Annotated in this window: 97 protein-coding genes and 4 pseudogenes (1 of these 101 running past the window's edge); 70 read left to right on the plus strand and 31 right to left on the minus strand. The window is 58.7% G+C overall.

What is annotated here, in order from left to right:
- The 3 genes from ACRWA7_RS14585 to katE all read left to right on the plus strand — a co-directional run.
- Window positions 1-718 carry the 3' portion of a S53 family peptidase gene (locus ACRWA7_RS14585; RefSeq protein WP_060818151.1) on the plus strand. Its footprint begins 854 nt before the window's first position, so 718 of the gene's 1572 nt are visible here — the last part of the coding sequence; the start codon falls outside the window, past its left edge; its stop codon occupies window positions 716-718.
- An 84-nt stretch (window positions 719-802) separates the two neighbouring features.
- Complete coding sequence (locus tag ACRWA7_RS14590; protein WP_438391598.1) at window positions 803-2431, plus strand: S10 family peptidase; 1629 nt, start codon at window positions 803-805, stop codon at window positions 2429-2431.
- Window positions 2432-2529: 98 nt separating this feature from the next.
- Complete coding sequence (katE, locus tag ACRWA7_RS14595; protein ID WP_438391599.1) at window positions 2530-4680, plus strand: catalase HPII; 2151 nt, start codon at window positions 2530-2532, stop codon at window positions 4678-4680.
- Window positions 4681-4789: 109 nt separating this feature from the next.
- On the opposite strand, the gene ACRWA7_RS14600 is transcribed toward katE, so the two are convergent.
- Window positions 4790-5113 (minus strand): DUF4148 domain-containing protein, encoded by a 324-nt coding sequence (locus ACRWA7_RS14600; RefSeq protein WP_060818154.1) that lies wholly within the window; start codon window positions 5111-5113, stop codon window positions 4790-4792.
- A 153-nt stretch (window positions 5114-5266) separates the two neighbouring features.
- On the opposite strand from ACRWA7_RS14600, the gene ACRWA7_RS14605 reads away from it, so the two are divergent.
- The 3 genes from ACRWA7_RS14605 (at window position 5267) to ACRWA7_RS14615 (ending at window position 9523) form a co-directional block, all read left to right on the plus strand.
- Window positions 5267-5470, plus strand: a complete 204-nt coding sequence (locus ACRWA7_RS14605; RefSeq protein WP_438391600.1) for a hypothetical protein — start codon at window positions 5267-5269, stop codon at window positions 5468-5470.
- A gap of 142 nt (window positions 5471-5612) precedes the next feature.
- A complete protein-coding gene (locus ACRWA7_RS14610) occupies window positions 5613-8888 on the plus strand; it encodes an ATP-binding protein (RefSeq protein WP_438391601.1) in 3276 nt (1091 codons plus the stop codon).
- Between the two features lie 134 nt (window positions 8889-9022).
- A complete protein-coding gene (locus tag ACRWA7_RS14615; RefSeq protein WP_438391602.1) occupies window positions 9023-9523 on the plus strand; it encodes a hypothetical protein in 501 nt (166 codons plus the stop codon).
- An 81-nt stretch (window positions 9524-9604) separates the two neighbouring features.
- Here the strand turns inward: ACRWA7_RS14615 and ACRWA7_RS14620 are convergent, their stop codons facing one another.
- Window positions 9605-10783, minus strand: coding sequence for a TIGR03364 family FAD-dependent oxidoreductase (locus tag ACRWA7_RS14620; protein ID WP_438391603.1), 1179 nt, complete (start codon window positions 10781-10783; stop codon window positions 9605-9607).
- A 445-nt stretch (window positions 10784-11228) separates the two neighbouring features.
- Here ACRWA7_RS14620 and ACRWA7_RS14625 point away from each other — a divergent pair, with 445 nt between their 5' ends.
- Together ACRWA7_RS14625 and ACRWA7_RS14630 are read left to right on the plus strand one after the other, a co-directional pair.
- Window positions 11229-11738: a DUF3592 domain-containing protein gene (locus ACRWA7_RS14625; RefSeq protein WP_438391605.1), complete on the plus strand. Its 510-nt coding sequence runs from the start codon at window positions 11229-11231 to the stop codon at window positions 11736-11738.
- Window positions 11739-11878: 140 nt separating this feature from the next.
- The gene (locus ACRWA7_RS14630; protein ID WP_438391606.1) at window positions 11879-12229 is read left to right on the plus strand and encodes a zinc ribbon domain-containing protein; all 351 of its coding nucleotides are present in this window, start codon (window positions 11879-11881) and stop codon (window positions 12227-12229) included.
- A 39-nt stretch (window positions 12230-12268) separates the two neighbouring features.
- On the opposite strand, the gene ACRWA7_RS14635 is transcribed toward ACRWA7_RS14630, so the two are convergent.
- Genes ACRWA7_RS14635 through ACRWA7_RS14660 form a run of 6 tightly spaced genes read right to left on the minus strand, consistent with a single transcriptional unit; the run spans window position 12269 to window position 18446 of the window.
- Entirely contained in the window at window positions 12269-13753 is a 1485-nt protein-coding gene (locus ACRWA7_RS14635) for an amidase (RefSeq protein ID WP_438391607.1), read from the minus strand.
- Between the two features lie 37 nt (window positions 13754-13790).
- Window positions 13791-14453, minus strand: a complete 663-nt coding sequence (locus tag ACRWA7_RS14640; protein WP_060818158.1) for a GntR family transcriptional regulator — start codon at window positions 14451-14453, stop codon at window positions 13791-13793.
- Window positions 14454-14471: 18 nt separating this feature from the next.
- Window positions 14472-15779, minus strand: a complete 1308-nt coding sequence (locus tag ACRWA7_RS14645; RefSeq protein ID WP_438391608.1) for an amidase — start codon at window positions 15777-15779, stop codon at window positions 14472-14474.
- 3 nt (window positions 15780-15782) lie between these two features.
- Window positions 15783-16778, minus strand: a complete 996-nt coding sequence (locus ACRWA7_RS14650) for an ABC transporter substrate-binding protein (protein WP_438391609.1) — start codon at window positions 16776-16778, stop codon at window positions 15783-15785.
- Window positions 16775-17590, minus strand: coding sequence for an ABC transporter permease (locus ACRWA7_RS14655; protein ID WP_438391610.1), 816 nt, complete (start codon window positions 17588-17590; stop codon window positions 16775-16777). The genes ACRWA7_RS14650 and ACRWA7_RS14655 overlap by 4 nt, the downstream gene beginning before the upstream one ends.
- Complete coding sequence (locus tag ACRWA7_RS14660) at window positions 17583-18446, minus strand: ABC transporter ATP-binding protein (protein ID WP_438391611.1); 864 nt, start codon at window positions 18444-18446, stop codon at window positions 17583-17585. Before ACRWA7_RS14660 ends, ACRWA7_RS14655 begins: the two co-directional genes overlap by 8 nt.
- A gap of 149 nt (window positions 18447-18595) precedes the next feature.
- On the opposite strand from ACRWA7_RS14660, the gene ACRWA7_RS14665 reads away from it, so the two are divergent.
- Complete coding sequence (locus ACRWA7_RS14665) at window positions 18596-18868, plus strand: hypothetical protein (RefSeq protein WP_438391612.1); 273 nt, start codon at window positions 18596-18598, stop codon at window positions 18866-18868.
- A gap of 92 nt (window positions 18869-18960) precedes the next feature.
- Here the strand turns inward: ACRWA7_RS14665 and ACRWA7_RS14670 are convergent, their stop codons facing one another.
- Window positions 18961-19389, minus strand: coding sequence for a response regulator (locus ACRWA7_RS14670; RefSeq protein WP_060818164.1), 429 nt, complete (start codon window positions 19387-19389; stop codon window positions 18961-18963).
- Between the two features lie 160 nt (window positions 19390-19549).
- Between ACRWA7_RS14670 and ACRWA7_RS14675 the strand changes: the two genes are divergently transcribed.
- Window positions 19550-20755, plus strand: a complete 1206-nt coding sequence (locus tag ACRWA7_RS14675) for a GAF domain-containing sensor histidine kinase (protein ID WP_438391613.1) — start codon at window positions 19550-19552, stop codon at window positions 20753-20755.
- A gap of 62 nt (window positions 20756-20817) precedes the next feature.
- Here ACRWA7_RS14675 and ACRWA7_RS14680 read toward each other — a convergent pair whose 3' ends face one another.
- Window positions 20818-21096, minus strand: a complete 279-nt coding sequence (locus ACRWA7_RS14680) for a hypothetical protein (protein ID WP_438391614.1) — start codon at window positions 21094-21096, stop codon at window positions 20818-20820.
- A 336-nt stretch (window positions 21097-21432) separates the two neighbouring features.
- Between ACRWA7_RS14680 and ACRWA7_RS14685 the strand changes: the two genes are divergently transcribed.
- The 3 genes from ACRWA7_RS14685 to ACRWA7_RS14695 all read left to right on the plus strand — a co-directional run bounded on the left by ACRWA7_RS14685 (window position 21433) and on the right by ACRWA7_RS14695 (window position 24861).
- Entirely contained in the window at window positions 21433-22245 is an 813-nt protein-coding gene (locus tag ACRWA7_RS14685) for a phytanoyl-CoA dioxygenase family protein (protein WP_438391615.1), read from the plus strand.
- A gap of 602 nt (window positions 22246-22847) precedes the next feature.
- Window positions 22848-23726, plus strand: coding sequence for an ABC transporter substrate-binding protein (locus ACRWA7_RS14690; protein WP_438391616.1), 879 nt, complete (start codon window positions 22848-22850; stop codon window positions 23724-23726).
- A gap of 181 nt (window positions 23727-23907) precedes the next feature.
- A complete protein-coding gene (locus tag ACRWA7_RS14695) occupies window positions 23908-24861 on the plus strand; it encodes a hypothetical protein (protein WP_060818168.1) in 954 nt (317 codons plus the stop codon).
- A gap of 165 nt (window positions 24862-25026) precedes the next feature.
- Here the strand turns inward: ACRWA7_RS14695 and ACRWA7_RS14700 are convergent, their stop codons facing one another.
- Window positions 25027-26526: a PLP-dependent aminotransferase family protein gene (locus ACRWA7_RS14700; RefSeq protein WP_438391617.1), complete on the minus strand. Its 1500-nt coding sequence runs from the start codon at window positions 26524-26526 to the stop codon at window positions 25027-25029.
- An 86-nt stretch (window positions 26527-26612) separates the two neighbouring features.
- On the opposite strand from ACRWA7_RS14700, the gene ACRWA7_RS14705 reads away from it, so the two are divergent.
- The 5 genes from ACRWA7_RS14705 to ACRWA7_RS14725 all read left to right on the plus strand — a co-directional run bounded on the left by ACRWA7_RS14705 (window position 26613) and on the right by ACRWA7_RS14725 (window position 31425).
- The gene (locus ACRWA7_RS14705; RefSeq protein ID WP_244163984.1) at window positions 26613-27566 is read left to right on the plus strand and encodes an ABC transporter substrate-binding protein; all 954 of its coding nucleotides are present in this window, start codon (window positions 26613-26615) and stop codon (window positions 27564-27566) included.
- A 129-nt stretch (window positions 27567-27695) separates the two neighbouring features.
- Window positions 27696-28418 (plus strand): amino acid ABC transporter permease, encoded by a 723-nt coding sequence (locus ACRWA7_RS14710; protein ID WP_438391618.1) that lies wholly within the window; start codon window positions 27696-27698, stop codon window positions 28416-28418.
- Window positions 28419-28466: 48 nt separating this feature from the next.
- Complete coding sequence (locus ACRWA7_RS14715) at window positions 28467-29234, plus strand: amino acid ABC transporter permease (protein WP_438391619.1); 768 nt, start codon at window positions 28467-28469, stop codon at window positions 29232-29234.
- A gap of 1 nt (window position 29235) precedes the next feature.
- On the plus strand, window positions 29236-30012 hold the full coding sequence (locus ACRWA7_RS14720) for an amino acid ABC transporter ATP-binding protein (RefSeq protein ID WP_438391620.1): 777 nt from the start codon (window positions 29236-29238) through the stop codon (window positions 30010-30012).
- Between the two features lie 87 nt (window positions 30013-30099).
- The gene (locus ACRWA7_RS14725; RefSeq protein WP_438391621.1) at window positions 30100-31425 is read left to right on the plus strand and encodes an MmgE/PrpD family protein; all 1326 of its coding nucleotides are present in this window, start codon (window positions 30100-30102) and stop codon (window positions 31423-31425) included.
- Between the two features lie 57 nt (window positions 31426-31482).
- On the opposite strand, the gene ACRWA7_RS14730 is transcribed toward ACRWA7_RS14725, so the two are convergent.
- Window positions 31483-32766: a PLP-dependent aminotransferase family protein gene (locus ACRWA7_RS14730; protein WP_438391622.1), complete on the minus strand. Its 1284-nt coding sequence runs from the start codon at window positions 32764-32766 to the stop codon at window positions 31483-31485.
- 425 nt (window positions 32767-33191) lie between these two features.
- Between ACRWA7_RS14730 and ACRWA7_RS14735 the strand changes: the two genes are divergently transcribed.
- From ACRWA7_RS14735 to hutG, 8 genes and pseudogenes are all read left to right on the plus strand, one after another.
- Window positions 33192-34307 carry a porin gene (locus ACRWA7_RS14735; protein WP_438391623.1) on the plus strand — a complete coding sequence of 372 codons (1116 nt, stop codon included), beginning with the start codon at window positions 33192-33194 and terminating at the stop codon, window positions 34305-34307.
- A gap of 551 nt (window positions 34308-34858) precedes the next feature.
- Entirely contained in the window at window positions 34859-36904 is a 2046-nt protein-coding gene (locus ACRWA7_RS14740; protein ID WP_438391624.1) for a hydantoinase/oxoprolinase family protein, read from the plus strand.
- A 25-nt stretch (window positions 36905-36929) separates the two neighbouring features.
- Window positions 36930-38888, plus strand: coding sequence for a hydantoinase B/oxoprolinase family protein (locus ACRWA7_RS14745; protein WP_438391625.1), 1959 nt, complete (start codon window positions 36930-36932; stop codon window positions 38886-38888).
- A gap of 51 nt (window positions 38889-38939) precedes the next feature.
- Window positions 38940-39728: an amino acid ABC transporter permease gene (locus ACRWA7_RS14750; protein ID WP_438391626.1), complete on the plus strand. Its 789-nt coding sequence runs from the start codon at window positions 38940-38942 to the stop codon at window positions 39726-39728.
- Window positions 39729-39886: 158 nt separating this feature from the next.
- Complete coding sequence (locus tag ACRWA7_RS14755; RefSeq protein ID WP_438391627.1) at window positions 39887-40858, plus strand: hypothetical protein; 972 nt, start codon at window positions 39887-39889, stop codon at window positions 40856-40858.
- A 183-nt stretch (window positions 40859-41041) separates the two neighbouring features.
- The gene (locus ACRWA7_RS14760; protein WP_060818180.1) at window positions 41042-41830 is read left to right on the plus strand and encodes an ABC transporter ATP-binding protein; all 789 of its coding nucleotides are present in this window, start codon (window positions 41042-41044) and stop codon (window positions 41828-41830) included.
- A 74-nt stretch (window positions 41831-41904) separates the two neighbouring features.
- On the plus strand, window positions 41905-43437 hold the full coding sequence (gene hutH / locus ACRWA7_RS14765; RefSeq protein WP_438392806.1) for a histidine ammonia-lyase: 1533 nt from the start codon (window positions 41905-41907) through the stop codon (window positions 43435-43437).
- 231 nt (window positions 43438-43668) lie between these two features.
- Window positions 43669-44492 (plus strand): annotated as a pseudogene (hutG, locus tag ACRWA7_RS14770) (N-formylglutamate deformylase).
- Between the two features lie 187 nt (window positions 44493-44679).
- On the opposite strand, the gene ACRWA7_RS14775 reads toward hutG, so the two are convergent.
- A complete protein-coding gene (locus ACRWA7_RS14775) occupies window positions 44680-45696 on the minus strand; it encodes an Ldh family oxidoreductase (RefSeq protein ID WP_438391628.1) in 1017 nt (338 codons plus the stop codon).
- Window positions 45697-45970: 274 nt separating this feature from the next.
- Here ACRWA7_RS14775 and ACRWA7_RS14780 point away from each other — a divergent pair, with 274 nt between their 5' ends.
- The 4 genes from ACRWA7_RS14780 to ACRWA7_RS14795 all read left to right on the plus strand — a co-directional run bounded on the left by ACRWA7_RS14780 (window position 45971) and on the right by ACRWA7_RS14795 (window position 50162).
- On the plus strand, window positions 45971-47110 hold the full coding sequence (locus ACRWA7_RS14780; protein WP_438391629.1) for a porin: 1140 nt from the start codon (window positions 45971-45973) through the stop codon (window positions 47108-47110).
- 183 nt (window positions 47111-47293) lie between these two features.
- The gene (locus ACRWA7_RS14785; RefSeq protein WP_060818183.1) at window positions 47294-48706 is read left to right on the plus strand and encodes an MFS transporter; all 1413 of its coding nucleotides are present in this window, start codon (window positions 47294-47296) and stop codon (window positions 48704-48706) included.
- A gap of 2 nt (window positions 48707-48708) precedes the next feature.
- Window positions 48709-49248, plus strand: a complete 540-nt coding sequence (locus tag ACRWA7_RS14790; RefSeq protein ID WP_438391630.1) for a GAF domain-containing protein — start codon at window positions 48709-48711, stop codon at window positions 49246-49248.
- 110 nt (window positions 49249-49358) lie between these two features.
- Window positions 49359-50162, plus strand: coding sequence for a pyrroline-5-carboxylate reductase (locus ACRWA7_RS14795; protein ID WP_060818185.1), 804 nt, complete (start codon window positions 49359-49361; stop codon window positions 50160-50162).
- 127 nt (window positions 50163-50289) lie between these two features.
- Here the strand turns inward: ACRWA7_RS14795 and ACRWA7_RS14800 are convergent, their stop codons facing one another.
- The 3 genes from ACRWA7_RS14800 to ACRWA7_RS14810 form a co-directional block, all read right to left on the minus strand.
- Window positions 50290-51321, minus strand: a complete 1032-nt coding sequence (locus ACRWA7_RS14800; RefSeq protein ID WP_438391631.1) for a proline racemase family protein — start codon at window positions 51319-51321, stop codon at window positions 50290-50292.
- 85 nt (window positions 51322-51406) lie between these two features.
- Window positions 51407-52645, minus strand: a complete 1239-nt coding sequence (locus tag ACRWA7_RS14805) for an amidohydrolase family protein (protein WP_438391632.1) — start codon at window positions 52643-52645, stop codon at window positions 51407-51409.
- 69 nt (window positions 52646-52714) lie between these two features.
- Window positions 52715-54037 (minus strand): MFS transporter, encoded by a 1323-nt coding sequence (locus ACRWA7_RS14810; RefSeq protein WP_244163987.1) that lies wholly within the window; start codon window positions 54035-54037, stop codon window positions 52715-52717.
- 428 nt (window positions 54038-54465) lie between these two features.
- On the opposite strand from ACRWA7_RS14810, the gene ACRWA7_RS14815 reads away from it, so the two are divergent.
- The 5 genes from ACRWA7_RS14815 to ACRWA7_RS14835 all read left to right on the plus strand — a co-directional run bounded on the left by ACRWA7_RS14815 (window position 54466) and on the right by ACRWA7_RS14835 (window position 60023).
- Complete coding sequence (locus ACRWA7_RS14815) at window positions 54466-55740, plus strand: NAD(P)/FAD-dependent oxidoreductase (RefSeq protein WP_438391633.1); 1275 nt, start codon at window positions 54466-54468, stop codon at window positions 55738-55740.
- Between the two features lie 76 nt (window positions 55741-55816).
- Window positions 55817-56716: a dihydrodipicolinate synthase family protein gene (locus tag ACRWA7_RS14820; protein WP_060818189.1), complete on the plus strand. Its 900-nt coding sequence runs from the start codon at window positions 55817-55819 to the stop codon at window positions 56714-56716.
- A 193-nt stretch (window positions 56717-56909) separates the two neighbouring features.
- Complete coding sequence (locus tag ACRWA7_RS14825) at window positions 56910-57908, plus strand: 4-hydroxyproline epimerase (protein WP_438391634.1); 999 nt, start codon at window positions 56910-56912, stop codon at window positions 57906-57908.
- A 57-nt stretch (window positions 57909-57965) separates the two neighbouring features.
- Window positions 57966-59204, plus strand: a complete 1239-nt coding sequence (locus tag ACRWA7_RS14830) for an amidohydrolase family protein (RefSeq protein WP_438391635.1) — start codon at window positions 57966-57968, stop codon at window positions 59202-59204.
- Complete coding sequence (locus ACRWA7_RS14835; RefSeq protein WP_341845203.1) at window positions 59205-60023, plus strand: GntR family transcriptional regulator; 819 nt, start codon at window positions 59205-59207, stop codon at window positions 60021-60023. It begins immediately after the preceding gene.
- Between the two features lie 140 nt (window positions 60024-60163).
- Here the strand turns inward: ACRWA7_RS14835 and ACRWA7_RS14840 are convergent, their stop codons facing one another.
- Window positions 60164-61402 carry an amidohydrolase family protein gene (locus ACRWA7_RS14840; RefSeq protein ID WP_438391636.1) on the minus strand — a complete coding sequence of 413 codons (1239 nt, stop codon included), beginning with the start codon at window positions 61400-61402 and terminating at the stop codon, window positions 60164-60166.
- A gap of 420 nt (window positions 61403-61822) precedes the next feature.
- Between ACRWA7_RS14840 and ACRWA7_RS14845 the strand changes: the two genes are divergently transcribed.
- Together ACRWA7_RS14845 and ACRWA7_RS14850 are read left to right on the plus strand one after the other, a co-directional pair.
- Window positions 61823-63070 carry an aconitase X gene (locus ACRWA7_RS14845; protein WP_438392807.1) on the plus strand — a complete coding sequence of 416 codons (1248 nt, stop codon included), beginning with the start codon at window positions 61823-61825 and terminating at the stop codon, window positions 63068-63070.
- Complete coding sequence (locus tag ACRWA7_RS14850; protein WP_438391637.1) at window positions 63063-63545, plus strand: aconitase X swivel domain-containing protein; 483 nt, start codon at window positions 63063-63065, stop codon at window positions 63543-63545. Before ACRWA7_RS14845 ends, ACRWA7_RS14850 begins: the two co-directional genes overlap by 8 nt.
- 160 nt (window positions 63546-63705) lie before the next feature.
- Here the strand turns inward: ACRWA7_RS14850 and ACRWA7_RS14855 are convergent, their stop codons facing one another.
- On the minus strand, window positions 63706-63969 hold the full coding sequence (locus tag ACRWA7_RS14855) for a hypothetical protein (RefSeq protein WP_438391638.1): 264 nt from the start codon (window positions 63967-63969) through the stop codon (window positions 63706-63708).
- Between the two features lie 208 nt (window positions 63970-64177).
- Here ACRWA7_RS14855 and ACRWA7_RS14860 point away from each other — a divergent pair, with 208 nt between their 5' ends.
- Window positions 64178-64933, plus strand: coding sequence for a DeoR/GlpR family DNA-binding transcription regulator (locus ACRWA7_RS14860; RefSeq protein WP_438391639.1), 756 nt, complete (start codon window positions 64178-64180; stop codon window positions 64931-64933).
- Window positions 64934-64973: 40 nt separating this feature from the next.
- Here the strand turns inward: ACRWA7_RS14860 and ACRWA7_RS14865 are convergent, their stop codons facing one another.
- Window positions 64974-66089, minus strand: a complete 1116-nt coding sequence (locus ACRWA7_RS14865) for a 2-aminoethylphosphonate--pyruvate transaminase (protein WP_438391640.1) — start codon at window positions 66087-66089, stop codon at window positions 64974-64976.
- 270 nt (window positions 66090-66359) lie between these two features.
- On the opposite strand from ACRWA7_RS14865, the gene phnS reads away from it, so the two are divergent.
- From phnS to ACRWA7_RS14905, 8 genes are all read left to right on the plus strand, one after another.
- Window positions 66360-67463 carry a 2-aminoethylphosphonate ABC transporter substrate-binding protein gene (phnS, locus tag ACRWA7_RS14870; protein WP_438391641.1) on the plus strand — a complete coding sequence of 368 codons (1104 nt, stop codon included), beginning with the start codon at window positions 66360-66362 and terminating at the stop codon, window positions 67461-67463.
- A gap of 39 nt (window positions 67464-67502) precedes the next feature.
- Window positions 67503-68591: a 2-aminoethylphosphonate ABC transport system ATP-binding subunit PhnT gene (gene phnT, locus ACRWA7_RS14875; RefSeq protein WP_438391642.1), complete on the plus strand. Its 1089-nt coding sequence runs from the start codon at window positions 67503-67505 to the stop codon at window positions 68589-68591.
- On the plus strand, window positions 68569-69468 hold the full coding sequence (locus ACRWA7_RS14880) for a 2-aminoethylphosphonate ABC transporter permease subunit (protein ID WP_438391643.1): 900 nt from the start codon (window positions 68569-68571) through the stop codon (window positions 69466-69468). Before phnT ends, ACRWA7_RS14880 begins: the two co-directional genes overlap by 23 nt.
- A complete protein-coding gene (gene phnV / locus ACRWA7_RS14885; protein ID WP_060818201.1) occupies window positions 69458-70297 on the plus strand; it encodes a 2-aminoethylphosphonate ABC transport system, membrane component PhnV in 840 nt (279 codons plus the stop codon). The genes ACRWA7_RS14880 and phnV overlap by 11 nt, the downstream gene beginning before the upstream one ends.
- A gap of 140 nt (window positions 70298-70437) precedes the next feature.
- Window positions 70438-71706: a phosphonoacetate hydrolase gene (phnA, locus tag ACRWA7_RS14890; RefSeq protein WP_438391644.1), complete on the plus strand. Its 1269-nt coding sequence runs from the start codon at window positions 70438-70440 to the stop codon at window positions 71704-71706.
- Window positions 71703-73157 (plus strand): phosphonoacetaldehyde dehydrogenase, encoded by a 1455-nt coding sequence (gene phnY, locus ACRWA7_RS14895; protein ID WP_438391645.1) that lies wholly within the window; start codon window positions 71703-71705, stop codon window positions 73155-73157. The genes phnA and phnY overlap by 4 nt, the downstream gene beginning before the upstream one ends.
- A gap of 1 nt (window position 73158) precedes the next feature.
- Complete coding sequence (locus ACRWA7_RS14900) at window positions 73159-73722, plus strand: phosphonate degradation HD-domain oxygenase (RefSeq protein WP_438391646.1); 564 nt, start codon at window positions 73159-73161, stop codon at window positions 73720-73722.
- 283 nt (window positions 73723-74005) lie between these two features.
- Window positions 74006-76462 carry a glycogen/starch/alpha-glucan phosphorylase gene (locus tag ACRWA7_RS14905; protein ID WP_438391647.1) on the plus strand — a complete coding sequence of 819 codons (2457 nt, stop codon included), beginning with the start codon at window positions 74006-74008 and terminating at the stop codon, window positions 76460-76462.
- Window positions 76463-76465: 3 nt separating this feature from the next.
- Here the strand turns inward: ACRWA7_RS14905 and ACRWA7_RS14910 are convergent, their stop codons facing one another.
- Window positions 76466-76810, minus strand: coding sequence for a hypothetical protein (locus ACRWA7_RS14910; RefSeq protein WP_438391648.1), 345 nt, complete (start codon window positions 76808-76810; stop codon window positions 76466-76468).
- 125 nt (window positions 76811-76935) lie between these two features.
- Window positions 76936-77346, minus strand: a complete 411-nt coding sequence (locus ACRWA7_RS14915) for a DUF6232 family protein (RefSeq protein WP_438391649.1) — start codon at window positions 77344-77346, stop codon at window positions 76936-76938.
- Between the two features lie 155 nt (window positions 77347-77501).
- Here ACRWA7_RS14915 and ACRWA7_RS14920 point away from each other — a divergent pair, with 155 nt between their 5' ends.
- Window positions 77502-77897 carry a VOC family protein gene (locus ACRWA7_RS14920; RefSeq protein ID WP_438391650.1) on the plus strand — a complete coding sequence of 132 codons (396 nt, stop codon included), beginning with the start codon at window positions 77502-77504 and terminating at the stop codon, window positions 77895-77897.
- A gap of 16 nt (window positions 77898-77913) precedes the next feature.
- Here the strand turns inward: ACRWA7_RS14920 and ACRWA7_RS14925 are convergent, their stop codons facing one another.
- Window positions 77914-78828 (minus strand): LysR family transcriptional regulator, encoded by a 915-nt coding sequence (locus ACRWA7_RS14925; RefSeq protein ID WP_060818209.1) that lies wholly within the window; start codon window positions 78826-78828, stop codon window positions 77914-77916.
- A 250-nt stretch (window positions 78829-79078) separates the two neighbouring features.
- On the opposite strand from ACRWA7_RS14925, the gene ACRWA7_RS14930 reads away from it, so the two are divergent.
- The 9 genes from ACRWA7_RS14930 to ACRWA7_RS14970 all read left to right on the plus strand — a co-directional run bounded on the left by ACRWA7_RS14930 (window position 79079) and on the right by ACRWA7_RS14970 (window position 91168).
- Window positions 79079-80563: a UbiD family decarboxylase gene (locus tag ACRWA7_RS14930; RefSeq protein ID WP_438391651.1), complete on the plus strand. Its 1485-nt coding sequence runs from the start codon at window positions 79079-79081 to the stop codon at window positions 80561-80563.
- 5 nt (window positions 80564-80568) lie between these two features.
- Window positions 80569-81201: a UbiX family flavin prenyltransferase gene (locus tag ACRWA7_RS14935; protein WP_438391653.1), complete on the plus strand. Its 633-nt coding sequence runs from the start codon at window positions 80569-80571 to the stop codon at window positions 81199-81201.
- Entirely contained in the window at window positions 81198-84245 is a 3048-nt protein-coding gene (locus tag ACRWA7_RS14940; protein WP_438391654.1) for a xanthine dehydrogenase family protein molybdopterin-binding subunit, read from the plus strand. The genes ACRWA7_RS14935 and ACRWA7_RS14940 overlap by 4 nt, the downstream gene beginning before the upstream one ends.
- Window positions 84242-85057: an FAD binding domain-containing protein gene (locus ACRWA7_RS14945; RefSeq protein WP_438391655.1), complete on the plus strand. Its 816-nt coding sequence runs from the start codon at window positions 84242-84244 to the stop codon at window positions 85055-85057. Before ACRWA7_RS14940 ends, ACRWA7_RS14945 begins: the two co-directional genes overlap by 4 nt.
- Window positions 85054-85590 carry a (2Fe-2S)-binding protein gene (locus tag ACRWA7_RS14950; RefSeq protein WP_438391656.1) on the plus strand — a complete coding sequence of 179 codons (537 nt, stop codon included), beginning with the start codon at window positions 85054-85056 and terminating at the stop codon, window positions 85588-85590. Before ACRWA7_RS14945 ends, ACRWA7_RS14950 begins: the two co-directional genes overlap by 4 nt.
- Complete coding sequence (locus ACRWA7_RS14955; RefSeq protein ID WP_438391657.1) at window positions 85583-87133, plus strand: AMP-binding protein; 1551 nt, start codon at window positions 85583-85585, stop codon at window positions 87131-87133. The genes ACRWA7_RS14950 and ACRWA7_RS14955 overlap by 8 nt, the downstream gene beginning before the upstream one ends.
- 3 nt (window positions 87134-87136) lie before the next feature.
- Window positions 87137-87943: an enoyl-CoA hydratase/isomerase family protein gene (locus tag ACRWA7_RS14960; protein ID WP_438391658.1), complete on the plus strand. Its 807-nt coding sequence runs from the start codon at window positions 87137-87139 to the stop codon at window positions 87941-87943.
- A gap of 29 nt (window positions 87944-87972) precedes the next feature.
- Window positions 87973-89709, plus strand: a complete 1737-nt coding sequence (locus ACRWA7_RS14965) for a GMC family oxidoreductase (protein WP_438391659.1) — start codon at window positions 87973-87975, stop codon at window positions 89707-89709.
- Between the two features lie 85 nt (window positions 89710-89794).
- Entirely contained in the window at window positions 89795-91168 is a 1374-nt protein-coding gene (locus ACRWA7_RS14970; protein ID WP_438391660.1) for an MFS transporter, read from the plus strand.
- Between the two features lie 4 nt (window positions 91169-91172).
- Here ACRWA7_RS14970 and ACRWA7_RS14975 read toward each other — a convergent pair whose 3' ends face one another.
- Window positions 91173-92075 carry a LysR family transcriptional regulator gene (locus tag ACRWA7_RS14975; protein ID WP_438391661.1) on the minus strand — a complete coding sequence of 301 codons (903 nt, stop codon included), beginning with the start codon at window positions 92073-92075 and terminating at the stop codon, window positions 91173-91175.
- 138 nt (window positions 92076-92213) lie between these two features.
- Here ACRWA7_RS14975 and ACRWA7_RS14980 point away from each other — a divergent pair, with 138 nt between their 5' ends.
- From ACRWA7_RS14980 to ACRWA7_RS14990, 3 genes are all read left to right on the plus strand, one after another.
- Complete coding sequence (locus tag ACRWA7_RS14980) at window positions 92214-92897, plus strand: RibD family protein (protein ID WP_438391662.1); 684 nt, start codon at window positions 92214-92216, stop codon at window positions 92895-92897.
- 106 nt (window positions 92898-93003) lie between these two features.
- On the plus strand, window positions 93004-93300 hold the full coding sequence (locus ACRWA7_RS14985; protein ID WP_438391663.1) for an ArsR/SmtB family transcription factor: 297 nt from the start codon (window positions 93004-93006) through the stop codon (window positions 93298-93300).
- 56 nt (window positions 93301-93356) lie between these two features.
- Window positions 93357-94418: an alkene reductase gene (locus ACRWA7_RS14990; RefSeq protein ID WP_438391664.1), complete on the plus strand. Its 1062-nt coding sequence runs from the start codon at window positions 93357-93359 to the stop codon at window positions 94416-94418.
- A gap of 46 nt (window positions 94419-94464) precedes the next feature.
- Here ACRWA7_RS14990 and ACRWA7_RS14995 read toward each other — a convergent pair whose 3' ends face one another.
- Window positions 94465-97110, minus strand: coding sequence for an excinuclease ABC subunit A (locus tag ACRWA7_RS14995; RefSeq protein WP_438391665.1), 2646 nt, complete (start codon window positions 97108-97110; stop codon window positions 94465-94467).
- Window positions 97111-97652: 542 nt separating this feature from the next.
- Here ACRWA7_RS14995 and ACRWA7_RS15000 point away from each other — a divergent pair.
- Window positions 97653-99308 (plus strand): bifunctional aspartate transaminase/aspartate 4-decarboxylase, encoded by a 1656-nt coding sequence (locus ACRWA7_RS15000; protein WP_060818224.1) that lies wholly within the window; start codon window positions 97653-97655, stop codon window positions 99306-99308.
- A gap of 84 nt (window positions 99309-99392) precedes the next feature.
- On the opposite strand, the gene ACRWA7_RS15005 is transcribed toward ACRWA7_RS15000, so the two are convergent.
- The 3 genes from ACRWA7_RS15005 to motA form a co-directional block, all read right to left on the minus strand.
- On the minus strand, window positions 99393-100568 hold the full coding sequence (locus tag ACRWA7_RS15005; RefSeq protein ID WP_438391666.1) for a porin: 1176 nt from the start codon (window positions 100566-100568) through the stop codon (window positions 99393-99395).
- Window positions 100569-100846: 278 nt separating this feature from the next.
- Window positions 100847-101854: a flagellar motor protein MotB gene (gene motB / locus ACRWA7_RS15010; protein ID WP_438391667.1), complete on the minus strand. Its 1008-nt coding sequence runs from the start codon at window positions 101852-101854 to the stop codon at window positions 100847-100849.
- Window positions 101855-101889: 35 nt separating this feature from the next.
- Entirely contained in the window at window positions 101890-102759 is an 870-nt protein-coding gene (motA, locus tag ACRWA7_RS15015) for a flagellar motor stator protein MotA (RefSeq protein WP_438391668.1), read from the minus strand.
- Window positions 102760-103042: 283 nt separating this feature from the next.
- On the opposite strand from motA, the gene ACRWA7_RS15020 reads away from it, so the two are divergent.
- The 3 genes from ACRWA7_RS15020 (at window position 103043) to ACRWA7_RS15030 (ending at window position 104097) form a co-directional block, all read left to right on the plus strand.
- Entirely contained in the window at window positions 103043-103324 is a 282-nt protein-coding gene (locus tag ACRWA7_RS15020) for a hypothetical protein (protein WP_438391669.1), read from the plus strand.
- Between the two features lie 86 nt (window positions 103325-103410).
- Window positions 103411-103695: a hypothetical protein gene (locus ACRWA7_RS15025; protein ID WP_438391670.1), complete on the plus strand. Its 285-nt coding sequence runs from the start codon at window positions 103411-103413 to the stop codon at window positions 103693-103695.
- A gap of 129 nt (window positions 103696-103824) precedes the next feature.
- On the plus strand, window positions 103825-104097 hold the full coding sequence (locus tag ACRWA7_RS15030; protein WP_438391671.1) for a hypothetical protein: 273 nt from the start codon (window positions 103825-103827) through the stop codon (window positions 104095-104097).
- A 77-nt stretch (window positions 104098-104174) separates the two neighbouring features.
- On the opposite strand, the gene ACRWA7_RS15035 is transcribed toward ACRWA7_RS15030, so the two are convergent.
- Window positions 104175-104345 carry a hypothetical protein gene (locus ACRWA7_RS15035; protein WP_438391672.1) on the minus strand — a complete coding sequence of 57 codons (171 nt, stop codon included), beginning with the start codon at window positions 104343-104345 and terminating at the stop codon, window positions 104175-104177.
- Window positions 104346-104461: 116 nt separating this feature from the next.
- A complete protein-coding gene (locus tag ACRWA7_RS15040; protein WP_438391673.1) occupies window positions 104462-105904 on the minus strand; it encodes an MFS transporter in 1443 nt (480 codons plus the stop codon).
- A gap of 300 nt (window positions 105905-106204) precedes the next feature.
- On the opposite strand from ACRWA7_RS15040, the gene ACRWA7_RS15045 reads away from it, so the two are divergent.
- Together ACRWA7_RS15045 and ACRWA7_RS15050 are read left to right on the plus strand one after the other, a co-directional pair.
- Complete coding sequence (locus ACRWA7_RS15045; RefSeq protein ID WP_438391674.1) at window positions 106205-106429, plus strand: hypothetical protein; 225 nt, start codon at window positions 106205-106207, stop codon at window positions 106427-106429.
- 157 nt (window positions 106430-106586) lie between these two features.
- Window positions 106587-107825: a tyrosine-type recombinase/integrase gene (locus ACRWA7_RS15050; RefSeq protein WP_438391675.1), complete on the plus strand. Its 1239-nt coding sequence runs from the start codon at window positions 106587-106589 to the stop codon at window positions 107823-107825.
- Window positions 107826-108121: 296 nt separating this feature from the next.
- Here ACRWA7_RS15050 and ACRWA7_RS15055 read toward each other — a convergent pair.
- Window positions 108122-109275, minus strand: a pseudogene (locus ACRWA7_RS15055) (IS110 family transposase).
- Between the two features lie 608 nt (window positions 109276-109883).
- Here ACRWA7_RS15055 and ACRWA7_RS15060 point away from each other — a divergent pair.
- The 3 genes and pseudogenes from ACRWA7_RS15060 to ACRWA7_RS15070 all read left to right on the plus strand — a co-directional run.
- Window positions 109884-110294 (plus strand): annotated as a pseudogene (locus tag ACRWA7_RS15060) (transposase); the annotation flags it as partial.
- Between the two features lie 86 nt (window positions 110295-110380).
- Window positions 110381-110569 carry a hypothetical protein gene (locus ACRWA7_RS15065; RefSeq protein WP_301782629.1) on the plus strand — a complete coding sequence of 63 codons (189 nt, stop codon included), beginning with the start codon at window positions 110381-110383 and terminating at the stop codon, window positions 110567-110569.
- A 247-nt stretch (window positions 110570-110816) separates the two neighbouring features.
- Window positions 110817-111368 (plus strand): annotated as a pseudogene (locus tag ACRWA7_RS15070) (IS5 family transposase); the annotation flags it as partial.
- Here ACRWA7_RS15070 and ACRWA7_RS15075 read toward each other — a convergent pair.
- A complete protein-coding gene (locus ACRWA7_RS15075) occupies window positions 111363-111863 on the minus strand; it encodes a group II intron maturase-specific domain-containing protein (protein WP_438391676.1) in 501 nt (166 codons plus the stop codon). The pseudogene ACRWA7_RS15070 and the gene ACRWA7_RS15075 sit on opposite strands and share 6 nt — an antisense overlap.
- Window positions 111864-112033: 170 nt before the next feature.
- Here ACRWA7_RS15075 and ACRWA7_RS15080 point away from each other — a divergent pair, with 170 nt between their 5' ends.
- Window positions 112034-113530: an IS5 family transposase gene (locus ACRWA7_RS15080; protein ID WP_438391677.1), complete on the plus strand. Its 1497-nt coding sequence runs from the start codon at window positions 112034-112036 to the stop codon at window positions 113528-113530.
- Between the two features lie 1189 nt (window positions 113531-114719).
- Window positions 114720-115046: a hypothetical protein gene (locus ACRWA7_RS15085; protein WP_438391678.1), complete on the plus strand. Its 327-nt coding sequence runs from the start codon at window positions 114720-114722 to the stop codon at window positions 115044-115046.
- The last annotated feature ends 297 nt before the right edge of the window (window positions 115047-115343 follow it).

Consider the following 115343-nt stretch of genomic DNA (forward strand, 5'->3'; position numbering starts at 1 on the left):
CCGCGCGATCCACGACGACGCCAACAAGCCCTCCGTCATCTCCATTAGTTGGGGCGGCCCGGAATCGAACTGGACGGCGCAGTCGCAAAATGCGTTCAACGACGTGCTGCAATCCGCTGCGGCCATGGGTGTGACGATTTGCGTGGCGTCCGGCGACAGTGGTTCCAGCGACGGCGTGGGCGACGGCCACGATCACGTCGATTTCCCGGCATCGAGCCCGTACGTGCTTGCTTGCGGCGGGACGAACCTGAGCGCATCGGCGAAAGGCATTACGAGCGAAGTGGTATGGAACGACGGCGATCAGGGCGGCGCGGGCGGTGGCGGCGTCAGCGCGGTTTTCGCGTTGCCTGTCTGGCAGAACGGCCTGAACACGACGCGCGCCGAAGGTGCGAAGGCAGCGCTCAAAAAACGCGGCGTGCCGGATGTGGCCGGGGACGCGTCGCCGCTAAGCGGCTACGACGTGCTGATCGGCGGCACGGAGACGGTCGTGGGCGGCACGAGCGCGGTCGCGCCGCTATGGGCGGCGCTGATTGCGCGGATCAATGCAACGGCGGGCAAGGCCGCTGGATTCATCAATCCGAAGCTGTATCGCGCGAAAACGGCGGGGCACGATATTACCCAGGGCAACAACGGCAGTTTCGAGGCATCGGCGGGATGGGACGCGTGCACGGGTCTCGGCAGTCCCGATGGCGCAAAAGTCGCGGCGGCGCTTAAATAAGCGCTGCGCCGGAAGGCATGGAAGACATGAAAGACCAAGGAAGATTCGCGCAAGAACTCCAACAACAACGGCAAAGGAGCAATCATGACGAACCCCGGCTCACCGGCGGCAAACACTGCAAAGGCTGCAAGCACGTCTTCGAGCAAGAAGGATCAGCCGTATTTCGATCCGACGCCCTATGGCAACGGTCCTGATGACGCCATCGATGCAACCCTGACCGACGAAAGCGCTGCGATCACGCATCATTCGGCGGTGATCGGCGGGAAGAAGATCGACTACACGGCAACGGCGGGGCATCTGGTGATTGTCGACCCAAGCAGTTCGAAGCCCAACGCCAAGCTTTTTTATGTTGCGTTCACGCAGGACAACCAGACCGAGGAAGCGCGGCCGCTGACGTTTTTCTATAACGGCGGGCCGGGTTCGTCGGCAGTTTTCGTGCTGCTCGGTTCCTACGCGCCGATGCGCATCAAGACGTCGACGCCCGACTTCACGCCGCCCGCGCCGTATCAGATGGAGGACAACCCGGACAGCCTGCTGGATAAAAGCGATCTTGTGTTCATCAATCCGGTTGGCACCGGGTATTCGGCGGCCATTGCGCCGAACAAGAATCGCGATTTCTGGGGCGTCGATCAGGATGCCGATTCAATCAAGCAATTCATCAAACGCTTCCTGACCAAGAATAATCGATGGAATTCGCCCAAGTTCCTATATGGCGAATCGTATGGAACGGCGCGTAGCTGCGTGTTGGCGTATCGCTTGCATGAAGACGGCGTGGACCTGAACGGCGTCACGTTGCAGTCTTCCATTCTCGATTACACGCAGACGGGAAATCCGGTCGGCGCACTGCCGACCGCTGCTGCCGACGCATGGTTTCATAAGAAACTCGGCGTACATCCGCGGCCTGCCGATCTGCTTGAATTTTCGGAAGAGGTGGCGCAATTTGCGCGCACGGATTACATAGCGGCGTTGCGCAAGTTTCCGCAAACCGACAACGATACAGTGGAGAAACTCTCTGAATACACAGGTATCGATAAAGCCACGCTGATTGCATGGAGCCTGGATATCGCTTCATACGACAGCCGCGGCAACTCGCTTTTTTTGACCACGCTGCTCAAGTCGAAGGGCGTGGCGCTCGGTTCCTACGATGGCCGCGTGACCGCTATTTCCACGGGCATTGCGGGAAAGATCGATCCGAATTCCGGCGGCAACGACCCGACCATGACGGCCGTGACCGGCGTGTACACCGCCATGTGGAACCAGTATCTGAACGAGAAGCTGAAGTTCACGTCGACTTCGTCCTTCACGGATCTCAACGACCAGGCTTTTCTTAACTGGGACTTTCATCACAAGGATCCGACCGGGGCGGAAAAAGGCATGGACGACAAGGGCAACATCGTCCTTTATACCGCGGGCGATTTGGCCGCGGTGATGGCGTTGAACATCGACTTGAAGGTGCTTTCGGCGAATGGCTTCTATGATTTTGTCACGCCGTTCTATCAAACGGTGCTGGACTTGCAGCAAATGCCGCTCATCGATAAAACCGTGCGCGAGAATCTCTCGGCGAAATTTTATCCTTCGGGTCACATGATTTATCTCGATGGCGGTTCGCGCACGCAACTCAAGGCGGATCTTGCGAGCATGTATGAAGCGGCGACCGCGAATCATGAGGCGATGAGCCGTATTCGCGCACTGCAGCAACGCAAGAAAAGCTAGCGGTTGCATTGAGCGGCATTGGCGGGAACGCGGCTTGCGAACGAATGGCGAGCGCATGTCAGATGCGTCAGTCCAATTGCATACTGGAGTTCCCCTCAATGCCGACTTCGAAGAAGAATGGAGGCGCAACCGCGCCTTCGAAAGACACCAGCGCCGTTGCGCGCACACCGTCGCAGAACAACACCAATCCCAAGCTGGATAGCCTGGAGCAATTTCGCTCCGACGCGACCAACCAGGCGTTGACGACCAATCAGGGCGTCAAGGTCTCCGATAACCAGAACACCCTTAAAGTTGGTCCACGCGGTCCGTCGCTGCTCGAAGATTTCATCATGCGTGAAAAGATCACGCACTTCGACCACGAACGGATTCCCGAACGGATCGTTCATGCGCGTGGTTCCGCCGCGCACGGTGTATTCAAGCCGTACAAGGCTCACACGGACCTGACGAAGGCCGCATTCTTGTCGGATCCGAATAAGGAAACGCCCGTTTATGTGCGCTTCTCGACGGTGCAGGGTTCGCGCGGTTCCGCCGATACCGTGCGCGACGTGCGCGGTTTCGCCGTCAAGTTCTACACGGACGAAGGCAACTTCGATCTGGTGGGCAACAACATGCCGGTCTTCTTCATTCAGGACGCCATCAAGTTTCCTGATTTCGTGCATGCCGTGAAGCCGGAGCCGCACAACGAAATGCCGCAAGGCGGTTCGGCGCACGACACGTTCTGGGACTTCGTCTCTCTCGTACCCGAATCAGCGCATATGGTGCTGTGGACCATGTCCGATCGCGCAATCCCGCGCAGCCTTCGCACCATGGAAGGCTTCGGCATTCATACGTTTCGTCTGGTGAATGCAGAGGGCAAGGGCAGGTTCGTGAAGTTTCACTGGCGCCCGACCATCGGTTCCGCATCGCTCTTGTGGGACGAAGCGCAAAAGCTTGCTGGCAAGGATTCGGACTTCCACAGACGCGATTTGTGGGAAGCAATCGATATGGGCGACTATCCGGAGTTCGAACTAGGCGTGCAGATCGTGGAAGAGGATCAGGAGCATTCGTTCGACTTCGACATCCTCGATCCGACCAAGATCATCCCGGAAGAAATCGTGCCGATCGCCATGCTCGGCAAACTCACGCTGAACCGCAACCCGGACAACTTTTTTGCGGAGACCGAGCAGGTCGCTTTTTGTCCGGGACATATCGTCCCGGGTATCGATTTCTCGAACGATCCACTGCTGCAAGGCCGTTTGTTCTCATATACCGATACGCAAATCAGCCGTCTTGGGGGCCCGAACTTCCACGAAATCCCGATCAACCGGTCGCTCGCGCCGATGCATAACAATCAGCGCGACGCGAAACACCGGATGACGGTGAATCGCGGCCAGGCGTCGTACGAGCCGAATTCCATCGATAGCGGCTGGCCGAAGGAAACGCCGCCGGCCGCAAGCGGCGGTGGTTTTGAAACGTATCCGGAACGCGTCGACGCCGTGAAGATCCGGCAGCGCAGCGAGTCATTCGCGGACCACTTTTCGCAAGCCACGCTGTTCTGGAAGAGCATGACGAAGCCGGAGAAGGATCATATTGTCGGCGCGTATTCGTTCGAACTGAGCAAGGTCGAGCGCAAGTTCATCCGTGAAAGGCAACTTGGAATCCTGGCGAATATCGATAGCGAACTCTGTGCGCGAGTGGCTGAAAACTTGGGCCTTCCCGCACCAAAAGCCAATGCGACTCCAGAGCAACTGGGCAAATCGTCCATCGAACAATCGCCAGCGTTGAGTCTTGTAGCCAAGGCGAAACCTTCGGTGAAGACGCGCAAGGTCGCGATCCTCGCCGCCAAGGGAGCGGACGTTGCTAGCATCAAGGCAATCAAGGACGCGCTTGCTGCCGAAGGCGCGCACGCGAAAGTCATCGCGCCGAAACTGGGCACGCTGGGCGACGGAGTCGAAGTCGATGCGACCATTCTCGCCTTGCCATCTATCATGTTCGATGGCGTGGTTGTCGCCGGCGGCGCGGCGAGCGCCAAGCTGCTGTCGGAATCCGGCGATGCGCGTCATTACGTGCTCGAAGCATTCAAGCACCTGAAAGCGATCGGCGCAGTGGGAGATGGCGAGGATGTGCTTGCCGCCGCGCATCTGCCAACGGGCGACGAAGGCGTGAGCGTTGGCAGCGACGCGAAGAAGGTCATGAAGGCGTTCATCACCGCGATGTCAGGGCACCGGGTCTGGTCGCGTGCGGAGAAGGCGGAGACTGTGCCGGCCTGATTTGCGTTTATAGCGGCAGTTGATAAAAGAACCCGCGATGGATTTATCCATCGCGGGTTCTTTCATTCAATCAGGCCCAAATCGTTTCAACCCTTGCTTAGCGCTCGTTTTACTGTCCGAAATAAGTCGAGCGCGCACCGTCAGGCTGAGCAACAAGCGCACGCGTTCCAGCCGCGGACGAACCCGTCACCGACGGTCCATAAGACGTCGCCATCACGCCTTGACTTGTTTCCACGCGCTGCTCGGCGGCCTGCGTCTGCGCGGGGTAGCTCGTGTGATCGCCTTCCACGTTATAGCCCGAGCGTTCCATCTGGACCAGATCCGCCTTGACTGCGGCGCGGGTGACGGTGTCGCTGGATTGCTGCGCATTGGCGAGCACGGGTGCGCCTAATGACGCTGCAAGCACGACTGCGGGAATAAGTGTTTTGAGCATGGCGGTGTCTCCTCGATTGTCCTTGCTGCTAGCGCGCGTCTTTGAAAACCGGGCGGTTTATCGAAAACGCACGACACATGCCAAAGTGTAGGCACGCAAGAGGCATTTAATTAACGCTGAATTTCGCTAAATATTGTTGTGAGCGCCGCAATAATGACGCATTACTTCTCGATTAACGAAGCCTTACGTGAGCACTGTGCCAACTCGGACGATGCGTTGTTTCACGATCCTTTATTGGCCTCGTCACCGGGATTTGCGACACTGGCGATCCTCATCAAACAGGCGTGCATTGCGTCGTTTCCCTGGGGAATTGCTCATGGCTTCACGAAGGACGCTCATCGCGATAAAACCGCCTGACCTGGTGCACCGCGCGGCATTATTTCTCCTGTTGTTTCTGATCTGCGTTTCGGCGAACGCTTCGCCGAATGCGTTGTTAAATACCGGTCAACCAAGGCCATTGATTGTCGGTGCGGTCCTGGGCGCCTTGCCGCCCATGGAAATGAGTAATCCGAATGAATCGGAAAATTCGGTGCGCGGCGTGTCCGCGGATTTTGCGCAGCACATTGCAAGCGCGTTGCAAAGGCCGCTTCAATGGCAGACTTTCGCCGACCGCAGCGCGATGATCGACGCATTGCGTCAGCATCGAATAGATATGGCGGCCGGCGCAACCGGTAATGATGGTGGCCCCGCATTGCTCTATAGCCGGCCCTATGTCGCGACCAAGCAGGTTTATGTCGAGCGCCGTGTCGGTGGTGTTCGCACAGGAAGGCTTGCTTATGTGGAGGCGCAAACGTCGCTGCAACGGTTGCGAAGTGCATATCCATCAATGCACCCGGTCGCTTGTCGCGATGCGCTGAGCGCGCTGCTCGCGGTCTCCCTGGGCGATGCAGATGCTTTTGTCGGCGATCTCGTCATCGCAAGTTATGCGGTCGACCACTTCGATCTGATCAGCCTGACGCTGTCCGGCTTCGCACCATTCGACGAAGCCGGCTACAGCTTTGCGTTCGCCGCCGACGCTACGGGCGAAGCGTTACGGCGTCGCGCGGACGCGGCGCTCGCCGCATTGCCGGCCCGTTTTCTCATGGAAGTGCGTGCGCGATGGGGCGTCGCGGCGAACGTGACGTTCACGCAACCACTCGAATTGAGCGAAGCGGAGCGTGCCTGGATCGCGGCGCATCCCGTCATCGACTACTCCATGTACGCGGATGCCGCGCCCATGACTTTCCGCGATTCGAACGGCAAACCCGCGGGACTCGCCGTCGATATGCTGTCGGCTATCGGCGCATTGACCGGGCTGACGTTCAAGGGTCACTTGCGCGGTTCGACCGAAGCCGTCACCAAAGATATCTTCGATGGCGACGCTGCCCTGATTGCCTACGGACTGAGTACGGGACAGATTCCGCCGCAGTTCGTGCCGAGCAAGCCCTATGGCGAAGGCGTGCTTGCGATCGTGACGCGCACGGGAACCGCGCCGCTTCGCGACGCGCGCGCGCTCGACGGAAAACGCGTTGCGCTATGGCGCAATCATGCGTTGATGACCATGTTGCGCGAACGTGTGCCTACTGCGCGGATCGTGGAGACATCGCCGATTACCGGCCAGTTCGACGCCGTGCTGAACGGCGACGCGGACGCGACGATCATCGACATGACGTTCGCGAACTATGCGGTAGGCAATCCGTACCGCGACAAGCTCGCGATCACGGGCGCTTTCGCCGATCAACCCGTACAGCACGGATTTCTTATCGCACGCGGCGAGCCGATGTTGCTTTCGATCGTGAACAAGGCCGTCGCGCAGATGCAACCCGCCGAACTCGACGCCATCCGCCGCCGATGGCTGCTGATCGAACATCCCGAGAGCCAGTGGGAGCGGCGGCGTCCGCAAGTCATTTTTGGCGCGCTGCTCGCGGTGGCGCTGCTTGCATTACTTGCCGGCTGGGGTGTATCGCTCAAACATCAGGTCGCTCGGCGACGTGCTGCCGAAGAGGCGATGCGGCGTGCCAGAAACGACGCCGAGAGCGCCAACCGCGCGAAGTCGGCGTTCCTTGCCGCGATGAGCCACGAGATCCGCACGCCAATGAACGCCGTGTTGGGCTTGCTCGAACTCGAGTTGCGCAGTCCGGGCGACCGGGCATCGACTGTCAAGGCGCTGGGCACGGCGCACGGCGCGGCGCGCGATCTGCTCGGCATGATCGACGACATTCTCGACATGGCGAAGATAGAAGCAGGGCGGCTGGCATTGACGCCTGCGCCGATGGAACTCGGCGCGTGGGTGAAAGGCGTCGCGGCGATCTACGAACCGGCGACGCGTGTGAAGGGCTTGACGCTGACAGTGCGTGCAAGCGGCGAGCGCGAGCACGCGTGGGTCATGGCGGATGCGTTGCGGCTGAGGCAGGTGCTCGGCAATTTGTTATCGAACGCGATCAAGTTCACCGATGCCGGCGAGGTCGCGATCGACTATTCGATCGCGCTGACGAACACGCGCTGCGCGTTCATGCTCATTGTCTCCGATACCGGTCTCGGGATTGCGGCGGATCAGCAGGCGCGCTTGTTCGCGCCGTTTACGCAAGCGCGTCAGGAGCGGCCTGGGCGCTTCGGCGGAACCGGCCTGGGACTCAGCATCTGCAGGCGGCTGATGACCATGATGAACGGCACCGTCACGTTGGAGAGCACACCGGGGCAGGGCAGCCGGTTCACGGTCAAGGTGAGCCTACCGGTCGCCGTGCCGCCCGCCGACAAGCCGGCCAGCGCTTCCGAAGATACTGAAACTCCCGTGCGCGCGGGTCTGCGGGTACTGGTCGTCGACGATCATCCGGCCAATCTCATCCTGCTCACGAGCCAGCTACAAAACCTTGGCTGCGAGATCGAAACGGCCAGCGAAGGCGCAACTGCTTTGGCGCGATGGGAACAGCAACGGTTCGAAGATTCGCCATTCGACCTGATCCTGACCGACTGCTCGATGCCCGTGATGAGCGGCGAGGACCTCGCCCGCGCGATCCGCAAGCGCGAAGCCGGATTCGAACGCATGCACGCCGGTTTGCCGGTCGCGCGGATACCCATTGTGGGCGTGACGGCGAACGCGCAGCGCGAGGCCGTCGATCTTGCGCTCGCGGCGGGGATGACGCAGTGCCTCGTCAAGCCGCTGGGACTCGACGCGCTGCGCCATGCGCTCGTGCTCGCCGCGCAGGAGCCCGGCGCTGCGCCAGAAACGGCGGAGCATGCGTCACCGCACGCGTATGCGAGGTTTTTTCCGGTATCGGATGCGCCGATCCGGCTTTCGAAGCCTGCCACGCGAAGGCGTGCCTATGGTCCAGCGCGGGCTTTCCCATCGAATACGATCGGCCGGCAAACGGTGATGCCACCGCCGTATGCCCCGGCACAGCCTCACGAAAACCATTCCGCGCTGGCCGTCGTTACGCCCGCGCCCCGTTTCGATGCAGACCTTCTGAAAAGCTACGGCGCTCAGGCCGCGCCGCTCATCGATGCACTGAAATGGGCAAACCTGCTCGATCTCGATGAATCCCGCGCGGCCCTCGCTGCGAGCGACTTTCGCCGGGTGCAGGAGCTTGCGCACCGCATGAAGGGCGCGGCGCTGGTGATCGGCGCAACGCCTTTCGCCGACGCCTGCATTGCGTTACAGCGCGCGTGTCTTGAGCGCGGCGCGCATCCGTCTGACCTGACCGCAATCAACGACGCCTACGCGCGCTTGAACAAGGAAGCGTCAGCGCTGGATACGGCGCTGACGCAACACGCCGCGCTGGCACAGGACGACGGCTGACGTCTATATTTGTTGCCGACTCCGGGTTCACCATTAATGTTCATTGCCGTTATCGAGACGCGCATGTGTTTTAATTAGGCCCTCCTCTCGCTCCGACATTGGCCGCGCTGTTTTTGGCGCGGCACGCTTGCCGAATGAATAGAAGGCCTTCCTCGCATCACCGGCATGGTTCTCTCCTGGCGCTTGCCGCCGCGTGGTTCCTGCTCGCCGCCTGCAGTCTTGCTCACGCCCAGAAGCCCGGGTTGCTGGATCCGCGCGTGACACAGTCGACTATCGTGGACACGATCTGCCGTCCCGGTTACGCCGACGACGTCCTGCCTCCGTTCGAGACCCTGCAGCGACAAAAGGAACAATTGCTCAAGCAACGCCGTGTGGACCCGGCTGCCGCGTCGCAATACGCACTCGATCACCGCATGCCGATATTGCTTGGCGGCTCCCCCACGGCGACAGCCAATCTGGATATTCGCCGCTGGGATGGCCGCGCGGGCCAGCGCCGCAAGGAGCGGCTTGCCGTGTTCCTGAAGCGCTGCGTGTGTACCGGGGACTTGTCGCTCGCGGCGGCGCAAGCTGCCATGAGCGGTGACTGGTCCAATCAATTCCGGAATTTATCGAGTTCCACGTGTACGGGTGGTTAAGTGTTGTCGTTGTGACCGCTTGGTGGCTGCCGGTTGTCCATCGTGGCTGATGGACAAATAACGCCAGCATGCGGCACGGCGTCACACCTTAGGTAACGCTGCGCCATCGAGCAGATGGGCGGCTACACGTTCGCCCAATACCGGCCCAATGCTCATTCCCACGCCGCTGTGCATGAACACGCCCGTGATGTTCGCCGCCGGGCGCAGCACGGAAAAAGGTGCGTCCGACGTGCGGGTCCGTGCGCCGTAAACGCCTTGCCATCGCTCTATAACTTCAAGCTCGCCGCCAAGCGTGTCCTGCGCGAGCGCGAGCAGCATGTCGTCGACAGATGCCGCGTTGAAGGGCGACGGATCTTCAGCGTAATCATGCGAGTCGCCAATAATCATGTCGCCTGCCGGAGTCGGGCTTGCCAGCAAATGAATGCCATGTTCGAGCAACGTGGGTTCTCGCGTGGCGATTTCGTCATGCAGCGCGGCGGCTTCGGGCAAATCCGAAAATGCGCCGTAATGCAGGCAGCTCAGACCCGTCAGCACGGAATGATCGAGGGCAAAAGGCTTCGCCAACCTGACGCGGAGCATCTGCAAACGGCACACGCGTGGGTCGATTGCCGCAAGCGCGGGCGCAAGCAACGACAAATAATCATGTCCCGCGCACACGACCACGTGTTCCGCACGCCACGCGCCAGCCGTTGTATCGATCACCCCGTCATCGATCTTCCGCACCAGCGTCCCAAAGCGAAAATCCACGCCATGCGCGCGGCGCAAGTAGCTGATCAACGCCGGTATCGCCTCGCGTGAAAAGACCTGCAGGTCGGCGCGGCCGTGCATGGCGGCATGGTGTTTGCGGAAGCGGCCATCGTAGAGATCGTTTAGCGCGGCGCGCGGCAACATGGCGGCGTCGTAGCCCGATTCCCGGGCGCGCGTTTCAGTGAACGCCTCCATGACGCGGGCTTCGGCCGGGCTGCGGGCGAACATCAGCGAGCCTGAACGCCGCGTGTGCAGTCCCGCTTCGCGCGCCCAGCCAAGCCATATTTCCCGCGATGCCAACGCGAGCGCATGCATTGCGCCCGGCGGCTGGCCGGTGACCAGCACCATGCCGAAGTTGCGAATGGACGCGCCGAGCGGCGTGCCGCTACGCTCGAAAACAGTCACGCGCAAGCCGCGCCGCGCGAACGCATAAGCGTGCGCCAGTCCGAGAATGCCGGCGCCGACAATGGCGACATCGGTATGAGGGGAAGTTTGGGTCGTCGTCATGGGCATTCATATTTGCGTACTACAATACGCGCGGTTTCATGTCTTTCAATCGATGCGACCCGCCTTGCTCCAAGCAGCCGGTCACCCGTTGGTCCAATCGCTTTTCATTCATTGCCGGCACTGTCCGGTGGTCCCGATGCTTGCCGAACAACGTCATCCCTTCAGGCGAAAGCCTTCCGTTGTAAAACCTACGCTGAAACCTACGCGCAGGCTTTTGAGCCGATTCGAGCGAAGCAGTTACCACGCAATGTCAAGGTCCAGCCGTCCCAGCAGAAAGCTTCGCACGAAATCCTCTTCTACTTTGTGACGTCAACAGAATAAAGATCCTTGGCATGATATGCGGGACTCGGTTTAATGGCGTTAATCTGCCAGCAAGCGCCGTTCAACTTTGTCACGTCGACCGATGACAATCCTCCACTTAGTCAACTGCATCTACCCTTAAGAATAGGTTATGAGTCTGAAAATTTTCGGCTCGACTTTGCTCGTGCTCTTGGCAATTTTTGTCGTTGGCCTCCTTGGATATAGCGGTGCCACTGTCGGATCCAAACTCTACTTCCTTGCGTTGGAGCGCACATGGCCTTCGACCGAAGCAACAATCACGTCAACGCATACGATCTTCAAAACTCTCAAATACGGAAGCCATTTGTGGGCGCCATCATGGACATATACCTACATCGTGAACGGTAAGTCATACAGCGCCGAGAGCTCCAGCATTCCTCACGCATACGACGCGAACTGGTACCGCTACGAACACGCCGCGGAACGAGATGGCCTATCGCGACCGGTCGGCTCCGCTGTCCATGCGCATTATGATCCAAGCAATCCGTTGCGCTCCGTCCTGGATCGGGCGACCTTCGATCTAGAGGACGCCATCACCCTGTCGATCTTTATTCTGGTGCTTGCGAAGACTGTGGACTTTGTTCGCTCGGGGCGTCGGCGCACGCGGAATCGATCGTCATGATGTAATAGCGTCCCGCGATTGGCGCGGATACTCCATCATTCGGTGACGATCAAATGGCTGCTTTGGGGCGGGCCAATTGTCCGTTCAGGGTCGCTTCCCGATGCATACTCTATTTCCACTAACGTCTACTTCCGATTCCCATGCGCGAACGTGCTTCGGCCAGGCTACTGATCACCACGCCAAAGATGGGTCCATCACGTCGGGTAAATCCCGGTTTTTCCGCGATGCGCCGCATTGCCGAACGCGACGATGCGTCCAACTGTCAGTCTTGCGGCAATGCCGCGCGACGCACGCTCGGTTCGCCGGCGTTGTCGTTGATGGTGGCAACACAGCGTTGCGCGCATCAGGTCAACGAGCGCGCATCGAATACGCCGCATCGGCACGGTCCAGGATGCGGCAGCGGACGCGGCTCGAACCCGAAGCTGGCGGTCGCATCGAAACAGGGCTTGAAGAGCAACGAGGGCGGCCGGCCCCGGATGATCAGTCACTGAGCCGGTGCATGTGATGCCAACTCGCCGCCGCGGAAACGATCAGGCGATCGACGGCGGATGCGTCACGATGGACTTGAGTTCACGCGATGGTTCTGCGAGCGCGTGCAGGGCCGGCGTAGGACGCGCCAGAGCATCGTCGCTCGCAAAGGCCGTTTCGAGCGCCTCCGCGATGTCGAGCAATCGCGCATCGCCGCGCAGCGCGCCGACCAGTTGAATGCCGAAAGGCACGGCCGCATGATCGACGCCGCATGGCAGAGACATAGACGGGTTCGTCATCATCGACATCACATAGGTAAGGCCGAGCCAGCGATAGTACGTATCGAGCGGCTGGCCGTTGATCGCGTCGAGATGCCACTGCCGCCACGGGAACGCCGTAATGCACACCACTGGCGACATGATGACGTCATAGTGTCGCGCCTGCTCCTGAAAGCGACGATATAACGCGGTTTGCGTGGCATGTGTCGAGACCGCATCCGCGAGCGACATCGACGCGCCCATTTCGTAGTTCGCGCGCGTGTTCGGACCCAGCAGTGCGGGATCGCGCTCATAGGTTTCGCGGAACTGCGCGACGAACTGCTGCGCGCGAATGACGTCGAAGCATCGGTCGATTCCGTTCAGATCAATGTCGACCGGCTCGCATACTTTCACATGACGTCTGATGGCTTCGACCTTTGCATGAAACGTCGCGCGCGTTGCGTGGTCGAGCGCGCAGGTGCCGAAGTCGTCCGTATAGCCGATGCGAAGCGTCGATGCGTCCAGCGCATGGCCGCGCAACGGCTCGATGTCGTCACGATAGCTCAACGGATCACGCGCGTCGTATCCGGCCTGCGCGGCGAGCAACAGGCGCACATCCGCGACGTTGCGCGCCATGGGGCCGCTTACCGTGAGCGGCGACCAGCCAAGCTCGCGCCGATCGCTCGGAACGAGCCCCGGCGATGGCCGGAACCCCACGACGCCGCATAGCGAGGCTGGAATGCGCAGCGATCCGCCAGTGTCGGAGCCGGTGCAAAGCGGCAGCATGTCGGTGGCGAGCGCTGCCGCGGACCCGCCGGACGAACCGCCTGCGTTCAGCATCGGCGCGAACGGATTGCCCGTCGCGCCCCACACGACGTTGCGCGTATTCGCGCCCGCGCCCATTTCAGGCGTGTTGGTCTTCGCCGTGACGATCGCGCCTGCCGAACGGATGCGCGCCACCATCGCGTTGTCGCGCGCGGGCACGTTGTCGCGAAAGAGCGCGGAGCCATACGTGGTCAGCACGCCTGCGGTCTCTTCGAGATCCTTCACGCCGATCGGCAGTCCGTGCAGCAGCCCAAGCTCGCCGCCGCGCATCGCCATGTCCTCGGCGCGGCGCGCTTCGATGCGCGCACGTTCGAAGCAGCGTGCGGCGAGTGCGTTGATCGCAGGATCGATGGCTTCCATCCGCGCGATACACGCATCGAGCAGTTCGACCGGCGACAGCTCGCGTGCGCGGATGAGCCTGCGTGCTTCGACGGCGGAAAGTGTCGTGAGCGAGTCCAGAGCCATATGGAATGTCTATGTGTCTAACTGTCGAGCCGGTTCGTCATGCGGCTTGCGCGGGCAGCGTCTGCTCCACGCCCTTGACGATCGCATCGCGTGTGTTTTCCAGATGCGCGCGCGTTTCTTCGAACGCCGCCTGTTCATTGCGCGTGCGATAGGCGTGGAGCAATCCGGCGTGTTCGCGATTGTTGCTGTTCATGATCGCATCGTCTATATGCATGGCCAGCGAAACATAGGGCCGCGCGACGAGCGACAGGCTTTTCACCATGTCGAAGAGCCGCGTGCCGCGTTCGCCGGACATGAGGCATTGATGGAACTCTTCGTTGAGAATGGCCCAATGCTCCGACGACGTGGTGGCGCACATCGAGTCATGCACCTGCTCGGCTGCCGCGAGCGCCGCATCGCTGGCATTGAGGCACGCGCGCGCGGCAAGCATGGGTTCAAGCACCATGCGCAGTTCATAAATCTCGCTCACGTCCCTGGCGCTGAGCGCGCGCGTAATGACGCCCTTGTTCGGATCAATCGAGACCAGTCCTTCCGCGCGCAGATCGCGAAACGCTTCACGCACGGGCGTCGTGCTGACATTCAGGCGCTTCGCGATTTCCTCCTGGCGCAGCCTCGAATTCGGCTCGTAGACGCCCGCGAGTATCTCGGTGCGCAGTGTGCCCAGCACATACTGCGCAATGGTGCGAAACGGCTGCGTCATGGTGGTCTCCGTGTCTTGTTATGCGGGTACGGTGCGCGCTTCGAACCCGAGCATTGTTTGGATCGATGCCGCCAGGCGCAGCAGCTTCATGTCTTCGTGCATGGCGCCGACGATTTGCAGGCCGAGTGGCAAACCCGCTTCGCTCCAGCCGGAGGGCAGGTTCATCGCGGGCGCGCCGACGAAGCTCCACGGTGCGCAGAAACGCGCATCGCCCGTATCGGCATGACCTGCGGGCGCTTCGCCGCTTGCGGGAACGGTGAGCAGCGCATCGCAGCCTTGCAAAAGCGCTACGGATTGCGCGCGCACGGTCGCCTGCAGCATCAACGCGTCCTGATACGTCGAAAGCGGCGTGGCCGCGCCTTGCGCAAGCAACGCGCGCATCTGCTCGCGAACGAGCGCGGGCGCGCGCTCACCGATGTGTCCGATTGCGCGATAGGCTTCGACCGCAAGGATTGTGAGTGTGGCTTCGCGCATCGCACGCAGATCCGCTGCGAGTTCGACTTCGACTATTTGCGCGCCGCCGTCACGCAGCCGTTGCAGGGAAGCATCGAAATTGTCGCGCTGATGCGGCGCGATGAGGTCGTCCCAGAACGGCGTGCGGATCACGCCGAGCTTGATCTCTGGCGCTGCGCCAAAGTGTTTGCGCCAGGATGTTTCATCGTCGAGTACAGCGTGTGCGCCTTCGACGAACAGCGCGTGAGCGACCGCGATGTCTTCCACCGAGCGCGCAAAGAAGCCCACATGATCGAGCGATGCCGCGAGCGGATGAACGCCCTCCGTCGCTATGTTGCGATACGTAGGTTTGTAGCCGACCACGCCGCAATAGGCCGCGGGCCGCACGACCGAGCCGACCGTTTGCGTGCCGATGGCGAGCGGCACGATGCCCGCCGCGACCGCTGCCGCCGAGCCGCTCGACGAACCGCCCGGCGTATGCGCGCGGTTCCACGGGTTGACGGTGGCTGCGGGATCGCGCCACGCGAATTCGGTCGTCGCGGTCTTGCCGAACACGACACCGCCGAGCGCGCGTATCGACGAAGCGATGCTGGCGTCGCGCGCAGGGCGATGCCCCGCATAGGCGGCCGAGCCGTAGCAGGTCGGCATGTCGCATGTATCGACGAGATCCTTTACGCCGATGGGTACGCCCGCAAGGGTACGCGTGCACGCATCGCGCACGGCATACACGTCCGGCCGATGCACGAACGCGCGAAGCCACGGTTCGAGCGTATCGGCGCGTGCCTGCGCCTCTTGCAACGTGGCGCGCGCCGCTGCTTCGTTGTGCCGGTTTGCGAGAATCGTTGCAATCAATGAACACGGTTGGCCGCTCATCGTTCATTTGCTCGCGGTGCTGGTCTTGCTCACGGCCGCAGCGAACGAGTTGTCCACGCCGTTTGCGTAAGTGATCGCGCCCGGCTTGATGTTGCCGATCGATTCCTGCAGCGCGAGCGCATTCCTAAACGCCTGTTCGGAGATATCGGGCGTCGCCGCATAGATGTTCTGATCGATCAGCCGCTGCACCGCCGAATCGACGATCTTCGGATCGAGCGAAGGAAACTCCGCGCGCGCCACTTCCTTCGCCGTGTCGTGCGAGCTTTGAATGATGGCCTCCGCTTCGCCGATGGACTTCACGAAGGCTGCGACCATCTTCGGCTTGCCCTTGGTGGTCGAGCTCAGCGTGTCGATGGTCGAGAACGCATAGCCGCCGGGATACGCCTTCGGGAAGGCATAGACGATTCGATAGCCTTGCGCGAGTCCCGTTTCCACCTGCGGCATGTAGAGCGCGGCCGCGTCCGAGCGGCCCGCGCTCACCGGCGCGAGTTCGGTGCCGATCTGCACCGTGTTCATCTTGACGTTCGCGAGCTTCTGTTCAGCGATCAGGCGTTGCAACAGATACGTGCTCGTGGAGGGCGGCAGCGCCGTCGCCACGCTCGTGCCCGCGAGGTCGCCCACGGTTTTGACCCTTGAGTCCTTCGGTGTGATGACCCAGACCGGCACGCCCGCAACGACGTTCGCCACGTTCACGAGCGATGCGCCCTTGAGATTGGCGAGCATCGCGGTCATGGGATCCTGAAGCGAGAAGTCCGCGTGTCCGCCGATGACCGCGGCCACGCCCGCCGCGCCGCTGCCTGCGGTGACCTTCTGCACGGCGAGACCGTTCTTCGCGAAGAGGCCCTTGTCGATCGCGACATAGAGCGGAAGATATTGAATCGACTGGAATGCCTGATAGATGACGACCGGCTCGCCCGACTGCGCATGCGCGGGCCCTGCGCCGAAAGCGATCATGCAGGCCGTGGCGAGTCCTGAGAACCAAGCGTGTGTCTTTTTCATTTTTTCTTCCATGAAATGATCTTCGCTTCCGCGAGTTGAACGATCCAGCTAAGAACCGATGCCATCAGTGTGAGCACGATGATGCCAAGCCACACGGTGTTGAGATCGAAGAGCGACCCCGCGACGAAGACCGCGTGTCCGAGCCCCGCCTGCGATGCGATGTATTCGCCGACCACCGCGCCGATCAGCGCGAAGCCGATGTTCACGCGCAGCGTCGAGAAGATCCACGGCAAGGCGCTCGGCAGGATCAGCTTCGTGAAGATCATCGAGGGCTTCGCGTGAAACGATTTGAAGAGGTTGAGCAAGTCGCGATCGACTTCGCGCGCTGCCGCGCACGAAGAGATCATCGCGACAGCGAAGGTGGAAATGCCCGCGAGCCATATTTTCGATGTCGCATCGGAGCCGAACCAGATGACGATGAGCGGTCCCAGCGCAATCTTCGGAATGCTGTTGAGAATGACCGACAGCCCTTCCGCGGCCCCTGAAATAGCGGGCAAAAACCACAGCAGCAAGCCAAGGCCGACACCGAGTGCGCTGCCGATCGCCAAACCCGCGAGCGTCTCGTACAGCGTGACCCACGTGTCCGTCGCGAGCGTGCCCTGCTTCAGTCCGATCACGGTGGCGTCATAGATCCCCATGGGCGAGCCGAGCAGCTTGCCGTTGATCCACCCGGCGCTTACGGCGAACTGCCACGCGACGACCAGCGCAACGACGATGCCGATCACGGCGCTCGTCGTGCCGAGCCGCGCGGATTGGCGTCGTGCGGATTTCCGCTTGCCCGCGACGGGCGTTTGCAGAACGGCTTCACTCATGATCGGCTCCTGCGAGCGCGCGTTGCTGCCCGCTGCGTTCGGTGTTCGCGGATGCGGTGTGTCCACGCAAACCGTTCCATACGCGCGCGTGGAACGAGCGGAATTCGGGGGCCTCACGCGCGGATACGGCGGTGCGCGGGCCATGCGTCGTCAGCACGATATCGATTTCGTCCTGAATGGTCGCGGGCCGGCCGCCCAAAAGAATGACGCGGTCGCTCATCGCAATGGCTTCTTCGATGTCGTGCGTGACGAGCACCACGCTCGTGCCGCTTCGCTCGCGCAGCGTGATGATGTCGTCTTCCAGCGCAAGACGTGTTTCGTAATCGAGCGCGGAGAAAGGTTCGTCGAGCAGCACGACCGTGGGATCGACGAGCAGCGTGCGCGTCAACGCCACACGCTGGCGCATGCCGCCGGAGAGCGAGTGCGGATACGCATCGGCGACCGCGCCGAGACCGTAGCGCGAGAGCATGTCTCTTGCGCGGGCGATATCGTCGGCGCGCACTTTGCGATGCAGTTCGACCCCGAGCAGCGCGTTCTGCAGCACGGTGCGCCACGGCATCATCAAATCTTTCTGCAACATATAAGCGATTCGGCCCAGCGCGCCATCCGCGCGTCCGCTGATGCCGATATCGCCGGATTGCGGCGTGAGCAGCCCCGAGATCAGATTGAACAGCGTGCTCTTGCCTGCGCCGCTGCGTCCGACGATCGAGACGATCTCGCCGTGCCTGACCGAAAAATCGAGCTGCTCGAAGATGCTGACGCTCGCGCCGTCGGGCATCTCGAACGCGTGACTGAGCTGCCGCACATGCAGCGGGTCCGCGAGCGCCGTGCTTGCGGATGATGTCGATCCCTTCATGTTCGTCCTCGTGAGGTCGTACAGTGTGTTGGTGGCAGGATGCGATGCACAACACATAATGCACAATCAAAAAAACGCGTTGCACCGCGTCAAAAAAGAATGCGCACGCGCTGTGTGGCAATGGAGTGTGCATGCCATTGGTGCATCGCATGCCCCTGAAAAAGGCATGGTCCGGTGCGATCTGTCCGTTCGTCTCGAGTCCGCTGCTGCTTCCTGCGATCGGCCTCCTGCTCACCATTCCGATCTATGTGTTGGTCGCGCTGCCTTTCGCCGTCTGCGCGCTTCGAGCGTCTGCAATACGCTCGGACGAGGCGCGACCTCGTCACCCCGTTCATCGTGGTGGCGATAAAAGCCGTAACTTGTTGCCATTAAGTCGCACGCGTCGGTCGGTCCAGTTGCGCGCGAATCGCATCATCGAGTGAGGCATTTTGGATTCCTACTAAAACGGGTTAATACGTCGCCCGCTTTTGCACGAATCTGTCAGCCCTTGGCAGGTGGCACGCGCTAATGCGGATCATTTTTCCGTCAGCCGTGCCAAGAGCGCTACCAACCGGCTGGGTGGCTCCCCTTTTTGGCAATAGGCGTCGAACTCGTGATCCGTTAGATGCCGGCGTACCTCGTGCTCGTCAAATGCGGTAAAGGCAATCATCGCTACATGGCTCGTGTGAGCGTGGGCGCGAATCAACTTCGCAGCCTCGTAACCGTTACATTCCGGCATTGAGATGTCCATGACAACCACATGTGGAGTCCATGCAATCGCAACATCAACAGCCTGCTTTCCACCGTATGCTGTCCGTAGTTCGAGATTTTCAAACTCCAAATACATGGCTAGTGCATCGGCAGCGTCCTGGTTATCGTCCACGACAAGAACGCGAAAGCGGTCGACACCCGACGTAACTTTCCGTCCTGTCCAAAGTCTTGCGCGCGCTGATTGCCAGGTCATTCTTCAACTCCACCAGTTGTTTCGTCACGGATACGCGCTCATATGAGACATTTCAAAGCAATCGTGAGACCTGTTCTTCACCAAGCTCAGGATATTGTCCCAAAATGAGTGTTAGCCCTCTTTCATCGTCCATATGAGTGATTCACAAAAAAATCCAGGTATGACCGCAGCGATCGCGCGAGACGTTGCGATGGTGGGCGCAATTAGCTCAATCCCAGCGATTCTTCGGGTGATCTGTAAAAACACAGGAATGGGGTTCGCCGCCGTAGCGCGCGTAACGGATTCGACGTGGACTGCGTGCGTGGTACATGACGAACTTGGTTTTGGGCTACAGGCGGGCGGACAGTTGGAAGTGCGGGCAACGATCTGCCACGAGTCGCGCAATAAACGCGAGCCGATTGTCATCGATCGTTTCAGCCACGATCCAATGTACGCGCACCATCGTGCAGCGCGGATCTACGGTCTCGAAAGCTATATTTCGGTGCCGATCATCCTGTCGACGGGTGAATACTTCGGGAACTTATGCGCAGTGGATGTAAAGCCTTCCCAGCCCTCTGACGAACGGATGATGAAAATGGTTGAGGCGTTCGCTGAAGTGATCGCTCTGCAGATCGAGAACGAAGGTCGACGAGAAATTGCGACGCGCTTAGCCGAGCGCCAACAAGAGGACGGACACCTGCGAGAGCAATTCATTGCAGTACTTAGCCATGATCTGCGTTCGCCCTTGGCGGTGGTGAGCGCAACAGGGGAACTATTGACTCTTCGAAAAGCAGACGCCGACCTGGTGAGCATGGGAGCAAGATTACTTGTGGCCGCGCGCCGAATGAGCGCATTGATCAACGATGTCATGGATTTCGCGAGAGGAAGGTTGGGTGCGGGCATCGAGGCAGATATTGCACCTGAGCCTGAACTCGGAACCGCTTTGCACGAGGTCGTCAATGAGATAAAGATCGCCCACGCCGACTGCTCGATTGTCGCCGATATTTCGGTCGACCATGTGGCGTATTGCGACACGACCCGCCTTCAGCAACTACTGGCCAACTTGCTTTCGAACGCGGTCTTCCACGGGTCGCCGGATCAGCCGATAACGGTTAAAGCAAATCTTGCAAATGAGATATTGGAATTGAGTGTGCATAACGGCGGCAACGCGATCACGCCGGAGTCGATGGCAAAGTTGTTTGAACCATACTGGCGCCCAAAGAACGGCAAGCCAGGAGGCGGCCTCGGACTGGGTCTCTTTATTTGCAGGGAAATCGTGAAGTCCCACCACGGAACGTTGAATGTGTCGTCGTCCGACCAGTCCGGAACGATCTTCACCGCAAAGGTGCCGATCAAACCCCATCGATACCAGCAGAGTCGCACTTAGCCTCGTGTGTTGACGGCCGTAAACGCGCTGAAAAGGACAGCGATTTGTTGTTGCCGTTTAGATTATTGAGTCGGCGGCACTGATCCGATTTTCTGGGAAAGCAACCGCTCATACGCGCCAAAATTCATGTCAACTTCAGTCTGTTCCACTGTGTTGACGGTGAGAGTGATCTGCTCTGGAAGCAAGCCAACCACTGTAGCGATGCCCACTTCAAGTTGCACGGCGCAACGCCGGTCTTCGGGCATGGTTGTTCCAACGAAGATGTCGCAGGCTTTGTCGGGATCTCTGTACACGATCTCTACAAGTCGTGCCCTCACACTCATATTGTTCTCAATCGCCAAGCGCGCAATGTCCGCCCCAATACGCATCTTCGAGCACGACCCCGCAGCTAGGGGAGCCGAGTTTATGTTCAATAACATATAAATCATTGAACAAATGAAAAAATGAACATAAGATTACTTTTAGTAGAGAACTGTCGCCCGCGAGTGTGTCCAAGCCTGTCCATAGAGTTCGTTCCCGATCACGTGGGAGATGAGGCTCCATGCCTGAATCTATGAGATCAAATGTTGGCAATGACGCGTCATGCCGGGACGACGCAACGCCGCCGTCAGTCGCACACTCGTTGGGCGTATCCAAGGCGGGTGCCGTAGCCCACCAATTTTTGATCAGGACCAGTCATGTCACTCACGTTGAATGTCGAACAGATGGATACGTTCCGCAAGGACGGCGTTGTTTGCCTGCGTAACGTCTTCAGCCCTGATTGGGTTGGACTGGTCGAGCGAGGTATCGTACGCAATCTGGCGGAGCCCGGCCCTTTCGCCAATTACGCGGACGGTGACAAAAAACAGTTTTTTCAGGACGCCAACAACTGGCAAAGAATCCCCGAATTCGAGGAGTTCGCACGTCACTCGCCAGCGCGACTGCTTGCCGCCCAACTGCTGCGTTCCAGCAAGATCAACTTTCTTCACGACCACACGCTGGTCAAGAGAGGGGGTACTAGCAAAGCGACTCAATGGCATCAGGATCAACCGTATAGCCCTGTCGATGGCTGGCAATTCTGCACTATCTGGATGCCGGTCGATCCGGTGCCTCGCGACGCGGTACTCGAATTCGTAGCAGGGTCACATAGCGACAATCGTTGGTATAGACCGCAGCGCTTTATCGACGGAAGCCTGCGTGAAGGTGATGACCCGTCCTGGGAGTTGTTGCCGGATATCGAAGCGGACCGAGCAGCGCATAACATTGTGGCTTGGGCGGTAATGCCCGGTGACGCATTGGTATTTCATGGTTTGACGCTGCACGGCGCACCGGGGAACCCATATGACACCGCGCGGCGAGTGTTGACCACGCGTTGGACCGGCGATGACGCACGCATGAATATACGCAAAGGGAAATTATCCCCTCCGCTGCCTGAGGTTGGTGCGCCGGCGCATGGCGCTGTGCTGGATTGCGACGCATTCCCGGTTGTATGGGGCGGTGTTAAAGCGTGATGCGATACGCTCGATGCACGCTCCTCGGTCTGCCTGGTTAAAGCCAGGTCGGTGGATTTAACCATGTTTAAAATGCACCGGTTTCCAGTAGTGGAACGGGCTCCGAGATCAAGTCACGAATATCGAACCGTGCCACTGATCAAGCCCTTCCTAAGCAGCGCACTCGAACTCTCCCAAACCGCCTTTCTCACAAGCTAGCGTCTTTTGCCCGGTCAATTCTTTGCGCCGGTAGATCTTTGGTCGTTTTTCCCGCCGCTTCTCAAGAAGGAAAATCGAGAATTGTTGTTTATGTTCAATAACATAATAGATATTGTACATTTTTTTTGTCATGCATATTCTCACGTCATGGATGCGTGATGTCAGTCACTTTCACCTAGCGTCCGGAAATCTGAATCGACATCAACACATCGCTACGGCAGTCGAAGTTGCAATCTATATAGGATTACTGATGAAGTGAACATGTGGGTCATGGGCGATTTATCGACTACTTTGTGGTCCGTGCGGAAGCCTGTTTCAAGCATGTAATCGCTATATATCCTCGCCTTGTGTCAGATATCAAGGCGCAATTCGCGTCGGCCGTTTTTATTGCTCATATAAAACCTATGGATATCGCCATGCGTCGGTCTACAAGCAGTTCTCTTCGTCACGTGTTTAACGTTCTGACAGCTTTGCTTTCTACATTGTTAGTGGCTTTTTCCCCCGCACTGTTTGCTCAAACCATCAAAGTTCCCGCGGATATTCAGGCCACGCACATCCTTCGGTTTTGTTCCGATCTTTCAAACCCGCCCGCTGATGGAATTGCCGACGATGGCTTTACTCCGTCGGGCGCAGAGGTGGACGTCATGAACGGAATCGGACGCGAACTTGGCGTAAAGACAGAGATAAGCAATTTCCAGTTCTCAGGAATTTTCGGAGCGCTTGATACCGGCAAGTGCGACATGGTCATGGCGAGCTTGGGCAAGACAGCGGACAGGGCGAAGCGCTACGAATTGATCGACTATTGGAGCGTGGCTTCAGGCCTGCTGGTTCCAAAGGGTAATCCAAAGCATCTGACGCGCTACGAAGATCTGACCGGTCAACGCGTTGCCGTATTGCTTGGTAGCCGTAACTCGAAAGTACTTCATGCAATGAACGAAAAGCTGATCGGTGCTGGAAAACCGCCGATGGAAATTGTCGAATTGGGTACCAACGTCGACGCTTTCCAGGATCTGACGCTAGGCCGTGTGGATGCTTTCTCCAGCGACACGTTGAACATCAACTTCTACAAGTCGCGGGGCCGCGGAAAATTCGAAATAGGTGGTGTGCCAGTGCCGCCCGTCACGTGGGCAATCGCACTCCAGAAGGGCAACGAAGAGCTGAGGCAGGCTGTTCAGGCTGCAATAGATCGCATGAACGCGAACGGTCAGATGCTCAAGATCGCGAAAACGTGGGGCATTGCCGATGGGGTGGGACTCTGCAGTACAGCCCACCCATGTGAATAACGGTGCTGTTTGAACGTTCGGGACCGGGTGTTGGCAACGAAGCGGCATGCCCAATCACGTGCATCTCGTATTTGATTTGCCATTTTTACCGCAGATGTGGTGAAGATGGACAAAGCGCATGGCCATGGAAAACGGCTGTGCTGGTTGAGTAATTTAATGCTTTTTTTAAAGAGGTTTTAAAATGGGACGTTTGATCGATATTGCCTGGCCTCAACTGAACGTAAAGGTCGTTGCCGAACTGAATGACGAGCGCAATCCTGAGTTGTGTGAAGAGTTTTGGTCACAATTGCCATTCAAGGTCACGCAGGCTCATCCAGTTGTATCCGGCGCGTCGATGTACGCGTGGACTCCGGTCGTCAGCAGCGCGCCAGTGCATCATCGTCAACTCATTACCGAGTGTCCGATTGGCCGCTTGCGCTATTCGCAGTCAACGGGCAACAAGATGTCTGTACAGTACGGGAAGGGCACGGAACCGCTTGCCCAGCCAGTGCTGGGTCAGGTGCTTCCAGAATTCTGCCATCTGCTTCCGGCAGTCGGCAAGGCTGTATGGAACAACCTTTTCTTTGAAAAAGACGTGATCTTCCTCGAAGTCACCCCTCACGAAGGCCAGGGCCACCCGGGTCGTCCGGCTGTGCCGGAAAACCTCCCGGCCGTCGCGAAGAAACTTCTCGACGAAGCTGATCGTATCCAATTGGTGGAACCGGATGAAATCCGGGCGCTGCGCCTGGGCGAAGTGGTTGACGCCGGGACCTATGGTCAGTATTTCAGCGCATGGGATTTCGCTAACGGAATGCTGCGTGACTACGTCATGTACACCATTTACCCAATTTTGACGCTGGCAGGAAAGCTGGAACCAAAGCAACTCAGTCAAGTGCTGAATGAGCTTGACGTCCCTTACTCGGACTATCTGTCGGTGGTCGGCTTCAAGAAGCTCGAAGCCTTCGCTGCAGAGGTGCGGGGAGCCGTTGCGAACGCGGAATCGAAGGAGGAGATTCAGCAGATCCTGCGTGCGTTCCTGAAATACGGCAATCGGCTGTGTGCATGGTCGTATCAGATGTTCCCTTGGTATCTCGGCATGTTCTATAACCGTAGTAAAGATGGGCAGGAACGCCCGGGCCGCTGGATTCCTGAATAGTTCACATTGGGCAAACGATCGTGTCTTACCGGTTGTGCAGGTTGCGGCGTCGTGTCAATCGACGCCGCAGACACGCCAGCCTCGAATGATTGTGCAGCGTATTGCATCCACTGGCGGATCTGGTGGATGCAGTGCGTGTCAAGCGCGTCAAGGTGAAGGGAAGTTCTAATCTCCCGACGATCCCGCAGCTTGAACTAATGCGTCTGCAATCAACTCAACCTGATCTTCGTCAATGCCCGTACCGACTCGAATATGCGGCCGATGCGTTACTTGAAACCGTGATCCTGGCTGTACCGCAATGCCACGAGCAGCGAGGGTTACGAGCGCGTATTGTTGATCACGTACCGATAACCAGACAGACAACACGCCCTTTCCAGGCGTCGGCAGGCCGCGCTCAGTAAGCGCGTCGGTTAAGCGCGCGAGTCTTGCCGCGTAGGTCTCCCGAGCGCAGGCTATTTGATGCAGTGACTCGGGATCGGTAAGAAGTATCGCGGCGGCGCACTGCAAAAGTCGACTGGTCCAGCCTTCGCGAAAATTTCGAAGCGCTTGAACCTGTTCTGCAAATTTCTCTGAACTCGATACCACAGCTAACCGAAAGTCAGTTCCTAGCGCCTTTGAAAACGTGCGGATATAAACAGTACGCTGCGGATGAACTGTGCCAAGCGACAGGGAGGGCGCGCCCGCTAGCCCCGCCAAGCCGTCGAGCTCCACAATCATCGCTCCACTTTCAGCAAACAATTTGCCTAACTGACTTAACCGTTCCGGGCTGACGCGTGTACCGGTGAGTGAATGCGATCCAGGCTGATAGACGAAGGCGACCGGCTGCTGCTCCAGGGCGGCCGCCAGCGAATCAGGTAGGGGACCTTCCGAATCGCAGTCCACGCCGATCGTGCGCGCACCTAGCTTCTCCAGGATGTCGAACAAGCGCAAGGTCGTTGGGTCTTCAATGGCTACAACCGATCCGGGCATGACCATTATCTGAAGTGCGGTGTGAAGCGCATCGTATCCGCCGTTCGTTGCCGTAAAGACGCATGTCTTGTATGGCCAGTCTGGCGCCACCGCGTTCTTCAATTCGCTCGTTATCGACTCGCGAAAGTAGCTGTGCAGATTCTGCACCAAGTGGGCTTGGCTGAGCGCGCGATTCAGGTCAGGCAGTAGCGTGGGATCGGGCGACGCAAATCGGAGGTCAGCTACTACGTTCTCCCCATAATTCGCGAAATCCTCGTAGCGCACCGGCCGAAGTGTTGTCTGATCTCCGCGCACCCACGTCCCCGTGCGGCCGCTCCCGCCCACCATCCGGAATGAGCGCAACTGCTTCCAGGCTCCGGAAATAGTGGCGGGACTCACGCCGAACGCATCGGCAAGATCACGAACGGGCGGTAACTGAGTGCCGATTGGAATCTTGCCATTGCAAATCAGGTCGGCAACCTCCACCGCGATCCCCCGCATCGTGCGTGACTTGATCTTTTCGACAAGATAGTCGACATCCATTTTCGCCTCAATGTTCAATAACGAAAAAGCAATTGTACATTTTTTTTGATAAACATATGCTTTGTTCAATGTAGTTGCAAAGCGAGTGCTGCTGCTTCGCGCAATGGTTGCATAGGCGGTTGATAAGAAGGGACGCCAGGCGGGACCCGTCAAGCTGTCGGCGAGAGCATGCATGCGCCAAGCGGGCGCTAGTTGGCTTAATACCGTGTTGGCCTGAATGCGGATGTAGCCAGTCCGGCTGATGTAAGGATGCCCCCGGCATGGGACTCGAAAAGTCTCAGGCAAGTCGGGATTACACGATCCAACGAAAGGGAAACGCCATGATTGTTCGCTTCAACGAGATCTTTGCCAGCGTGTGCTTCGCCGTTTTGTCCAGCATCGCCGTAACTGCTCATGCTGAAGCGGCGGGAACCGCTTATGAAATCAAGCTTCCGACTACCTTCGCAAAAACTGTCGTACCGCCGGCAAAAGTCGCAAAGGCGGGGAAGATCGTCATGTGCACTGAACTGGGCGATCCTCCGGCCGGCTTTTTGGCCGAGGACGGTTCAACGCCGAAGGGGTTCAATGTAGATATCATGTCTGCAATCGGTCCGGTGATGGGCGTGAAGACAGAGGTGATCAACTATCCCTTTGCCGACATTTTCGCTGCCCTGGATTCAGGGAAGTGCGACGCGGTCATGTCGAGCAGCTCGAAAAGTCCTGCTCGTGTCGCTCGCTATAACTTCGTTACCTACATGACCATGCGCTTGGGTTTGATGGTTCCCAAGGGCAATCCCCTTAATCTCAAAACCTTTGACGATTTGGCCGGACACCGCGGGGCCGTCCTCGTGTCGAGCACGACCGAGCGACTTTTGAAAGCAGCAAGCGCCAAAGCGGTATCCGAAGGAAAAAGCCCGATCGAAATCCAGTCATATCCGCAGAACACGACGGTGTTCCATCAGTTGCAACTTGGACGCGTCGACGCTTTCGTTGGCGATGCAATGACTATTGGCTACTGGGAACACCTGAGTAATGGCCGTTTCCAGGTTGGCGGATTGCCCGTTGAGCCGCTGACAATTGGCATTGTCATGCGCAAAGATGATCCGCAAATAGAAGACGCCGTGCGGAAAGCCTATATCTCCCTTTTTGACAGCGGCTACGTTCAGCAGTCGAGCAAGAAATGGGGCATGGACGGTTTCATAACGCTGTGCCGCGACGAAAAACCCTGTTCCTGATTCGCAATATCTGCGGGGCCGCCGTGTAAGCTCAACTTGGTCCGTGCGTTGTTCGATACAGAAGTATCGTTAATATCAGGTTGGGTTGCGACGTTAATAGAACCACTCTAGAGCGAAGAGACCTCCGAAATGCACTTCGACGCAGGCTATTTTTTCGGCTTCGTTTTTCATCCTCCGCTCGCGCTCTTACGAGGGTTGATGACAACCGTTTTGACAACGTTCGTGTCCATGGCGTTCGGCGTGCTGGCAGGACTATTTCTTTCAATCTGCGGTGTGTCACCGTGGCGTGCGATCCGGTGGGTCAACACCGTATATATTTTTATTTTTCGCGGTACGCCTTTGTTGGTGCAGGTAATCATTATTTATTTTGGCCTTCCATACTTGATCAATGTCGATCTGTTCCCTCAAAGCGTTCAGCTCTTCGGCTTCATTTCAGTTGGGGGTGCGGTCGTGGCCGGAGTCACGGCGTTTGCTTTACACGAAGCTGCTTATTTCAGCGAGATCGCCAGAGCCGCGATTGCCTCCGTTGAAAGCGGTCAATGGGAAGCGGGCAGAGCGCTTGGGATGACGCCGGGACTGGTCATGAGACGAATAATCTTGCCGCAGGCGGTTCGGATCATGTTGCCTCCGCTTGGAAATCAGCTCAACGGAATGTTGAAGGCGACCTCTCTGTTGTATCTGATCGCAGTTCCCGAAATGCTCTTCATTGCCGATGCCGTCCAATCCGTTAATTACAAGACTCTCGAGGTCTACTTGGGCGTCTCTGTTTATTACCTCGCGCTGACGACCGCCTGGGGATATATACAGGAAGCGCTGGAAAAGCATTACTCAAAGGGCTTCGGGTTGATATGACATGCGAGATCTTGGTAAGAGCGGAAAAACAGCGCCGGGAGAGCATCCTTGAACTTTGATCTGCACTACTTTCTTGAGCTGGTGTTTTCGCCGCCGCCACAATTGCTCTACGCAGTCTGGATTACGATTTCGGTAACCCTCACGTCAATGACCGTAGGTGTATTGATCGGACTGGTACTGGCGTTGTTCGGGAACAGCCGTCTTGGAGCATTGAAAGGACTTAATCGTTTCTACGTTTGGTTTTTTCGTGGAACGCCCGTTCTGGTTCAGATGTTCCTCATTTATTTCGGGTTGCCATCGTTGTTTGGCGTCGATCTCTTCCCTTCGACAATCCACACGCTGCAGTTTTCGATCAGCGGCAGCATAGTTGCCGGGATTCTAGCGTTCAGTTTGCACGAAGCGGCATATATGAGCGAAATCACAAGGGCCGGGATCAGATCAATCGACCAAGGCCAAAAGGAAGCGGCGCAGGCGCTTGGCATGTCAGGCGCTTTGGCCATGCGTAGAATAATCCTTCCCCAGGCATTTCGAACCATTCTTCCGTCGCTGGGTAACCAATGCAATTTGATGTTCAAGACCACGGCGTTCTTGAGCGTCATCGCTGTTCCTGAACTCGTGCATGTTGCCGACAGCCTGCGGTCCGGAAACTTCAAGACCTTCGAGGCATATGGCGCAATTTCGGTTTATTACCTGTTGCTAAGCGGAGCGTGGATGGTGTTCCAGCGGTTGGTTGAAAATCGGCTTTCCTTAAGTCGGTGCACGAGCGTCAAGAAGCTGGACACAAAAACTGCCGCACTTTCAGGAATGGAGATCTGACATGGCCGAAGGACTGGCAACACCCGCCGTTGAACTCCGCGACGTGAGCAAATCATTCGGAAACCTGACGGTATTCGAGCACGTCTCTTTGAAAGTAGAAAGCCGGGAGACGGTCGTTGTTATCGGCCCATCTGGATCAGGCAAGACCACACTCATCCGCTGCATCAACCTTCTTGAAGAAATCCAGACCGGAGATATCTTCGTCAACGGCGCTCTTGTCAGCGGCAAAACGGTGGATGGTAAAAAAATAAGCCTGAGTGAAAAAGAGAAAACGGCAACACGTCGAAGTGTGGGCATGGTCTTTCAACGCTTCAATCTTTTTCCGCATCTCACCGCGCTTCAAAACGTCATTGAAGCTCCTGTGCATGTTCTGAAGTTGACGAAGCAGGAAGCCACCCGGGAAGCCATTGCTCTTCTTGAGCGTGTTGGTCTGGCGGACAAGCGAGATCAGTATCCTGCTCAGCTATCCGGTGGGCAGCAGCAACGAGTCGCCATTGCGCGTGTCCTCGCAATGAAGCCCAATATTGTTCTGTTTGACGAGCCCACAAGCGCACTTGACCCTGAGATGGTCGGCGAGGTCTTGTCGGTCATGAAAGAACTGGCGAGGAGCGGAATGACCATGATCGTCGTGACGCACGAAATGGGGTTCGCCCGAGAAGTTGCCGATCGCGTGATTGTTATGGATAAAGGGGTGATCATTGAAGACGGTTCGCCTGACCAGATCTTCTCTCAATCAAATAACGCGCGCACGGTGTCATTTTTGAAGCGTGTCGCATAACACCTTTAACGAAGCCAGATGGCAGCAGCCGGTCATGCGTGATAAACCAGGGCAGCCGTAATGGAGGTAACGCAAAGAATGCCAGATATGTCTGCCACACGTCAGATAGCTGAGTTTGTCTCAAATCAGCGTACGTTACCTTTGACCGTTGTGGAGCGGGCGAAGCTGCACATAGCCGACACGTTGGCGTGCATCCTGGCTGGGTCGTCAACGCATGCTGCCTCTATATTCATGGAGATTTCGGCGCCATCCAACCACAAGGCTCGGGTAATCGTTCCAGGGCTGGGGCATTGGGATGATCCGTCGCTAGCAGCAATGCTTACTGGCATATGCGCTCACGCGGACGATTTTGATGACACCAGCGAACAATCGATGAACGGTCATCCGAGCGCGCCGATTCTAAGTGCGCTCTTGCCGACCGCATGCATGACGAACGCAAGCGGCCTGGATGTGATTCGCGCATACGCTGTAGGCGTTGAGGTTGCGTGCAAGCTAGGCAGTGCTCTCGGCGCAGCACATACGCGGCGAGGCTGGCATACGATGTCAACCCTCGGCGCACTGGGCGCTACGGCAGCCGCCGCCGCTTTGCGTGGCCTGGACGAGAGTCAGACGGAGCGAGCGTTTGCAATCGGATGTTCTTTTGCCGGGGGGGTGCTTGGCAACACGGGCACCATGACCAAGACTCTTCATTGTGGTCGCGCCGCGCAGGCGGGGTACCTCGCGGCGGCGCTCGCCGAGCGAGGATTCACGGCAGGCACTCACATCCTGGAAGCTCCACATGGATTTTTGGACGCGCTTACTGACCGGTCAAAACATCGGATAGAGTTGCCAGCGCTTGGCGAAGAATGGGAACTACTCACCCCTGGGCTAGCAGTGAAACTCTATCCCTGTTGCAGTTGCACTCACCTTTCGATCGACGCTGCAATCGAAATCTCTAAACGCCATTCGCTCGATATTCAGAAGATCGCTCATGTCTCATGTTTCGTGCGAAACGAATGCACAGACTATTTGCGATTTCCCAATCCAAAGACAGGCATTGAGGCCAAGTTTAGTATGAACTTCACGGTTGCTGTCGCCTTGGCACGCGGCAAGATAACGCTGGACGATTTCGATACGGCCGCGCTCAGCCAAGAAGATATTGCCCTTCTCATGCCAAAGGTCCACATGAAAACCTGGGCCGGCGAGGAAGAAAGCGGTTTGGTAGAGGTGGTCTTGACGGACGGAACTCGTTTTACGGCGACGCGCGACGCTCCTCGGGGCTCTCCCGGAGATCCAGCAAGTTGGGCCGATATCCTTGCGAAACTCCAGGATGCAGAGGCGCGTGCCAGGAACCGTATGCAAACGCCTCTTGCGATGTTCTTCGCGTCGCTACAAAGCATGGAAACTCAAAGTCAATTCAGCGATCTGCTTTAGCCAAGGTCACCGGATTCCGGGAGCAATCCCGGGGGCACGAGTGTCCGTGACCGACCATCACGCCCTGGAAGTTACGCGGTCGGACGTTGCTGCCGCTTGCGCAAGGGCATCGGCAATCGTCTCGATCTGGCCGACTTCGATGCTTGTCGCAACGCGGATGTGCGCCCGCGGCGTGACTTGAAAACGCGAACCCGGCTGAACGGCAATCCCTCGCGCGGCTAATGTCACTAAGGCATATTGTTGGTCGGCGACAGGCAGCCATATGCACAATGCGTCTTCTCCGCTTACTTTGATGCCGCGTTCAGCGAGCGCTTCGACCAATGCATCGCGCCTCTGCGCATAAATTTTTCGGGCGTGAGCAACCTGACGTAGCGATTCAGGATCGGTGAGAAGCGTTGCGGCGGCGCGTTGCAGGAATCGGCTCGTCCAACCTTCGCGAAAGTTTCTGTTCGCCTGGATCTGATCGGCAAGTTTCTCGGAACTCGATAGCACGGCGAGCCGGAAGTCGGTTCCAAGCGATTTTGAAAAAGTGCGGATGTGCACTGTGCGCTCGGGATAGGCGGTACCGAGGCTCAACGGACGGGCGTTTGCCAGGCCAGCCATCCCATCCATCTCGATCAGCGCCGTTGTAGTACTAGAGAGAAGCTTGCGCATTTGATTCAGGCGCGTGGGACTGACGCGCATCCCGGTCAAAGAGTGCGATCCGGGTTGATACACGAATGCCGCCGGACGGTGTTCCAGGGCGCTGGCCAACGATTCGGGAATCGGGCCCTGTGAGTCGCATTCCACGCCGATAGTGCGAGCACCAAGTTTTTCGAGAATGTCGAAGACGCGTAGCGTTGTTGGGTCTTCAATGGCGACGGTTGCGCCGGGGGCGACAACCATTTGCAGCGCGGTATAGAGCCCGTCGTAGCCGCCATTCACCGCTGTAAATGCACATTTTTTGTATGGCCAGTCCTTTGTCACGACGTCCTTGAGTTCCTGCGCGATCGTTTCGCGGACGTAGCTGTGAAGGTTCTTGGCTAGATGAGCCTGCTTTAACGCCTTCTGTGGATCAGGAAGCAGAGCTGGATCGGGAGTAACAAACCGCAAATCCGCAAGAACATTCTCACCGTAGTTCGCGAAGTCCTCGTACCGTGAAGGACGCATTGCAGTCTGGTCGCCACGGACCCATGTTCCCGTTCGGCCGCCGCCGCTGACCATGCGAAAGGCGCGAAGCTGTTTCCACGCCCCCGATATTGTCGCTGGGCTTACCCCAAACGCCTCGGCCAATTCGCGGACCGGCGGCAATTGCGTTCCAATGGGAATCGCTCCACTGCGTATGAGGTCAGCTACCGTCAATGCAATTCCTCGCATTGTTCTGGCGCCAACTTGTTTAACGAAACTCTCAACGTCCATCTTGTCCCCGAATGTTCAATAACAAAATTTGAATTGTACATTCATTTGGTGCCTGCACAAATCGCGCCGTCCGCAAGCATGTTGCACGGGTTGCGATGTGCACCGATGGTGATCATATTCTTGATTCGTGCATCTGATTGGTGACAACGTGGCGAGCTTGTGGAGCATTCAAAAAAGCATCTTGCCAATTTTTGTTCAATAACATAAAAGCGATTGTACATTTATATTTTCAAACATATCCTCGTTTCATCCTGTTCAGCGGGCCTTCAGCGCGAAATGCGTGATCAAGGTGCTAACGGACGGCCATTGTGTGAAGCTGAAATCAAACGCATTCGATCAGGATAACTACGTACAAGGGGAGTTCGACAATGAAAAAGCGGGTAGCGGCGATGGTTGCAGTTGGCGGATTGACGTCAGCAGTGGGTGTTGCTCACGCGCAAAGCAGCGTGACAATGTATGGCTTGATCGATGACGGCATTACGTATGTCTCAAACGAGAGCGGCAGCAAGAACTTCAAGATGGATAGCGGAATCGCTCACGGCAACCGTTGGGGCTTCAGGGGGCAGGAGGACCTTGGTAACGGACTCTCAGCCATTTTTGATGTGGAAGGCGGATTCAACATCAATACCGGAAAAGCAAATAACGGCGGGGCCATATTCGGCCGCCAGTCATGGGTCGGTCTCGATAGCGTGAAGTGGGGCAAGTTGACCATCGGCGACCAGTACGACAGTATTTCGGATTACCTCTGCGACTATAACGTCAGCTTTTATGCGAGCGGATATGGTATCCATCAGGGGGATATTGACCGCATGAGTTGTACGCGTTTGCCGAACGCCGTCAAATACACTTCTCCTCGGATCGGCGGCTTCAAGGCCGGCGTGATGTATTCGTTCAGCAATGTTGCAGGCAGCTTCCATACTGGCAGCGCGTGGGAGGCGGGCGGCAACTATATCAATGGTCCGCTTCACGTCGGGGTGGCATACGCCTCCCTACCTGGATATTCCATCGACCCGTATAACCGCTTGGGAACGCCGGTCTTTTTTGGGCAGACCGTAGCCACGGTGACGAACAACGTTGAAAAGGACCTCAACACCGCGTTCGTGCTGGATAAATACAACATCATGGGAATCGGTGGAAGCTACGCGTTCGGGAAGCTGACCGTGATGGCCAACTTCACCAGTACCGAATTGGTCTACCGGAATATGACCTCTTATATGCACGTCTACGAAGGCGGCGCGACATACAACTTCACTCCGTCGCTGGAGCTGCTGGGAGGATATCAGCATGACACTTTCGAAGGTCATACGTGGAACCAGGTATCGGCGGGCTTTCAGTATTTCGCCTCGAAGCGCACTACGCTGTACATCTCCGGCGACTTTGTGAAAGCCTCGGCTGGAGTCAATCCGGAGTTGGGCTGGTTCACCACACCGTCGCTATCAAGCACTCAAGCGGACTTGCGAGTTGGCATAACTCACAAGTTTTAAATAGGGTGCGGGCGAGACGGCGGCAGGTTTTCCGTCCTCAGCCGGCGAAGAGCCCGTCACCGGCGCTATCGACGAATGCAGGCGTCTGCACTGCTGTCAGCTTGCTCGTTTCCCGGACAATCAGAAACTCGGGACTGGAGCGGAACGCGGCCGGGAAGGTCGATTGGTCATAAAACAATGGCCATCGCCGCCCCGGAAAATACTCGTCGTGGACTTTTAAGCCGTCTTCCTGACTTGCACGTTCTACATTGCATGTTGCGCCGTGAGGCGTAGCCCCGATAAAGCCCGGTCCGAACCGAACTGGCCAAGCAACCCGAAAGCGAGGGTAGATTATGTTTAATAACAAAAAAACAATTGTACATTTTTTATATTGAACATATCCTCGTTTCATTGCTGAACAAGAAAGATGTCGAGCGGCAGATGGTGCTAGTGACAACGTGCTTGGGGTGAGTGGGAAGTGACACGTTCTTCAGCTTTAGCCACGGCAGACGCTCTGACCAAGAATTTTTCGATAAAACGTGGCGGCCTTTTGTTAAAGGCTCGGAGAATAGATGCTTAAGATCGGAGTTGACATTGGCGGGACTTTCACCGACTTCGCAGCATGGCGTGAAGGCGAGCAAAAGGTTGAGACCTTGAAGGTACCCTCGACCCCGCCAAACTTTGCCGAAGGGTTCAAGAGCGGCTGCGAGGAGATGCTCAAGCGCATGGAGCCTCGAGTCGGAGAGCAGATCGTGGTCATGCATGGTACGACAGTAGCAACCAATACCGTGATCGAACGCAGCGGCCCTCCGATCGCATTGTTCACCACCGAAGGGTTTCGCGACATTCTCGAGTTGCAGCGGTTGAAATTGCGGCGTGCAATCGATCTCCTCGGTGATCGGGTATTGCCTCTCGTACCGCGCGAACTGGTGTTCGAGATTCCCGAACGCATGGCAGCTAGCGGACGCCCACGCAAGGAAATAAACCTTGAGGCCGTAGCGCGTGCCGCAATGCAGGCAAAAGAGGCAGGAGTCGAAGGAATCGCAGTAGCGTTCCTACATAGCTTTCGCAATCCGGCGCATGAGCTCGCTGCCCGTGACACGATCGTGGCGGAGACTGGCCTGCAAAACGTTTCTGTTTCGAGCGAGATCTGGCCAAAGATCGGCGAGTATGAGCGCGCGATCGTCGCTGTGCTCAATACGTACGTGAAACCGCGAATGAACTCGTACATTGCGGAGATAGAGCGTTGGCTTGATGAGACGCTGCCCGGCGCGAAGCTTTTTATCATGCAATCGAATGGGGGTGCTTTAGCTGCATCGGAGGCGCGCGCACTCCCCGTGCACACATTACTTTCGGGGCCGGCATCCGGTGTGTCAGCGGCGCAGTACCTGGGCGTATCTCTTGATGAACGCTGCATGCTTACCATGGACATGGGGGGCACAAGCACGGACATCTCATTGATCCAGGACGGCGAGCCGTCCATTACTGGCGACGCCGAGGTAGGCGAATTTCCGTTGATGATGCCGGTTACCGGTATTGAGGCCATTGGCGCGGGCGGGGGCTCGGTCTGCTGGATTGACGGGGGCGTGTTGAGGGTTGGGCCGCGCAGCGCGGGCGCGCGCCCCGGTCCTGCCTGCTTCGGTCACGGGGGCGCACAGCCAACCGTAACAGACGCGTATCTGCTTTGCGGCTTCATTCACACCGACCATTTCCTTGGCGGTCGAATGACGCTCGATCTCGCTGCGGCGCAAGCCGCGATGCAACCAATAGCAGATGCGCTCGGTACAGACGTAATCGCGGCGGCTGAGGCCTGCCTGACGGTCGCAACATCCAACATGGTCGCAAGTGTTCTTCCTTATCTCGCGCGCTATGGGCTGGACCCCGCGGATGTCACGCTTGTTGTTTATGGAGGCGCTGGCTCGCTCCATGGTCCTTTGTTAGCGAGCGAGCTGGGTATAGGGCGAGTGCTGGTTCCGGTCATGCCATCGGTCTTCTGTGCTTTTGGCGGGTTGGTAGCCGGATTGACGCACGACAATGTCCGGAGCATGCAGGGCGTTGAGGTCAATGCAGAAACAACAAAGAATGAATTCGCGATTTTGGCAAGCCACGCGCGGCAATGGCTGGAAGGGCAAAGCATTGGGGGCGGGCTTTGTGAAACGCTGTTCGAGTATCGGGCGGAGGCGCGATACAGGGGGCAGTCGTTCCAGCTAATGGTAAGCGTTCCGGTGGAAGCGGCTCTTTCGGGCGATCTCGCAGCAATTGAAAGCGAATTTCATCGTCAGCACGAACGACTCTACGCGCACGCCGATCCTTCCGCCGCCGTCGAGTTCACGGAGTTTCGAGTCCGTATTCGCGGGATGTTGCCAACGCCCGTTCCTGGCGCCGTATTGCCTCGTCAAGGAAATATGAACGACGCGCTTCTAGGGCAAAGAACAATTCAAATTGCTTCCCTTGTAGAGCCCAATTGCAATGTGTATGCCCGCGGGAGTCTGCGCGCCGGAGACTCAGTAAATGGCACTGCAATCATTGAGCAGAACGACACGACGATTCTAGTGCCGCCGGGCTTCAACGCGACGGTTGATTCGCACGGCAATATCCTGTTGACGAAGGAGGTTTGAGATGCACGCGGTCCGGACTGCAGTGATGAACAACCGATTCACCGCGATTGTAGAAGAGGCGTCAGCGGTGATGTATCGCACGGCTCATACAACTTTCGTCAAGCTGGTCCAAGACTATCAATGTGCGATCGCGACCCCGGACGGCGAGGTGTTCGCCTATCCAAGCCAAGCTGGGGTGAACTCGTTTATTGGTGTACCTCTCAAACGTACGATCGCGCTTTTACACGAACTAGGGATTGAAGAGGGCGATTGCTTTCTCACAAACGACCCGTTCTCAACAGACGGTCTTGTGACGCACATGATGGACGTGACCATGGTTCGTCCTATATTCGTGGATGGCCGATTGTTCGCGTTTGCATGGGGATTTGTTCATGCCTCGGATATTGGCGGGGCCGTCCCGGGCAGCATTTCGCCAGCTTTCACGGAAGTGTTCCAGGAAGGCATTCGCATCCGGCCGGTCAAGCTTTATAAAAAAGGTCAAATCAACGAAGACGTTCGTCGGCTCTTTCTTGATAACAGCCGGACGCCCGACGACTTGTGGGGCGACATGAAGGCCATGATATCCGCGCTTCAAAGCATGGACCGGCGTTTGCGCCAGTTGTCGGTGTCATATGGGCGAGACGTGGTCGCGCAGGGGATGCTCGACGTGTTGGCCTTCTCGGAGGCAAAGGCGCGCTCGGTCATTGCGAAGATTCCTGACGGCACCTACGATTTTGGTGACTACCTGGAAGGCATTGAGCCAGGCCAATACACCTATATCCGGTGCGCCATGTGTGTGGAAGGGGACAGTGTGTCGTTCGACTTTGCCGGTACCGACCCACAAATTCCGGCTGCATATAACTTCGTTAGTGGCGCAGGGACGCACCCCTACACAATTCAAGCGTTTCTTTATTACCTTCTGACAGTAGAGCCGGACGCTCCGCGCAACGCGGGACTGTTACGCCCCATATCTTTGCATGCTCCGCGAGGCACAGTCATTAACGCAGAATTCCCAGCCGCCGGCGGCTCAAGAGTGGCTGCCAGTACGCGGGTTTATGACGTTCTACTCGGATGTCTGCAAAAGGCGGTCAAGGGAGGGTTGAGCGCTTCCGGTCCTGGAATGTCGGGTGTCATCGTGCTCAGCGCGCGAGACCCGCGCAGTGGTAAGCGCCAGGTCAGCGTGATCAACCCGCTTTGCGGCGGCGGTGGCGGCCGCGCCGGCAGCGACGGTACCGATGCAATCGATTCGCGCTCCGGATACCTCAAGAGCGTCCCGACAGAAGTCATTGAAGTGGAAACAGTACTTGTTGTTCACGCAAACCGGCTCGTCGAAGACAGTTATTCGGCCGGCCGCTGGCGCGGGGGCGCGGCGCTATTGATGGAAATCGAAAACACGGATGCAGAGGCGACGATGACGATACGCGGCATGAACCGCTTTTCGTTCCGACCCTGGAGCGTCGACGGGGGGTATCCCGGGCGCCTGGCCGAAGTGACGTTGAATCCGGGCAAGGAAAACGCGGAAGTCCTGGCACGCGTTACGGTTCTCAAGCTCAAACGTGGCGATGTGCTTCGGCTAGTGACGCCCGCAGGCGGGGGATTTGGAGATCCGCTCGACCGCGATCTTGCTGCGATTGCACGTGACCTGAAGCGGGGCATGTTATCCGTCGACGCTGCATCGCAGGACTATGGCGTTGTATTTGCGAATGACGGATCGATCGACACGGAGGCCACCGAACGCAAACGAGCATCAAGACGCTCGACGCAGGCCCCGGCACCATTTGACATGGGACCTGAGCGCAGAGCGTACGACGCAATCTGGCCGGACACGGTACGGACGCGCTTCGCAAGACTGGTGTTGCTACAGCCCAAAGCGCATCGTCAGCTTCTTGTTGATGCCGTGCGCACGCGCCTCACAGCGGCGGATGAGGCCGTAACTGATGAAACCCTCCAACGGGCGATCGATGAAGAAGCGGCTGTACTGGCCGGCGATGATGTTCTGTACTGACGTCGGCCCGTTGATGCGAACAACTCAGGCGATCAAAGGAAAGGGGTGACCATGTTGGATCACATAGGCGTTGTCTTCGACCCGGGCTTTTTTCTAAAGTTTGTGTTCTCGCCGAGTCCCGCACTATTGAAAGGACTTGTCGCGACCGTTATGGCCGCAGCTATTTCACAGTGCCTGGGGACAGTTATCGGGTTGGTCTTAGGCATTGCCAGCATGTCACCCAGTAGGATCGCCCGAGGGTTTAATCAAGTCTACATATGGTTTTTCCGTGGCACTCCTGTACTTGTTCAGCTGGTCTTGATTTACTTTGGGCTGCCTTATCTCGTCGGCTTTGATCTTTTTCCAAGCGTCATGCATTTTGGACCGCTCGCCTTTAGTGGTGCTTTGACCGCGGGCATTATCGCCTTTGGGATGCACGAGGGCGCGTATATGAGCGAAATAACGCGAGCGAGCATTACGTCCATCCCGCGAGGGCAGTGGGAAGCGGCGCAAGCTTATGGAATGAGCCCTGGCTTGACAATGCGCCGAATCATCCTGCCGCAGACGCTGCCTTTGCTTATTCCCGCTTTGGGAAACCAGTTCAACAACATGCTGAAAACGACGTCGCTGCTCAGCGTCATTGGCGTGGCCGAAATGTTCCGCGTCGCCGAGCAAATGCAGGCTGCGACATTCATGACCTTCGAAGTCTACCTTGGCGTGTCGGTGTATTACCTGGCGTTGACGGGTTTGTGGACGGTTGCTCAGCACTTCATTGAAAAGCGGATGTCCCGGCATCTTCGGCAGGGTAGCCGCGGGACCATCAAGGCCGTCAAGGCAACGCTACCGGACACGGCTCACTAGGTTGCTTTCAAGGTAGTACGACAGTTTTGCTACGGGTCCGCGTTTAGCCACCGCCCTTGTCGTCGGATAAGCAACGCAGTCTGTATTTACAAGTATTTCGCACTACCAATTTTTGGGTAATGCGACTGAGTATCCGATTTACCAATGGAGAAAAACGAATGTCCAAGCATCAAAGGAACTTGAGCGAATTTATCGCAGAAGTAAAGTTTTTAACTGCTCGCATGATGACCGTCGAACCTAAAGAAATTGCCGATCTTCGTCTTGGCGAAATGGATATTCCGGCGGGCAGCTATGGTCAGTATTTCGGGACATGGGATATCGCGCACGGCATGCTCCGCGATTACTCAATGTACACAATGTATCCGCTGGTCGTGCTCGCTGAAGACCCGGACCTCAGCACGAAATCCTTGTCCAAGGTCGTGGATGCCCTCGACCAGTCTTACAGCAACTATCTTCGTTATAGCGGTTTTCCGAAGATGGGCGCACTGGCCCTGGAACTACGCGCCCACTTGAAGGATGAACCCTCGAAAGCCGACGTCGTCGCCGCACTGCGTGCGTTCACGGACTACACGAACAGGCTCCAGGCGTGGTCGTTTCACTACTTTCCCTGGGGACTCGGGCAACACTTCAAGTACCCGGAAGAGCGTCTACTTTCGGCCCCCGCACCTGTCTCGGACATGGGTGCAACGCGTGCGTACATCAGGACGGGGCAGCGGATCCGTATCAGTTGGAAGCCGCTGAACATCTCGGTCAACGCTACCCTTGCTTCAAACGAAAATCCGGAGCTTTGTGCGGACCTTGTAGGCGCACTTCCTTTCACGTCTATTCAGGACCACGCCGTTGTCACTGGCGAGTCGATGTACTCCTGGTCGCCGTTTGTGAGTACAGCGCCAATTCGCCTGCGAGAACGCATTTGCGACGCGCCAATCGGACGTATTCGATTCTCGCAATCGACTGGTCAAAAATTCATTGTGCAGTATGGCCCAACGACCGAGGATCTTTCACAGCCAGTGCTTGGTGAGATCGACGAAGCAGACGCGGCCAAGTTGGAAGAAGTAGGCAAGGCGGTCTGGAAGTCGACCTTCGAGACGAAAGAACTTATCTGGATGACGGTCGAGCTTGCTGAGTGACATTCAGATCAGGGGAGGGATGCCTTCCCTGTCGACCAATATGCGCCGCTATCGTGAGTGACATTCGGCTTCATCGGGTCGTTTGGCTCTTGCTACGGGCGGCAGCTCAACCTTGTGAAGGCGAGTGATTCCAGGGCCGGCAATACTCGATTCGGCAGGTAAGCATCGCCGTGGGAACTCATCATGAATGACGCAGCAGTCGCCGCGCTGTCGGCCAGGAATATCCACAAATGGTTTGGCGACAATCATGTCCTCAAGGGCGTCTCGCTCGACGCGAAGCAAGGTGAAGTGATTTCGATTCTGGGCGCCAGCGGCTCCGGAAAAAGCACTTTTCTTCGCTGTTTGAATTTGCTGGAGACGCCGGACGAGGGATCTGTTGCAGTGTCCGGCGAACATCTGGATGTTACCCGGCACAGGAGCGGCACCCTGCGGCGCAGCGACCGGCAACAAGTCCACCGGATCAGAACCAATCTGGCAATGGTCTTTCAGAGCTTCAATCTGTGGTCTCACATGACCGTGTTGCAAAACATTATCGAAGGCCCCACGCGCGTTAAGAAGCGGCCTAAAGACGAAGCCATTCACGAAGCCAAAGTGCTCCTGGCCAAAGTGGGTTTAAGCAACAAGAGTGGACATTATCCGAGCCAGCTTTCCGGGGGACAGCAACAGCGAGTGGCTATTGCGAGGGCTCTTGCGATGCGCCCCGAAGTCATGTTGTTCGATGAGCCGACTTCGGCGCTGGATCCGGAACTGGTTGGAGAAGTACTTCGAGTCATGCGTACGCTAGCTGAAGAAGGAAGAACGATGCTGGTCGTCACCCACGAACTTGGCTTTGCGCGTGAAGTATCCAACCGCGTGATTTTTCTTAGCCAGGGCCTGGTCGATGTTAGCGGAACGCCCGAAGAGGTCTTTAGCTGCGATCGTTCCCGGCAATTAAGACAATTTATGGCGGGGCGTGGCCCCGCCGCAAAGTAAAGCGTGCGATTCGCACCATGTTTTCCCTTGGATCATCTACGCGATCCATCGCATCAAACAACGAACAGGACTTCATCATGATTCTCACGCCCGGTAAAGTGACGCTTGCTCAGTTGCGCCAAATTGCACGTTCCAATGTGTTGCTGGAGTTGGATCCGTCCAGCTTCGCTGCAATCGATGCAAGCGCTAAAACCGTGGAAGATATCGTCGCGAAAGGCAAGCCCGCATACGGAATAAACACCGGCTTCGGTTTGCTGGCAAGCACTCATATTCCGCGCGACAGTCTTGAGCTGTTGCAGAAGAACCTTGTTTTGTCGCACTCCGTTGGCGTGGGTGAGCCGATGCCGGCTCCCATTGTCCGCTTGATGATCGCGCTCAAATTATCCAGCCTCGGGCGTGGCAACTCCGGTATTCGGCGAGAGGTCATGCAGGCGCTGATCACGCTGTTTAATGCGGACGTGCTGCCTCTAGTACCGGTCAAAGGTTCAGTAGGAGCATCGGGCGATCTCTCTCCTCTGGCCCATATGTCCGCGACCTTGCTTGGCGTAGGCGACGTTTTCGCCCAAGGCGAGCGCATCAGTGCGCGCGAAGGGCTTCAGCGCTGTGGATTGTCGCCAATATCTCTCCAGGCAAAAGAAGGCTTGGCACTGCTGAACGGTACGCAAGCGTCGACGGCGTTAGCGTTATTTAACCTGTTCGCTATTGAGGACCTGTTTCGCACTGCATTGGTTGCAGGCGCGATGTCAGTCGATGCAGCCATGGGATCCATCAAGCCCTTTGATTCGCGCATCCACTTACTGCGCGGTCACCAGGGACAAATAGATGCCGCTGCCGCGTACCTCAGCTTGTTGGACAATTCAGATATCAACGTGTCACACCTTGACTGCAACAAAGTACAGGACCCATATTGCCTGCGTTGCCAACCCCAAGTGATGGGGGCGTGTCTTGACCAGATCCGCCATGCGACCCGTGTTCTGCTGATTGAAGCGAACGCAGTTTCTGACAATCCGCTGATCTTTCCGGAAACGGGTGAAGTAATCTCGGGCGGAAATTTTCATGCGGAACCGGTTGCCTTTGCGGCTGACAATCTGGCAATAGCTGCAGCGGAAATAGGTGCACTTTCCGAGCGCCGGATTGCTTTGTTGGTCGACGCGACCATGTCAGGCCTTCCGGCATTTCTTGTCAAGGATGGGGGGCTCAACTCGGGCTTCATGATCGCTCACGTAACCGCTGCTGCACTCGCATCAGAAAACAAGACCCTTGCTCATCCAGCTTCTGTCGACTCGCTGCCCACTTCGGCGAACCAGGAAGATCATGTGTCCATGGCGACTTTTGCTGCGCGCAAGCTTGGTGACATTGCGGAAAACGTGACGAACATTCTTGGCATTGAACTGCTCGCGGCTGCCCAGGGCATTGAAATGCGCTCTCCTCGTGTCACGAGCGAATGCTTGCAACAGGTTGTGCGGGTCATTCGTCAGGACGTCCCGTACTACGACGCAGATCGGTATTTTGCACCGGACATTGCTGCAATCGCCGACCAGGTCCGCCTTGGGGCAGTCGCCAGATTTTCCCCCTTGTCTTTCCCCTCGGAAGGCGACTTGATCTGAGCAGAAGCGACGTCATGAGCAATGCCCGGATTCTTGCCCCGGGCTTGGATCCCGCGCGCACCGTTGGATTCCCCTGCAGCGAAGAATGTTTGCAGAACATGCATGGCCGATGCTGCCTTTAGAACCAGGTGTTTTTGTACGCACGCGGACTTTGCGACGCTTAAGTGCTCTGGCGAGCGAATCTTCAGAAGTTTCCAAGCATTCAGCGAAATCCGCTTTCGGAGAGCAATCTTGACTGACGATATTTCACTGCCGGTTTTTGCGCTTGAGCGCGGGACCCTTCCCATGCTGGTGTCGATTCCTCATCTTGGAAGGGAGATTCCTTCCGAAATATCAGCAAGCATGTCCGCGGTCGCCGCTAATAACGACGATTGCGATTGGCACTTGGACAGGCTGTATGCCTTTGTCAAAGAACTGGGTGCGTCGGTGATCACACCAACCTGCTCGCGCTATGTGATCGATCTTAATAGGCCGCCCGACGGACAAAACTTATATCCGGGGCAAAAGACGACGGGTTTGGTCCCGGTCGATACGTTTGATGAAAAACCTCTTTATCCCGACGGACGTGCACGTCCCAAGAGGAGGTCGCCCGGAGACGCGAGAAATATTGGAAGCCTTATCACGAGGCGCTGATGCAAGAGTTGGCGCGTCTAAGAGAAGTGCATGGGGGCGCATTGCTTTGGGATGCCCATTCGATACGCTCCCGGGTGCCGCGCCTTTTCAATGGCGTTCTTCCTGACTTCAACTGGGGCACCGGCGGTGGGAGCAGTGCAGCGCCCGGACTCGCAGAAAACCTCGCCCGGATCGTCCACCTGGATGGCAGATATTCCGCCGTTGCAAATGGTCGCTTTACCGGGGGCTACATCACACGCCAATACGGGCGACCGGAACAGAACGTCCATGCTGTGCAACTTGAGCTTTCACAACGCAATTACATGGAAGAGCAGATGCCGTATCGGTACGACGATGATTGTGCGGAAATGATCCAGCCGCTTCTACAGAACCTTATAAGGGCGGCACTGGATTTTGTCACGGGTGAAGAGTGGAGTAAGTAGGATCGTCATGCGACGGACTGCTTTCTTTAGCAACTGTGTTTTCTAACCACTGTAGGACAACGCTGCAAGACCATGGTGGCGGCGCTGGCGTGTGAACTCCGCCAAACTGATCGTCCCGAAGTCAGATAGTCGTCGATTCGGCTACCGTAGTCCAATAAAGAACGTTCGAACATCTGTCTCGGAGCGCTTATTCCGGAATGAGCGCCAACACATCTTTCAGAAGTTGACGAGGTACAGCTATGCCGTTGGTCTCGCTTCGAAGCCGCGAGTCGAATCGTCGTTGTGAAGGTAACCGCGCGCCCTGGTCAACAATGCCGGCAAAAAGAGCTTCTGCTCTTTCCAGGTCGTTGGCGCTGTCACCACTGGAAAACATCGGCGGACTGAAGGCGAGAATCAACTCGCCATGGCAGGGAGTCGCGCCAGCGCCTTGATCGAAAGCCATTGATTCCGACGAGGTCAGGTCGCCAATGAGCGGCCCGGCCAGCAGTTCGACCATCGCGGATAGTCCTGAGCCTTTGTGGCCGCCGAACGTCATCATTGCACCACGCATGGCTGCGGTGGGATCGTCAGTGGGCTTGCCGTTTTCGTCTATCGCCCAGTCCGTAGGAATCTGCTTGCCCGCGCGCCGGTGCAGCTCGATATCGCCACGCGCGACCGCACTTGTCGCGAAGTCGAACACATAAGGAAAGCGCCCCGTCCGAGGCCACGCGAACGCAACCGGGTTGGTGCCGAAAAGTGGTTTCGTGCCTCCCGCCGGGGCTACCCAACTATGGCTCGGCGTCATTGCCAACGCAGCCAGGCCTTCGCTGGCAAGGAACTCAACCTCTGGCCACAACGCGGAGAAGTGGAAGCAGTTGTTGATTGCAAGCGCTGCTATCCCGGTCTGCCTGGCTTTTTGAACAAGCACTCGGCTACCCATTTCAAACGCCAGCTGGGAATAACCAAAGTTGGCATTCACACGTACGAGCGCCGGTGAAACGTCGGTCAATTCGGGCCGTGCATCTGGAACCACCTTGCCGTTGCGCAGCGTATTCACGCACACGATCAGTCGATAGATCCCGTGAGACTGACAATCGTCCCGCTGCCCGGCGGCGACCACTTTTGCGACTGCGCGGGCGTGGTCGGGCGCCATCCCGTTCGCGAGAAGGACTCGATTCGACAGATCGAGAAGCTCGGAGAAACTGAAGTATGCGATGTCGTCCATTGCTGGTCCACTAGTCGTTCCTGCGCTCAAAGAATGTTTTTGAAGAATATTGGATACGATATTCAATTGAGGATATTACACCTTGATGCCGTTTGCCAAGGCATTAAAGACTGGCATGAAAGTGCACGGCACGCACCTATGTGCGATCTGCCAACGGAAACCCGAGAGAAAGCACTTGGTAAAAAACGCTTGACCTCTTATATTGGATCCAAGATATTGAACGCAATTGCAGGTGGCGCGCATCTTTTGTCTAACTGATCCCGAGGAGATTGTCGTGAAGTTGAAGCTGTTGGGATTGACTGTGCTGATGGCATCTTCCGCCGCCAGCCACGCGCAAAGTTCGGTCACGCTCTACGGTATCGTGGACGATGGAATTACCTTCACTAACAATCAGGGCGGCCACCACAACTATCAGGCGTCCAACGGCGCTTTAGGCAGCAGCAAGTGGGGCTTCCTGATCAACGAGGACCTTGGAGGCGGCTACAGCGCGATCGCACGCCTGGAAAATGGTTTCGATGTGAACACCGGGAAATTCAACAACGGTGGACGCGAATTCGGACGGCAGGCGTATGTTGGCATCGGCAGCCCTTTCGGGTCGGTTCTCCTCGGTCGTCAATACGACCTCGTGCTTGATTCGCTGCTTCCTCTGTCAGGAGCGCTGAAGTTCTCCGGCATCCTCGGCACGCACGCGGCCGATGTGGACAACATGTGGGGCGATTATTCGCTCAGTAACTCGATCAAATATTTATCGCCGGTATATGGCGGCGTCAGGCTGTCGGCGTTGCTGAGTCTTGGCGGTGTAGCAGGAAACTTTGCCAACGGGCGCAAGGAATCTGTGAGCTTGAGTTACGCATACAACGCACTGAGCGCCAGCGCCGTGTTTTCGCGCGTCAGGAACCCGGGCACGTCGATCTACGATGCAACCGCCGAACCCGTAACAGGCGCTGCGTTTGCGAATCCGATCACGAATCCCACCTTCAGCGGGTACACATCGGCGCAAACGCTGCAGGTCGCGGGCGCGGGTGTCAACTACAAGATCGGATCGGCGCAACTCGGATTCATTTATACGAACACGCGTTTCGATGACGTAGTCCGCACCTCGACGACCCCTTTTTCCGGGACGGCGACATTCAACAATTTCGAAGCGCTGGGCACCTATAACTTGACGCCCGCCTGGCTGATGGGCTTGAGTTATGACTATACGAAAGCCGAGACGGCGAAGTACGGCCAGGTGAACTTTGGCACGGAGTATTCGATCTCCAAGCGCACGCTGTTCTATGCAATCTCGGTTTGGGAGCACGCCATTGGCATTGACTCCACAGGCAACCGGGCGGTCGCGGCGTTGTCGTTCCTCACGCCATCGACCACAGCCAATCAGGTCGCCGTGCGCGTCGGCGTTCGTCACGCATTTTAGTCCAGGGTCGTTTTCCGATTCGACTATCGGCGACGCCGGGCCAAGAGCGTACTCATCGCCTGATCCGCTTTCGAGGCTAATCCCGTTCAGCGGAGTGTTTGCGATTCAAGCATTGGACTCTGATCTAACGCCTGACGTCCGCTGCTGCGCAGGCGGCAGCAATTTCCCTTACGCGGAGTTTTTATGTCACCTATAGCAGCGCGCCTGGAACGGCTTCCGTTCAGCCGCTTTCATTTCACATTGCTCATCATGGGCGGCCTGGGATTCATGTTCGAGGCCGTCGATGCCGGCATCATCGCCTTCATCCTTCCGGTGGTGCGTACCAAGTGGCATCTCACCAGTTTTGAAACAGGAATTCTCGGCAGCAGCACCTATGTGGGCTTCCTCATAGGCGCTCTTTTTGCCGGCTTGCTCGGAGACAGGGTCGGCCGGAAAGTTGTGATGATGTGGGCGTTGACCTTCTTTTGCGTGCTGACGTTCGCCAACGCATTCGTCAATGACTGGCACACGTTTGCCGTATTGCGGGCAATCTCAGGGATCGGCATGGGCGCCGAAGGCGCGATCATCGCCCCGTTTCTCGTGGAGTTCGTGAGCAACCGCTACCGTGGCGCCTTCACGGGTGCACTCGCCGGGTTTTTCTCGTTCGGGTTCGTTGCCGCGGCGTTGATCGGCTATTTCGTGATCCCCTTGAGCCCTGAAGGATGGCGTTACGCGCTGGTGGTGGTTTCGCTGCCGGTGATCGTCTTGCTGTGGTGGCGCCGGTCGTTGCACGAGTCGCCGCGCTGGCTGGAAATGCGTGGCCGACACGGCGAAGCCGCGGCCGTCGTCGCAGATATTGAACGCCGGATCGAGCGCACGGGCGTCACGCTTCCCCCGGTCGTTCCCGTCCCTGGCTATGTTTTTGAAATGCGGGAAACAGGTTCGTTTTTCAGTAACCTGAAACTCCTGTGGAGACCGCCTCTCGCGAAGACGACCGCTATGTCGTGGTGTTTGTGGCTCGCGGTCACTTTCTGCTCGTATGCTTTCTTCGTCTGGATTCCAAGCCTGCTCGTGGCGCGCGGAATGACCATCACGAAAAGCTTTTCGGTGTCGATCCTGATCTATCTGGCGCAGATTCCGGGCTACTATTCGTCTGCTTTCTTTTGCGAGAAGATCGGCCGGAAGGCAACCATCGTTACGTATATGGCGCTCGCGTGCATTGCCGGAATCTGGTTGGCATACGCGCAAGGCGATACCGCTGTTGTGGCGGCATCGATCTTCATGTCGTTCGCCATGAATGGCGTGAACGCTGGCGAGTATGCATACACCCCAGAGGTATTTCCGACCCATCTCAGGGCCACCGGAATGGGAACGGCATCGGCGTTCGGCCGGATCGGCGCTATCTGTTCGCCAATGCTGGTGGGCTATGTTTTTCCGATCTGGGGATTTGCCGGGGTGTTTGGAATGACGACCGGCATATTGCTGATCGGAGCCCTTGCAGTCATCTTCCTGGGCATCTCGACAAGTGGCAAAACGCTCGAGCAGATCACGGCCGACGAATACGGAGACGACCGTGATCCGGCCGCAGGGCTCCCGCACACAAAGGCCAGGATCTGAACATGTCCAGCGATCGCCCAACAGGAATTTTCAGTTCGCTAGCGTTGTCGCTGCACCGGAACGAGCCAGCCGATTCGTTCTGGAAAAAGCTGGATGGCGAGCTGCAGGACATCTTCGGTCATAAGTTGTTCACCGTACTCGCTTATGACGTTTCAAGCCGCCTGCTGTGCCGCGTGTACAGCACGCAGTTGGACATCAACCCCGTTGGTGGAATAAAGCGCGTGACGGACAGTCGATGGACCAGGCATGTGCTTGAAGAAGGGAAAGTATTTCGCGGCGAAACGCGCGAGGACATAAAGGCGGTATTTTCCGACTACGAGGTGTTGTGGTCGATAGGCTGCGAGAGTGTGTTGAACATTCCGGTCGTCAAGCGAGGAATGGTCGTTGGCTCGCTTAATCTGCTCAGTGGCGCCGGGCACTACAACGAAGCGCGTATCGAACTCGCGTATGTATTCGCGCAACTTGCGGTCTCGCCTTTGGAAGCGTGCCGCGACATCCTTCAGCTCGACAGTACGGACACGCGCGGTCTGGAAAGCGTTTAATTGAGTTACCAGTCCGGCACACAGCCCGACAACCGGCCCGATACCCAGATCGCATATAAGATTGCCGAGAGCCTGTTGTTCGATTCCATCTTCGGCTGGAGTAATCAAGCATGACCGAAACAGTAACGTTGGGATTCGTCGGGAGTGGCGACATTACGCACGCCATCGTTACCGGCATTTTTGCGCAGGCGCGGGAACGCTATGAAGTCTGGCTTTCCCCGCGCAATGCGCACATTTCCAAAGAACTGGCTGATCGATATCCCGGTGTTCATGTGGCTCGGGACAATCAGCATGTCGTCGATCAGGCGGAGATCGTGTTTCTCGCAGTTCGACCGCAAATAGCGTCCGAGGTGCTGGGCACGCTGAGTTTCAACCCTGATCAGTACGCGGTGAGTCTCATTGCCGGATATGGAACCGAAAAGGTGCGAGATTCGTTGCGCAAAGCGCCCGGGCGGATCGTGCGGGCGCTGCCGCTGCCAATGGTCGCACAAGCCGCAAGTCAAACGGTTCTCTACCCCAAGGAGGCACGCGTGCGCGACATCTTCGATTCAATCGGCGGCTCGCTCGGCGTCGCCTCGGAAGACCAGTTCGACACCATGCTGGCGTTGAGCGCAAGCATGGGTCTCTTCTTTGCGACGGCTCACGCGCAGAGTAGTTGGGCGTGCCGCAGAGGTGTGGACTACGAGGTTGCGCGTTCTTATCTCATGTCGCTATGCAAGGGCCTCGCCAGTGCGGCGCTGCTCGGCGACATTCCGCTCGACGCACTATCGCAGCAGTATTCGACTGGCGGGGGCATCAATGAGCAGGTCGTGTCGCTGATGACGCATGCCGGATTGTTCGAGAATATCGACGCGGCTTATGACAGCATTGAACAGCGGCTTGTCGCGACACGCGAGCCCAATCGGCGCTTGTAAATCATCGACCCGGTTTGTCGAATCGACGGGAGCAAAAGCATTGGCTTGGTCTCCGGAGGACGTGAATTGGCGCGCCGGTGAATTACGGATGCCTGATGATTCCTGTGCCTGGTCATTGCCCTGGAAATCAGGTTGCAAACCAGGTGTCGTTGAGTCGATAACCCTCTGGATAAGGATCCTCGGGATCGACCCCGTAATACGAAATACCCGTGAGCCAGGCGCGGCCACTGACGTTCGGCAGGACAGCGGGGGTCTGGCCGACCATCGTTTCTGCATCGATGCGGCAAAGAAACTCGGTGTCGATGATCGACTGGTGGCGAAACGTCTGGCCGACGGCGAGTTCGCCAGCTGCACCCAGCAAGGCCATGCGTGCCGAACTTCCCGTACCGCAAGGACTCCGGTCGAGGCGCCCAGGCGACACCACGACGGCGTTCCTAGAGACGACTTCATCGCCTCGATGTTCGACCGGGCCTGCAAAAAGCGTCTGGTTGATGGTGTGAATGCCGGGGTTTTCCGGATGTATCGAAGGTAATTGCGCGGCCGCGGCGAGCTTGATCTGCTCGCCTGCCTCGACTAGCGAGCGCGCCTCGGACCTGTCGAGCATGAAGCCGAGGGCTTTTGCGTCGACGATCACGTAGATCATGCCGCCGTAGGACACATCGACCGTGAGCGTGCCGAAGCCAGGCACTTCGACAGCGGCTTTGCGATGCATCACGAAGGACGGAACATTGGCAAACGAGACCCGGCGGCACTTGCCGTTCGCGCACTCGGCCTGGACGCGCACGAGCCCGGCCGGCGTATCGACGACCAGCGTGGTAACGGGCTCATGCATGGCAACGATGCCCGTTTCGAGCGCGACGGTGACGGTGCACATCAGGTTCGAGCCGGACATCGCCGGGTAATAGTCGGCTTCGATCACGATCATGCCGAAATCGGCTTCGGCGTCGATGGGTGGCGTGATGAGGTTGACGGCAGCGTTGACGCTTCCGCGCGGATCCGAGAGCAGCATGCCGCGAAGCCAGTCTTTTTCGGCAATCAGGGTCTGCTGGCATTCGAACATGGTGCCGGCGCGAGGGCTCAGGACACCACCCGTAATCACACGTCCTACCTCGCCTTCCGCATGAGCGCCGACGACGGTCACGTTCCGTTCCAGTTTCATGCTGCCTTCCTTGAGCGATGAAGCCGCGATGCAGGCGCGGCTGACAGCCGAGCCACTGGCCGATGGCAGCGTCGAGGCCGCGAGCTCAGCACAGGGTGTTCTTGAAAAAGCGTCCGTCCTTCATGATGACATCGAGATTGACGCCTTGCTGATTGAACGTGGTGGCGTCGCTCGCGGGGTCCCCGTTGACGACGAGAATATCGGCACGGGCGCCGGCCGTGATCTCGCCGATCCTGCCCTTTTGCATCATCATGTCGGCGTTGATGCTCGTAGCCGAGATCAGCGTGTCCACCGGGTCCTCTACACGCGATCGCAGCATGAACTCCTCACCCTGGTAGTTGTGCAGTTTCAGGCCGAGGATATCGGTGCCGAAACCGATTTTCGTTTTGCAGCGCCGCGCAATGTCGAGTGCCTCGATACCCTTGTCCCGTACCTGCCGGATCTTGCGCATGCTTTCCGCAGGCGAGCCCAGCTCGGCGCCAAAGCGCACGAGGGTGTCGGAGGAAACGAGTGTCGGCACGAGAAACGCATTCAGTTCCCTCATTCGGATGGCTGCGCTTTCGTCGAGAAGATTGCCGTGCTCGATACTGCGAATGCCGCACTCGATCGCGCGGATGATCGCGCGTGGTGTGTACGCGTGCCCCATGACATAGGTGTTCCAGGCCTCGGCCTCTTCCACGATAGCGCGCAGTTCATCGAGTGAATACTGTGTGTTCTCGATGGGATCGGTCGGCGACGCCGCCCCGCCAGAGGCCATGACCTTGATATGAGTCGCGCCCATGCGCAGTTCATCGCGCGCGGCATGCCGTACGTCGGGTACGCCGTCCGCAATGCGCCCGAGAATGCTGCCCTGTGACAGCCCGTGACAGGCGCAGCCGAAACTCATCGGGGCGCGCATGTCCGCGTGTCCGCCCGTCTGTGTGAGCGCGGCGCCCGCCACGTACATTCGCGGACCGTCGATAAAACCCTGCTCGATGGCGGCGGCAAATCCCGCATCGGCACCGCCGGCGTCCCGGATGGTTGTGAACCCTCTTGCCAGCATGCCTTCGAGGACGTGGCGGCTCTGCGCGTAAAGCAGCGATTTTTGAATCTTGTCGAGGCTTGCGAGATCCACGTCCGTTGCCAGAATATGGACATGGGCGTCGATGAGTCCGGGCATCAGCGTCCTCGCGCCGCAATCGATGGCGATGTCGCCCTGGACAGATGGCTCGCCTTCGAACACTTCGCGAATGAATGCGTCCTCGACGATCACGCCCATGCCCGCACGGATGTCCCGTGACAGGCCGTCGAACAGTCTTGCATTCCTGAGCACGGTAATTGTCATTGCTTTTTCCTTGATGAACCCGTGATCCAAAGCTTGCTGCTGATCTGATCCGCGACCGGGGTCCTATAGTTAAAGCAGAGGTTTGTGAGCGGTTTCCTTCAAGGTCAGTACTGTTATCGTCGACATGACGGCAGCCACGATCACGTAGAACGCCGGCGAAAGGGGAGAGCCGGTTGCCTTGATGAGCCAGATCGCAATGAACGGGGCGAATCCGCCAAAGATAGCGTTAGCAATGCCATAGCCTATCGACATCCAGGTCGTGCGCATCTTCGTCGGGAAGATCTCGGACAGCGCGGCCGGTGCCACACCCGAAAATATGCCGATGAGAATGCCGCTTCCCAACTGGATGACCGCAACGAGCAGCGCGGATTTGGTCGCCAGCATCCAGGCAAAGAGCGGGTAGGGCAAGACAATGAACGCGAGACAGCCGAGCAGCAACAGCGGCTTGCGCCCCACCTTGTCCGACAGCGCACCCCAGAAAGGAATGGCGAGCGTCATCAGAAGCAATCCGCCGGTGTTCCACCAAAGCGATGCGGAAGCACTGAGTCCCACGTACTTCTGCACGAAACTCGGCAGGTAATTGAGAATCACATAAAGCGATACGGTCCACACCATCACCAGGCCGCATGCCTGAAGCGCCATGGGCAGCGGCGAACGCGTGTCGGGTTCGACGGCAGCGTCATGCGCCGCCTCGAAAAGCGGTGACTCCTCACTCTTGCGGCGGATATACCAGCCGATCGGCCCAATAATCAGTGCGCCCGCGATGAACGGGACACGCCAACCCCAGTCCACCATGCCTTGCGGCGATATCCACGTCGACATCAAGGCTGCCGCGCCGGAGCCAAGCAGGCTGCCGCCAATCGTGCTGCACTGCTGGAAGCTGCCGTACAGACCGCGCTTGCCCTTGGGCGCCCATTCGACCAGAAAGGCAATCGCGTTACCCAGTTCTCCGCCGACCGAGAATCCCTGAAGGAGTCTCGCGAGCACGAGGAGAATGGGCGCGAGAATGCCAATTGACGCGTACGACGGAATCAGCGCCATCAGGAGGGTTCCAAGCGCCATCAAGGGCATGACGAACGAGAGCGTCCACTTGCGGCCTTTGCGATCGCCCAGCCAGCCAAAGACGATCGCGCCGAGTGGCCGGGAAGCGAAGCCAAGTCCGTACGCGCCGAAGGTGCCGAGCATGGCGACGAAATCATCGCCCGCCGGAAACATGCTCTTGGAAATCGACGTAGCGAGAAAAGCATACGTCGCAAAGTCGAACCACTCGAGAACGTTGCCAACAATGGCGGCCCGCACGGCGCGCATTGACTGCGCTCTGGTTCTGGCACCGGCGTAAGCATTCGGCGCCGATGACAACCCTTGCGCGCCTATTTCGTTTCCCATGCTCATGAGACCTCCCGTATTGGTTCGAACATTTCATGTATCAAGAATTGGATCCAGAATATTGAGTGCATAAAAAATAGTCAATGCTCGCTTGTACGAAATATCGCGGCGGCTGCGCTCGATTGCGATAGTCTCGGGGGCGCACGCCATCGGCGAGTCGGCGAAGCACGGCTAAAAGTGGTGCGAGATTAAAGAACACGCTTCTGCAAGCGCTCTTAAAACACTTGACACGTATCGCCGAGAACGCCATGATAATTTTATGAGCGGATATTGGATACAATATGTTTGTTCGAAGTACGGCATGTTCTTATCGGATCACGCCTGCGTTCTGTGCGAACAATGCGGTGATGTCGAAGGCGTGATGACCGCGCCGCGCCTGCGTGAGCGTTCACGACACTCCTGATTCCGAGCGGCTGCTACTAATCGATCAAGCAATGACAAACCAGACTACCTGTAATGCAAGCACGCCTGACGTCCTCGTGGTAGGTGCGGGCGTTGTCGGACTGGCTTGCGCGTGGTCTGCGCTGAGGGAAGGGCTGACCGTTACGATCGTCGATCGCGATTTCGACGGAGACCGCGCCTCGCACGGCAATGCCGGGGGCATAGCGACAAGTGAAAGCACGCCCATTTCGGTGCCCGGGCTTTTCTTGAAGGCGACGAAATGGATGCTGGATCCGTTGGGGCCGTTGTCCCTTGATTGGAGGCATGTACCCAGTGCTCTTCCGTGGTTCATCGAATTCAGGCGCGCAAGCAATCTCGATAGATTCAGGCAGATTTCGCTGGCGCTTGCGGCACTCAACAATCGCGTCTACGACGATCTGATTCCGCTATTCGAGGACGTTGGCGCAATGAGCACGTTTTACCGTCGTGGCGCGATAACCTTGTATGAAACCGACAAAGCGTTCCGGGCGGATGCGACCGAGTGGAAGCTCAAGCAGGAACTCGGCGTGCGCTGGCGCGCGTTAAATCAGCGGGAAGTTCAAGAACTCGAGCCTGCGCTCGCACCCGTATTCAAGCACGGTGTGTTCCTCGCAGACTGGTCGCATATTGGAGATCCGAGGCAACTGGTCTCGCAGATCAGGACACGGGTCAAAGCGCTGGGAGCCCGACTGGTTCAAGGCGTGGTGGCCGGACTGGACGCGAACGATCGCGACACCCCATCGGCAGTGCTCAATACGGGCGCGACAATCGCCGCGCGGCAGATTGTGGTCGCGGCCGGAGCATGGTCGGCGTCGCTCGCGGAGTCCATCGGCGACACGGTGCTGCTCGAAAGCGAACGCGGATACAACACGACTTTGCCGCAGCCGGGCGTCGGCTTGTCACGGGAAGTGATCTTTGCCGAACGCAAGTTCGTGGCAACACCGCTTGATATCGGCATCCGGATTGGCGGCGCCGCGGAATTCGCCGGATTGAAGGCGCAGCCCAATTACAAGCGTAGCGAGGCGCTGCTTGAATTGGGAAAACGGTTCCTGCCCGGGATCCAGGACCACGGCGCGGTTCAGTGGATGGGACATCGGCCCGCAACGCCAGACTCGCTCCCGGTCATTGGCAAATCGCCCTCCGCGGCTGCGGTGATCTATGCATTTGGTCATGGGCATCTTGGTCTTACACAGTCCGCAACGACTGGCGCGTTGGTAGCGGATCTGCTGGTCAACAGGACGCCCGGCACGCCGCTCGGCGCGTATTCCATCGAGCGATTCCGCAAATAAGCGCGGCGTGCCGGCGACAGTGTTTACCGCCGCGCAGTCCGCTAGATGTTTTTATATTCATTCCCGGAGGTTTGACATGAAAGTTGATTGGAAGGGTGTTTTCCCCGCAGTGACGACGAAGCTGAAGGATGATGGATCGCTTGACCAGGAAGCCATCAAGGCCGGTCTGAACCGCCTTATCGACAATGGCGTAGGCGGCGTGGTGATGATGGGCATGGTTGGCGAAAACGCCCAGCTCACGCCGGAAGAAAAGCGTACCGTCCTCAAGATTGCGGTTGAAACCGTGAACGGCCGGGTTCCGGTCGTATCGGGTCTCGCTGAAACGAATACCGCCAGCGCGACGCAGTTTGCGAAGGATGCCGAAGCAATCGGCGTACAGGGCCTGATGGTCTTCCCCGGCCTCACCTACAAGTCCGATGATCGCGAAACAGTCGAGTTCTATCGTTCGGTGGCGCGCTCGACCCATCTTGGCATCATGATCTACAACAACCCGCGCGGCTACGGCGTCGACATGCGCCCGGATCTGCTGGAGCAGTTGAAGGACGAAGCCAATATTGTCGCTGTGAAGGAAGAAACCTACGACACAACGCGCGTGACCGATATCTACAACCAGTTCGGCGACCGCTTTGTTGTGTTCTGCGGGGTTGACGATCTGGTACTGGAGTCGGTTGCGCTTGGCGTGACGGGCTGGGTGTCGGGCATGGCCAACGCGGTGCCGAAGGAATCCGTGGAGTTATTGGATCTGGCGGTGAAAGGCGAATTTGAAAAAGCCCGCAAGCTGTACCGCGTGCTGACACCATTGTTCCATCTCGATGTGCACGTCAAGCTGGTTCAGTACATCAAGCTTGCTGAAAACATGACTTCCGGATATTCGGAGAACGTCAAGGCGCCGCGCCTCAAGCTCGAAGGCGATGAGCGCCAGAAAGTGATCGCCATTGTGGAAAAGACCATGAAGGACCTGAAAGCGTTATCTTAGGCATTTTTCCGACAAGCGAAATGGAAGCGATCGGGAGTTGGCGATAGAGACAGATTGGACAGGCGAGGGGCGTACCGTTCATCGACCCCTGTGTTTCGGGGTGCAACCGGCTATGCCTCGCGGAAATCGCAATGACTGTCTGGACTCGTCGCCAATAGAGCCGGTAAGCGCTTGAGAGCATTCGAGGTCATTCATGAGAAGCAAGTTTTTTTGCATCGATGGCCACACTTGTGGCAATCCCGTACGCGTGGTAGCGGGCGGAGCACCCATGCTCCAGGGCGCGAACATGATCGAGCGCCGCGCCTGTTTCGAGCACGAGTTCGACTGGATCCGGACCGCCCTGATGTTTGAACCGCGTGGTCACGAGGTCATGTCCGGTTCCATTCTGTATCCGTCGACGCGGCCGGATTGCGACATTGCGATCCTGTTCATTGAAGTAAGCGGCTGCTTGCCCATGTGCGGGCATGGCACCATAGGCACGGTCACCACCGCGATCGAGAACGGGCTGGTGCGTCCCCGTGAGCCGGGCGTCGTCCGGCTCGATACGCCCGCGGGTCTCGTGGTCGCCCGCTACAAGCTGGACGGCGACCACGTGGCTTCGGTGCAGTTGATCAACGTTCCGTCGTATCTCCACTCGACTGCTTTGAGCGTTGATGTGGAAGGGCTTGGCGAGATCCGCTTCGATGTCGCGTATGGGGGAAATTTCTACGCGATTGTCGAGCCGCAGGAAAATTTCGCCGACATGCGTACGTTGCGGCCAGGCGATATCCAGCGGCTTAGTCCGATTCTGCGCAAGAAGGCCAACGAGAAATATTCGTTCGTTCATCCGGAGCAACCCGAGATCCACGGCTTGAGTCATGTGATGTGGTGCGGCGAACCGACGGTCGCCGGCGCAAGCGCACGCAATGCCGTGTTCTATGGCGACAAGGCCATCGATCGATCGCCTTGCGGAACCGGCACGTCCGCCCGCATGGCGCAGCTCGTGGCCAAGGGCAAGCTGAAGCTCGGGGAGACGTTTGTCCACGAGAGCATTATCGGCACGCTGTTCAATGGCGTGGCTACACAAGCAACGAAGGTCGGCGAGTATGACGCGATCATTCCAAGCGTTGAAGGCTGGGCTCGGGTCACGGGTTTCAATACGATCTTCGTCGATGACCGGGATCCGCTTGCGAAAGGCTTTTTGCTCAAATGATATCCACAGCGCTGCGTTCGCCAGGAACTCAGCGGTCATATTTCACTGGGACAGGGAATGATCATTCTGAAAAACGCGCGGGTTCTGGATGCGAATCACGAATCCGACCTAAGTCTTTATTCAATTGTGATCGAGGGAAATCTGATCACGGACGTGTCGCGTGAACCGGTTTCGCAACCGGGGGCCGATATTATCGATGTAGCCGGCCGCACCGTCATGCCTGGATTAATAGACTGCCATGCGCATGTGATTGCGTCGGTGGCTCATCTCGGATCGAACAGCCGCTTGCCCAATACCTTCGCTGTCCTGAAGGCGGTTCCCATCCTTGAAGGCATGCTCAATCGCGGGTTCACCACCGTGCGCGACGCGGGCGGTGCGGATTACGCACTCGCAAAAGCGATTGACGAAGGCGTCATAGCGGGTCCCCGCTTGTTCATTGCCGGGAAGGCGTTGTCCCAGACGGGCGGACACGGCGACTTCCGCGAACGATTCGACAACTCCGACCCGGATCCGTGCGGCTGCAGCCGCAACCTTGGCGCGATTGGCCGGATCGTGGATGGCGTCGACGAGATGCGCAAAGCAGTGAGGGAGGAAATGCGCGCAGGCGCCAATCACGTCAAGATCATGGCGTCGGGGGGCGTGGCGTCACCAACGGATCCCATCGGCAATTTTCAGTTTTCCGTCGATGAAATCAAGGCCGCCGTCGAAGAGGCCCATTCGCATCAAACCTACGTGATGGCGCATGCCTACACCGGCGCCGCGATCAGGCGCGTGGTCGAGCTGGGCGTTCGCACGATCGAGCATGGAAATCTGATTGACGACGAAGCCGCGGCTGTCATGGCGAAGCACAACGCTTACGCGGTGCCGACGCTAGTGACGTACGACGCGATGAGCAAGGTCGGCGCCCGGGCAGGAGTATCCGAGAGTGCGTTGAAGAAAAATGAAGACGTGCGCACGCAGGGCTTGCGAGCGCTCGGTATTCTCAAGCGCCATGGGGTCAAAATCGGTTTGGGAACGGACCTGCTGGGTGACATGCATCAGTTTCAAAGCGATGAATTGTCGATTCGATCGGCTATCGTCGGCGCGTTTGAGACCATTTGCCAGGCCACGAAGATCGGCGCTGAAATTGTCGGAATGGAAGGCAAGCTTGGAATCGTGGCGAAAGGCGCTTTCGCGGACCTGCTGGTTGTGGATGGCGATCCTCTGGACGACATCAGCGTTCTGATTTCGAATCAGGGGGAAGGCATTGCAGGGGTCATGAAAGACGGAGTCTGGATACGCAGCGCGTTCGCATGAATGGCAGATTGGATTTTGGATACGAAAGCCGATCTATGGTACATTCAAGACATCCATTTTCCAACAAGACTGTCCGCAATGACCACGGGAACGCTGAAGAAAAAACCTGCCAGGACAACGGATGTTCCCGATCCTGAATTCGCTGGGCGTCTAACGCGAAAAATCATCCGGCCGACCGCCGTAGAACTCGTTACTGATGAAATCCGCCAGATGATCCTGAGCGGCCGGATTTCGCCCGGCAGTGTTCTCAGGCAGGAAGTCCTTGCTGAGGAACTGGGCGTGAGCAGGGTGCCTGTGCGCGAGGCGATCACGCGGCTTCACTCCGAAGGGTTACTGAACGTGGTACCGCACAAGGGTGCCTACGTTCAGGAGTTGTCGGTTGACGAAGTGCGTGAGACGTTTGACATTCGGCTTCGTCTCGAGCCCTGGGTTTTCTCCGAGGCGATCCCTTTGATCACGGATGCTGAAATCAACCGGGCAGAGCGAATCGTCAAGGACATGGACAAGGCGACGGGCGGAGAATGGGGCTCGTTGAACTGGAAGCTTCATGAGACGCTTTATCGGCCGGCCCGGTGCGAAATCACGCTGCAGATGCTACGTGTATTACACGACAGGTGTGATCGATATTTCCGCTTCCAGGTAGTCAAAGTACCTATTCGGGAGCAGTCTCATACAGAACACATGCATATCATCGACGCGTGCCGCAATCGCGACGTAAAGCTTGGAATCAAGCGGCTTGAGACACATCTGAAAATTGCAAGCCAGCAGATTGTGGGAATTGTCGAAGGTGTAATGGCGAAGGCTGAGAATATCCGCTAGGCAATCGAAAAAAGCGGCTTGATTTCTTCGTTATGTCTCGCGCTGCTAAAACCTGTGCTTTAGCGCCAGGTTGTTCTTTGTGATCTATCTTGATTGCCAGAACGCAGGAACGTCCCGGCAATCAGCGGTTCTTGCGTCCTTTACGCGGCCAGACGGTTCTTGAAAAGCAGCCCCTGTTTCATGATTACATCGAGGTGGCGGCCCTGCTGACCCAGGACTCCAATATCCGCCAGCGGATTTCCGTTGACAACCAGCAAGTCCGCGATGGCCCCAGCCGCCACAACGCCAAGCTCGTGTGCCTTGTTTAAAACCTCCGCTGCGACCGACGTGGCCTGGCAGATTACCTGGTGGTTCGAAAACGCGCGGGTTCGCAGCATGAGTTCTTCGCTCTGGCGCTGATGCATCGTGCCCAGAAGGTCGGAACCATAGGCCATCCTGACCTTGTTTCGTTTGTAGATTTCCAGCGAATCCAGCCCTTTCTGCAGCACGGCAGCATTCTTTACGAGTGAATCCTCTGGAAAGCCCGCTTGCGCACCGTCAGTCCTGCACGCTTCGTATGTGATCAAAGTCGGCACCACGAAGGCGCCTCGATCGGCCATTACCTTCGCGGTTTCGTCGTCGACCAGGTTGCCGTGTTCGATCGTGCGAACCCCGAATTCCACCGCGCGCCTAATTGCCTGAGCCGTATAGGCATGAGCCATGACGTAGGTCTGGTGTTGCCGTGCTTCCGCGACTGCGGCGCGGATCTCGTCCTCGGAGAATTGCAGATTGCCAATCGGATCGCTCGGCGAGGATACGCCTCCAGACGCCATGATCTTGATTTGCGTGGCGCCCTGACGCATTTCCTGCCGAATGGCCCGGCGAATCTCATCGACGCCGTCCACTATGCGGCCGATCGCGCCGTAGTATTGCGAACACGGGCAGTTATCGGGACTGTGGTCTAACCTGACTCTGAAATCCGCGTGGCCACCGGTTTGAGAAATTGCCTTGCCTGAAGTAAAAAGACGCGGGCCTTCCGCAAGTCCTGTTTCCACGGCTTGAGCCAGCGCGTAGTCGGCGCCCCCTGCGTCGCGAACGCTCGTGAAGCCCCGCTCCAGCATGCCACGAAGGATTGGGATGGCGCGGAACAATGCGAAGGCGTTCGGGAGCTTTGCATTCGTTCCAAGGTTTGCCATGCTTGCCATTACGTGGACATGACAGTCGATCAGCCCCGGCATCAAGGTTTTACCTTTTATGTCGAGAACCGTTGCTTCCGAGCTGACGCCAACGTGAGTGTCGACTTCACGAATGACACCGTCTTCAACCAAAACGTCGTACGGTTGGTCGTCTTCATTGTGATTGACGTCGACTATGCGAGCACTTTTAAAAAGAATGAGCATGGTTTCCTTGGTTGCGAATGCGGATTGCCGAGACCCGCAAGGGTGCCTCGACGGACCAATGTGAAGAGATCTGACGCGGCCGGCTTGAATGTAATTGCACCGGTCCGTTGTCTGGAAAACCGGCACTATGCCGGCGGACATAGCCCTTGCAGGTTGCAAACAGAACAGAAGTGCAAGAGGCCGATGACCAATTGAATCCCGGTCCAATCGTAGTCCATGGGGAATCAACAAACAAGCAAGTTCAAAACTTCAGGGCTATGCAGTGAGCAATCAGAAGTCCGTTCAAAATACAAACGTACTGCGGTCCAAATGTACTTGAATTTGGATTTCATTGAAGTCAATATGAGTGCTCGTGATTTCCGGCTAAACGTTTTAGCTGGAGTCCAGTTGGGACTTTCTTGCACGGGTGAGGAACATCAGATGTTGCAGTTGAACGAGCGCGATAACGCGATGTTGAATGGCGAGTTGGGAGAGGGCGCGGCGCGCGCAATGCGTATTGTCAAGCGTACTGCCGAGGTCATGGTCGCGAATCAATTGATCGACATTACGTCGGCCCATATCGACGGTTGCCTTTATCACGGACAGGCAAGCCTTGATTTCGTCGAATTCTTCGTGGGTACGGGTGCGAGGGTTGCGGTGCCCACCACCCTGAACGTCGGTTCGCTGGACCTGATTCATCCTGAGCTCTACCACGGTGACCCTTCTATCCAGCGCGATGCACAAAGGTTGATGGACGCACATCTTCTGCTTGGATGTGAACCGACCTTTACTTGCGCGCCGTATCAAGCGAAAAACCGGCCAGGGAAAGGACAACAGATTGCGTGGGCGGAATCCAATGCGATCGTTTTCGCCAATTCCGTGCTTGGTGCGCGGACCAGCCGTTACGGCGATTTTCTCGACCTGGCGGCTGCCATCACGGGTCGCGCACCGTACGCTGGTCTGCATGTCGAAGCAAACCGCGCGGGACAAATCGTTTTTGAACTGACGGACTTCAGGCGTGTGACTTCGCGCGATATCTACTTTGCAGCGCTTGGGCTCTTTGTCGGAAAGGTCGCGGGTGCATTTGTTCCGGTTATTGTCGGCCTTCCCGAAGACACGACCGAGGACGAATTGAAAGCGCTCGGTGCGGCGGCGGCATCAAGCGGCTCGGTTGCATTGTTTCACGCTGTCGGTATCACGCCGGAAGCGCCGACGCTTGAAGCTGCGCTGCAAAACCGCGCGCCGCTAAAAAGCGTGAGCGTTTCGTTCTCGGACCTCGATGAAATACGAAAAGCGCTCAATGGAGGACGCGAAGGCGATGATCTCGTCGCTGTTTCGCTTGGAACTCCTCATTTCTCTCTGGCTGAGTTTCATCAACTAGGCCATCTGCTCGATCGCCACGAAGGGCGCCCAAAGACTGACTTCTACGTAAATACAAGCCGGTTTATTCTTTGGGAATTGAACGAGATTGGACTGGCAAGAAAATTCGAGGAGCGTGGCATTCAGATCGTCGTCGATACATGCACGTACATCACGCCTGTCATGAAAAAACTGACCGGACTTGTGATGACCAATTCAGGTAAATGGGCGTCGTATGCGCCAGCGAACATCGGCGTCAGTGTCGCATATGGAAGCATGAGCGAATGCGTGCAATCGGCTTTCAAAGGAAAGGTAATTTCCCATGGCTAAGCATCCGCCTGTTTCGGTTTCGGATAGTACCCATCTACAGGCAGGGGAATCTCTGTTTGGCGACGTCCTGATTCCCGGCGTCGCCAGCGCCGACAAAATAGTGCTGGAAAAGCCCTTGAGTTTTTGGGGCGGATATGACTGCAACGCCGCCACGATCATCGACCGGACACATCCACAATGCGGAGAAAGTCTCGCAGGGAAAATCATGATCATGGCGCGCGCCAAAGGTTCCAGTTCCAGCAGCAGCGTACTTGCAGAGGCGATACGAAACGGAACAGGGCCTGTTGGAATCGTGCTTGGGGAACGGGATTTGATCATCGCAATAGGTGCGATTGTCGCGGCTGAGCTCTATGGGCTAGTGGTACCCGTCGTCTGTCTCGCGCCGAATGACTTCGACCGGATTGCGGACTCCAAGGGAGCACTGCGCATCGAGGCGGCTGAAGGGGGCGGCGCGCAGGTTTTTCTCGACGAATGACACACCTTATGAACGGTCGAGCCCACACATTCTTCGCGAGCGCTTAATCTCCTCTCAAATGGATTGCTGCATTACGCTCGGAGCGCTGCGGAACTCGACACGTTCAAATCCATCGACTAAGTCAGGCTTGCGCGTTTGCGTCAAGGGTACATCGACCGCTTCAATTGGGAGGTAAAGGCCTGATTTGGGGCCGGCTAGCGTCTTGCCGGGGCGCGTGCTGTTGCGGGAATTCAAGACGGATAACGCAGTTGTTGTGGTTTCGTGCATTGACCCGCTTGACGTTCTCCAACTTTCCGTCGCGTTTTCGCCCCACGCTTTTCAGTTTGCCGCACATGACCTGCCGCTCCCCATTGAGAAGATCAAACGCCGGTTTTCGCATGATCGAGGCGGCCGGCAAACCAGCAATTGGGCCGATCTTTGTCATGATGCGCCGACGCGGCTGCGCGGCGCCAAACGAATCGCGGACCCGTTCAACGTGCCCCGTGGGGAAATCCTCACATAGTTTTCGCACCGTGTATGATTCCGGCGTCGCAGCCATTACAGGCCGGCAGGCGATTTAAATCTAAAGGGCATCTAATCAAAACTGCCCTGCGAGTCGAGCCTCTCGCGGGATGATGAAGGAAGAGCTGTCAATGCTTGCCGAACAACGTCATCAATACATCTTGTCGGAGTTGTCGAAGAACGGCGCGCTGTCCGTCGCCGAACTCGTGCGCGCGCTCGACGTATCGCGTGAAACCATCCGGCGCGACCTCAACGCGCTGGCCGTTCGCGGCCTGATTGCGACCACTCATGGCGGCGCGCTGTCCAACGACCGCCGGGAGGCTGACCTCGACGTGCGCGAAGCGGCGAACGCTTCCGCCAAGCGCGCAATCGGCGAGCGCGCCGCGCAGTTCGTGCCAGACGGCGCGTCGGTGATCATCGATTCGGGCAGCACGACACAGGCGGTCGCGCGTGCGCTCGGCGACCGGCATCGCTTGACGGTCTATACCAATGACTGGCGCATCGCGATGCTGCTTGGGCGGCGCAATGACAACAAGATCACGCTGCTTGGCGGCGAACTGCTGGATCATGAAGACGCCGTGCTCGGTCTCGATACCGTTCAGCAGCTTTCGCAATACCACGTGGACTTTGCGTTCGTGGGCGCGGGCGCAATCACGCCCGACGCATTCCTGACCGACTATTCGCGTCTCGCCGCCGAAGTGCGCAGCCGCATGATCGTGGCGGCGAGCGCCGCTGTGATCGTCGCGGATCATTCGAAGTTCGGCAACGTCACGCCGGTGCGCATCCGCGGTTTCGAGAAAGCCCGGTATCTGATCACCGAACTCGCGCCCGATAAAACGTTGCGCAAGGCAATCGCCGCTCGCGGGCCGGAACTGGTGATCGCCTGATTGCATATGCGGCATGAATGGCTTGCTCTATGCCTATGTTTTATGCCGCAAGCCGCACGTGCAGCGCGTTCAACGCACGGCCGATCGCAGCCGCGGCGTTATGCATTTCGTTGGCATCGATTGCGCCAATGCAACCCACGCGAAACGTCTCCACTTCCGTAAGCTTGCCCGGATACAGCACGTAACCTGCATCGCGCACGGCTTCATAAAAACGCTTGAAATCGTAGGCCGGATCGCGCGGCGCATGAAACGCGACGATCACCGGCGCCTGCACCGAAGCGTCCAGGAACGGCTTGAATCCAAGTGCCGCCATCGCGTCGATCAACGTCGCGCAATTCCCGCGATACCGCGCGCCGCGCGCGGCTTGTCCACCTTCGGCAATGAACTGATCGAGCGCGGCGCGCAACGCGGCGACCACGTGCGTGGGCGGCGTGAAGCGCCATTGCGAGGTCTTCAGCATGTATGCATACTGATCGTGGAGATCGAGCGCGAGGGAGCGCGAAATGCCTTCCGATGCTTCCAGCAAGCTCCGCCGCACGATCACGAAGCCCATTCCCGGCACGCCTTCGAGGCATTTGCCGCTCGCTGAAATCACCGCATCTATACCGCCTTTCGACACATCGATAGGCAATGCGCCGAGCGAACTCATTGCATCGACGATCAGGCGTTTGTCAAAACGCGCGCACAACGCGGCAATGTCTTCCAGCGGATTCAGCAAGCCCGCGCTTGTCTCCAGATGCACCTGCGCCACGTGCGTGATGCGCGGCTCGCGCAAAAACATGTCTTCTATACGTTCGACGCTCGCCAGTTCGTCGTCGCGCAAGTTCAGCTCGATTGCCGCCACGCCGAGCCGGCCGAGAATCTTCAGGATGCGCATGCAATACGCGCCGTTGTTCGGCACGAGCACCACGGCTTCGTGTGGCACGAGCGAACCCAGCGCGGCTTCCACCGAAAACGTGCCGCTTCCCTGCATGGGTACGCATACAAAATCTTTTTGACCAGACACGATGGCGAGCAGATCAACGCAGATCGTGTTTGTCATCTGGTTGAAAGCCGCATCCCACGATCCCCAATCGCGCAACATGGCCTGCCGGGTGGCGGGCGAGGTCGTCAATGGGCCGGGTGTCAGCAATATCGGATCACTTCCGTTGATCACGTTCTTCTCCAGTCGGTTTCATAAGGACGCTAATCGTTCAACCCGGAGTCTAAGCCGAATATTGGCGAAATGTGTTCTTTATTGGAATAATGTGGCATCGTCATGGTGCTGTCATGAAGTTCTGCGATGCTTCGATCGGCTGCGGAGGGCCTCGGAAACGGGCTCCGCGCCAATGAATCATCGGACGCAAAGGACGCAAGCGACCTGGAAAAACCGTGCGTCCGTCCTCACGCCACCTGGTTGAATTCGCCTTCCCGGAGAACTTGCAACATGACAAGAAATCGCTTTTCCGCAGCTCGCCTGGCTTCAGGTTTCGCCGCGTCGCGCGTGCTGCCGGCGCTGGCCGTGGCCGCGCTCACAAGCATGGCAGCCATGCAGGCGCACGCCGCCGACGCAGTCGTGCTGTACACCGCCGATGGCCTGGAGAACCTGTACAAGGACGTCTTGCCGGCTTTCGAAAAGAAGGAAGGCGTGAAGGTCAACATCGTCACGGCGGGCAGCGGGGAAGTAGTGAATCGTGCGCAGGTGGAGAAGGATTCGCCCAAGGCGGATGTGCTCGTGACACTGCCGCCGTTCATTCAGCAGGCATCGCAAAGCGGCTTGCTGCAGCCGTATCAGAGCGTGAACTACAAGAACGTGCCAGCAATCGCGAAGGCACCGGATGGTGCATGGGCCACCTTCGTGAACAACTATTTTTCGTTCGCGATCAACCCCGAAATCACCAAGACGGCGCCGAAGACGTTCGGCGATCTGCTGCATCCCGATTTCAGCGGCAAGGTAGCCTATTCGAATCCCGCGACAGCGGGCGACGGCATGGCCGTGATCATCCTGACGAGCGCGTTGATGGGTGAGGACAAGGCCTTTGCCTATCTGACCGATCTCGAGAAGAGCGCGAAATTCCATACGAAAGGCACGGGTTATCTCGACGTTTTGCTCTCGCGCAATGAAATCTCGTTCGCCAACGGCGACCTGCAGATGGATCTGGACGACGCCACCAATGGCGGCCTCTCGCTCAAGCCGATTTTCCTCTCGGCCAAGGCCGGCGAAGCACCGACCACGTTTCAGTTGCCCTACGCCATTGGCCTGATCAAGGGCGGACCGAACCAGGCTGAAGGCAAGAAGCTGGTGGACTATCTGATGTCGAAGGAAGTGCAGGCGAAGGTGCCGGACATCTACGGCATTCCGGGCCGCACCGACGTGCCGCTCGCGGGCAAGAACGGCGAGGCGGTCAAGCAGGCCATCGCGGGCGTGAAGCTGATTCCGGTGGACTGGAACCAGGTCATGGCAAAGAAAGAAGCATGGACCACGCGCTGGAAGAACGATGTGATCGGCAATTCGGGCAAGCAGCTCGACGTGGTCAAGCCGAAGTCCTAAGCGCTTGCGTTCTTTTCGACGCTCACAGGGATGCGAACCGTGAACACTTTGACGCTGGCTCCGGCCACCCGTGAAACCGCCGCAGCCGACTCGATCAAGCCCGCGCCGGGCGGCGTGCATATCGACCGGCTGAGCGTGCGCTTCGGCGCGCGCACGGTGCTCGATGATCTCTCGCTGACTATCGAGCGGGGTGAATTGCTGACCGTGCTCGGTCGCAGCGGTTGCGGCAAGACGACGTTGCTGAGGTTCATTGCGGGGTTTGTGGAAGCGGACGGGCTCGCGGGCCGGCTGACTGTGGCGGGGCGTGATCTCACGCACGTGCCGCCGTTCAAGCGCAATCTGGGGCTGCTGTTTCAAAGCTATGCGCTGTTTCCGCATCTCTCGGTGTTCGATAACGTCGCGTTCGGCTTGCGGGCGCGGCGTCTGAAAGCAGGCGAGATCGCGCGGCGCGTGGCGGACGCGCTCAAGCTCGTGCAGCTTGGCGATGCAGGGCATGTGATGCCGGCGCAGCTTTCGGGCGGCATGCAGCAGCGCGTGGCGCTGGCGCGCGCGCTGGTGGTCGAGCCTGACGTGCTGCTGCTTGACGAACCGCTTTCCGCGCTCGATGCCAACCTGCGTGCCTCGGTTCGCAGCGAGCTCAAGGCGTTGCACGAGCGTTTGCCAAACCTGACCATTGTCTGCGTCACGCACGATCAGGACGACGCGCTCGTGCTCTCGGACCGCACGTTGCTGATGCGCGATGGCCGCATTGCGCAACTCGGCACGCCGCGCGAACTCTACGACAACCCGAAAGACGCGTTCGTCGCGCGCTACCTCGGCGCGGCGAACCTGTTGCCGCCGTCGATCATGTTTCCCATCGGCGACGCCCGGCATGACGAACGCGGCAAGCTTGCTTGCATCCGTCCCGAGTGTTTGTCGATCGTGCCGCTTGGCAGCGCGCAACTGCACGGCACGATTTTTTCGGTTGAATGGTATGGCGCGGCGCTGTCGGTTTCCGTCATGCTCGACGCGTTGCCCAACCAGCCCGTGTTGATTGCCATGCAGCGCTCGCATGGCCCGATGCCCGAGAAGGGCGCACGTGTTTCACTACGCCACGAGGTTGACGATGTCGTCCTTATCAGCGAGTGAACCCATAGCCGACGCCGCCGCGCACGTCGTTGCCAAACGTCGCCGCGAACGAAGGGCGCAGTGGCAGTTGTGGTTCATTCTAGTAGTCGTGCTCGGGCCGCTGGTGATCTATCCGCTCATGCAATTGCTGTGGCTGAGCGTGACCGGCAAACACGGCTTGAGCCTGCATGCGTACACCGCGTTCTTCACCAATCCTGAAACCAGCGGCGTGATCGGCACGACGCTTGGAATCCTCTTTGCCAGCGCCACGCTCGCGTCTCTGCTTGGCGTCGTGCTTGCATCGATGCTGTTTTTCAAGCCTTTTCCAGGCGCGAAACTGATCACGCGTTTTCTCGAATTATTCGTGGCGTTCCCCTCGTTCCTGGTCGCGTTCACGCTGATCTTTTTATATGGATCGCAAGGGTCGGTGAGCATCGGCTTGCAGCGCCTGTTCAACTTGCAGAATCCGCCGCTCGACTTTCTGTTCGGCATTGGCGGCGTCATTCTGGCCGAGGTCGTGTTCTACGCGCCGTTCGTGGTGCGGCCGACGCTTGCGTCGTTTGCGACACTCGACATGCGCCTGATAGAAGCCGCTAAAAGCCTCGGCGCAAGCGGATCGATGGTCGCGTTCAAGGTGATTCTGCCGCTGGCATGGCCCGGTATCGCGGCGGGCACCATCCTGTGTTTCCTGCTGACGCTCAACGAATTCGGCATTCTGCTCGTGCTCGGCAGCGCGCATCTGATCACCTTGCCGATGGCGATCTACAGCTCGGCGACCGTCGATCTCGACTTGCCCACAGCAGCGGCCGGCGCGGTGGTCATGCTCGCGATGTCGCTGTCGTTGTACGCGCTCTACAGGCGCGTGAACCGGCGTACGGGAGGCCGCGATGGCAACTGAATTTTCGCTGCCCGTCACCGCGTCGAAGCCGCATTCGCTGAAGCGGATCGGCGCATGGATCTTCACTGGTTTTGCCGCGCTACTTTGTTTCTGGCTGTTCGTGTTGCCCGTGATCGTGGTGGCGCTTTCCAGCGTGGCATCGCATTGGTCGGGAACGGTCTTCCCCGATGGCTTCAGCATGCGCTGGTTCGAACGTCTCGGCTCGAGCGATTTCGATGCCCTCACGACCAGCCTCGAAGTCGGCTTTGGCGTCGCGGTGCTGGGCACCGTGCTGGGTCTTTGGCTGGCGCTGGCGCTCGAAGGCCGCGACCGCCGCGGCGTGGGTGCATGGGTCGACACCATTGCAATGATGCCCAACGGCGTGCCGAGCGTCGTGCTCGGCCTGGCCGTGCTGATTGCTTATCACAAGAAGCCCCTGGATATTTCGGGGTCCGCAGCAATCGTGGTGCTGGTGCAGTTGGCGCTGGTGCTGCCATTTTGCTATAGATGTGCGGCCGCTGCGCTGCGCCCCGAACTCACCGTGTTGCGCGAAGCTGCGGCGAGTCTTGGCGCGCCGCCTTCCATGGTGCTGTCGCGCATAGTCCTGCCTCAACTCGTGCCCGCAATTCGCGCAAGCCTCGCGCTTGGATTCGCGCTGTCGCTGGGTGAGCTTGGCGCAACGCTGACCGTTTATCCGCCGGGATTTGCAACGGTTCCCATCGTAGTGGTCGGGCAAGTGAATCGCGGTTACTACTTGCCCGCGTCCGCGCTTTCGTTGATCTTGCTGGCAGTCTCGCTGGCTGCGCTGTTGCTGATTGCAGCGAAGGTGCCGCGCAGGCGCATGACCTGAACCCGGCTTTTTGATGACTATCCTGTTTGCGCAGGATATTTTCTCACGCCGAAAAATGTGGCAAATATTGGCATTATACGTCAAAATATGCAGATCGTGCCGGATTGGAAAATACCGGTTCACGCTTGAAAAGGAACGTCATGTCCATTTTCACCGAAACGTCTATTGAAGTTAATGGCCGCGTGTACGGCCCGGCGCGCGCGCTGACGGTTGTTGTCTGTGTCGACGGTTGCGAGTACGGCTATCTCGAAGCAGCGGTCGCCGCGGGCGTGGCGCCATTCATTGGCACCATGCTCGCGGGCGGTTCCGCTTTTCGTGCCGATTGCGTGATTCCGTCGTTCACGAACCCGAATAACCTGTCCATCGTGACGGGCGTGCCGCCGTCGGTGCACGGCATTTGCGGCAATTATTTTTTTGATCCCGACGCGAACGGCGGCAAGGGCGCCGAGGTCATGATGAACGATCCCGCCTACCTTCGCGCCGGGACCATTCTTGCGGCGGCAGCGCGACGCGGCGACAAGGTCGCGGTGGTCACGGCGAAGGACAAGCTGCGGCGCTTGCTCGGCTGGCAACTCGACGGCATCTGTTTCTCGGCCGAGAAAGCCGACGCCGCGACGCTGGCGGAAAATGGCATCGACCAGGTGCTGGAACTCGTCGGCAAGCCTGTGCCCGACGTCTATAGCGCCGGGCTCTCGGAGTTCGTGTTCGCAGCCGGCGTGCGGCTTGCAGAGACGCGCGACATCGACCTGATGTATCTTTCCACGACCGATTACGTGCAGCATAAATTCGCGCCGGGCACGGATGGCGCGAACGCGTTCTACGCAATGATGGACGGCTACCTCGCGCGGTTGAACGCACTTGGCGCGGTAATCGGTCTGACAGCCGACCACGGCATGAACGCGAAGCACGATCCATCCACGGGCGAGCCGAACGTGGTGTATCTGCAGGACTGGCTCGATCAAACGCCGGATGTTCCCAATGCCCGCGTGATCCTGCCGATCACCGATCCGTATGTTGTCCATCATGGCGCGCTCGGCTCGTTCGCGACCATCTACCTGCCGCGTTCCGTCGACGCAAAAGCGCTGGCAAAACGCATTGCGCAATTGCCCGGCGTCGAGATCGTGCTGGAGAACGCCGCCGCGTGCGAGCGCTTCGAACTGCCGAACGACCGCGTGGGCGACCTCGTTGTGGTGAGCGGCCGCAACACGGCGCTCGGCACGCGTCGCGCGGAACACGACCTGTCCGGCCTCACGGTTCCATTGCGCTCGCATGGCGGTGTATCGGAGCAGGAAGTGCCGCTCTTGTTCAATCGAAAAACCGATGGTTTCGAATCGCGGCTCAACGGAAAACGGCTGCGTAATTTCGATGTCTTCAGCATTGCGCTCAACCATCTGGTGATCGAATCATGAGCGCCGTTCTCGCGGTCGAACAGCACGCGTTGCGTGTGGAAAAACTGCGCCTGAAGGGCGAATGTGCAGCGCGTACACGCACTATCGATGTCTTCGATCCCTACACGAATACCCGGGTTGGCACGGTGCCAATGGCAAGCGTGCAAGACGTGCGCGATGCCTTCGAGTACGCCGCGAAATACCGCGCGACGTTGACGCGCTACGAGCGCTCGCAAATCCTCGAACGCGCAGCGCAACTCATGCGTGAGCGCACCGAGGAAGCATCGGATCTGATTTCGCTGGAGGCGGGGTTATCGAAACAGGATTCGCGATATGAAATAGGCCGCGTCGCCGACGTGTTGAGATTCGCTGCGATGGAAGCCTTGCGCGATGACGGCCAGAGCTTTTCCTGCGATCTCACACCGCATGGCAAGGCGCGGCGCGTATTTTCGCAACGCGAACCGCTCGCTGGCACCATTGTTGCAATCACGCCGTTCAACCATCCGATGAACCAGGTCGCGCACAAGATAGCGCCTGCCATAGCGACCAACAATCGCGTGATCCTGAAGCCATCGGAGAAGGTGCCGTTATCGGCGTGCTACTTCGCCGACGTGCTTTACGAAGCGGGGCTGCCCGCACCCATGCTGCAGGTCCTGACTGGAGACCCGCGCGAGATAGCAAATGAACTCGTTACGCACCGGCATGCGGAACTGGTCACCTTTACCGGCGGCGTGGCGATCGGCAAGGCGATTGCCGCCAAGGCGGGATACCGGCGCGTGGTGCTCGAACTGGGCGGCAACGATCCGCTGATCGTGCTTGACGACGCGGATGTCGAACGCGCCGCCACGCTCGCGGTGCAAGGTTCATACAAGAACTCCGGCCAACGCTGCACGGCGGTCAAGCGCATGCTGGTGCAAAAGGGAATAGCCGCACGCTTCACGGAATGTGTGTTTGAGAAAACGCGCGCATGGAGCTACGGCGATCCGTTCGACACCGCCAACCAGATGGGCACGGTGATCGACGCGGCCGCCGCGCAATCGTTCGAAACGCGCGTGAACGAAGCCGTGCGCCAGGGCGCGCGCCTGCTCTGCGGCAACCGCCGCAACGGCGCACTGTATTCGCCGACGCTGCTGGATCGCGTCGATCCCGCCATGACGCTGGTGAGCGAAGAAACCTTCGGGCCTGTCTCGCCGATCATCGAATTCGATACGGTCGACGACGCCATTCGCATCAGCAACGGCACCGCGTTCGGTTTGTCATCCGGTATCTGCACCGACCGCGCCGACCTGATCACGCGCTTCGTGAATGAACTGCGCGTAGGAACGGTCAACGTGTGGGAGGTGCCCGGCTATCGCATAGAACTGACACCTTTCGGCGGTATAAAAGACTCGGGTCTCGGCTACAAGGAAGGCGTCCAGGAAGCCATGAAAAGCTTCACGAGCCTCAAGACCTTTTCGCTCCCATGGGAATAACATGGCTTTGACTGTCCCTGAGATTCGTCATCTTTTCAACACATACGGCGCAATGGCCTACAGCGGCGAACCGGTGACGCAATTGCAGCATGCATTGCAGACCGCGACGCTGGCAGAAGCGTCCGGCGCCGGCGAAGCACTTGTCGCCGCCGCTTTCCTGCACGATCTGGGCCATTTGCTGAACCTGCAGGGCGAGACGCCAAGTCAGCGCGGTATTGACGACCTGCATCAATATTTCGCGCTGCCTTTTTTGCGGCCGCTTTTTAGCGACGCCGTGCTCGAACCGATCCGCCTTCACGTCGATGCAAAACGCTGTTTATGTGCAATCGACCCGGAATATTTCTCCATGCTCTCGACGGATTCCGTACGCAGCCTCAAGCTGCAGGGCGGCATTTTCAGCGAGGAAGAAGCAGAAGTGTTCCTGAAAAAACCCTTTGCTCAGGACGCGCTTTCATTACGCCTATGGGACGATCTTGCAAAGCAGCCTGATTGCAAGACCCCGGCGCTCGACCGCTATATTCAGTTAATTGAAAGATTATCCGCGCGGCACTGCGCGACGAATTAGTATTTCCACTCCAGGATAAAAACAAGTCACTAAGGAAACCGAATTAAATAAGGGCACGGCGCGTGCCGCAAAAATCCGATCGCGAATGACGGAAATACGACAATAAATGGAACAGCCCGGCGTTGTCGCGCAGATTCAACGCCTGCCGGGGCGGCCCGCGCAGGCATTACCAAAAAAATAAAAATAGCGTAATCTGCCTGTTCCCACGGCCGTCCCGCTTGGGTCTGGCCGACGCAGCCCGTGTGCCCCAAGGCTTGTGCATTAATGCTTTCTGGAGAGTTCGATGACATCCGTCGACCTGGAGTTCGAACAGCTCAATAGCACCGTCGATGCGCTGCGGCGCTCCATTTCAAACCGGCTCATGTACGGTGTCGGTAAAGATGCCGTCACCGCGCAACCGCGCGACTGGCTGCATGCGGTGGAACTGGCAGTCCGCGACCGGCTGGTCGCCCGCTGGATGAAGACCACGCGCCAGCAATACGAGCAGGACGTAAAGCGCGTTTATTATCTTTCGATGGAGTTCCTGATCGGCCGGACGTTCACCAACGCATTGCTCGCGCTTGGCATTCACGAGGAAGTCCGTGAGGCGCTCAACGGCCTGGGTGTGGACATCAACACCCTCGAAAACCTCGAGCCCGACGCCGCGCTCGGCAATGGCGGCCTCGGCCGTCTCGCGGCCTGCTTTCTCGATTCCATGGCGACCGTCGGCATTCCCGGCTTCGGGTATGGCATTCGCTACGAATACGGCATGTTCAAGCAGACCATCGTGGACGGCAACCAGGTCGAAACGCCCGATTACTGGCTGCGTGCGGGCAACCCGTGGGAGTTTCCACGTCCGGAAGTGAACTACGTGATTCATTTCGGCGGCCGCACCGTTCGTCACGATGATCGCACCGAATGGATCGACACGGAACACGTGAACGCAATGGCGTACGACACCGTGATTCCGGGCTTTGCCACGACCGCGACCAACACGCTGCGCCTCTGGTCCGCGCGCGCCACGGACGAATTCGATCTTTCCGCGTTCAATCAAGGCGATTACCGCCGTTCGGTTGAAGCAAAAAATACCTCGGAGCACGTGTCGCGCCTGCTTTATCCGGACGACTCCACGCAAGCCGGACGCGAACTGCGCTTGCGCCAGGAATATTTTTTCGTATCGGCGACCATGCAGGACCTGATTCGCCGATACCAGCGCACGCACACGCATTTCGGGCGGCTCGCCGAGAAAGTCGCGGTGCATCTGAACGACACCCATCCGGTGCTCGCCATTCCCGAACTGATGCGCCTGCTCGTGGATACGCATCATCTGCCCTGGGACAAGGCGTGGAAACTCGTGCAGCAGATGTTCTCGTACACGAACCACACGCTGATGCCCGAAGCGCTGGAGACGTGGGACGTGGAGATGTTGTCGCGCCTGTTGCCGCGCCACCTCGAGATCATCTTCGATATCAACGCGGATTTCCTCAAGCAGGTCGGGGAGAAGTTCGGCCGCGACGTGGAACTGATCCGGCGCATTTCACTTGTAGATGAATACGGCCAGCGCCGCGTGCGCATGGCGCATCTGGCGATTGTCGCAAGTCATACGGTGAACGGCGTGTCCAAGCTGCATTCGCAGTTGATGACGCAGAATATTTTCGCGGACTTCGCGCGCATGTATCCGGATCGCTTCACGAACGTGACGAACGGCATCACGCCGCGCCGGTGGTTGTCGCAAGCGAGTCCGAAGCTTTCGTCTCTTATCGACGAACGGCTTGGAACGCGCTGGCGCACCGACTTGTTCGAGCTCGCGCGCTTGCGCGAATGGCGCGACGATCCCGAGTTCAGGAACGCTTTTCACGAAGCCAAGCTGGCCAACAAGGTGCGGCTGGCCGCACGCGCGAAGCTGGAAACGGGAGCGATCATCGACCCGAACGCGCTTTTCGATCTGCAGGTCAAGCGCATTCACGAATACAAGCGGCAATTGCTCAACATCCTGCATGTAATCGTGCGCTACAACCGGATTCGCGAGGCGCCCGAGAAAGCATGGACGCCGCGCGTGGTGATGTTCGCGGGCAAGGCGGCGTCCGCGTACAAGATGGCGAAGACGATCATCAAGCTGATCAACGACGTGGCCGAGATGGTCAACAACGATCCGCTCGTGGGCGATCGACTGAAGGTCGGGTTCATTCCGAACTATGGCGTGAGCGTGGCCGAACTGATCATCCCGGCCGCGGATTTATCGCAGCAGATTTCCATGGCGGGCACGGAAGCGTCAGGCACCGGGAACATGAAGCTTGCGTTGAACGGGGCGCTGACCATTGGCACGCTGGATGGCGCGAACATCGAGATATGCGACGCCGTTGGCCGCGAGAACATGTTCATCTTCGGCCACTCGACCGAGGAGATCGATGCGTTGCGCGCGACGGGTTATCGTCCTCGTCAGATCTATGAACAGAATCCCGAACTGAAGCTGGCGCTCGACCAGATCCGGCTTGGGCATTTTTCGCCGGACCAGCCGCACCGGTTCTACGACATCTTCCATACGCTCGTTGACTGGGGCGATCATTACATGGTGCTCGCCGATTTCGACAGCTTCGATCGCGCGCAAGCGGAGGTCGACGCCAAGTTCCTCGATAAAGATGCGTGGACCCGCAGCGCAATCGAGAACGTGGCCGGTATGGGCATTTTCTCGTCGGACCGCACGATTGCCGAATATGCCAAGCATATCTGGCACGTGGAGCCGCTCGTGGTGTCGTCGTAGCAATCAGCGTCGCAGGCTATAGGTCGTTGCGCGGCCGAGCGTCGCCGATTCGAAGCGCGAAGTCACAATGCCGATCACGTCCGCGAGCGAACGTGACGGCGCTTCCACATGAAGCGTGACGCAGTCATGGCGGCGATCCGTCGCCATGACCTGCATGCGTGCTTCGCCGCCAAGCGCCTTTTGTAATATGCGGCGTGGTCCGCTGGAATCGAGGCCGGGAACGGTGACGTCGAAGGCGACTACTGTATGGAACTTACGCGTGGCTCGTGCAATGGACTGAGCCACCGACTGCGAAGATGAGCGGACCGGGGAAGCAACGCTTGCCTGAACAACGCTTGCCTGAAGCATCGGATATTGCACCGTCTAGCGACGGGCGGTAGTGGAAACGTCACCACTTTAGCGAGCGGCGCATCAACGCGGGGCATTGATCGGACGCGCGCACGTAAAGAAAGTATCAAGAGCCGCTTCGTTGCTTAGATAGGCCCGGTCGAAGCCTTCGCCGCTGCCTGCGCTGCAACCGCTTCATGCACGAGCGCCGCGACGCGCTGCGCAAACTCCTCGTCCTTGGTGGTGAACACTTCACGCTCGCCGTCCGGCACTATTACGTACATACGATAGATCACGTCCTGCGTGATCCAAGACAGATACCCGACCACTACGATCATGACGCCAAGCAGCAGCGCGGGACCCGATCCGAGAATCCCTCCGGTTATTGCAGCGATCAAGCCGATCACGCTCACGGTGATGGGCAGCGGCTTTTGTCGCGGAATCATTTTGACGGTCGCGCCACGCAGATCGCGCAGCGGATAAAGCTGGCCCGCGGCGCTCAGTCCCGCGCGGGCGAATGTAATGCCTCGTTCATTGAATGGCAGATCGTGTTGCATGTGGCGGAGTCTTCAGCAGAATAAAGGCGCAGATTACCAGACGCGGACGTTTTGACCCTTTCACCCGTTGTCGCACCGGGGTTTATGTTGCGTTCGCTGTCGAATTCCCCGGTTCTCGTTCGTCGTGTCAGCGAACCCGCTACTGGAGACAACGAATGCAAACATCATTGAAAGAAAGCCGCGCGTTCAGCGGCTTTGCCGTGCCGGACCTGGCTGCCGCCAAAGCGTTTTACAGCGAGACGCTCGGACTCGATGTCACCACCGGTTCCATGAACGTGCTCGAGTTGCATCTGGCGGGCGGCAACCGTGTATTGATATACCCGAAGCCCGATCACGTACCCGCGACCTACACCGTGCTCAATTTCCCTGTCGCGAGGGTGGAGCGGACAGTCGACGAATTGACCGCGCGCGGCGTGCGTTTCGAGCACTACGACATGCCTCGTCTGAAGACCGATGCCAAAGGCATTTGCCGTGATTCTGGTGGTCCCGTGATCGCATGGTTCAAGGACCCCGCGGGCAATATTCTTTCGGTGCTGGAGTCGGGCGAATAGTGCTTCAAGCAGAGCCTCAAGCGTGTATTGCCGATTCGCTGGACACTAGCCGCAATTCATCCGCGATGGTCGCGATCAGCGCTTCGGCCGCCGCGCTCAACGGCCGTCGCGGATGACTGATGCGCACGATGTGACGCACGATTCGCGGCGCAAGAATGGGATAAGCGCGCAGCGTGCCCTGCCGGACCGCGCGCTCCACCACGATACGCGGCAGGATGGTTGCAAAGCGGGTGCTCACCACCAGTTTGACGATCGTGCTCAGCACGTCGATCTCGAAGCGCGGCGCGAGCAATACGTCCTCGTGCTGGGCGGCGGTATCGAGTACGCCTCGCAGGCCGTGCCGCTTGGTGGGCAGCACCAGTTCTAGATCGGGCAATTGCGCAAGCTCGATTGCGTGCGGCAAGTCAGGACCGTGCACGGCGCTCGTCACCAGCACCATCTCTTCGTCAAGCAGCGGTTGCGAATCGAGCGAGAGTCGCGCACGCGGCTTGTTGATGAGCGCGGCGTCGAGTTGACCGCCCGACACCCAGTCGATGAACGTCGCGCTGTAGCCGTCGGCTACGGTCACTTCCACATGCGGATAACGCGCGTGAAAACGCGAGAGCGAATCGGCGAGCACGCTCTCGGTCACTGACGCAATCAGGCCGATCGACACATGCCCTGTGACTACTTCGTCGCGCTGCACGAGTTGCTGGCGCGCGTGGGCGAGGTCGCGCATGATCGGCAGGAACAGGCGATACATGAGGCGTCCCGCGGCGGTCGGCGCCATGCCGTGCGCACCGCGCTCGAAAAGCTGCTGATGCAATTCGTCTTCGAGCTTGGCTATCTGCATGCTGAGCGCCGGCTGCACAATATTCAGCCGCTTTGCGGCGCGCGTGACGGAGCCGTCCTCAAACAGTGCGATGAAATACTGGATCTGCTTCAGGTCCATGTCGGCGGCTCACAGGCATCGGTCCCGGATGTTGGGTCATCAATAAGTCTAATGATGCAGCACGTTTTTATCAGACACATTAGATGTGATCATTCCTTTAAAGGCTTACCCCAGTGATATCCCACTAACGAAGCGCTTACATTGGGGCAAACACGGATATCACGTGCAATGATCGATCACATCAAAAAACAATATTAGAAGTTATATCGCGATCTCGCTACGCTTCATTTCAGTAATGAGGAGACACGAGATGAACCAACGTGAAGCCGCAACGCACGGCACCGCAACAAGCCCGGTCACGAAGCGGGCCTTCGACGTATTGTCATTGCGCGGCTGGCTCGCGCATCTTTCGGCGACGGGCCGTGTTGCGACCATCGACAAACCGGTATCGCTGAAACATGAACTCGCGGCTATCGCAAAGCGGCTCGACGGCACGCAGGCCGCAGTGTTCCTCTCGCCCGGCGGTCATGAAATACCGGTGGTCAGCGGTTTCATGTCGAAGCGCTCGTGGATAGCGGAAGCAATGGGCGTGGCCGAGAACGATCTGCTGAAGCGTTTTCGCGACGCCGCCGATAACCCGCTGCCATGGCGGGAAGTCGCTACGGGCGAGGCTGCTTGCCAGCAGGTGCGGCATACCCGGGATATCGACCTCCATGCATTGCTGCCCATTCCCACGCATAGCGAACACGACAACGGTCCCTACATTACCGCGGGTCTCGTGATCGCGCGCAATCCACGCACGGGCGTGCAGAACGTGTCGATCAATCGCATCCAGGTTCACGCGCGCGACCGCATGGCGATCCTGCTATTGCCGCGGCACCTGCATGCGTTCCAGAAAGAAGCGGAAGCTGCGGGCGATGCGCTGGACGTCGCTGTTGCAATCGGTGTCGATCCGCTCACGATGCTCGCGTCGCAGGCGATCTCCGCCATCGACTCCGATGAACTCGAAATAGCCGGCGCATTGCATGGCGTGCCGTTGCCGGTCGCGAAATGCGTCACTCACGACGTACGCGTGCCGGCGTATTCGGAGATTGTGATCGAGGGGCGTATCTTGCCGAACGTGCGCGAAGCCGAAGGTCCCTTCGGCGAATTTCCCAAGTACTACAGCGCTCAGGAAGCACGCGAAGTAATTGAAGTGACGGCGGTGACGCATCGGAAAAACCCGATCTATCACACGATCATTCCGGCCGAGATGGAGCACTTGCTGCTCGGCGCCATCCCGCGTGAGGCCACACTGTTGTCGCATCTTCAGCGCAGTCATCCGGGCGTAACCGACGTTCATCTTTCCGTGGGCGGCGTGTGCCGTTATCACCTTTGGGTGAAGTTTGCGAAGAAGCGCGAAGGCGAGGCGAAGAACGTGATCCTGTGCGCGTTCGGCGCGCACTACGACATCAAGCAAGTGGTGGTCGTGGATACGGATGTCGATATTCACGATCCTTCGGAAATCGAATGGGCTATTGCCACGCGCTTCCAGGCCGACCGCGATCTCGTGCTGATTTCAGGCGCACAGGGTTCGCCGCTCGATCCGTCGACAACTGTGGGTCAACCCGACGACGCGCCGTCGCACCTTCAAGGCATCAGCACGAAAATGGGACTCGATGCGACCCGTCCCGTTGCGTATCCAGGCCACGTGTTTACCCGCGTGCGTATCCCGGGTTACGACGCGGTCGATCTGCAAGGGCTCGTCGCCACCGACAATGCCGCCTTCGATACCTACCTCGGCCACGCGGGATGAACGCGATGAGCCCAATGAACGCGCAAGCGCCACGGCGCATTGTCGTCGGCATTTCCGGAGCGAGCGGCGCGATGATCGGCGTGTGGCTGCTGGAGGCGCTGCGCCGTATCGGTACCCACGAAACGCATCTGGTCGTCTCGGCATCGGGCGCCGTGACGGCTGCGCAGGAGCTTGGCATTGGCCGCAACGATCTCGACGGTCTCGCCGATGTCGTGCATAACGTTCGCGACGTGGGTGCATCGATTGCGAGCGGCTCGTTCGTCACAAGCGGCATGGTGATCGCGCCCTGCTCGATGAAAACGCTTGCCGCAGTGGCAAACGGTCTCTCCGACAACCTGCTCGCGCGCGCCGCGGACGTGATTCTCAAGGAGCGCCGCCGGCTTGTGCTTGTCGCACGCGAAACGCCATTGAACCTCGCGCATCTTCGCAACATGACGCACGCCACTGAAATGGGCGCGATTGTGATGCCGCCAGTGCCGGCGTTCTACGCGCATCCGAAGACTATCGAAGACGTCGTGGCCCATACCGTTGGACGCATCCTGGATTTATTCGGTATCGAGCATCGTGAGATTGAGAAGCGCTGGAGCGGTCTCGCCGATGAATTCAGCGCCCGTGGAAACGGCGGAGCCAACGAATGAACCAGCGCGAACAGGCGGGCTTTGCCGCCATCAACGCGCGCGCGGCGCAAGTCGTGGAGGCGGCGCACGACCCGCTGCCGAAGCGTCACGTCGGCCAGTCACTCGAACGTCTGGAAGATCCCGCGATTCTTACGGGCCGGGGCCGTTATGGCGATGACATCGGCATCAAGCCGGGCACCTTGCACGCGGCTATTCTTCGCTCGCCGCATGCGCATGCCGAACTGGTTTCGCTGGATGCGAGCAATGCCGTGAATGCGGCGGGCGTGCGCGCGGTGCTGACTCGCGACGACCTTCCTGCATGGTCACGTCCGTTCGTGGTCGGTGTGAAGTCGAAGATGGAGCAATGGTCGCTCGCTACCGACCGCGTGCGTTACGTGGGCGAGCCGGTGGCGGTGGTGATTGCCGAATCGCGGGCGCTGGCCGAAGATGCGCTCGATCTGATCAAGGTGGAATATCGCACGCTTGATCCGGTGACATCGATTGAAGGTGCGTTGAAGGATGATGCATGCGTGCTGCATCCGAACGTGCAGACCAATGTGATCAGCGACCGCAGCTTCCGTTATGGCGAGCCAGAGGCCGCGTTCGGAAACGCGCCGCATCGCGTGAAAATTGAGGCGCATTATCCCCGCAATACGTGCGCGCCGATCGAATGCGGCGTGGTCATTGCAGAGTATCTTTCAGGCGGCGAGGGCTACGACGTCACGTCGAATTTCATGGGCCCGTTTTCGCTGCACGCGGTCATGGCGCTTGCGCTTAATGTGCCGGCAAACCGCCTGCGCCATAAAGCGCCGCGTGACTCCGGCGGCAGCTTTGGCGTGAAGCAGGCCGTGTTTCCGTATGTGGTGCTGATGTGCCTCGCTTCGCGCAAGGCCAACGCGCCGGTGAAATACGTCGAGGACCGGCTCGAACACCTGAGCGCAGCGACGTCCGCCACGGCACGCTTCACGACACTCGAAGCGGCTGTCGAAAACGATGGCCGGATCACCGCGCTTGACTACGATCAGGTCGAGGACTGCGGCGGTTATTTGCGCGCGCCGGAACCTGCCACGTTTTATCGCATGCACGGGTGTTTGACGGGCGCCTATGACATTCCAAACCTGCTGGTTCGCAACCGGGTGGTGCTGACCAACAAGACGCCTACGGGTCTTGTACGCGGATTTGGCGGACCGCAGGTTTACTTCGCACTTGAACGGCTGATGCAGCGCATTGCTGTCGAGTTGAAGCTGGATATTCTCGATGTGTATCGCCGCAATTTTGTTCGCGCCGATGCATTTCCGTATCGTGCGGCGGCCGGCGCCCTGCTCGATTCAGGCAACTATCAGGAGGCGTTGAAGCGCTCGATTGACGAAGGCGGTTACCACGAGCTGACGGCGCGCCGCGATACCGCTCGCCGGGAGGGTCGCCTGTATGGCATTGGCTTCGCGGCGATCGTGGAACCGTCGGTGTCGAACATGGGTTACATCACGACGGTGATGCCCGTCGAGGCGCGCAAGAAGGCTGGCCCCAAGAGCGGCGCGATTGCGAGCGCAACGGTTGCCGTCGATTTGCTGGGCGGCGTTGTGGTGACAATTGCTTCCACGCCGGCGGGGCAGGGACATATGACCGTGTGCGCGCAGGTCGTGGCCGACGCACTCGGTCTTTCGCCGCATGAGATCGTGGTGAACGTGGAGTTCGATACCCACAAGGACGCGTGGTCGGTCGCAGCCGGAAATTATTCGAGCCGCTTCGCCGGCGCAGTGGCGGGCACAGTTCATCTTGCGGCCATGCGTGTGCGGGACAAGCTCTCGCGCATTGTTTCGGCGCAGTTGGAATGCAAGCCAGGAGAGATCCGCTTCGAAGGCGGGCGTATCTACAGGGAAGGCCGCGAAGGCGAGGCGCTGCCCTTTGGCCGCGTCGCGAGCAATGCGCCGCATTGGGCGCCTGCGCTGCTGCCCGAAGGAGAAGAACCGGGCTTGCGCGAGACCGTATTCTGGACGCCGCCGAATATGGATGCGCCGGATGAACAGGACCGCATCAACACTTCGGCGGCCTATGGCTTTGCATTCGACATGTGCGGCGTGGAGATAGATCGTGCAACGGGCAGGATTCGCATCGACCGTTATGTAACCACGCACGATGCCGGCACGTTGCTCAACCCCGCACTCGCCGATGGCCAGATTCGCGGCGCCTTCGCGCAGGGTCTGGGCGCGGCGTTGATGGAAGAGTTTCGTTATGGCTCGGACGGCAGCTTTCAGTCGGGAACGCTCGCCGATTACCTGATGCCGACCACATGCGAAGTGCCTGATCCGGTGATCGTGCATCTGGAAACGCCGTCGCCATTCACGCCGCTGGGTGCGAAAGGTTTGGGCGAAGGCAACAACATGAGCACGCCGCCGTGCGTGGCGAACGCGGTTGCCGATGCACTTGGCGTAGACGACATTCGTTTGCCGCTGACGCCGTCGAAGGTGCTGGGCTTGATCGGTATCGACGATCCGGAGCCATCGCGGCCCGAGTATCGCGAAATGCAACAGAAGAAACCCGCGTTGCCGGGCGCTAAGGCGCTGACCGCGCAAGGCAGCGTGGACCTGCCTGCGTCCCCGGAAGCGATATTCGCTGTACTGATGAATCCCGACGCGCTCGCCAAGGTCATTCCGGGTTGCCACGCGCTCGAAGCGAAGGGCGAGAATACGTATCGCGCGGATGTGACCGTTGGCGTGGGCATGATCAAGGCGCGCTTCGAAGCGGAGATTGGCCTGTCCGATCTCGACCCGCCGCATCGGTTGCGGCTTGCGGGCGCGGGCATGTCGTCGCTTGGCAGCGCGCGCGGAAACGGCCTCGTGGAGCTTGCGCCAACGGACAATGGCACGCGGTTGACCTATGACTACGAGGCGCAAGTCTCGGGCAAGGTCGCCGCAGTCGGCGGCCGGATGCTCGAAGGGGCGGCGAAGGTCGTGTTGCGGCAACTGTTCGAATCGCTGGGACGGCAGGCCGCTGGCAAACCTGTGAAAACCAGCGGCGGATCGTGGCTTGGCCGGTTATTGGGCCGTTTCAGGAGGCGCTCATGAAACCTGCGCCGTTCGATTATCTGCGTGCAGCCACCACGCATGATGCACTCGATGCGCTCGCGCAGTCCGGAGAAGACGCGCGCATCCTGGCCGGCGGCCAGTCGCTGATGGCCGTGCTCAACATGCGCCTTGCGCAACCGCGTGTGCTGATCGACATCTCGCGCACGGCGGATCTGGAAGCGGTGCGTATCGAAAAGGATTATCTGGTCGTTGGCGCGGCAGCAACGCAAGGCAGCGTGGAATGGCGTGCGTCGTTGCGCGATGAAGTGCCGCTGCTCGCGCTCGCTTTTCCGCATATCTCGCACTTCCAGATCCGCAATCGCGGCACGGTTTGCGGCTCGATCGCCCACGCTGATCCGAGCGCGGAACTGCCGCTCGTGCTCTCCGTGCTTGGCGGCGACGTGATGCTGCGATCGAAGAAACGCAAGCGCGCGCTCAAGGCACAAGACTTTTTCCAGGGCATGTTGATGACGGCGCGCGAGCCGGATGAACTTGTCGAAGCGGTGCGCTTCCCGCTGAAAAAACCGGGCGAACGATACGCCTTTACCGAATTCTCCGCACGGCACGGCGACTTTGCCATGGTCGGATGCGCTGCGATTGTCACCGATACATCCATCCGCATTGCTATCGGCGGCGTATCGGACAGGCCTGTGGTCGAACGATGGCCGCGCCTGCAAGGCGACGACCTGCGCGGTGCCTTGAATGATCTGAGCTGGAAGCTGAACGCGCAGGATGACGCGCATGTCAGCGCTCCATACAGACGGCATCTGGTGCGGCAACTCGGATGGCAAGTAATCGAGGAGGCGAAGTGAGCAACACATCATCAATCACGCTGGATCGCGGGGAGCGCAGACGGATCACGTTGACGCTCAACGGCCGCGAGCGCACCGCATATTGCGAGTCGCGCGACTTGTTGTCCGATTTTGTGCGCCACGAACTCGGCGCCACGGGGACACATGTAGGGTGTGAGCATGGCGTATGCGGCGCGTGCACGGTACATGTGGACAGCGTCGCGGCGCGTTCATGCCTGATGCTGGCCGTGCAAGTGGAAGGACGGCGCGTTGATACCGTGGAAGGTCTTGCGCCGGACCAGACGCTTGGAGATCTGCAGCAGGCATTTCAACGTCACCATGCATTGCAGTGCGGCTTTTGCACGGCGGGCATCCTGATGTCATGCGCGGATTATCTCAAGCGTGTACCGGACCCGAGCGAAACCGAAGTGCGTGAGATGCTGTCCGGCCATCTGTGCCGATGCACCGGCTATACGCCAATAGTCGCAGCCGTGCTCGACGTGGCCGCGCAGCGCAATGCAAACAAGAGCACGAAGGAGCCGGAACATGCTTGATCTCGGCCGAACCTTCTTGCAGAGCGTGGAGCGCAGCCCGAACACGCTCGCGCTTGTTGATGGCGACGTACGCCTGACCTACGCGCAGTGGCACGAGATCATTCTTCGCGTGGCGGGCGGCTTGCGTGAGCTCGGCATCAAGCGTGGCGAGCGTCTTCTTGTCGTCCTGCAAAACCGCTGGGAAATGGCGACGCTGCATTGGGCATGCCAGTTCGCGGGCATTGTCATGACGCCCTTGAACTGGCGCGCGAAGCCCGAAGAACTGGACTATTGCGTGACCGACTCTGGCGCGAAAGCGATCGTGTTCGAACCGGTTTCCGCCGACGCCGTGCATGCAAGCGCGGCCGCGCAGAAGGTCTCGCGCATTGCACTGGATGATGCACGAGGCACCGTTTCCTTCAATGCGCTTCTGAATGCGAACGCGGCAATCATCCCTGGTGAAGTCACCGCCGACGATGTCTCGCTGATCCTTTATACCTCCGGCACCACCGGCCGAGCGAAAGGCGTGCCACGGCGGCATCGTCATGAACGGGCGGCGGCGCTCGCGCATGTCGCTCAAAACCTGTATCGATACAACGAGCGCACGCTCGGCGTCATGCCGCTTTATCACACCATGGGCGTGCGTTCGCTGCTCGCCATGGCGCTGGTCGACGGCTTGTTTGTCTGCGTGCGCCGCTGGAACGCGGCTCAGGCGCTTGCATCGATCAGCGCATTCGAACTCACGTGCCTGTATCTCGTGCCGACGCTCTATCACGATCTGCTCGCAGCGCCCGGTTTTGCCGAGGCACAAAAAGGCTCCGTCACGAAGCTGGGCTTTGCAGGCGCGCCCATGAGCGACGGCTTGCTGAAGCGTCTTTCGACGGCGTTCAAGCCGGAACTCTTCGTGAATCACTACGGTTCTTCCGAGGTGTACACGTTCAGCATCGACCAGGACGCCATGCGCAAACCCGGCAGCGCGGGGCGCGCGGGTATCAACACGCGGCTGCGCGTAGTCAGGCTCGACGCCTCTTCGCCCGCGGACTGTGCGGCGGTGAACGAGGAAGGCCAGATCATTGCGGACCTGCTTGGCGACGAAGCGTTCGAAGGCTACTGGAATCGTCCCGATGCGAACGCGAAGTCATTGCGCGATGGCTGGTACTTCACCGGCGATACCGGTTTCTTCGACAAAGACGGCGACCTTTTCGTAAGCGGCCGGGTTGACGACATGATCATCAGCGGTGGCGAAAACATCTCGCCGGTAGACATTGAATCGGTATTGTCGCTGCATCCCGCCGTGGATGAAGTGGCGGTCGCGGGCGTCAAGGACGAACGCTGGGGCCAGCGTGTGGTGGCCTTCATCAAGCGCCGTGACTATGTGGACGCGGCAATGCTCGACACGTGGTGCCGCGAGTCGGACCTCGTGAATTTCAAGCGTCCGCGCGACTATGTTTTTGTCGATGACATTCCAAAATCTCCTGTCGGAAAGATCCTGCGCCGCAAGCTCTCGGCCGGCGACTACGAAGTGGATACCACGATTAACCCTACAGAAACAACGAAGGAGTAACCGATGACCGAACTGACCCATCGCGGCCAGACGCTGTTGCAGCATCTGGATGGCTTCTCGATTGAAGTCGACGAACAACGCGAGCGCGCCGACATCATCCTGCATCGGCCGCCGTTGAATGTCATCTCCATGCATGCCCGCGACCAGTTGCGCGCGGCCTTCGAGGCACTCGACGAAGACGATCGTGTTCGCGTGATCGTCGTGCGTGCGAATGGCGAGCATTTTTCGAGCGGTGGCGACATCAAGGGCTTTCTTGAAGCATCGCCAGAACACGTGTCAAAACTTGCATGGAACATTGCCGCGCCCGCGCGCTGCTCAAAGCCGGTGATTGCGGCGAATCGCGGTTTTTGCTTCGGCGTGGGTTTCGAGTTGTCGCTCGCCTGCGACTTTCGCATTGCAACCGATACCACTTTCTACGCGCTGCCCGAACAGAAGCTCGGGCAGATCCCGGGTTCGGGTGGGTCGGCACGCTTGCAGCAGATGGTAGGCGTTGGCAGGACCAAGGATATCGTGATGCGCTCGCGCCGCATTCCGGGCAAACAGGCATACGAGTGGGGCATTGCGGTGGAGTGCGTGCCCGACGCTCAGCTCGAAGCCACGACCGATGCGTTGGTCGATGAACTGCGCGCGTTTTCGCCCCTGGCGCAGCGCACCGCCAAGAAATTGCTCAACGACACTGAGGATGCGCCGCTTTCGATCGCCATCGAGCTCGAAGGGCATTGTTATAGCCGGCTGCGCACATCGGATGATTTCCGTGAGGGCGTCGAGGCGTTCCATGGCAAACGCAAGCCCGTGTTTCGCGGCAGTTGAGCGCGGACGAACATAAACAGGAGAGGGGCATGGAAGCGTTCGACTACGTGATCGTGGGCGGCGGATCGGCGGGATGCGTGCTGGCGCATCGGCTGTCGGCCGTGCCGTCGTTGCGTGTCGCGTTGATCGAAGCGGGCGCGGATACGCCACCGGGCAAGGTGCCTGAAGCGATCCTCGACAGCTATCCCATGCCCGTGTTCTGCGGCAATACCTATATATGGCCCGGTCTGAAAGCACGCGCAACAAAGCACGCTGCCGAGCGCGTGTACGAGCAGGGCCGCGTGATGGGCGGCGGTTCGAGCATCAACGTTCAATCGGCGAATCGCGGCTTGCCGCGCGACTACGACGAATGGGCCGTGAGCGGAGCGTATGGCTGGGCGTGGGACGACGTGTTGCCCTATTTCCGCAAGCTCGAACACGACGTCAATTTTGCCGATAACCCGCTGCACGGCAAGCATGGTCCCATTGCGATCCGTCGCATCGTGCCGGAGGAGTGGCCACCGTTTTGTCACGCGTTTGCAAAGGGTTTGAGAAGCAACGGCCTTGCCATGCTGCAAGACCAGAATGCGGAATTCGGCGATGGTTTTTTTCCCGCTGCGTTTTCGAATCTCAATGACCGCCGCGTGACGACGGCAACGGCTTATCTCGACACCGCCACGCGCAGACGTCCCAACTTGTCGATCTTCGCGAACCTGCGCGTGGAGCGCATCGTGATGAATGGCGTTACCGCGAAGGGCGTGGTCGCGGTTGCGCAGAATGGCGAGCAGGTCAGGTTCGATGCACGCGAAGTCGTTCTGGCGGCGGGCGCGTTGCAATCGCCCGCCATGTTGTTGCGCGCGGGTATTGGCGATTCCAGGGATCTTAAAACGCTTGGCCTTCGCTGCTTGATCGATTCACCTGGCGTGGGACGAAATCTGCAGGACCATCCATCGCTCACGTTCTGCCACTTCCTCGAGCCGCGGTTCCGCATGCCGCTCACGCGTCGGCGCGCGAGCATGACTGCTGCGCGATTCACGTCGGGCGTGCAAGGGTGCGATAGTTCGGATCTCTATTTATCGAGTGCCACGCGTGCGGCGTGGCATGCGCTGGGAAACCGCCTTGGCTTGTTTTTCCTATGGTGCAACCGGCCGTATTCCCGTGGCCGGGTGCAGCTCGTTTCTCCCGATGCCGGCGTTGCCCCGCGCGTGGACCTGAATCTTCTCGACGATGAACGTGATACCGCGCGGCTCGCGGCCGGCATTCGCATGCTTGCGAAAGTGATCGATGCATCGGGGCTCGGCGAAGATCGGCGAGATTTTTTTCCAGCAGCATTTTCGCCACGCGTGAAGGCGTTGAGCCGCGTGAGCCGCGGCAATGCGATCGTGACGTCCGTGCTTGGCGCGTTGCTCGATACACCCCCGCCCGTGCGCCGATTCCTGATCGGGCGATTTTTCACGCGCGGCCAGAACATGGCGTCCTTGCTCGCCAGCGACGACGCGCTGCACGCGTTTATCCGGGAGAACGTGTTCGGCGTGTGGCACGCAAGCGGAACATGCCGGATGGGTCTTTCAAGCGATCGTCATGCGGTCGTCGATACCCAGGGCCGCGTGCGCGGCGCCCACGGCTTGCGGGTAGTCGACGCGTCGCTGATGCCGCGGCTGCCTTCGGCGAATACGAATATCCCGACCATCATGATCGCCGAAAAGATCGCGGACACGATGCTGCGCGAGCAGCCACGCGGCGCTGCGAGTCCCGATGCGGTCTATTTGCATACAACGATTTCTTAAACGCCAACAAGAGCACGAACCAAGACACGTGCCGCAAAACACAGCGCTTCCACAAGGAAGCGCCGCGACCTTCAAGGAGATAACAATGTCCGTTGCAGCTCAGGAAAGCACCGCGGTGCCCGAAGTCAACACGCGGCAGGTCATGGGTGCGGTGGTCGCCTCATGCCTGGGTTGGGCGCTCGATCTGTTCGACCTGTTCGTGCTCTTGTATGTGGCGCCGGTGGTCGGCCGGCTGTTCTTTCCGTCCGAACACGCGATGCTTTCATTGGCGGCGGTGTATGCATCCTTTGCCGTGACGTTGCTGATGCGACCACTGGGCTCCGCGTGGTTCGGCTCTTACGCGGATCGCCACGGACGCAAGGGCGCGATGATTCTCGCGGTTGTTGGCGTAGGCATATCGACTGCGCTCTTCGGCGTGCTGCCGACCGTCGCGCAGGCCGGTCTCATTGCACCGATCCTCTTTCTGCTGCTGCGGCTCGTGCAGGGCGTTTTCGTGGGCGGCGTGGTGGCCTCGACGCATACCATCGGCACGGAATCGGTTGCGCCCAGGTATCGAGGCGCGGTGTCGGGGCTGATCGGCGGCGGCGGGGCGGGGCTGGGTGCGTTGCTGGCATCGGTCGTATTCCTGACCATGTCGGCGATCTTCCCGGGCGATCTCTTCGATGTATGGGGATGGCGCTGCATGTTCTTCACCGGAATCATCAGCTCGGTCCTTGGCCTGTTCGTATTCAACACGCTGGAGGAGTCGCCGCTGTGGAAGAAACTCGCGGCCGAGAAGGCTGCCAAGGCGTTGGTTCGCGATCCGTCGGTTCCGGTTGAAGTGATCCGTTCGCCGATCAAGACGCTGTTTTCGCGCGAATATCGCGGCATACTTTTCGTCAATCTGCTTCTTACTATTGGCGGCGGCAGCGGCTACTACCTGACCTCGGGCTATCTCCCGACGTTCCTCAAGGTGGTCAGCCACGCGCCCAACGGCGCGGCTGCTGCCATCCTGATGATCGCAAGCGTGGGCGTGCTGGTGGCATCGGTTGCGGCCGGGCACCTCAGCACGTTCATTGGACGCAAGAGCGCGTTCATCTGGATCGGACTGGTGCGGCTGGTCGCCCTGCCTGCGTTGTTCCTGTTGCTGCCGACCGCGCAAAGCATCACGATGATCGGCCTGTATGCCGTGATACTCAGTGCGCTCGGCAGTGCCGGCTATGCACCCATCCTGATTTTTTTGAACGAGCGCTTTCCCACCGCTATCCGGGCGACGGGTACGGGCCTGTCGTGGAATATAGGTTTCGCAATTGGAGGCATGATGCCCACAGCTGTGTCGCTGGTCGCGAAAGACGCCAGCGAGTTGCCGTTGACGCTGGCCATCTTCGTGGGCGTGATCAGCGTGATCTTTCTGGTTGGCGCTTTCATTGTTCCTGAGACGCGCGGCAGGCTGGAGACCAACGCGCAGGTCGCGCGCTGAGCGTTCAGGGCAAGGTGGTCACGCGGCGGATGTCCTCGGTGATGATATCTATGAGGGCGTTCGCCGCTGCACTCAACGGTCGTTTAGGATGACTGACGCATACGATCTGCCGAACGATGACAGGGTTCGCAATGCGGTGAATCCGCAGCACGCCTTCGTCCACTTTGCGCTGCACGACCACGCGCGGCATGATGGTCGCCACGGCGCTCTGTTCAACGAACTGCACGATCGTGGTCAGCAGATCGATTTCGAACTTCGGCTTGATCACAATATCCGCATTCAGAAGCGCGGCATCCAGCGCACCGCGCAGGCCGTTGCGTCGCGTGGGTAGCACGAGTTCAAGATCGTCCATTGCCGACAGGTCGATCGCGTCGGGCAAGACCCGTCCGTGAGCCGCGCTCACGACCAGCACCATTTCCTCGTCGAGTAACGCGCGTGTGTCGAGCGCGAGGCGCCCGCGCGGCTTGTTGATGACAGCGGCGTCGAGCCGTCCTGCTTCCACAGCATCGATCAGTTGTGCGCTGAAGCCGTCGGCCACCGACACCTCCACTTGCGGAAACAGGGCATTGAAGGTTGCGAGCGACTCGGGCAATACGCTTTCAGCTTCCGATGCCACCATGCCCAGCGACACGCGTCCGGTGACGATCACATCGGTGCTGCCGAGCTGCTCGCGTGCATGCTCGATATCCCGAATGATCGGTACATATAGCCTGTACATCAAGCGTGCAGCTTCTGTCGGCGTCATGCCGTGCGGTCCGCGCTCGAAAAGCGGCTGGTTCAACTCTGCCTCGAGCTTCGAAATCTGCATGCTGAGCGCGGGCTGCACGATATTGAGCCGCTTCGCCGCGCGCGTGACCGATCCGTCTTCAAACAGCGCGATGAAATATTGAATCTGTTTCAGGTCCATGAGCGGGCGGCGAGATGAATCGAAGCACGAATGAAACCATAACCGGCTGCGCGATGCCAGCAGACTCTAGAGTTCCGGATATCGCGGAATGCTATTTGCTGCAATGCAGTTGTTCTCTCCCAACTCAAAGACCTCCACATGAAGCCCTATATTGTTTGCCACATGATGTCGTCCGTCGACGGCCGCAGCCTTACCGATGGCTGGCATCTCGACTTTGCTTCCGACCTCTACGAAAACACCGCCGCCACGTTCCAGGCCGATGGCTGGATCTGCGGACGCGTCACGATGCAGGAAATCGCACACGGCGACGGCTACCCAAAAGGTCTCGCCGAGGAACCCGTGCCGCGCACGAATCATTTCGCGAGACGTGACGCCGACCAGTACGCGATCTCTATCGATCCGAAAGGACTGGTCGAGTGGAAATCGGATACGGCGCTCAAGTCGCATGTCATTGAAGTCGTGACGGAGCAGGTTGCCGACGACTATCTGGCGTATCTTCAGTCCATTGGCGTGTCGTACGTTTTTGGCGGCAAGACAGACATCGACCTGGATCATGTCGTGCATACGCTCGCGCAGGAACTCGGCGTCAAGAAGCTGATCGTCGAAGGCGGTTCCCATGTGAGCGGCGCCTTCGTGAACGCCGGCCTCGTGGATGAAGTGAGCGTACTGATCCTGCCGCTGGTCGATGGCCGCAGTGAACATCCATCGTCGTTCGAAGTCGCGATGTCCGCATGGCAACAGCCCGCTTATCTGACCCTGACATCTGTCGAACAAGTCGCCAACGATGGTATCTGGCTTCGCTACGCACGGAAAATCCGGTAAGGGATTACCCCTAACGACGTAAGTGGCTTTGTTGTATTTCGGGTTTTTACGAAATATACTTCGATCCATGGCGAACCTACTCGATCCCGCACTTGCCGCTGTTCCAATGGATATCGACGCCATTCACAAGGCCCTGGCCAATCCGGTGCGCCGCGGGATACTCGCGTGGCTCAACGAACCCAGGGCATTTTTTGGCGAACAGGAACTGCCGCTGGAGAACGGGGTTTGCGCAGGGCAAATCTACGCGCGCTGCGATATGTCGCAATCCACGGTCTCGGCTCACCTTGCCACGCTTCACAAAGCAGGGCTGGTGAGTTCGAAACGCATCGGCCAGTGGGTATTTTTCAAGCGTAACGACGCGTTGATCAACGCTTTTCTCGAACAGCTGCACCGGACGCTTTAATCGCGCCCTGTGCATTGGCTGACGTTCCTTATAATCTATTTAGGATTACTTCCAACATGCCAAATCTTTTCGATCCGCTCAAAGCAGGTGCCTTCACCCTTCGTAACCGTATTGTCATGGCGCCGTTGACGCGCCAGCGCGCAGGCGAAGAACGCGTGCCGAACGCGATGATGGCGCAGTACTACGCGGATCGCGCCGCCGCAGGCCTGATCCTGAGCGAAGCGACCTCCGTTACGCCACAAGGCGTGGGTTACGCTGAAACGCCTGGCATCTGGTCGGACGAGCAAGTTGAAGGCTGGAAGTTGGTCACGAAAGCCGTGCACGACGCGGGCGGCACGATCCTGCTGCAACTGTGGCACGTGGGCCGTATCTCGGACCCGATCTTTCTCAATGGCGACCTGCCGGTTGCACCGAGTGCAATCGCGGCGCAAGGACATGTGAGCCTGGTTCGCCCGCAGCGTGAATACGTCACGCCGCGCGCGCTCGAACTCGACGAAATCGCCGGCGTGGTCGCGGCATTCCGCAAGGGCGCCGAGAACGCGAAGCTGGCCGGTTTCGACGGCGTTGAGGTCCACGGCGCGAATGGCTATCTGCTCGACCAGTTCCTGCAGGACAGCACGAACAAGCGCACGGACATCTACGGCGGCCCGATTGAGAACCGTGCGCGCCTGATGCTCGAAGTCGTCGATGCATGCATTGAAGTGTGGGGCGCGGATCGCGTCGCCATGCACCTTGCGCCGCGCGCCGATTCCCACACCATGGGCGACAGCGATCGCGCCGCGACCTTCGGCTATGTGGCGCGCGAACTTGGCAAGCGCAAGATTGCGTTCATTGCGGCACGTGAGCGCGTGGCCGAGGACTCGATCGGACCGTTGTTGAAGAAAGAGTTTGGCGGCGTGTATATCGCGAACGAGAAATTCACCAAGGAAAGCGCTCAGGCTGCGCTCGACCGCGGTGATGCGGACGCGGTGGCGTGGGGCCAGTTGTTCATTGCAAATCCGGATCTGGTAAAGCGCTTTGAAAACGATGCGCCGTTGAACGCGCCGATCCCGGAGACGTTTTACGCGCGCGGGACGGAAGGGTACACAGACTACCCGACGCTGGAAACCATGGACTGATTTTTGTTTGCGTTGACGAAAACCGGCGGCCTGAGGCCGCCGGTTTTTACATCAGGCAGGCCTTCAAATATTTCGACGTCTGCCCGCGCGTTCCCTGCTTCACCACGTCTTCGGGCGTTCCACTCGCAACAACCTTCCCGCCGTTTTCTCCCGCGCCCGGTCCCATGTCGATGACCCAATCGCTTTGCGCCGCCACACGCATGTCGTGTTCGACCACTATCACCGTATTGCCTGCATCGACAAGACCCTGTAGTTGAACCAGCAAGCGGTCGCTATCGACTGAATGCAGACCTGTAGTGGGCTCATCGAGAATGTAGAGGTTTTCGCCCCGCTGCGCACGCTGAAGCTCCGTTGCAAGCTTGATGCGCTGCGCCTCGCCGCCGGACAATTCCGTTGCCGGCTGACCAAGACGCAAATAACCCAGTCCAATGTCACGCAGTACGGCAAGCGCGCGCATGATCTGCGGCTCGTTGGTGAAAAACTCGCAGGCTGTATCGACGGTCATCTGCAGGACTTCCGCGATGTTCTTGCCGTTCCATTCAATCTCGAGCGTCTCCGGGTTGTAGCGCGTTCCGCCGCATGTCGAACAGGGCGCATAGACACTCGGCATGAAGAGCAATTCGACACTGACGAAGCCTTCGCCCTCGCACGTTGGACATCGGCCTTTGGCGACGTTGAATGAAAACCGGCCGGCGTCGTAACGGTGACGGCGCGCTTGAGGCGTATCCGCGAACAGCTTGCGGACGTGGTCGAAGAGGCCCGTATAAGTGGCGAGGTTTGAGCGCGGCGTGCGGCCGATCGGCTTTTGATCGACTCTTACCAGACGGCGTATGTGCTCCATGCCTTCTATGATCTCGCCGTCGGTTTGAATGTCTTCCACATCCATAAGAGGATCGTGTTCATCTTCGGGTTCGGCTGAGATTGGCCGTCCAAGTTTCTCTCCAACGAGTTCGGGCAAGGCCTGACTCACGAGACTCGACTTGCCCGATCCCGAGACGCCGGTGACCGTTGTAAAGCATCCCAGCGGGAATGCGACATCGAGAGCTTCCAGGTTATTGCGAGTCACCTTGGCGAGCCGTAGCCAGCCTGCGGCCGGGCGCCTGACGCTTACAGCAGGCCGGTTTTCTCCAAAGAGATGCAGCCTTGTCTGCGACGCTTCCACGTCGGCGAGACCCGCAGGCGGCCCGCTATACACAATGCTTCCGCCCGCCGTTCCCGCTGCGGGTCCGACGTCGACCAGCCAGTCCGCGCGACGCATCATCTCAAGATCGTGTTCGACCACGAACAGTGAATTGCCGGCTTCCTTCAAGCGTTGCAGCGCGCTATAAAGCGCTTCGCCGTCAGCCGGATGAAGGCCCGCGGACGGTTCATCGAGCACATAGATGACGCCGAACAACTGCGACGCCAGTTGTGTCGCGAGCCGCAAGCGCTGCAGTTCGCCCGACGACAGCGTCGGCGTGCTCCGATCCAGCGCCAGATAACCCAGACCCAGATCGATCAACGTGGAGAGCCGTTCCAGCAGTTCTCTTGCCATGCGTTGCGCCGCGACCTGCTTCTCGCGCGATTGATTCGTTGTCCGTCTGATATCGGGCGACGCCTTGTGCGCCGATCCACCCGCTGCAACCCGGCGTTGCACCGCTTCACGCATCTCCTCCTTGTTCAGCACTTCGCCAGTCTGCACGTCAGACGGCAATTCGCCGCGTGCAACGGGACGCAGAATTTCCGCGACACGCGCCATCGGCATTTGCGACAGCTCCGCAATATCGAGTCCGGTGAAAGTGACTGACAGCGCTTCGAGCTTAAGCCGCTTGCCATGACATGTTGAACACGCGCTGCTTACCATGAACCGCGAGACGCGTTTTTTCATCAGAGCGCTCTGCGTGTTGGCGAATGTATGCAGCACATAGCGGCGCGCGCCGGTGAAGGTGCCTTGATAGCTCGGCTCGGCGCGGCGCTTGAGGGCGGCTTTCGTCTCCTGCGGCGTAAGACCCGCATACACGGGCACGGTCGGCGTTTCGTCGGTGAAGAGAATCCAGTCGCGGTCTTTCCGGGGCAGATCGCGCCAGGGGGTGTCGACGTCATAGCCCAGTGTGACAAGGATGTCGCGCAGGTTCTGGCCATGCCAGGCAGGCGGCCACGCGGCGACGGCGCGCTCGCGGATGGTCAGCGAATCGTCGGGTACCATCGACTTTTCGGTGACCTCGTACACGCGTCCGAGACCGTGGCAAGCCGGGCAGGCGCCTTGAACCGTGTTGGGGGAAAAGTCCTCGGCGAACAGCATGGGTTGTTTGGGCGGATACGTGCCAGTGCGCGAATACAGCATGCGCACGAGGCTCGACAACGTGGTGACACTGCCCACCGAAGATCGTGCATTCGGCGTGCCGCGCTGCTGCTGGAGCGCCACCGCCGGCGGCAATCCATCGATGGAATCCACTTCCGGCACGCCGGCCTGTTCGATAAGCCGGCGCGCGTATGGCGCGACCGACTCGAAGTATCGGCGCTGTGCTTCGGCGTAAAGCGTGCCGAATGCGAGCGACGATTTGCCCGACCCTGAAACGCCCGTGAAGACCACGAGGGCATCGCGCGGAATATCGACGTCGACGTTGCGCAGATTGTGTTCGCGCGCGCCTCGCACGCGAACAAAACCTGTATAGGAAGAGGATGGCTCGGATTTACGGTTTCGGGCTGTCATGCGTCCATTCGATGGTTTGTGGTTTTGTCGGCATTGCCGTGAGTCCAAACGGTACGCAGAGCGTGTGCCCGGTAACGGAACAACATCAGCCGATTGCGGCGGTTTGCAAGCTGGCATTTAATCCATTGATTTAACGCCTGCTTATTTCCGGCCACGATGAAACTGTTTTCATGACGCGGACGTGATATTAGTAAGTGCGTGGATTTGCGCAGGCGGTACTACAAGACATAAACACGACCTAAAGCAATTGCGTCCGCGATTTTGTCCCCTAGACTGATAAATCGCGATTGTTTCCCGCGATGGATCGAAGATTATTTCAGAGTGAGAAATAAATATCGCGATCGTGTATGACGATTGGATATGTACTCTAATGCAAAACTTTCTACTTAGTCAGCAAGGAGACGTGGAATGCGTTGATCACTAGTCGCGGCCCAGCACGCTTAACCGAATTTCATTGTCGCTTCTCCCGAAGAGCAAGGCGCGAACGCAGGGCAACCGGCGCTGCTCTCATTCAAGCAGTCAATTATTTCTGGAGGTACTGGATGGCCAAGTCTAAGAAAGCGGGCTCGCAAGAGCAATCCAAAATTGCGGCGCTTAGCCCGTTCGAATTGAAGGACGAACTGATCAAGGCCGCAGGCGGCGGCGCCGTTGACCGGCCCGCCAACGTCGCCATGCTCAATGCAGGCCGCGGCAACCCGAATTTCCTTGCCACCATTCCCCGTCACGGCTTCTGGCAGTTGGGCCTCTTTGCCATGCGCGAATCCGAGCGTTCATTTGCGCACATGCCGGAAGGGCTGGGCGGATTCCCGAAGCATGAAGGACTTGAAGAACGCTTCGAGATTTTCGCGCGCGACAACAAGGGCGTGCCCGGCATCGACTTCCTGCGCGGCGCGCTCTCTTATGTACGTGATCAACTGGGTCTGAATGGCGGTGAATTCCTTTACGAAATGTGTGAAGGAATTCTGGCCTCGAATTACCCGGTGCCCGACCGGATGTTGAAATTGTCCGAAGTGATCGTGGCGCAGTATCTGAAAAAGGAGATGATCGGCAAACATCCGTTCATTGGCGATTTCGATATCTTCGCCACCGAAGGCGGAACCGCGGCAATGACGTACATTTTCAATACGCTGCGCGAAAATCATCTGATCAAGCCTGGAGACACTATTGCGCTCGGTTCGCCAATCTTTACGCCCTACATTGAAATCCCGACGCTCAACGACTATCAGTTGAACGTGGTCAATCTCAATGCGGACGTTGAGCGCAACTGGCAATACTCGAAAGAAGAACTCGACAAGCTGCGCGATCCAAAAGTCAAAGCGTTCTTCCTCGTCAATCCGAGCAATCCGCCCTCGGTCAAGATCGATACCGAAAGCCTGGAGTACATCGCGGAGATCGTGAAGGAACGGCCGGACCTGATCCTTCTTACCGACGACGTATATGGCACATTCGCGGACGATTTCGTTTCGCTCTTCGCGTTGTGCCCGAGGAACACCATCCTCGTATATTCATACTCCAAGTATTTTGGCGCCACGGGCTGGCGGCTCGGCACGATCGCGACGCATCAGGACAACGTGATCGACGAATTGATCCGCAAGCTCCCCAAGGAACAACGCGAGGAACTGCACGAGCGTTACCAGTCCATCACCACCGAGCCCGAGAACCTCAAGTTCATCGACCGGCTTGTGGCGGACAGCCGGACTGTTGCGCTGAATCACACGGCGGGGCTTTCCACGCCGCAGCAGGTGCAGATGGTCCTGTTCTCGCTGTTCGCGCTGATGGATACGCCCGAGGCCTACAAGAACGCCTTGAAGCGCCTGATTCGTGGACGCAAGGAGGCGTTGTATCGCGAGATCGGAATCAGCTTCGACGACAGTGACGTGAACCAGGTCGATTACTACACGATCATCGACCTCGAGTTTCTCGGCAATCGCGCCTATGGAACGGAGTTCGTGCAGTGGCTGTTCAAGAACACCGAACCGTCCGAGTTGCTGTTCCGCCTCGCGAAGGAAGCACGCGTCGTGCTCTTGCCGGGACGCGGTTTTGGCACGCAGCATCCTTCCGGCCGCGTATCGCTCGCAAATCTCAACGAGAGCGATTACAAGCAGATCGGCCGCGCGATGCGCAAGTTGATGTCGGAATACGTCGAACGCTACAACGAGGCAACGGGCAAGTCGCTCGACAGGAACAAGGTGCTTTGACGTGCATCGCGCGCTGAAACCAGCATCGGAATGAAAAACGGGCCGCTGGAAAAAGCGGCCCGTTCCTGGCTTTCAGAGACGTGCTTAGAACTTGTGGCGAATACCCACGCGTGCAGCGATCTGGTCGTTTGCACCGCGGCCCGACGTGCCGAAGTAGCTCGTGCTCGAACCGATCTGCGCCTGCACATCGGTGCCGTTGTTCGAGCCCGACGCGTGTTGATAAATGCCCAGCACGTAGACATCGGTACGCTTGGAAAGCGCGTAGTCCACGCTTGCGTCGACTTGCTGCCACTTGCCTTGTGCGGCGTCCGTCAGCTTCATGTATGTGTAGCCAAGGCTTCCCGTCACGGCCGGCGTGAACGCGTACTTGCCGCCAAGTTCATACGTATTGAACTTCGACGTCGCGCCACCGATGGCTTCGAAACGCGTATTGGTCCACAACGCGAACAAGGTTGCGTCGGCGATCTTGTAGTTTGCACCAATGCCGAACGTGCGCAGGTCCTTCGTGCCGCCCGTCGCCACGTTTGCAATGCTCGTGCTGAACGCCGGCGTAGCCGAAGCCGGGAAGTGGATGTCCGTATAAGCCGTGCCGATGCTGAACGGGCCCGCAGCGTAGTTCAAACCGAAGCTGTATGCACGCGACGAACCTTGCGTGGTCACGCCGCCGGCCGTGGTCGTGGGCGAGCCGGAGAACGCGCCTGCCTGGTTCGAGAAACCATACAAGCCGCCGAACGTCACGCCGTAGAAGTTCGCGCTGCTGAACTTGATCGAGTTATTGATGCGGCTTGACGTCAGTTGGTCCACGTCATTGATGTGATACGCATAGTTGCCCGCAACCGTCTGGCCGCCGATCGAATACGCGCCACCCAGGTAGTCGGTCGAGAACGAGTATTGACGGCCAAGGGTCACCGAGCCGACGTCCGACTTCGAAATACCCACATAAGCCTGACGGCCGAATTCCGCGCCGCCCTGACCGAGCGTGCCGTTGCCGCTGTTAAAGCCGCTTTCCAACGTGAAGATGGCCTTCAGTCCGCCACCCAGGTCTTCAGCACCTCGGAGGCCCCAGCGGCTGCCTTGCGATACGCCGTCGTCGTACTTGAAAATCTTCGAGCTGCCGGTGCCGGCGGCGCTGTGGTTCGCATAGCTGATACCTGCGTCGATCAGGCCGTACAGCGTGACGCTGCTTTGAGCTTGAGCGGGTGCGGCCGATGCGGCAAACGCAGCGAGCGCGGCGATGGCGAGCAGTGATTTACGATTCAAAACAATCTCCCTGAGCGTGGGTGGTAGCGTGAGTGGTCTGTGCAACAAGTGCTTTGGTACATCGGACTCTTGCGGTCCATTGACTTGCGACGGGCGGACTTTATCGGACACGTATGTAAGGTCCATGACAGTTGTTTTGACGCGACGACTGCTTTACAAGCACCGCTCTTGTGGTATGAGCGGTGCTTGGCGGCGTGCCATTCAAGCAGACTGAGCGCTGTGAGCGTGCGGGTGGAAACCGCGAGCGGATGGCGTATCGCCGCGCACAACGCGGCTTGCTAGCCTTTTGACGAGGCTTCGGCGTCTGTGGGCAGCGCCGGCCGCGGCTTGAGCTGCAGTTGCGCGACCTTCGGCGGAATCACGGCGCTCGCAGGCTGGGAATCGTCTACCGAGGTGCGGCCGCCATCGGCGAAGAACGCCTGCTCGGCGGCCTTGTTCAGCACGAGAATGCTGATGCGCCGGTTGGTGGGTTCGTCGGCAACCGCCTTGTTCAGCGGCAGCACGTCGGCGAGTCCGCGCACCTGAAGGATCTTGCCTTCGCTCATGCCGCCCGCGATCAATGAGCGGCGCGCGGCGTTGGCGCGCTCGCTCGACAACTCCCAGTTCGAGTAACCGGCCTGACCGCCGGAGTAGGGCACGGCGTCGGTGTGTCCCGCAATCGATACGCGGTTGTCCACATCGTTCATGGACGCCCCGATCTGCGCGAGTATCACGCCCACATAACCCTCGAGCTTCGAGCTGCCTGAGGCGAACATCGGACGCCTGAGCGAATCCACGATCTCGATGCGCAAACCCTCGCTCGTGATATCGATACGAATCTGGTCCTTGAACGCGCGCAGCGCCGGCGTATTTTCGATCAACGCCGTGAGCTTTTCCTTAAGCTGCTTCAGGCGGCGGGCATCGTTCTCGGCTGCGATGCGTTCGGGCGTCTTGGGGACAGGCTCGGTCTGGCTCTTGGTGACTTCGCCAGGACGTGAACTCGCAAGGTCGCGGCCGCCGCCGTTGATCACGCTCGAACGCGCCGCGCCGCTGCCGTCGTTGCCGCCGAAGAGCGTGGAGAGCGGCGCGTTGAAATAGTCTTCAATGCCCTGCTTGTCGTATCTCGACGTCGACCCGAGCAACCACATCAACAGAAAGAACGCCATCATGGCCGTGACGAAGTCGGCGTAGGCGATCTTCCACGCGCCGCCGTGATGACCCGCGTGTCCCGACTTCTTTTTCCTGCGCACCACAATGGTCGGCGCAAGGACCGACTGCAAGGGATCGCGATTGGGTTTTTCAGCCATGTCCTAGTCCGTGAGTTGGCCGTGCAAGCCGTGCATCAAGCTGATTTTGGCTGCTTGGTGGCGCGCACGGCTTCGTCGAGTTCCTTGAAGCTCGGACGGTCGGCGGTGAACAGCACCTTGCGGCCGAACTCCACGGCAATGGCGGGCGCATAGCCGTTCATCGATGCAAGCAATACCGACTTCACGCACTGGAACGGCTTGGACTCCGCCTGTCCTTTTGCGGCGAGCAGATCAGCGAGCGGTCCGAAGAAACCGTAGGCGAGCAAAATGCCAAGAAAGGTTCCCACGAGCGCGCCGGCAATCATTTCGCCGAGAATGGCGGGTGCTGCGCCGACCGAACCCATTGTGTGAACAACGCCCATGACGGCCGCGACAATGCCGAACGCAGGCAGGCCATCGGCCATTTTCTGAATCGCGCTGGATGCGACAGACGCCTCCGCGTGATGCGTCTCGAGCTCTTCGTCCATGAGGTCTTGCATCTCGAGCGCGTTGACGTTGCCGCTCGACATCATGCGCAAATAATCGACGATGAATTCAAGCAGATGGTGATCGTTGAGCACGTGTTCGTACTTCATGAAAGTCGGGCTTTTTTCCGGCGCTTCCACGTCCACTTCGAGCGCCATCATGCCTTCCTTGCGCGCCTTTTGAAGCAGTTCGTAAAGCAGTGCGATGAGTTGCACATATTTCTCTTTCGAGTAGCCGCCGCCCTTGAACGCGGTCGGGATGACCTTAAGCGTCTTTTTGAGCGTGGCAACCGGATTTGATACGACGAATGCCCCGATTGCGGCACCAAAAATACACAGCAGCTCGAAGGGCTGCAGCAGCGCTTTCAAGTGGCCGCCCACACCCATGAAACTGCCGATCACCGACCCAATCACCAGGACCCATCCGATAACGACAAACATGCTCTCTCCGCGTAATTTTCGTGCCTCGGTTAAATGAAGCTGTCATGGAACTTAACGGCAGGCGGCCTCGCACATTTAGGGTAGGCATGAGGAATCTTTTCTTACCGATTTGTGTAAATCAGAAAAATTTACGCTGAAAATTGCAACGTTTGGTTTAGTCGGGAGGTCGGTCGAGATATCGAATTGATGCCAATAAAGGCCACTGTTCATTCCATTGAATCGCTTAACGAAACCGTACAGTTCCGGCACGGGATGGAGCCCGGCTACTTACGGAGAAGGTGCAGTGAAGACAGTCCTGAGCGCGGCGGCGGCCGCAATGATCATGATGCCGGTCATGCAGACGACCCATGCACAAGAGGTCTATATACAAGGCGGCACGCTTGGCGCGGGTTTGGGCGCCGCGTACTCGCTCAACTCATGGGCCGGCGTCCACGCGGAAGTGGAGGGTCTTGGCTTTTCTCACTCGTTCAACGTCAGCGGCAATAAATACGACGGTCATCTCAGCCTTAAGCAAGGCGGCCTTTATCTCGACCTTTTCCATTTGCAAACAGCGGTTTCCGGCTAACAGGCGGAGCGCTGATCAACGACGACAAACTCAACGCGCACGCCGTTCCCGACGCGCAAGGCAACTTCAAAATTGGCGATGATGTTGTGCCCGCCATTGGAGGCGCGCCCTCTGCAACGGTGCGTTTGCCGAGCGTCATGCCCTATCTGGGAGTGGGATACGGGCACAAGCCGGTAACGAAGGGATTTGGTTTCATGTTCGATCTTGGCGTGGCGTACGGCCGTCCGCGCGTGTCCTACTTCGTGCCGGAGGTGTATAGCCTGTTCACGACGCAGGCGAATATCGACCAGGAAAAGCAGAACATTACCGATCGCGTGGAAAAGTATCGCTGGTATCCGGTCGTGCAACTCGGCGTGACGTACCGGTTTTAAAGTTCGACGTGAACCTTTCGCGCGCCTGACGTTCAATAACAGCAGAGAGGGCGCGCAAAGGGCAAGCTGGCATGGATGATGCGCTCTGTCATACAACTATTGTTCATCTATCAGAGGCGAACCTTCAATATGATCCAGACCTTCGAGCAAACCATTGACGGCAAGCCGATGCAGTTCTGCGCCAGCATTGCAGACGGCGGCAGCCCGCAGCGCGTGATCATCAGCCGCGCCGATTCAGCGAAATCGCTGGTGATCGTCGAGGCATCGGGAATCATCAGCGCAATAAAGGCAGAGGTCGAAGCCCCGGAGTCATTCGTCGCGGATGCCGTGCGCCGTGCGCAGGAAGACGGGTTGATCGAGAAAGCGCTCAAGTCCGGCGATGTACTGACCGTAACGCTTTGATCAGTTGCCACGCTTGAAAATGCCCGCCTGTGCTTTCGCGCAGACGGGCATTTCTTATATGGCGACAGCCGTATTTTCTATAAACGTGGTGAGCCGTTGTTGGGATCGGCTGGAACCAACGGCGTTGCGGAATCCGGGCCGTCGGGAAGATCGGGATCGTCGGGATTGAGCGGCGCGTCGGGATCGAGCAGTTCGTCGGGATCGGGTTCTATTGGCAATTGGGTCGGGTCTACCGGCGGCGTGGACATGATCGGTTCCTCACAAGCGGCCTGCGGACCGCGCGTTGCACAAGAGGTGCGTAATCAAATTCGCAATGCGCGTTCCCGGCGCGTGTCAGTGTGTTCAGCGCCCGTTCAGCGCTTGTTCAGCGCGATATGTTCTGCGCTGGCTTTCCGTCTTTCGCGTCCTTGCGGTTATTTTCCTTTACTCGATGCGCCATCACCGCTGCCAGCAACAGCAGCGTGACCGAGATCGCCGCTGACAACTTCACTCCCGTTACGATCTGAGCGGTTTCGGCCGCCGCGGCGTGGCTCGCCAGCGCGCCGAAAACCGCCACGCCAATCGCGCCGGCTGCTTGCCGCGCCGTGTTGAGCACCGCCGACGCCGTGCCCGCCCGCGCTGACTCGACGGTCCCAAGCATCGCGGTGGTCATGGCGGGGACAGCGAGTCCCATGCCGGTCGGTATCAACAGGAAAGGCAGCAGCAACAGCGCCACGGGCGTGCCGGCATCGACGAAACAGAGCGCGGCGAATCCGATCGCATCGATCAATGCGCCGGCGATCATCGGCCGCCTGGAACCGAAGCGCGCCACGACCGGACCTGCCGCGAGATTCGATAACAGAAAACCGCCTGTCAGCGGCAGGAACGCGAAGCCTGCGTGAAGCGGCGAGAGCCCCAGAACGCGCTGCAAATAAAGGCTCAACACGAACACCATGCCGTAATAAGTCAGATTCACGCAGATACCAAATGCAATTGCCGAATTGAACGTGCGGTTGCGAAAGAGCGCGGGCGGCAGCATGGGCGCTGGCGTGCGCCGCTCGACCGCGACGAACCCGGCGGCGCTCACCAGCGCCAGCACCATCCCGCCAATAACAACCGGATGCGCCACTCCCAAAGGCCGAAGCTCGATCATCGCGCCCACGAAGGACGTGAGCGCCACGACTGCCAGCAACTGGCCGCCGAGGTCGATGCCAAGCGCGTTTTGCGCTGGTTTTTTATCGGCGATCCATGCGTAGGTCGCGGCAATACCCGCCACGCACAGCGGCACGTTGACCCAGAAAATGCTGCGCCAGCCGAACGCCGCGATCAGCGCGCCGCCAGCAACCGGACCCGCCGCAATGGAGACAGCGCCAGCCGCTGTCCACAGGCTCACAGCGCGCGCCCGCAGGCCGTCGTCGTGGCCGCACGACTGGTTGAGCAGCACAAGGGAGTTCGGCAGCATGGCGGCCGCGCCAATGCCCTGCAACGCGCGCGCGGCGATGAGCTGGCTGGCGTCGACAGCAAAGCCGCACGCCGCCGACGCCAGCGCGAACAGCGCCAGCCCCGCCACAAACAGGCGCCGTGCGCCAAAGCGGTCGCCGAGCACGCCTGCCGAGAGCATCAGCGCGGCGAACGCCAGCGCGTAGGCGTCCACGGTCCACTGCAAGTTCGCGACGCTCGCGTGCAGGTCGCGTCCCATGCTCGCAAGCGCGACGTTGACAATGGTGACATCGAGTTGAGAGACCACGAAGCCCATGCTGGCCGTGGTGACGATCAGCGCCTGGCGTCTGCTCAGCCCGGCGCGGGAGGCGTGAAGGTTCGAGTTCATACAACCAGCTTAGCGGCCTGAAACGCGCGACGTTTCCGTGGATCGTGAAATATGCATGCGCGGTTTTTCGGGCGCCCGCGTGTTGCTTTCGTGCATCCCGATTAAACAGGCCAGGCACGCGTCGCTACGAACCGATACAGGCACGTGTCGGCACAAACAGTGACTTCGCGCGACATATCGAAAGCATTTGTGACTGTATCGGACGATAAATTGGGAGTTATCCGATAGGACAAGGTGATGCCGCTCTGCAGAATTCGCGCGTTCATAGCGGTCTCGTAGAGCTTCATGAGACCTTTTGCGATGCCTTCGATCGACCAGGCCGAAGTCATCGTGCGCAGCGTCACCGGCGTCGTCATCATGCGTATCGCAATCCTGCAGTCCGATCCCCAGCACCGTTATGTCATCGGCGAAATCGTCGAGCGGCTCGGCCACGTGTGCATTCCCTTCAGCGACGGCCTGGCGATGTCGAAATCGCTGTCGCGCTCAACCGTCGACATGCTGATCCTCGACTGGGATAAAAAATAGATTCCCAGAAAGAGTCAGTAAGGCTCATAACCCTTATAAATAAAGGGGATTGGTGGTCTGGATGGTCTCATTAGATAGCACAAGATACCCCGAAAACCCGTTCTAATTGGGGGTATTTAGGGGGTATACTAAACGCATCCCTATGCGAGATACTCCGATGTCCCTCAGTGCTTTAACTGTCAAAAATGCGAAGCCGCAGGCTCTCCCATATAAGCTCACCGACGAGCGCGGCCTCTACCTGTTAGTGACGCCCTCCGGTGGACGCTTATGGCGTTTGAAGTACCGCGTCGACGGTCACGAAAAGTCTCTTGCCATCGGCGCTTATCCTGAAGTCTCTCTAACCGACGCGCGTGATGCTCGGGAGGAGGCTCGCCGCCAGTTGGCGAAGGGGCTGGACCCGTCTGCGGAAAAGCGAGCCGCTAAGCGGCAGGCCCGTGCCAGGGCCGCAGATACCTTTGAAACGATTGCGCGGGAATGGTGGCAGCTTCAGATCAAGCCATTGTCCAAGCGGTACGCTGACCGCCTCCTGGTTCGCATGGAGGCCGACCTGTTTCCCTCGCTCGGTCATAGGCCGATCGCGGAAATTAGCGCTCCCGAGATACTCGACTGTCTACGCAAGATCGAAAAGCGCGGCGCGAGCGAGGTCGCCCGGCGCGCGTATAAACACGTGAGTGCTGTGCTTCGCTACGGTGTTGCGATAAGTAAAGTATCGCGCGACGTATCTATGGACCTGCGCGATGCGCTGGCAAAAAGAAAGACGACCAATTTCCCGGCCGTGACAACGACGGCAGATCTCGCGGAGGTCTTGGAGGCGATCAAAGGCTACGGCGGTATGTTCACCGCTCGCCAAGCGCTGCTTATGCTCGCGCATGTCTTCGTTAGGCCAACTGAGTTGCGGCTAGCTGAATGGACTGAGGTGGACTTCGAAGCGCGCACATGGTCGATTCCAGCCTCGCGCATGAAGTCCACCCGGCCGCATGTCGTACCGTTGACGGCCGCGGTTATCGCATTGCTCGAAGAACTAAAAGAAAAGAGGATCAGCGAGACTTTCGTCTTCGCTGGACTCAGTGGTAAGAGGCCCCTCTCCGACAACACGCTCGTAAGCGCGTTGCAGAGATTAGGTTACGGGGGGCGGCACACTGCCCACGGATTCCGGTCGACGGCTTCGACGCTGCTCCACGAACGTGGATTTGACAGTGCATGGATCGAAGCGCAACTCGCGCACAAGGTCCCGGGTGTCAAGGGCGTTTATATGAGGTCGACGTTTCTAGAAGAGCGTGCCCGGATGCTCGAATGGTGGTCGAACCATCTGGAAAGCTTAGCGAGTACTCGAGCGAACAGTAAGCAGCGAGATGCGTTGCCGCCCGATGGGCGTTGTCACATTAAAACGTTGTAATGGGTTCAACCGGTGAATACAACATCAATGCTGGCGTTTAGCTAAGGCATTCCGTCGCTTGTAGGGCGGTGACATCGACTTGCCGGGTGTTAAGGCGCGATCTTCACCCCCTAACACCAACCAGAACAAGGGAGCAGCCCAACTCTTATCTACTTTCGTAGACGCGCTCGATACGGCCCCCTTCTAAGAATCGGTTGCGTCGGCAACCCAGGGGGCCGACGGGCATGTCCACTTCAACCATGGGAACAGCAAGTGATCCGATTGTCGCGGCATCACTATCGCCATGCAATACGATCTCAGACTGGTTTCATCTGTGCGCCCTCAGGAATAACGCCGTCCTTCAGGTAGCGCCATAGTGCAATCACCAGTCGTCGTGCGACAGCGACGATGGTGATGCGCCGCGCGCGGCGGTTCGGCCCGGTGCCCTGCGTGCACTGGTTGAACCACTGAGCGAGTGCACTGGCGGGCTGGTAGCGCAGCCAGGTCCACGCCATCTCGACCAGTAACGCGCACACTCGACGGTTGCCTTGTTTGCTGATCCCCTGGTCGACCTGGCTTTCGCCGCTGTCATAGGGCTGCGGCACCAGCCCGACGCACGCACCCACCTGGCGGCGGTTGCCGAACTCCCGCCAGAACAGCTCGAGCGCAAGGCGCGACGCGCCCACTTCGCCAATCCCCTTCAGGCGCGCCAGGTCGTCGCGTCGCTGGCGTGCGGGTGCCGGCAGGCTCGCCTCGCGCGTCTTCTCCAGGGCCGCGAGTTGCTGCTCTGCCAGCACGAGCCGTTCGCACTCGCGCAGCAGGCGCTCCCGCGACTCGGGTGGCAACGGCGTGCCATCATGACACCGGACCTGGTCGCGGGCGAGCCGGCCGGCAAAGGCCTTGTGATTGACCTCATCCCAGCAGCCAAGCGTGACCAGCAGTTTGCGCATGCGGTCGCGGTGCTGCTGCACTTCCTTCTGCAGTTGCCCACGATCGCGCATCAGCTGGCGCGAGGCCTCGTCCTGTGGCGACGGCACGTGCACCACGTGCATGCGGTCGCGCTCGCCGCGCAGCCACGCGCGAAGTTCGTGACCAGTTTGACGACATCGAGCCGGTCGGTCTTCACGCGCCGCTTGTGGCGTTCGACCGGAATGCTCGCCGGATCGACGACGTAGCACTCGATGCCGCGCGCCTGCAGCGCGCGACAGACCCAGAACGCATCCTGGCCGGCCTCGTAGCTCACGACGACCCGCACGCCCGCGGGCAGCAACCACTTCTCCTTGTGCGCCTTGATCAGGTCCAGAACGGCCTGCAGGCGGGCGGCGGCCTGTGACTGCGCGACCGTGTGCACGGCCGGCCGCTCGCGCCGGCCATCGTGCAGCGCGACCTTCCACTTCGCCGCAGCCAGTTCAATTGACACCGCCAGTACTACTTCTTCACCATGGGTGGTGAACGTCTGATCCGTGCACATGATGTTCTCCTTGAACAGGACTCGACACGCCGATTTTACGTATCAGTTCCTCGACGCCCCTGCTCATAGGATCTAAGACCTGTACGTGCAAGTTTCCCCGCACTCAGCTCAAGCCTCTGCCAAGGCATCTTTCGATACCCGCTTTCACAACTTATTTCCGGCGTACGTTTGAGTTCCACGACAACCGGGATGGTACAGTTGGATATTGCCCGTCGCGAGCGACCCGCCGTCGGTTCTTTTCACAATGAAGCGAGTGACCCAAGGGGTCCCTATTGCGATAGGTTCCTGACAGGTCGGACACAGGCCATCCTGCCTCAGCCAGACCCGGTAGAGCTTCGCGCGGCCCCTTGGCAGGATCACCTCTTGCCCCATCGGGTCTCGAAGTGTGGTGCCCACTTTGGGTCGTGCGGATTAGCCCCGGCCTTGATCTTGACATGCCGCTGTATCGGCGTGTCTGCCGCTTTCAGCACGACGAACTCCTTCTCCCTCCCATCGGCGTTGTTGCAAAAAGCGATCGCTGCAGGGGTGACGTTTACTCGCAACGGTCGTGAGGCTGCCTCTGTTAACTTGGGAAGGAACTGCGTAGATTCTCGATATTTGGCGGGAAGATGCGCAAGGACAAACGCAAGAGCCGCGAGCCTAAAGGGATCTATCGAGTCAGGAACTGGTCGGAGTACAACGCAGGGCTGATCGCACGAGGCAGCTTGACCATGTGGATCGACGAGAGCGCATTCACGAGCGGGAGCGAAGCGAGACCTCTCAAGCGCGGCAGGCCACAGATCTACTCCGACGCAATGATTCAGGCCGTGCTCACGCTCAAGCACGTTTATCATTTGACGCTTCGAGCCGCTCAGGGGTTTGTGCAAAGTCTTCGTGACCTTGCGTTTGCGCACCTGCCTGTTCCCAACTATACGACGCTAAGCCGCCGTTCACAGGAACTACAGGTGACGTTGCCCGAGATGGCGAGCGGCGACCCGATTCATCTCGTTGTCGATAGTACGGTCCTGAAGCTCTACGGCGTATGCGCAAGTGAAGAGCCATTTCCTGATACTCGCAGGCTGTGTTAAAGCGGACACCCCTACCAACACAGCAGAGGATCTGCTCAATGACAGCAAGACGAACGACCATCCGGCAACTGCCGCTGACCGAGGTCGTTGATCGCCACACACCCGGCGCGACGCCGGTCAGCATCACCACGCACGAGGGCGGCACTATCTATCACACAGTCCCGCTCGCAGACCCCGATACCGGCAGGCGGCGTAGTGACGCATCAAATTCGATCGTGGTTCTGTGAACGGGTCAAGGGCGGGCGAAGCCCGGCGAAGTGAACCCTTGACGCGCGATGGGTTGACACGCTCTAGCATGGTCGGACGCTCGGCTTTATCGGGCTTCCGACCATGCGAAACCTGTGGCGAAAGATGGACACTCCGACGGTCGTTTTGTCCACTTTTTGGGCTGATCTGATGGACACTCCGCAGACTGCTGATACCAGCATTTTCAAGGCTCCGGCTGATGTCCATTGTTTTTTTCTTGCGCGTAACGGCGAAGGCGAATGGAAGGTGCGCAAGCACGGCTACTCCAAGCGGCGCACGTGGCGTAAGGTCCATCTCGGGCTGGACGTGAAGACGGGCCAGATACGAGCCGCGCTGATGACGCATCAAGACGTCGACGACGCCAGCGCATTGTCCAGTTTGTTAGCCCAGATTCCTGCCAATGAACCCATTGATACGATAGGCCGTGACGGTGCATACGATACAAAGCAGTGCCATAAGGTGATCGCCGGGCGCGGCGCTACGCCGTCGATTCCGCCGCGCCAGGGTGCGAAACCCTGGTCTGAGGGAACACCCGGAGCAAGCTGGCGCAATGAGGCGATCGACGACATCGCGCGAGACGGCCGAGGCGAATGGAAGAAGCGCAGTGGCTACCACCGACGTTCGCTGATCGAAAATACGATGTACCGGTATAAAACGCTCACGGGGAATTGTCTTTCGGCGCGCTGCATTGGTTCACAAGCGACGGAGGTCGCCATCCGCGTTGGCATCGTCAACCACATGGTCACACTTGCACGCCCGCAGTCCGTGCGGATTTCATGAATTTAGGATCGGGGGTGAACGCCCGCCTGCACCGGCGATTTTTGCAACAACGCCCCTCCCATCCTCTTGTTTTTCGGTCGTGGCAAAGACCCAGTTGCGAGTGCCTTGGGTTTTGAAGTATTTATTTTTTACCCAGCGGGTTCCTTTCTCTGGATGCCGTCGAGCCGCCCATTGCCACAGCATTGACCAGACATATGTATCAACCCGAGCACAGGTTTCCTTGGCGACCGCATGGCGGTGATAGTTCGCCCAGCCCCGCAGAATCAGGTTGAGCAGGCGTATCAAGTTTGCTTGTTTGGCCGTCTTGTTGCCTTTGATGACTTCCCGGATCTTGTCAAGGTGCGCTTTGACGTCCGCTCTCGACGGCTTCATCAACAGCTTGCCGTTGTACTTGCGGATATTCCATCCGAGGAAGTCAAACCCGTCCTCGATATGCGTTATCTTGATCTTCTCTGGTGAGAGGACCAGCCCGCGCTTGGCCAGAAATTCGACCACTGCGGGCCTGACTTCCTGCTCCAGCCACTCTTTCGAGTTGCCGGTAATGAGTCGGCCTTGCAGAATGGCGTGAAGCTAGAGGCGGTGTGGGAATGGGCGTGAGCAAGGGGTTGCAAAACTCCCAGAATCAATATGGAATTGGCATATCTTCTGGGAGTTGAGAACTGCCGATGAGCACGCCCGATTTCTTCTGCAGCCGCCTGGACGCGATGATCGATTTGCGTCACCCGCTCGCCGTACTGGCTAACCGGATGCCATGGTCGTCGATCGAAGCGACGTTGACGCCGATGTTCGAGCGCCGTGCCCGCGAAGGGCGGATGAGCGCAGAGGTTGATCTGTTCGGCGTGACGCCGAAGCTCGCGGGTGCTGGTGTCAGCGCTGCAGGGCGTCCGCGCCTGTCCGTCCGGTTGATGGTGGGTTTGCTGTATTTGAAACACGCATACAACGAAAGCGACGAGTCGGTGTGCGAGCGCTGGGCAGAGAGCGTGTATTTCCAGTACTTCTGCGGCGAGGACTATTTCCAGCCGCGTCTGCCGTGTGACCCGACCAACCTGGTACGGTTTCGTCAAGCGTTGGGCGAAGCGGGCGTCGAAGAGTTGCTGGCGACGACGATCGCGGCCGCGGTGCAGATGAAGGCGGTTACACCGGTCGAATTTGAGCGCGTGATTGTCGATACCACGGTCCAGGAGAAGGCGATCGCGTATCCGACCGACAGCCGCCTGCTTGAAGTGGCACGGGCCCGACTCGTGCAGTTGGCGCAACGCGCCGGACTGACACTGAAGCAGACGTATGAGCGCGAAGGCAAAAGCCTGCGTCGTCGAGCTGGTGGCTATGCGCACGCCAAACAGTTCAAGCGCCTGCGACGGGTGCTCAAACGCCAACGCACCGTGCTGGGACGGTTGCTGCGCGACATCGAGCGTAAATTGATGGGCGCCACGCGTGAGCGACAGGCCCAGTTGCGCGTCTGGCTTGAGAGAGCTTGGCGCATCTGCCGACAGCGGCCCAAGGATAAGGGCAAGCTCTACGCGCTACATGCCCCGGAAGTCGAATGCATCGGCAAGGGCAAAGCCCGACAGCCCTACGAGTTCGGTGTCAAGGTCAGTCTCGCGATTACGGAGAAGCAAGGGTTGATCATCGGTGCGCGGGCGTTCCCCGGCAACCCTTACGATGGCCACACGCTGGCCGAACAACTCGAACAGAGTTCCATTCTGCTGCAGGATGTGCCCGGTACAGTGCAGCCGAAGACCGTCTTGGCCGATCTCGGGTTTCGCGGTGTCGATGCCGACGTATCATCAGTACACCTGATTCATCGAGGAAAACACAAGACACTGACCCGCACACAGCGACGCTGGCTCAAGCGACGGCAGGCGATCGAACCGATCATCGGCCATGTGAAACACGACCACGGCATGCGGCGTTGCTGGCTCAAGGGGCAAACCGGCGATGCGCTACACGCGGTGCTGTGTGCTGCTGGCTATAACTTGCGCTGGTTACTGCGCGCAATCGTCCGCCTAGGCCTGAGGCCTATATTTTTTATCCTCGCGTCGCTGCATTGGCTCGTCAATGTCACGCCACATCCATTACTCCTGCATCGCGACCGCTTTCGACGGGCCAGCTTCGCTTCGCCGATAGACTGCGCCGTCGGCTCCGCTCGTCGCGCAAACTGAATTTTGCAGGTCTGACTAATGATGAAGTTGTCCGCGTACCGCACCATGTGCATTTTCAAGCCTGTTCGCTTTGCAGCCGGGAATTTCTCCCTCAGCATCGCTTCAAGACCATCCAACGCCATGTTGGCCACTACCGGTGAAATAATGCCCCCAACTTTTCTTTACAGTTAGGCTATAGCAGGCAATAAGGCGAATGCCTACTCCAGCGCCAATGTGCACCATATGCCCAGTCCCGGTAGATCGCCTGCTCCTACTAGTCCGATGTCACGCGTGCTTTCGATGCGCAGTGACGGATGATCGCCTCGACGGTTGACAGCGTCTGGCAGTACGACCCATGATTGCGAGCACGGTGACGCATGCGGGCAACGGACCCAGTGGCCCCGGAAAGCACCGCGGCAATCCGATGCTGCATCTCGGACAGCGCCTCACACAGTCGGTTATTTCCCAGCACCAGATCGCCGTAACCGATGCTGCTGCAGGCTGGGGAGTTTTGTTAAAAGCGCAAGACGACGGGTTCGGTGCTCTGTCTGACGCTCTGCGCCGGTCAGCGTGCTGACCTCTTTGCCTGAGCACCGATGCTTTTGCGCGACGGTCGTGGATAACGATGCAGGTGGTTTCCAGACAACTGGCTGGATCACGGTCTCACTCGGGGGCGGAGGCAAGACCGATAGCGAACCTTCCGCCACCACCGAATACAGGTGGTTGGAAACGAAAATGAATCAGGCAAGTCTCACTACCATCGATCCCGCCCGTCAAACGGCGGGATTTTTTCGCTTTGTGGTAGCCTGACCCCGCAGCGCGAACAGCCGACCGCCGACGGGCGTGGATGACATCCTCAGCGTTCGACGGCGTCGGTGCTGCCCTTTGGCAGGCTAGATGGCCGGACGGCAACACAATCGACCGACGAGCCATGCCACGAGGCTGCATAGCAGACGAGAGGTCCGCCTCTATTCGAATCCGGGTCGGTCTATTCGGCTGTCACCCTCAAGGCTGCGCATCGCTATCAAGGAGCGGGTATATGACCGCCAGCGAGTGCTGCCGGGGCGTTCTAACGCGCGCGGACTTACGCAGTATCTACGGCGAGCGGTGTAGCTTTGACGGGAGCAATCGGCAAGCTTGAGGATGGTGTGGCGCTCCCGATTTTCGTTATCCTGCTGCACGGGTTGTCTACCGATACAGAACTGGTAGATTGGCAATCGGCGAACGGCCAGACAAACTAAAGGAGACCAATATGCAATGGTTTATTACAAGGGTGGAACTGCACAGTGCGGCCGCTGCCGATTACGACAAATTGCACGAAGCGATGCTCGCGCAGAAATTCCGGCGCACGGTTCGATCTGACGACGGTCCAGAATACGAGTTGCCAACAGCCATGTATTTCTCGCACTCGACGGATCTGGATGCAGCCGGCGTGCGAAACATTGCAGTACTTGCAGCAAACACAACAGGCCGCAGATCCTATGTTTTCACATGCGCCACGTCGAGTTGGGCGTTGCAAGGGCAAGCAGCAATCTAGCGAAAATGGCCCGCATGCTGCGGGCCATTCAGCGACAAGCTCGGCTGCTTAGTCAGTTCCTTGGATAAATGCTTTTTCGCCCAGTTGATTAGGAAGCCTCGCGAGAGTTTGCGTGCCGTCCATCGAGCTCCTCCGGCTTCAAATGCAACACAACTTCGTCGCCCTTCAACCCTTTAACCTCTTCGTGCAACTCAATGTGGATCGCGTGGCCGACGCAGTCCGGGGATCACATATCCGCTGGCGCTTTAATTGTCCCAACGAAATTTCGCTTACTCCTGACCGCCTCCATTAAGATTG

The sequence above is a fragment of the Caballeronia sp. DA-9 genome (assembly GCF_051615025.1).
Taxonomy (GTDB): domain Bacteria; phylum Pseudomonadota; class Gammaproteobacteria; order Burkholderiales; family Burkholderiaceae; genus Caballeronia; species Caballeronia sordidicola.

Excerpts from the sequence above, each read along its gene's own strand:
- ACRWA7_RS14590 (WP_438391598.1), top strand. The coding sequence starts at position 803 with ATGACGAACCCCGGCTCACCGGCGGCAAACACTGCAAAGGCTGCAAGC.
- katE (WP_438391599.1), top strand. The coding sequence starts at position 2,530 with ATGCCGACTTCGAAGAAGAATGGAGGCGCAACCGCGCCTTCGAAAGAC.
- ACRWA7_RS14600 (WP_060818154.1), bottom strand. The coding sequence starts at position 5,113 with ATGCTCAAAACACTTATTCCCGCAGTCGTGCTTGCAGCGTCATTAGGC.
- ACRWA7_RS14605 (WP_438391600.1), top strand. The coding sequence starts at position 5,267 with ATGACGCATTACTTCTCGATTAACGAAGCCTTACGTGAGCACTGTGCC.
- ACRWA7_RS14610 (WP_438391601.1), top strand. The coding sequence starts at position 5,613 with ATGAGTAATCCGAATGAATCGGAAAATTCGGTGCGCGGCGTGTCCGCG.
- ACRWA7_RS14615 (WP_438391602.1), top strand. The coding sequence starts at position 9,023 with ATGAATAGAAGGCCTTCCTCGCATCACCGGCATGGTTCTCTCCTGGCG.
- ACRWA7_RS14620 (WP_438391603.1), bottom strand. The coding sequence starts at position 10,783 with ATGCCCATGACGACGACCCAAACTTCCCCTCATACCGATGTCGCCATT.
- ACRWA7_RS14625 (WP_438391605.1), top strand. The coding sequence starts at position 11,229 with ATGAGTCTGAAAATTTTCGGCTCGACTTTGCTCGTGCTCTTGGCAATT.
- ACRWA7_RS14630 (WP_438391606.1), top strand. The coding sequence starts at position 11,879 with ATGCGCGAACGTGCTTCGGCCAGGCTACTGATCACCACGCCAAAGATG.
- ACRWA7_RS14635 (WP_438391607.1), bottom strand. The coding sequence starts at position 13,753 with ATGGCTCTGGACTCGCTCACGACACTTTCCGCCGTCGAAGCACGCAGG.
- ACRWA7_RS14640 (WP_060818158.1), bottom strand. The coding sequence starts at position 14,453 with ATGACGCAGCCGTTTCGCACCATTGCGCAGTATGTGCTGGGCACACTG.
- ACRWA7_RS14645 (WP_438391608.1), bottom strand. The coding sequence starts at position 15,779 with ATGAGCGGCCAACCGTGTTCATTGATTGCAACGATTCTCGCAAACCGG.
- ACRWA7_RS14650 (WP_438391609.1), bottom strand. The coding sequence starts at position 16,778 with ATGAAAAAGACACACGCTTGGTTCTCAGGACTCGCCACGGCCTGCATG.
- ACRWA7_RS14655 (WP_438391610.1), bottom strand. The coding sequence starts at position 17,590 with ATGAGTGAAGCCGTTCTGCAAACGCCCGTCGCGGGCAAGCGGAAATCC.
- ACRWA7_RS14660 (WP_438391611.1), bottom strand. The coding sequence starts at position 18,446 with ATGAAGGGATCGACATCATCCGCAAGCACGGCGCTCGCGGACCCGCTG.
- ACRWA7_RS14665 (WP_438391612.1), top strand. The coding sequence starts at position 18,596 with ATGCCCCTGAAAAAGGCATGGTCCGGTGCGATCTGTCCGTTCGTCTCG.
- ACRWA7_RS14670 (WP_060818164.1), bottom strand. The coding sequence starts at position 19,389 with ATGACCTGGCAATCAGCGCGCGCAAGACTTTGGACAGGACGGAAAGTT.
- ACRWA7_RS14675 (WP_438391613.1), top strand. The coding sequence starts at position 19,550 with ATGACCGCAGCGATCGCGCGAGACGTTGCGATGGTGGGCGCAATTAGC.
- ACRWA7_RS14685 (WP_438391615.1), top strand. The coding sequence starts at position 21,433 with ATGTCACTCACGTTGAATGTCGAACAGATGGATACGTTCCGCAAGGAC.
- ACRWA7_RS14690 (WP_438391616.1), top strand. The coding sequence starts at position 22,848 with ATGGATATCGCCATGCGTCGGTCTACAAGCAGTTCTCTTCGTCACGTG.
- ACRWA7_RS14695 (WP_060818168.1), top strand. The coding sequence starts at position 23,908 with ATGGGACGTTTGATCGATATTGCCTGGCCTCAACTGAACGTAAAGGTC.
- ACRWA7_RS14700 (WP_438391617.1), bottom strand. The coding sequence starts at position 26,526 with ATGCATGCTCTCGCCGACAGCTTGACGGGTCCCGCCTGGCGTCCCTTC.
- ACRWA7_RS14705 (WP_244163984.1), top strand. The coding sequence starts at position 26,613 with ATGGGACTCGAAAAGTCTCAGGCAAGTCGGGATTACACGATCCAACGA.
- ACRWA7_RS14710 (WP_438391618.1), top strand. The coding sequence starts at position 27,696 with ATGCACTTCGACGCAGGCTATTTTTTCGGCTTCGTTTTTCATCCTCCG.
- ACRWA7_RS14720 (WP_438391620.1), top strand. The coding sequence starts at position 29,236 with ATGGCCGAAGGACTGGCAACACCCGCCGTTGAACTCCGCGACGTGAGC.
- ACRWA7_RS14725 (WP_438391621.1), top strand. The coding sequence starts at position 30,100 with ATGTCTGCCACACGTCAGATAGCTGAGTTTGTCTCAAATCAGCGTACG.
- ACRWA7_RS14735 (WP_438391623.1), top strand. The coding sequence starts at position 33,192 with ATGAAAAAGCGGGTAGCGGCGATGGTTGCAGTTGGCGGATTGACGTCA.
- ACRWA7_RS14740 (WP_438391624.1), top strand. The coding sequence starts at position 34,859 with ATGCTTAAGATCGGAGTTGACATTGGCGGGACTTTCACCGACTTCGCA.
- ACRWA7_RS14745 (WP_438391625.1), top strand. The coding sequence starts at position 36,930 with ATGAACAACCGATTCACCGCGATTGTAGAAGAGGCGTCAGCGGTGATG.
- ACRWA7_RS14750 (WP_438391626.1), top strand. The coding sequence starts at position 38,940 with ATGTTGGATCACATAGGCGTTGTCTTCGACCCGGGCTTTTTTCTAAAG.
- ACRWA7_RS14755 (WP_438391627.1), top strand. The coding sequence starts at position 39,887 with ATGTCCAAGCATCAAAGGAACTTGAGCGAATTTATCGCAGAAGTAAAG.
- ACRWA7_RS14760 (WP_060818180.1), top strand. The coding sequence starts at position 41,042 with ATGAATGACGCAGCAGTCGCCGCGCTGTCGGCCAGGAATATCCACAAA.
- ACRWA7_RS14775 (WP_438391628.1), bottom strand. The coding sequence starts at position 45,696 with ATGGACGACATCGCATACTTCAGTTTCTCCGAGCTTCTCGATCTGTCG.
- ACRWA7_RS14785 (WP_060818183.1), top strand. The coding sequence starts at position 47,294 with ATGTCACCTATAGCAGCGCGCCTGGAACGGCTTCCGTTCAGCCGCTTT.
- ACRWA7_RS14790 (WP_438391630.1), top strand. The coding sequence starts at position 48,709 with ATGTCCAGCGATCGCCCAACAGGAATTTTCAGTTCGCTAGCGTTGTCG.
- ACRWA7_RS14795 (WP_060818185.1), top strand. The coding sequence starts at position 49,359 with ATGACCGAAACAGTAACGTTGGGATTCGTCGGGAGTGGCGACATTACG.
- ACRWA7_RS14800 (WP_438391631.1), bottom strand. The coding sequence starts at position 51,321 with ATGAAACTGGAACGGAACGTGACCGTCGTCGGCGCTCATGCGGAAGGC.
- ACRWA7_RS14805 (WP_438391632.1), bottom strand. The coding sequence starts at position 52,645 with ATGACAATTACCGTGCTCAGGAATGCAAGACTGTTCGACGGCCTGTCA.
- ACRWA7_RS14810 (WP_244163987.1), bottom strand. The coding sequence starts at position 54,037 with ATGAGCATGGGAAACGAAATAGGCGCGCAAGGGTTGTCATCGGCGCCG.
- ACRWA7_RS14815 (WP_438391633.1), top strand. The coding sequence starts at position 54,466 with ATGACAAACCAGACTACCTGTAATGCAAGCACGCCTGACGTCCTCGTG.
- ACRWA7_RS14820 (WP_060818189.1), top strand. The coding sequence starts at position 55,817 with ATGAAAGTTGATTGGAAGGGTGTTTTCCCCGCAGTGACGACGAAGCTG.
- ACRWA7_RS14825 (WP_438391634.1), top strand. The coding sequence starts at position 56,910 with ATGAGAAGCAAGTTTTTTTGCATCGATGGCCACACTTGTGGCAATCCC.
- ACRWA7_RS14830 (WP_438391635.1), top strand. The coding sequence starts at position 57,966 with ATGATCATTCTGAAAAACGCGCGGGTTCTGGATGCGAATCACGAATCC.
- ACRWA7_RS14835 (WP_341845203.1), top strand. The coding sequence starts at position 59,205 with ATGGCAGATTGGATTTTGGATACGAAAGCCGATCTATGGTACATTCAA.
- ACRWA7_RS14840 (WP_438391636.1), bottom strand. The coding sequence starts at position 61,402 with ATGCTCATTCTTTTTAAAAGTGCTCGCATAGTCGACGTCAATCACAAT.
- ACRWA7_RS14845 (WP_438392807.1), top strand. The coding sequence starts at position 61,823 with ATGTTGCAGTTGAACGAGCGCGATAACGCGATGTTGAATGGCGAGTTG.
- ACRWA7_RS14850 (WP_438391637.1), top strand. The coding sequence starts at position 63,063 with ATGGCTAAGCATCCGCCTGTTTCGGTTTCGGATAGTACCCATCTACAG.
- ACRWA7_RS14855 (WP_438391638.1), bottom strand. The coding sequence starts at position 63,969 with ATGACAAAGATCGGCCCAATTGCTGGTTTGCCGGCCGCCTCGATCATG.
- ACRWA7_RS14860 (WP_438391639.1), top strand. The coding sequence starts at position 64,178 with ATGCTTGCCGAACAACGTCATCAATACATCTTGTCGGAGTTGTCGAAG.
- phnS (WP_438391641.1), top strand. The coding sequence starts at position 66,360 with ATGACAAGAAATCGCTTTTCCGCAGCTCGCCTGGCTTCAGGTTTCGCC.
- ACRWA7_RS14880 (WP_438391643.1), top strand. The coding sequence starts at position 68,569 with ATGTCGTCCTTATCAGCGAGTGAACCCATAGCCGACGCCGCCGCGCAC.
- phnV (WP_060818201.1), top strand. The coding sequence starts at position 69,458 with ATGGCAACTGAATTTTCGCTGCCCGTCACCGCGTCGAAGCCGCATTCG.
- phnA (WP_438391644.1), top strand. The coding sequence starts at position 70,438 with ATGTCCATTTTCACCGAAACGTCTATTGAAGTTAATGGCCGCGTGTAC.
- phnY (WP_438391645.1), top strand. The coding sequence starts at position 71,703 with ATGAGCGCCGTTCTCGCGGTCGAACAGCACGCGTTGCGTGTGGAAAAA.
- ACRWA7_RS14900 (WP_438391646.1), top strand. The coding sequence starts at position 73,159 with ATGGCTTTGACTGTCCCTGAGATTCGTCATCTTTTCAACACATACGGC.
- ACRWA7_RS14905 (WP_438391647.1), top strand. The coding sequence starts at position 74,006 with ATGACATCCGTCGACCTGGAGTTCGAACAGCTCAATAGCACCGTCGAT.
- ACRWA7_RS14910 (WP_438391648.1), bottom strand. The coding sequence starts at position 76,810 with ATGCTTCAGGCAAGCGTTGTTCAGGCAAGCGTTGCTTCCCCGGTCCGC.
- ACRWA7_RS14915 (WP_438391649.1), bottom strand. The coding sequence starts at position 77,346 with ATGCAACACGATCTGCCATTCAATGAACGAGGCATTACATTCGCCCGC.
- ACRWA7_RS14920 (WP_438391650.1), top strand. The coding sequence starts at position 77,502 with ATGCAAACATCATTGAAAGAAAGCCGCGCGTTCAGCGGCTTTGCCGTG.
- ACRWA7_RS14925 (WP_060818209.1), bottom strand. The coding sequence starts at position 78,828 with ATGGACCTGAAGCAGATCCAGTATTTCATCGCACTGTTTGAGGACGGC.
- ACRWA7_RS14930 (WP_438391651.1), top strand. The coding sequence starts at position 79,079 with ATGAACCAACGTGAAGCCGCAACGCACGGCACCGCAACAAGCCCGGTC.
- ACRWA7_RS14935 (WP_438391653.1), top strand. The coding sequence starts at position 80,569 with ATGAGCCCAATGAACGCGCAAGCGCCACGGCGCATTGTCGTCGGCATT.
- ACRWA7_RS14940 (WP_438391654.1), top strand. The coding sequence starts at position 81,198 with ATGAACCAGCGCGAACAGGCGGGCTTTGCCGCCATCAACGCGCGCGCG.
- ACRWA7_RS14945 (WP_438391655.1), top strand. The coding sequence starts at position 84,242 with ATGAAACCTGCGCCGTTCGATTATCTGCGTGCAGCCACCACGCATGAT.
- ACRWA7_RS14955 (WP_438391657.1), top strand. The coding sequence starts at position 85,583 with ATGCTTGATCTCGGCCGAACCTTCTTGCAGAGCGTGGAGCGCAGCCCG.
- ACRWA7_RS14960 (WP_438391658.1), top strand. The coding sequence starts at position 87,137 with ATGACCGAACTGACCCATCGCGGCCAGACGCTGTTGCAGCATCTGGAT.
- ACRWA7_RS14965 (WP_438391659.1), top strand. The coding sequence starts at position 87,973 with ATGGAAGCGTTCGACTACGTGATCGTGGGCGGCGGATCGGCGGGATGC.
- ACRWA7_RS14970 (WP_438391660.1), top strand. The coding sequence starts at position 89,795 with ATGTCCGTTGCAGCTCAGGAAAGCACCGCGGTGCCCGAAGTCAACACG.
- ACRWA7_RS14975 (WP_438391661.1), bottom strand. The coding sequence starts at position 92,075 with ATGGACCTGAAACAGATTCAATATTTCATCGCGCTGTTTGAAGACGGA.
- ACRWA7_RS14980 (WP_438391662.1), top strand. The coding sequence starts at position 92,214 with ATGAAGCCCTATATTGTTTGCCACATGATGTCGTCCGTCGACGGCCGC.
- ACRWA7_RS14985 (WP_438391663.1), top strand. The coding sequence starts at position 93,004 with ATGGATATCGACGCCATTCACAAGGCCCTGGCCAATCCGGTGCGCCGC.
- ACRWA7_RS14990 (WP_438391664.1), top strand. The coding sequence starts at position 93,357 with ATGCCAAATCTTTTCGATCCGCTCAAAGCAGGTGCCTTCACCCTTCGT.
- ACRWA7_RS14995 (WP_438391665.1), bottom strand. The coding sequence starts at position 97,110 with ATGACAGCCCGAAACCGTAAATCCGAGCCATCCTCTTCCTATACAGGT.
- ACRWA7_RS15000 (WP_060818224.1), top strand. The coding sequence starts at position 97,653 with ATGGCCAAGTCTAAGAAAGCGGGCTCGCAAGAGCAATCCAAAATTGCG.
- motB (WP_438391667.1), bottom strand. The coding sequence starts at position 101,854 with ATGGCTGAAAAACCCAATCGCGATCCCTTGCAGTCGGTCCTTGCGCCG.
- motA (WP_438391668.1), bottom strand. The coding sequence starts at position 102,759 with ATGTTTGTCGTTATCGGATGGGTCCTGGTGATTGGGTCGGTGATCGGC.
- ACRWA7_RS15030 (WP_438391671.1), top strand. The coding sequence starts at position 103,825 with ATGATCCAGACCTTCGAGCAAACCATTGACGGCAAGCCGATGCAGTTC.
- ACRWA7_RS15035 (WP_438391672.1), bottom strand. The coding sequence starts at position 104,345 with ATGTCCACGCCGCCGGTAGACCCGACCCAATTGCCAATAGAACCCGAT.
- ACRWA7_RS15040 (WP_438391673.1), bottom strand. The coding sequence starts at position 105,904 with ATGAACTCGAACCTTCACGCCTCCCGCGCCGGGCTGAGCAGACGCCAG.
- ACRWA7_RS15045 (WP_438391674.1), top strand. The coding sequence starts at position 106,205 with ATGCCTTCGATCGACCAGGCCGAAGTCATCGTGCGCAGCGTCACCGGC.
- ACRWA7_RS15050 (WP_438391675.1), top strand. The coding sequence starts at position 106,587 with ATGTCCCTCAGTGCTTTAACTGTCAAAAATGCGAAGCCGCAGGCTCTC.
- ACRWA7_RS15065 (WP_301782629.1), top strand. The coding sequence starts at position 110,381 with ATGACAGCAAGACGAACGACCATCCGGCAACTGCCGCTGACCGAGGTC.
- ACRWA7_RS15080 (WP_438391677.1), top strand. The coding sequence starts at position 112,034 with ATGAGCACGCCCGATTTCTTCTGCAGCCGCCTGGACGCGATGATCGAT.